This is a genomic window from Kitasatospora viridis, from assembly GCF_007829815.1.
Taxonomy (GTDB): domain Bacteria; phylum Actinomycetota; class Actinomycetes; order Streptomycetales; family Streptomycetaceae; genus Kitasatospora; species Kitasatospora viridis.
The window spans coordinates 4302672-4417037 of record NZ_VIWT01000001.1 but is presented as its reverse complement, the minus strand read 5'-3'; the positions used below and the strand labels follow the sequence as shown (position 1 = coordinate 4417037).

At 71.8% G+C, this 114366-nt stretch carries 100 protein-coding genes and 5 tRNA genes (1 of these 105 cut by a window edge); 27 read left to right on the top strand and 78 right to left on the bottom strand.

Annotated features, from left to right (window positions below; genetic code table 11):
- Positions 1–24: 24 nt before the first annotated feature.
- Positions 25–447 (top strand): Fur family transcriptional regulator, encoded by a 423-nt coding sequence (locus FHX73_RS19850; protein ID WP_145906268.1) that lies wholly within the window; start codon positions 25–27, stop codon positions 445–447.
- Between the two features lie 76 nt (positions 448–523).
- Here the strand turns inward: FHX73_RS19850 and FHX73_RS19845 are convergent, their stop codons facing one another.
- The 4 genes from FHX73_RS19845 to leuA form a co-directional block, all read right to left on the bottom strand.
- On the bottom strand, positions 524–1339 hold the full coding sequence (locus FHX73_RS19845; protein WP_145906267.1) for an isoprenyl transferase: 816 nt from the start codon (positions 1337–1339) through the stop codon (positions 524–526).
- Positions 1340–1341: 2 nt separating this feature from the next.
- Positions 1342–2088 (bottom strand): DNA repair protein RecO, encoded by a 747-nt coding sequence (recO, locus tag FHX73_RS19840; RefSeq protein ID WP_145906266.1) that lies wholly within the window; start codon positions 2086–2088, stop codon positions 1342–1344.
- A 197-nt stretch (positions 2089–2285) separates the two neighbouring features.
- Positions 2286–2834 (bottom strand): TerB family tellurite resistance protein, encoded by a 549-nt coding sequence (locus FHX73_RS46335; protein WP_246213604.1) that lies wholly within the window; start codon positions 2832–2834, stop codon positions 2286–2288.
- A 327-nt stretch (positions 2835–3161) separates the two neighbouring features.
- Complete coding sequence (leuA, locus tag FHX73_RS19825) at positions 3162–4943, bottom strand: 2-isopropylmalate synthase (RefSeq protein WP_145906265.1); 1782 nt, start codon at positions 4941–4943, stop codon at positions 3162–3164.
- Between the two features lie 305 nt (positions 4944–5248).
- Between leuA and FHX73_RS19820 the strand changes: the two genes are divergently transcribed.
- Both FHX73_RS19820 and FHX73_RS19815 read left to right on the top strand, forming a co-directional pair.
- Positions 5249–6256 (top strand): M4 family metallopeptidase, encoded by a 1008-nt coding sequence (locus FHX73_RS19820; RefSeq protein ID WP_145906264.1) that lies wholly within the window; start codon positions 5249–5251, stop codon positions 6254–6256.
- A gap of 57 nt (positions 6257–6313) precedes the next feature.
- Entirely contained in the window at positions 6314–6592 is a 279-nt protein-coding gene (locus FHX73_RS19815) for a protealysin inhibitor emfourin (protein WP_145906263.1), read from the top strand.
- A gap of 30 nt (positions 6593–6622) precedes the next feature.
- Here FHX73_RS19815 and era read toward each other — a convergent pair whose 3' ends face one another.
- From era to FHX73_RS19800, 4 genes are read right to left on the bottom strand one after another with little or no spacing between them, the layout of a single operon-like run.
- Positions 6623–7573, bottom strand: coding sequence for a GTPase Era (era, locus tag FHX73_RS19810; protein ID WP_425461403.1), 951 nt, complete (start codon positions 7571–7573; stop codon positions 6623–6625).
- A 44-nt stretch (positions 7574–7617) separates the two neighbouring features.
- Positions 7618–7764 carry a hypothetical protein gene (locus FHX73_RS44775; protein WP_170304970.1) on the bottom strand — a complete coding sequence of 49 codons (147 nt, stop codon included), beginning with the start codon at positions 7762–7764 and terminating at the stop codon, positions 7618–7620.
- Positions 7765–7819: 55 nt separating this feature from the next.
- On the bottom strand, positions 7820–8173 hold the full coding sequence (locus FHX73_RS19805) for a cytidine deaminase (RefSeq protein ID WP_145906261.1): 354 nt from the start codon (positions 8171–8173) through the stop codon (positions 7820–7822).
- On the bottom strand, positions 8154–9065 hold the full coding sequence (locus FHX73_RS19800; protein ID WP_145906260.1) for a helix-turn-helix transcriptional regulator: 912 nt from the start codon (positions 9063–9065) through the stop codon (positions 8154–8156). Before FHX73_RS19800 ends, FHX73_RS19805 begins: the two co-directional genes overlap by 20 nt.
- A gap of 57 nt (positions 9066–9122) precedes the next feature.
- Here FHX73_RS19800 and FHX73_RS19795 point away from each other — a divergent pair, with 57 nt between their 5' ends.
- Positions 9123–10550: an MFS transporter gene (locus FHX73_RS19795; RefSeq protein ID WP_145906259.1), complete on the top strand. Its 1428-nt coding sequence runs from the start codon at positions 9123–9125 to the stop codon at positions 10548–10550.
- A 25-nt stretch (positions 10551–10575) separates the two neighbouring features.
- On the opposite strand, the gene FHX73_RS19790 is transcribed toward FHX73_RS19795, so the two are convergent.
- From FHX73_RS19790 to hrcA, 9 genes are all read right to left on the bottom strand, one after another.
- A complete protein-coding gene (locus FHX73_RS19790) occupies positions 10576–11904 on the bottom strand; it encodes a hemolysin family protein (protein ID WP_145906258.1) in 1329 nt (442 codons plus the stop codon).
- Between the two features lie 6 nt (positions 11905–11910).
- On the bottom strand, positions 11911–12405 hold the full coding sequence (gene ybeY / locus FHX73_RS19785; RefSeq protein ID WP_145906257.1) for an rRNA maturation RNase YbeY: 495 nt from the start codon (positions 12403–12405) through the stop codon (positions 11911–11913).
- Positions 12406–12419: 14 nt separating this feature from the next.
- Positions 12420–13502 (bottom strand): PhoH family protein, encoded by a 1083-nt coding sequence (locus FHX73_RS19780; protein WP_145906256.1) that lies wholly within the window; start codon positions 13500–13502, stop codon positions 12420–12422.
- Positions 13503–13674: 172 nt separating this feature from the next.
- The gene (locus tag FHX73_RS19775) at positions 13675–14595 is read right to left on the bottom strand and encodes a ribonuclease Z (RefSeq protein ID WP_145906255.1); all 921 of its coding nucleotides are present in this window, start codon (positions 14593–14595) and stop codon (positions 13675–13677) included.
- Between the two features lie 4 nt (positions 14596–14599).
- On the bottom strand, positions 14600–14959 hold the full coding sequence (locus FHX73_RS19770; protein ID WP_145906254.1) for a histidine triad nucleotide-binding protein: 360 nt from the start codon (positions 14957–14959) through the stop codon (positions 14600–14602).
- Between the two features lie 69 nt (positions 14960–15028).
- Positions 15029–18301, bottom strand: coding sequence for a S41 family peptidase (locus tag FHX73_RS19765; RefSeq protein ID WP_145906253.1), 3273 nt, complete (start codon positions 18299–18301; stop codon positions 15029–15031).
- A 160-nt stretch (positions 18302–18461) separates the two neighbouring features.
- The gene (locus FHX73_RS19760; RefSeq protein WP_145906252.1) at positions 18462–19211 is read right to left on the bottom strand and encodes a 16S rRNA (uracil(1498)-N(3))-methyltransferase; all 750 of its coding nucleotides are present in this window, start codon (positions 19209–19211) and stop codon (positions 18462–18464) included.
- 87 nt (positions 19212–19298) lie between these two features.
- Positions 19299–20441, bottom strand: coding sequence for a molecular chaperone DnaJ (dnaJ, locus tag FHX73_RS19755; RefSeq protein ID WP_145906251.1), 1143 nt, complete (start codon positions 20439–20441; stop codon positions 19299–19301).
- 95 nt (positions 20442–20536) lie between these two features.
- Entirely contained in the window at positions 20537–21733 is a 1197-nt protein-coding gene (hrcA, locus tag FHX73_RS19750) for a heat-inducible transcriptional repressor HrcA (protein WP_246213603.1), read from the bottom strand.
- Positions 21734–21985: 252 nt separating this feature from the next.
- Here hrcA and htpX point away from each other — a divergent pair, with 252 nt between their 5' ends.
- Genes htpX through FHX73_RS19735 form a run of 3 tightly spaced genes read left to right on the top strand, consistent with a single transcriptional unit; the run spans position 21986 to position 24411 of the window.
- Positions 21986–22909, top strand: coding sequence for a zinc metalloprotease HtpX (gene htpX / locus FHX73_RS19745; protein ID WP_145906250.1), 924 nt, complete (start codon positions 21986–21988; stop codon positions 22907–22909).
- 52 nt (positions 22910–22961) lie between these two features.
- The gene (pspAB, locus tag FHX73_RS19740) at positions 22962–23546 is read left to right on the top strand and encodes a PspA-associated protein PspAB (RefSeq protein ID WP_145906249.1); all 585 of its coding nucleotides are present in this window, start codon (positions 22962–22964) and stop codon (positions 23544–23546) included.
- A gap of 34 nt (positions 23547–23580) precedes the next feature.
- A complete protein-coding gene (locus FHX73_RS19735; protein ID WP_145906248.1) occupies positions 23581–24411 on the top strand; it encodes a DUF3097 domain-containing protein in 831 nt (276 codons plus the stop codon).
- On the opposite strand, the gene FHX73_RS19730 is transcribed toward FHX73_RS19735, so the two are convergent.
- The 3 genes from FHX73_RS19730 to FHX73_RS19720 are packed head-to-tail and all read right to left on the bottom strand — an operon-like array spanning position 24402 to position 28167.
- The gene (locus FHX73_RS19730) at positions 24402–24938 is read right to left on the bottom strand and encodes a Uma2 family endonuclease (protein WP_145906247.1); all 537 of its coding nucleotides are present in this window, start codon (positions 24936–24938) and stop codon (positions 24402–24404) included. The two genes, FHX73_RS19735 and FHX73_RS19730, sit on opposite strands and share 10 nt — an antisense overlap.
- A gap of 29 nt (positions 24939–24967) precedes the next feature.
- Positions 24968–26197 carry a radical SAM family heme chaperone HemW gene (gene hemW, locus FHX73_RS19725; RefSeq protein WP_145906246.1) on the bottom strand — a complete coding sequence of 410 codons (1230 nt, stop codon included), beginning with the start codon at positions 26195–26197 and terminating at the stop codon, positions 24968–24970.
- 56 nt (positions 26198–26253) lie between these two features.
- Complete coding sequence (locus FHX73_RS19720) at positions 26254–28167, bottom strand: AMP-dependent synthetase/ligase (protein WP_170304969.1); 1914 nt, start codon at positions 28165–28167, stop codon at positions 26254–26256.
- Between the two features lie 351 nt (positions 28168–28518).
- Between FHX73_RS19720 and FHX73_RS19715 the strand changes: the two genes are divergently transcribed.
- The gene (locus FHX73_RS19715; protein WP_145906245.1) at positions 28519–30255 is read left to right on the top strand and encodes an ABC transporter ATP-binding protein; all 1737 of its coding nucleotides are present in this window, start codon (positions 28519–28521) and stop codon (positions 30253–30255) included.
- Between the two features lie 71 nt (positions 30256–30326).
- Positions 30327–32210, top strand: a complete 1884-nt coding sequence (locus tag FHX73_RS19710) for an ABC transporter ATP-binding protein (RefSeq protein WP_145908400.1) — start codon at positions 30327–30329, stop codon at positions 32208–32210.
- 80 nt (positions 32211–32290) lie between these two features.
- Here FHX73_RS19710 and lepA read toward each other — a convergent pair whose 3' ends face one another.
- Positions 32291–34162 (bottom strand): translation elongation factor 4, encoded by a 1872-nt coding sequence (lepA, locus tag FHX73_RS19705; protein WP_145906244.1) that lies wholly within the window; start codon positions 34160–34162, stop codon positions 32291–32293.
- Between the two features lie 268 nt (positions 34163–34430).
- Here lepA and rpsT point away from each other — a divergent pair, with 268 nt between their 5' ends.
- On the top strand, positions 34431–34691 hold the full coding sequence (gene rpsT, locus FHX73_RS19700; RefSeq protein WP_145906243.1) for a 30S ribosomal protein S20: 261 nt from the start codon (positions 34431–34433) through the stop codon (positions 34689–34691).
- A 246-nt stretch (positions 34692–34937) separates the two neighbouring features.
- Here rpsT and holA read toward each other — a convergent pair whose 3' ends face one another.
- Entirely contained in the window at positions 34938–35933 is a 996-nt protein-coding gene (holA, locus tag FHX73_RS19695) for a DNA polymerase III subunit delta (RefSeq protein WP_145906242.1), read from the bottom strand.
- Positions 35934–35973: 40 nt separating this feature from the next.
- Between holA and FHX73_RS19690 the strand changes: the two genes are divergently transcribed.
- Positions 35974–36273, top strand: a complete 300-nt coding sequence (locus tag FHX73_RS19690; RefSeq protein WP_145906241.1) for a hypothetical protein — start codon at positions 35974–35976, stop codon at positions 36271–36273.
- Between the two features lie 82 nt (positions 36274–36355).
- Positions 36356–36622, top strand: a complete 267-nt coding sequence (locus FHX73_RS19685) for a DUF2087 domain-containing protein (protein ID WP_145906240.1) — start codon at positions 36356–36358, stop codon at positions 36620–36622.
- Positions 36623–36629: 7 nt separating this feature from the next.
- Here the strand turns inward: FHX73_RS19685 and FHX73_RS47245 are convergent, their stop codons facing one another.
- The 7 genes from FHX73_RS47245 to FHX73_RS44765 all read right to left on the bottom strand — a co-directional run bounded on the left by FHX73_RS47245 (position 36630) and on the right by FHX73_RS44765 (position 48276).
- Positions 36630–39275, bottom strand: coding sequence for a ComEC/Rec2 family competence protein (locus FHX73_RS47245; RefSeq protein ID WP_145906239.1), 2646 nt, complete (start codon positions 39273–39275; stop codon positions 36630–36632).
- Between the two features lie 52 nt (positions 39276–39327).
- Complete coding sequence (locus FHX73_RS19675; protein WP_246213602.1) at positions 39328–40524, bottom strand: ComEA family DNA-binding protein; 1197 nt, start codon at positions 40522–40524, stop codon at positions 39328–39330.
- 182 nt (positions 40525–40706) lie between these two features.
- A complete protein-coding gene (locus FHX73_RS19670; protein WP_145906237.1) occupies positions 40707–41552 on the bottom strand; it encodes a DegV family protein in 846 nt (281 codons plus the stop codon).
- Between the two features lie 115 nt (positions 41553–41667).
- Positions 41668–42492, bottom strand: a complete 825-nt coding sequence (locus FHX73_RS44770) for a hypothetical protein (RefSeq protein ID WP_170304968.1) — start codon at positions 42490–42492, stop codon at positions 41668–41670.
- A 191-nt stretch (positions 42493–42683) separates the two neighbouring features.
- Entirely contained in the window at positions 42684–45572 is a 2889-nt protein-coding gene (gene leuS, locus FHX73_RS19660) for a leucine--tRNA ligase (RefSeq protein WP_145906236.1), read from the bottom strand.
- A gap of 283 nt (positions 45573–45855) precedes the next feature.
- Positions 45856–46845 (bottom strand): UDP-glucose 4-epimerase GalE, encoded by a 990-nt coding sequence (gene galE, locus FHX73_RS19655; RefSeq protein ID WP_145906235.1) that lies wholly within the window; start codon positions 46843–46845, stop codon positions 45856–45858.
- Between the two features lie 147 nt (positions 46846–46992).
- Complete coding sequence (locus FHX73_RS44765) at positions 46993–48276, bottom strand: NsdA family TPR-like regulatory protein (RefSeq protein ID WP_170304967.1); 1284 nt, start codon at positions 48274–48276, stop codon at positions 46993–46995.
- A 188-nt stretch (positions 48277–48464) separates the two neighbouring features.
- Here FHX73_RS44765 and FHX73_RS19645 point away from each other — a divergent pair, with 188 nt between their 5' ends.
- Positions 48465–49778 (top strand): OFA family MFS transporter, encoded by a 1314-nt coding sequence (locus tag FHX73_RS19645; protein WP_145906234.1) that lies wholly within the window; start codon positions 48465–48467, stop codon positions 49776–49778.
- A 58-nt stretch (positions 49779–49836) separates the two neighbouring features.
- Here FHX73_RS19645 and FHX73_RS19640 read toward each other — a convergent pair.
- A tRNA-Ala gene (locus FHX73_RS19640) sits at positions 49837–49909 on the bottom strand.
- Between the two features lie 138 nt (positions 49910–50047).
- Positions 50048–51508: an MFS transporter gene (locus tag FHX73_RS19635; protein WP_145906233.1), complete on the bottom strand. Its 1461-nt coding sequence runs from the start codon at positions 51506–51508 to the stop codon at positions 50048–50050.
- 101 nt (positions 51509–51609) lie between these two features.
- On the opposite strand from FHX73_RS19635, the gene FHX73_RS19630 reads away from it, so the two are divergent.
- Positions 51610–52515 (top strand): helix-turn-helix transcriptional regulator, encoded by a 906-nt coding sequence (locus FHX73_RS19630; protein WP_145906232.1) that lies wholly within the window; start codon positions 51610–51612, stop codon positions 52513–52515.
- Between the two features lie 106 nt (positions 52516–52621).
- On the opposite strand, the gene FHX73_RS19625 is transcribed toward FHX73_RS19630, so the two are convergent.
- The 8 genes from FHX73_RS19625 to FHX73_RS44755 all read right to left on the bottom strand — a co-directional run bounded on the left by FHX73_RS19625 (position 52622) and on the right by FHX73_RS44755 (position 57169).
- Positions 52622–52694: transfer RNA gene (locus FHX73_RS19625), tRNA-Ala, on the bottom strand.
- A gap of 41 nt (positions 52695–52735) precedes the next feature.
- Positions 52736–52808, bottom strand: a tRNA-Ala gene (locus tag FHX73_RS19620).
- Between the two features lie 142 nt (positions 52809–52950).
- Positions 52951–53598, bottom strand: a complete 648-nt coding sequence (locus tag FHX73_RS19615; protein WP_145908399.1) for a histidine phosphatase family protein — start codon at positions 53596–53598, stop codon at positions 52951–52953.
- The gene (rsfS, locus tag FHX73_RS19610) at positions 53595–54038 is read right to left on the bottom strand and encodes a ribosome silencing factor (RefSeq protein WP_145906231.1); all 444 of its coding nucleotides are present in this window, start codon (positions 54036–54038) and stop codon (positions 53595–53597) included. The genes FHX73_RS19615 and rsfS overlap by 4 nt, the downstream gene beginning before the upstream one ends.
- 137 nt (positions 54039–54175) lie before the next feature.
- Positions 54176–55993: an LCP family protein gene (locus FHX73_RS19605; protein ID WP_145906230.1), complete on the bottom strand. Its 1818-nt coding sequence runs from the start codon at positions 55991–55993 to the stop codon at positions 54176–54178.
- Positions 55994–56039: 46 nt separating this feature from the next.
- The gene (nadD, locus tag FHX73_RS19600; protein WP_145906229.1) at positions 56040–56654 is read right to left on the bottom strand and encodes a nicotinate-nucleotide adenylyltransferase; all 615 of its coding nucleotides are present in this window, start codon (positions 56652–56654) and stop codon (positions 56040–56042) included.
- 88 nt (positions 56655–56742) lie between these two features.
- The gene (locus FHX73_RS44760) at positions 56743–56889 is read right to left on the bottom strand and encodes a hypothetical protein (RefSeq protein ID WP_170304966.1); all 147 of its coding nucleotides are present in this window, start codon (positions 56887–56889) and stop codon (positions 56743–56745) included.
- A 133-nt stretch (positions 56890–57022) separates the two neighbouring features.
- A complete protein-coding gene (locus FHX73_RS44755) occupies positions 57023–57169 on the bottom strand; it encodes a hypothetical protein (RefSeq protein WP_170304965.1) in 147 nt (48 codons plus the stop codon).
- 173 nt (positions 57170–57342) lie between these two features.
- On the opposite strand from FHX73_RS44755, the gene FHX73_RS19595 reads away from it, so the two are divergent.
- Both FHX73_RS19595 and FHX73_RS19590 read left to right on the top strand, forming a co-directional pair.
- Entirely contained in the window at positions 57343–58419 is a 1077-nt protein-coding gene (locus FHX73_RS19595; protein WP_145906228.1) for a M48 family metallopeptidase, read from the top strand.
- Between the two features lie 63 nt (positions 58420–58482).
- Positions 58483–59607 (top strand): histidine kinase, encoded by a 1125-nt coding sequence (locus FHX73_RS19590; RefSeq protein WP_145906227.1) that lies wholly within the window; start codon positions 58483–58485, stop codon positions 59605–59607.
- Here FHX73_RS19590 and FHX73_RS19585 read toward each other — a convergent pair.
- The 10 genes from FHX73_RS19585 to FHX73_RS19540 form a co-directional block, all read right to left on the bottom strand.
- On the bottom strand, positions 59585–60655 hold the full coding sequence (locus FHX73_RS19585; protein WP_145906226.1) for an SCO2583 family membrane protein: 1071 nt from the start codon (positions 60653–60655) through the stop codon (positions 59585–59587). The genes FHX73_RS19590 and FHX73_RS19585 overlap by 23 nt on opposite strands.
- Positions 60656–60720: 65 nt before the next feature.
- Positions 60721–61308 carry an SCO2584 family spore wall biosynthesis protein gene (locus FHX73_RS19580; protein WP_145906225.1) on the bottom strand — a complete coding sequence of 196 codons (588 nt, stop codon included), beginning with the start codon at positions 61306–61308 and terminating at the stop codon, positions 60721–60723.
- 103 nt (positions 61309–61411) lie between these two features.
- Complete coding sequence (locus tag FHX73_RS19575) at positions 61412–62683, bottom strand: glutamate-5-semialdehyde dehydrogenase (protein WP_145906224.1); 1272 nt, start codon at positions 62681–62683, stop codon at positions 61412–61414.
- A 64-nt stretch (positions 62684–62747) separates the two neighbouring features.
- Positions 62748–63182 (bottom strand): hypothetical protein, encoded by a 435-nt coding sequence (locus FHX73_RS19570; RefSeq protein ID WP_425461402.1) that lies wholly within the window; start codon positions 63180–63182, stop codon positions 62748–62750.
- Between the two features lie 83 nt (positions 63183–63265).
- Positions 63266–64402 (bottom strand): glutamate 5-kinase, encoded by a 1137-nt coding sequence (gene proB / locus FHX73_RS19565; RefSeq protein WP_211786223.1) that lies wholly within the window; start codon positions 64400–64402, stop codon positions 63266–63268.
- 88 nt (positions 64403–64490) lie between these two features.
- A complete protein-coding gene (gene obgE / locus FHX73_RS19560; RefSeq protein WP_145906223.1) occupies positions 64491–65966 on the bottom strand; it encodes a GTPase ObgE in 1476 nt (491 codons plus the stop codon).
- A gap of 94 nt (positions 65967–66060) precedes the next feature.
- Positions 66061–66318, bottom strand: coding sequence for a 50S ribosomal protein L27 (gene rpmA / locus FHX73_RS19555; protein WP_030309712.1), 258 nt, complete (start codon positions 66316–66318; stop codon positions 66061–66063).
- Between the two features lie 16 nt (positions 66319–66334).
- Complete coding sequence (rplU, locus tag FHX73_RS19550) at positions 66335–66649, bottom strand: 50S ribosomal protein L21 (protein ID WP_145906222.1); 315 nt, start codon at positions 66647–66649, stop codon at positions 66335–66337.
- A 258-nt stretch (positions 66650–66907) separates the two neighbouring features.
- Positions 66908–70297, bottom strand: a complete 3390-nt coding sequence (locus tag FHX73_RS19545) for an Rne/Rng family ribonuclease (RefSeq protein WP_246213601.1) — start codon at positions 70295–70297, stop codon at positions 66908–66910.
- A 423-nt stretch (positions 70298–70720) separates the two neighbouring features.
- Complete coding sequence (locus FHX73_RS19540; protein ID WP_145906220.1) at positions 70721–71524, bottom strand: TIGR03936 family radical SAM-associated protein; 804 nt, start codon at positions 71522–71524, stop codon at positions 70721–70723.
- Between the two features lie 188 nt (positions 71525–71712).
- Between FHX73_RS19540 and FHX73_RS19535 the strand changes: the two genes are divergently transcribed.
- The 5 genes from FHX73_RS19535 to FHX73_RS19515 all read left to right on the top strand — a co-directional run bounded on the left by FHX73_RS19535 (position 71713) and on the right by FHX73_RS19515 (position 77223).
- Positions 71713–72939, top strand: a complete 1227-nt coding sequence (locus FHX73_RS19535; protein WP_145906219.1) for a phosphodiester glycosidase family protein — start codon at positions 71713–71715, stop codon at positions 72937–72939.
- A gap of 271 nt (positions 72940–73210) precedes the next feature.
- Positions 73211–73567 carry a hypothetical protein gene (locus tag FHX73_RS19530; RefSeq protein WP_145906218.1) on the top strand — a complete coding sequence of 119 codons (357 nt, stop codon included), beginning with the start codon at positions 73211–73213 and terminating at the stop codon, positions 73565–73567.
- Between the two features lie 228 nt (positions 73568–73795).
- Positions 73796–75454 carry a recombinase family protein gene (locus FHX73_RS19525; RefSeq protein ID WP_145906217.1) on the top strand — a complete coding sequence of 553 codons (1659 nt, stop codon included), beginning with the start codon at positions 73796–73798 and terminating at the stop codon, positions 75452–75454.
- A gap of 141 nt (positions 75455–75595) precedes the next feature.
- Positions 75596–76084, top strand: a complete 489-nt coding sequence (locus FHX73_RS19520) for a hypothetical protein (RefSeq protein ID WP_170304964.1) — start codon at positions 75596–75598, stop codon at positions 76082–76084.
- A gap of 305 nt (positions 76085–76389) precedes the next feature.
- Positions 76390–77223, top strand: coding sequence for a hypothetical protein (locus FHX73_RS19515; RefSeq protein WP_342795309.1), 834 nt, complete (start codon positions 76390–76392; stop codon positions 77221–77223).
- A gap of 121 nt (positions 77224–77344) precedes the next feature.
- Here FHX73_RS19515 and FHX73_RS44750 read toward each other — a convergent pair whose 3' ends face one another.
- Genes FHX73_RS44750 through FHX73_RS19490 form a run of 6 tightly spaced genes read right to left on the bottom strand, consistent with a single transcriptional unit; the run spans position 77345 to position 80934 of the window.
- Positions 77345–77485, bottom strand: a complete 141-nt coding sequence (locus FHX73_RS44750) for a hypothetical protein (protein WP_170304963.1) — start codon at positions 77483–77485, stop codon at positions 77345–77347.
- Entirely contained in the window at positions 77482–78888 is a 1407-nt protein-coding gene (locus tag FHX73_RS19510; RefSeq protein ID WP_281292691.1) for a replication initiator, read from the bottom strand. Before FHX73_RS19510 ends, FHX73_RS44750 begins: the two co-directional genes overlap by 4 nt.
- A gap of 3 nt (positions 78889–78891) precedes the next feature.
- A complete protein-coding gene (locus FHX73_RS19505) occupies positions 78892–79083 on the bottom strand; it encodes a hypothetical protein (RefSeq protein WP_145906215.1) in 192 nt (63 codons plus the stop codon).
- On the bottom strand, positions 79080–80363 hold the full coding sequence (locus tag FHX73_RS19500; protein ID WP_145906214.1) for an FtsK/SpoIIIE domain-containing protein: 1284 nt from the start codon (positions 80361–80363) through the stop codon (positions 79080–79082). The genes FHX73_RS19505 and FHX73_RS19500 overlap by 4 nt, the downstream gene beginning before the upstream one ends.
- The gene (locus FHX73_RS19495; protein ID WP_145906213.1) at positions 80363–80578 is read right to left on the bottom strand and encodes a hypothetical protein; all 216 of its coding nucleotides are present in this window, start codon (positions 80576–80578) and stop codon (positions 80363–80365) included. The genes FHX73_RS19500 and FHX73_RS19495 overlap by 1 nt, the downstream gene beginning before the upstream one ends.
- A complete protein-coding gene (locus FHX73_RS19490; RefSeq protein WP_145906212.1) occupies positions 80575–80934 on the bottom strand; it encodes an SCO3933 family regulatory protein in 360 nt (119 codons plus the stop codon). The genes FHX73_RS19495 and FHX73_RS19490 overlap by 4 nt, the downstream gene beginning before the upstream one ends.
- Positions 80935–81181: 247 nt before the next feature.
- Here FHX73_RS19490 and FHX73_RS19485 point away from each other — a divergent pair, with 247 nt between their 5' ends.
- Positions 81182–81958 carry a GntR family transcriptional regulator gene (locus tag FHX73_RS19485; RefSeq protein ID WP_145906211.1) on the top strand — a complete coding sequence of 259 codons (777 nt, stop codon included), beginning with the start codon at positions 81182–81184 and terminating at the stop codon, positions 81956–81958.
- A gap of 443 nt (positions 81959–82401) precedes the next feature.
- Here the strand turns inward: FHX73_RS19485 and FHX73_RS19480 are convergent, their stop codons facing one another.
- The 4 genes from FHX73_RS19480 to FHX73_RS19470 form a co-directional block, all read right to left on the bottom strand.
- Positions 82402–82722 carry a hypothetical protein gene (locus FHX73_RS19480; protein ID WP_145906210.1) on the bottom strand — a complete coding sequence of 107 codons (321 nt, stop codon included), beginning with the start codon at positions 82720–82722 and terminating at the stop codon, positions 82402–82404.
- Between the two features lie 245 nt (positions 82723–82967).
- Positions 82968–83327 (bottom strand): hypothetical protein, encoded by a 360-nt coding sequence (locus FHX73_RS19475; RefSeq protein ID WP_145906209.1) that lies wholly within the window; start codon positions 83325–83327, stop codon positions 82968–82970.
- Positions 83324–83467, bottom strand: coding sequence for a hypothetical protein (locus FHX73_RS44745; protein ID WP_170304962.1), 144 nt, complete (start codon positions 83465–83467; stop codon positions 83324–83326). Before FHX73_RS44745 ends, FHX73_RS19475 begins: the two co-directional genes overlap by 4 nt.
- On the bottom strand, positions 83467–83913 hold the full coding sequence (locus tag FHX73_RS19470; protein ID WP_145906208.1) for an ATP-binding protein: 447 nt from the start codon (positions 83911–83913) through the stop codon (positions 83467–83469). Before FHX73_RS19470 ends, FHX73_RS44745 begins: the two co-directional genes overlap by 1 nt.
- 153 nt (positions 83914–84066) lie before the next feature.
- Here FHX73_RS19470 and FHX73_RS19465 point away from each other — a divergent pair, with 153 nt between their 5' ends.
- Positions 84067–85425 (top strand): NsdA family TPR-like regulatory protein, encoded by a 1359-nt coding sequence (locus FHX73_RS19465; protein WP_145906207.1) that lies wholly within the window; start codon positions 84067–84069, stop codon positions 85423–85425.
- A gap of 74 nt (positions 85426–85499) precedes the next feature.
- Here the strand turns inward: FHX73_RS19465 and FHX73_RS19460 are convergent, their stop codons facing one another.
- From FHX73_RS19460 to FHX73_RS19405, 12 genes are all read right to left on the bottom strand, one after another.
- Positions 85500–89366: an NACHT domain-containing protein gene (locus tag FHX73_RS19460; protein WP_145906206.1), complete on the bottom strand. Its 3867-nt coding sequence runs from the start codon at positions 89364–89366 to the stop codon at positions 85500–85502.
- A 506-nt stretch (positions 89367–89872) separates the two neighbouring features.
- Complete coding sequence (locus FHX73_RS19455) at positions 89873–91831, bottom strand: TIGR03960 family B12-binding radical SAM protein (RefSeq protein WP_145906205.1); 1959 nt, start codon at positions 91829–91831, stop codon at positions 89873–89875.
- An 88-nt stretch (positions 91832–91919) separates the two neighbouring features.
- On the bottom strand, positions 91920–93122 hold the full coding sequence (rodA, locus tag FHX73_RS19450; RefSeq protein ID WP_425461401.1) for a rod shape-determining protein RodA: 1203 nt from the start codon (positions 93120–93122) through the stop codon (positions 91920–91922).
- Complete coding sequence (gene mrdA, locus FHX73_RS19445) at positions 93119–95338, bottom strand: penicillin-binding protein 2 (protein ID WP_145906204.1); 2220 nt, start codon at positions 95336–95338, stop codon at positions 93119–93121. The genes rodA and mrdA overlap by 4 nt, the downstream gene beginning before the upstream one ends.
- Before the next feature lie 86 nt (positions 95339–95424).
- Positions 95425–96048 carry a rod shape-determining protein MreD gene (mreD, locus tag FHX73_RS19440; RefSeq protein WP_145906203.1) on the bottom strand — a complete coding sequence of 208 codons (624 nt, stop codon included), beginning with the start codon at positions 96046–96048 and terminating at the stop codon, positions 95425–95427.
- A complete protein-coding gene (mreC, locus tag FHX73_RS19435; protein ID WP_145906202.1) occupies positions 96048–96992 on the bottom strand; it encodes a rod shape-determining protein MreC in 945 nt (314 codons plus the stop codon). Before mreC ends, mreD begins: the two co-directional genes overlap by 1 nt.
- Before the next feature lie 47 nt (positions 96993–97039).
- The gene (locus tag FHX73_RS19430) at positions 97040–98065 is read right to left on the bottom strand and encodes a rod shape-determining protein (RefSeq protein ID WP_145908394.1); all 1026 of its coding nucleotides are present in this window, start codon (positions 98063–98065) and stop codon (positions 97040–97042) included.
- 326 nt (positions 98066–98391) lie between these two features.
- A complete protein-coding gene (gene ndk, locus FHX73_RS19425; RefSeq protein WP_145906201.1) occupies positions 98392–98805 on the bottom strand; it encodes a nucleoside-diphosphate kinase in 414 nt (137 codons plus the stop codon).
- Between the two features lie 113 nt (positions 98806–98918).
- Positions 98919–99254 (bottom strand): DUF4233 domain-containing protein, encoded by a 336-nt coding sequence (locus tag FHX73_RS19420; RefSeq protein WP_145906200.1) that lies wholly within the window; start codon positions 99252–99254, stop codon positions 98919–98921.
- 2 nt (positions 99255–99256) lie between these two features.
- Positions 99257–100654 (bottom strand): bifunctional tetrahydrofolate synthase/dihydrofolate synthase, encoded by a 1398-nt coding sequence (gene folC / locus FHX73_RS19415; protein ID WP_145906199.1) that lies wholly within the window; start codon positions 100652–100654, stop codon positions 99257–99259.
- A gap of 103 nt (positions 100655–100757) precedes the next feature.
- On the bottom strand, positions 100758–101264 hold the full coding sequence (locus FHX73_RS19410; protein ID WP_145906198.1) for a hypothetical protein: 507 nt from the start codon (positions 101262–101264) through the stop codon (positions 100758–100760).
- Between the two features lie 321 nt (positions 101265–101585).
- Entirely contained in the window at positions 101586–104216 is a 2631-nt protein-coding gene (locus tag FHX73_RS19405; protein ID WP_145908393.1) for a valine--tRNA ligase, read from the bottom strand.
- A gap of 138 nt (positions 104217–104354) precedes the next feature.
- Between FHX73_RS19405 and FHX73_RS19400 the strand changes: the two genes are divergently transcribed.
- Positions 104355–105263, top strand: a complete 909-nt coding sequence (locus FHX73_RS19400) for a hypothetical protein (RefSeq protein ID WP_145906197.1) — start codon at positions 104355–104357, stop codon at positions 105261–105263.
- 73 nt (positions 105264–105336) lie between these two features.
- Here the strand turns inward: FHX73_RS19400 and clpX are convergent, their stop codons facing one another.
- The 5 genes from clpX to FHX73_RS19375 all read right to left on the bottom strand — a co-directional run bounded on the left by clpX (position 105337) and on the right by FHX73_RS19375 (position 110148).
- Complete coding sequence (clpX, locus tag FHX73_RS19395) at positions 105337–106620, bottom strand: ATP-dependent Clp protease ATP-binding subunit ClpX (RefSeq protein WP_145906196.1); 1284 nt, start codon at positions 106618–106620, stop codon at positions 105337–105339.
- Between the two features lie 256 nt (positions 106621–106876).
- Positions 106877–107554: an ATP-dependent Clp protease proteolytic subunit gene (locus FHX73_RS19390; RefSeq protein WP_145906195.1), complete on the bottom strand. Its 678-nt coding sequence runs from the start codon at positions 107552–107554 to the stop codon at positions 106877–106879.
- Between the two features lie 56 nt (positions 107555–107610).
- Entirely contained in the window at positions 107611–108216 is a 606-nt protein-coding gene (locus FHX73_RS19385; RefSeq protein WP_211786327.1) for an ATP-dependent Clp protease proteolytic subunit, read from the bottom strand.
- 223 nt (positions 108217–108439) lie between these two features.
- Positions 108440–109831, bottom strand: coding sequence for a trigger factor (gene tig / locus FHX73_RS19380; RefSeq protein ID WP_145906194.1), 1392 nt, complete (start codon positions 109829–109831; stop codon positions 108440–108442).
- Positions 109832–110071: 240 nt separating this feature from the next.
- Positions 110072–110148 (bottom strand) — tRNA-Pro (locus tag FHX73_RS19375).
- 99 nt (positions 110149–110247) lie between these two features.
- Between FHX73_RS19375 and FHX73_RS19370 the strand changes: the two genes are divergently transcribed.
- A tRNA-Gly gene (locus tag FHX73_RS19370) sits at positions 110248–110318 on the top strand.
- Between the two features lie 150 nt (positions 110319–110468).
- The gene (locus FHX73_RS19365) at positions 110469–111269 is read left to right on the top strand and encodes a DUF6348 family protein (protein WP_145906193.1); all 801 of its coding nucleotides are present in this window, start codon (positions 110469–110471) and stop codon (positions 111267–111269) included.
- Positions 111270–111305: 36 nt separating this feature from the next.
- Here FHX73_RS19365 and FHX73_RS19360 read toward each other — a convergent pair whose 3' ends face one another.
- Positions 111306–111503, bottom strand: coding sequence for a hypothetical protein (locus FHX73_RS19360; RefSeq protein ID WP_145906192.1), 198 nt, complete (start codon positions 111501–111503; stop codon positions 111306–111308).
- A gap of 334 nt (positions 111504–111837) precedes the next feature.
- Positions 111838–113061 (bottom strand): PP2C family protein-serine/threonine phosphatase, encoded by a 1224-nt coding sequence (locus tag FHX73_RS19355; RefSeq protein ID WP_145906191.1) that lies wholly within the window; start codon positions 113059–113061, stop codon positions 111838–111840.
- 222 nt (positions 113062–113283) lie between these two features.
- On the opposite strand from FHX73_RS19355, the gene FHX73_RS19350 reads away from it, so the two are divergent.
- Positions 113284–114366: the 5' portion of a GNAT family N-acetyltransferase gene (locus FHX73_RS19350; protein ID WP_145906190.1), read on the top strand. 177 nt of this gene lie beyond the right edge of the window; 1083 of the gene's 1260 nt are visible here — the first part of the coding sequence; the start codon lies at positions 113284–113286; its stop codon lies beyond the right edge, outside the window.

Sequence of the window (114366 nt, the reverse complement as noted above, 5' to 3'; positions counted from 1 at the left end):
CCCCGAAGCCCAGGAGGAGCACCGGTGACCACCGCAGGCCCGTCGACGCCTCGCGCCCGCTCGACTCGGCAGCGCGCCGCGGTCTCCGCCGCGCTGGACGAGTTGGAGGACTTCCGCAGCGCGCAGGAACTGCACGATCTGCTCAAGCACCGCGGCGACGCGGTCGGCCTGACCACCGTCTACCGCACCCTGCAGTCGCTGGCCGACGCCGGCGAGGTGGACGTGCTGCGCACGGCCGACGGCGAGGCGGTCTACCGCCGGTGCAGCAGCGGGCACCACCACCACCTGGTCTGCCGGCACTGCGGCAGCACGGTGGAGGTCGAGGGCCCGGCGGTCGAGCGGTGGGCCAGCGCGGTCGCCGCCGAGCACGGGTTCAGCGACATCGCGCACACCCTGGAGATCTTCGGCACCTGCGCCGAGTGCGCGGCCAAGCAGGCGAAGGCCTGACGCCGCCTCAGCTGACAGTACGACGAGCGGCCCGGAACCCCGCGAAGGGTTCCGGGCCGCTCGTCGTACTGCCGGCTCAGCGCTGGGCCGGCACCTCGTTCGGCAGCGCGCCGCCGAACCGCCGGTCGCGCATCGCGTACTGCTCGCAGGCCCGCCACAGGTCGCGGCGGTCGAAGTCCGGCCAGAGCACGTCCTGGAACACGAACTCGGCGTAGGCGGACTGCCAGAGCCAGAAGTTGGAGGTGCGCTGCTCGCCGCTGGGGCGCAGGAACAGGTCCACGTCCGGCATGTCCGGGTGGTACATGTACCTGCTCAGGGTCTTCTCGTTGACCTTCTTCGGGTCCAGCTTGCCCGCGGCCACGTCGGCGGCGATCGCCGCGGCGGCGTCCGCCACCTCGGCCCGGCCGCCGTAGTTGACGCACATGTAGAGGGTGACCAGGTCGTTGTCCTTGGTCTGCTCCTCGGCGACCTTGAGCTCCTGGACCACGCTCTTCCACAGCTTGGGCATCCGGCCGGCCCAGCGGATCCGCACGCCCATCGCGCCCAGCTCGTCGCGGCGGCGGCGGATCACGTCCCGGTTGAAGTTCATCAGGAACTTCACCTCGTCCGGGGAGCGCTTCCAGTTCTCGGTGGAGAAGGCGTAGAGCGAGATGTTCTTGACGCCCAGCTCGATGGCGCCCTTCATCACGTCGAGCACCACGCTCTCGCCGACCTTGTGGCCCTCGGTGCGCGGCAGGCCGCGTTCCTTGGCCCAGCGGCCGTTGCCGTCCATCACGATGGCGACGTGCTCGGGGACCAGCTCGCCCGGGATCTTCGGCGGCCGGGCACCGCTCGGGTGCGGGTCCGGCACGAGGTAATCGCGCTTGCTGGGGGCGCCGAACAGCCGTGCCATGCTCACTTCTCCACGTATCTCATCGAGCGGATGCCCCGCTCAAGGTGCCATTGGAGGTAGGCGGCGACCAATCCGCTGCCCTCCCGCCAGTACCGGGGTTCGCAGGCGTCCGCGGTGTGCCAGTCTCCGGACAGCAGGGCGCCGAGCAGAACCAGTGTCTCAGGGGAGGGTACGGCACAACCCGGCACCCGGCAGTCCGCGCAGAGCACGCCCCCGGCCTGCAGCGAGAAGAAACGGTTCGGCCCCTCCAGGCCGCACTTGGCGCAGTCGGTGAAGCTCGCGCCGTACCCGTTGACCGCGAGTGAGCGGAGCAGGAAGGCGTCCAGCACCAGGTGCGACTGGTGGGTGCCGGCGGCCAGCGTGCGCAGCGCGCCGACCAGCAACAGGTACTGCTGGACGGCGGGTTCGCCCTCGTTCTCGGCGAAACGTTCCGCCGTCTCCAGCATCGCGGTGCCGGCGGTGTAGCGCCCGTAGTCGCCGACGATCCCGCCGCCGTAGGGCGCGATGGTCTCCACCTGGGTGCACAGCGGCAGCGAGCGGCCGACCAGTTCGCTGCCCCGGCTGAAGAACTGCACGTCCACGTGGGAGAACGGCTCCAGCCGGGCGCCGAACTTGGACTTGGTCTTGCGCACCCCGCGGGCCACCGCGCGGACCCTGCCGTGCTGGCGGGTGAGCAGGGTGATGATCCGATCGGCCTCGCCGAGCTTCTGGGCGCGCAGCACGACGCCGTCGTCACGGATCAGACTCATGCGCCCATTCTCCCCCACCCGGCCCGGCGCCCGGACCGCCGGGCGCGCGCACGGCCGGGACCCGCGCCGGGCGTGACGGGGGGTGCCGGCGCGGGTCGCGGTGCCGGGCCCGGGGCGGGGGGAGGACCCGCGGGCCCGGCGGAGGGGAGGGTCTGGTGCCGGAGGAAAGGTCCGGCGGGGAGGGCTTAGGGCACGCCCTAGTGCGAGGTCCGGGTGGCCGCCTCCAGCAGCCCGGTCACCACGTCCTCGGGCAGCCGCAGGCAACTGCCCACGGCGGCCAGCGCGGTCCGCTCGGCCGGCTGGTAGCGGCCGTCGGCCAACGCGATCCGGGCGCCCTGAAGCAGCAGCCGCTCGCGGCCCTGCTGGGCCAGGTGCGGGGCCAACGGCTCCAGCGCGGCGTGCAGTTCGACCATCAGGCCGGCGCCGGGACCGGAGTCCGCGGGCTCCTCGCCCTCCTCCCCGTAGCCGGAGAGGGCGGCCAGCGCGGCCAGCACCTGCATCTCGCCGCAGTCCTCGAAGCCGGCCGCCCGGACCAGCTCGCAGGCCTCGGCGCGGGCCGCGGCCGAGCCCGCTCCGCCGGCCGCCAGCAGGGCCAGCGCGATGCTGTACTGGGCGTCCCGCAGCATCCCGGTCAGCCGCACGCTGGTGGGCTGCTCCAGGCTCTCGAGTCCGTACCGGCCACGGCAGTTGGTGCACTGCACGCTGGTCAGCACCCCGCTCAGCGGGAGCAGCGGCAGGTCGAGCAACCGCAGCCACCGCCGACCGTGTTGCCGACGGTAGTTGCGGTCTCCGCCGCAGCCCGGGCAGAAGAAGTCACCGAGCACATCCGTCCGCCACTTCGGGCGAACACCCCACAACCGTGTCACGGCGCCAACTCCCCAGACTTGGCAGGCGGCCTGCACGACGACGAGCAGGTCTCGCGACCCGGGTCGGGCGCCGTCCCACCGACCCCCGCTTCCGGTCCACCGATGGTGCCACGGTTGCCTGCGGGTGTCAGCACCCCGAACGAGTGCCAAAGCAAAAAAATGTGGCCCAGGACACATCCCGGGCCACATCGGCATCCCTCGGAAGGATCAGCCGCGCGCGCTCCGGTTGACCGCGCTGATGATCGCCTTCAGCGAGGCGCGCACGGTGTTGCCGTCGATGCCGACGCCCCAGCGGACCTGACCGTCCACCGCGCACTCGACGTAGGCGGCGGCCAGCGCGTCGCCGCCCTCGCTCAGCGCGTGCTCGGCGTAGTCCAGCACCCGTACGTCCACGCCGATCCGGGCCAGCGCGTCGGTGAAGGCGGAGACCGGGCCGTTGCCGCTACCGGTCAGCTCGGTCTCGGCGCCGTCCACCACGACGGCGACGGTCAGCGCGTCCCGGCCCTCGTCGGTGGTCAGCGCCTGCTGCTCGCGCAGCGCCAGCCGGCCCCACGGGTTCTCCGGGGTGGGCAGGTACTCGTCCTGGAAGACCGCCCAGATGTCGGCCGGGGTGACCTCGCCGCCCTCGGCGTCGGTCTTGGCCTGGATGATCCGGGAGAACTCGATCTGCATCCGGCGCGGCAGGTCCAGCTTGTGGTCGTTCTTCAGCACGTAGGCGATGCCGCCCTTGCCGGACTGCGAGTTGACCCGGATGACCGCCTCGTAGCTGCGGCCCACGTCCTTCGGGTCGATCGGCAGGTAGGGCACGCCCCAGGTGTACTCGCCGACCGGCACGCCGGCCGCCGCCGCGTCCGCCTCCAGGGCGTCGAAGCCCTTCTTGATCGCGTCCTGGTGCGAGCCGGAGAAGGAGGTGAAGACCAGGTCGCCCGCGTAAGGGTGGCGCTCCGGCACGTTCATCTGGTTGCAGTACTCGTAGGTGCGGCGGATCTCGTCGATGTCGGAGAAGTCGATCATCGGGTCCACGCCCTGCGAGAACAGGTTCATGCCGACGTTCACCAGGTCCAGGTTGCCGGTCCGCTCGCCCTGGCCGAACAGGCAGCCCTCGACCCGGTCCGCACCGGCCATCACGGCCAGCTCGGCCGAGGCCACCCCGGTGCCCCGGTCGTTGTGCGGGTGGGTGGACAGCGCGACGAACTGACGGCGCGACAGGTTGCGGCTCATCCACTCGATCATGTCCGCGTACACGTTCGGCGTGCAGCGCTCCACCGTGGTGGGCAGGTTCAGGATGATCTCGCGGCCCTCGCCGGGCTGCCAGACGTCCATCACGCCCTCGCAGACCTCCAGCGCGAAGTCCAGCTCGGTGTCGATGAAGATCTCCGGCGAGTACTGGTAGCCGAAGACCGTCTCCTCCCCCAGCAGCTTCTCGGCGTACTCCATGACCAGCCGGGTGCCGTCCACCGCGATCGCCTTGATGTCCTCCTTGCTGCCCCGGAAGACCACCCGGCGGAACAGCGGCGAGGTCGCGTTGTACAGGTGCACGGTCGCCCTCGGCGCCCCGACCAGCGACTCCACGGTCTTCTCGATCAGGTCCTCACGGGCCTGGGTCAGCACCGAGATGGTGACGTCCTCGGGGATCGCGTCCTGCTCGATCAGCGAGCGGACGAACTCGTAGTCGGTGGCCCCGGAGGACGGGAAGCCGACCTCGATCTCCTTGTAGCCCAGCTTCACCAGCAGGTCGAACATCTTGCGCTTGCGGGCCGGCGACATCGGGTCGATCAGCGCCTGGTTCCCGTCCCGCAGGTCGGTGGACAGCCAGCGCGGCGCCTTGGTGATCACCTTGCCCGGCCAGGTGCGGTCCGGCAGGTCCACGCTGCCGAACGGCACGTAGCGCTGGAACGGCATGCCGGACGGCTGCTGCCGCACGGAGTCCGCGGTGATCGGGGTCGGCCGCTCGATGAAGGCACGGGCCACGGAGGACTGCTGAGTCATGGGTGAGTCTCTCGGCTTCTCTTCGGATGCGGGCTGGTCGGGGGGAAGTCACCCGACGGGCCGACTGGTGCGAGCGCAGCACGTCGCTGAGATGCGCACAGCAAGGTCCCCGCGGCGAGGGAGCCGGCCTCCGAATGGTCTTACAGGCCCTCGCCGCGGCAGCTAAGAAGAAGCAGCCCGTAACGCATGATGTGCCCCACAGTAACCCAGCGCCTCGCCGGACCGAAGCCGACCGGGCGACATTTCCACCCTTTGAGACGGCGCGATGCGTGACACCGGGTCAGCGATCGGTGACGCTGTGCGCCATGACGCAGCTCTGCACCATCATCCCGCCCTACCTGCTGGACCGGCTGGCGGCCCTGGGCGACGAGGCGGCGGGACGCTCGCTGGCCGCCGACGCGGCCCTGCGCACCGTCCGCGCCGCCGGTCCGCCGCCGCCCGCCGCCGCTGCCCGGCCCGGGCGGACCATCGCGGACGCCGGGCACATCGAGCGGCTGCCCGGCCGGGTGGTCCGCACCGAGGGCGGCCCGCCGACCACCGACCCGGCCGTCAACCGCGCCTACGACGGCCTCGGCGCCACCCTGGCCCTGCTGCTGGAGGTCTACGGCCGGCGCTCGGTGGACGGCGAGGGCCTGCCGCTGCAGGCGAGCGTGCACTACGGCGAGAAGTACGACAACGCCTTCTGGGACGGCTCCCGGATGGTCTTCGGCGACGGCGACGGGATCCTGTTCGGCGACTTCACCGGCTGCCTGGACGTGATCGGCCACGAACTCGCGCACGGCGTGGTGCAGTACAGCGCCGACCTGGCCTACCACGGCCAGGCGGGCGCGCTGAACGAGTCGGTGGCGGACGTCTTCGGCAGCCTGGTGAAGCAGTACGCGCTGGGCCAGCAGGCCGAGGACGCGGACTGGCTGATCGGCGCCGGGCTGTTCGGGCCGGGCGTGCGCGGGGCGGCGCTGCGCTCGCTGAAGGCGCCCGGCACCGCCTACGACGACCCCCGGCTCGGCCGCGACCCGCAGCCCGGCTCGATGGACGACTACGTGCGCACCGAGGAGGACGACGGCGGGGTGCACATCAACTCCGGCATCCCCAACCGGGCGTTCCAGCTGCTCGCGGTGGAGCTCGGCGGCGCGGCCTGGGAGCGGGCCGGGCGGATCTGGTACGACGCGCTGACCGGCGACGGCCTGCACCCGAACGCGACCTTCGCCGAGTTCGCCCGGGCCACCCTGGCGGCGGCCGGGGCCCGGTTCGGCGAGGGGCCGGTGACCGAGGCGGTGGCGGGCGCCTGGAAGCGGGTCGGGCTGGCGCCCTGACGCCGCGTCTGGGCAAATGCCCACCAAACCGCCGCACTCCGTAGCAGACTGGCCACCATGCGCATAGAGGTGACCAGGTCCGGTGGATTCGCCGGGCGCACGACCCGGGCCGAACTGGACACGGCCGCCCGCACCGACGCCCCGCACGTGCACGCGCTGGCCCGGGAGGCGGTGGCGGGCGCCTCCCGCACCCCCCACTTCGGCGTGCCGGACGGCTTCCACTACGCGATCGAGGTGGACGGGCGCACCGTGCACTGCGCCGACCCCTCGCTGACCGACTCGCAGCGCGAGCTGATCTCGCTGGTGCTCCACCAGGGCGTCGAGCGGGCCTGCTGACGGTCCGTCAGCAGGCCGCCCGAGGAGCGGTCAGAAGCCCAGCTTGCGCAGCTGCTTGGGGTCGCGCTGCCAGTCCTTGGCCACCTTGACGTGCAGGTCCAGGTAGACCGGGGTGCCGAGCAGGGCCTCGATGTGCTTGCGCGCGGTGGTGCCGACGTGCTTCAGCCGGGCGCCCTTGGCCCCGATCACGATCGCCTTCTGGCTCTGCCGCTCGATGTAGACGTTCGCGTGGATGTCCAGCAGCGGGCGGTCGGCCGGCCGGTCCTCGCGCGGGATCATCTCCTCGACCACCACGGCCAGCGAGTGCGGCAGCTCGTCCCGCACGCCCTCCAGCGCGGCCTCCCGGATCAGCTCGGCGACCATGATCTGCTCGGGCTCGTCGGTCAGGTCGCCGTCCGGGTAGAGCGGCTGGCCCTTCGGCAGCAGCTTGGTGAGCAGGTCCGCCACCAGCGAGACCTGCTTGTCGCCGACGGCGGAGACCGGGATGATCTCGGCCCACTCGATGCCCAGCTCGGCGCCGAGCTGCTGGATCGCGATCAGCTGTTCGGCCAGCCGCTTGGAGTCCACCAGGTCGGTCTTGGTGACGATGGCCACCTTGGGGGTCTTCTTGATCTCGGCCAGTTCCTTGGCGATGAACTTGTCGCCGGGGCCGAGCTTCTGGTCGGCGGGCAGGCAGAAGCCGATCACGTCGACCTCCGCCCAGGTGCTGCGGACCAGGTCGTTGAGCCGCTCGCCGAGCAGGGTGCGCGGCTTGTGCAGGCCGGGGGTGTCGACCAGCACCAGCTGGGCGTCGGGGCGGTGCACGATGCCGCGCACGGTGTGCCGGGTGGTCTGCGGACGGTCGGAGGTGATCGCGACCTTCGTCCCCACCAGGGCGTTGGTCAGCGTGGACTTGCCGGCGTTCGGTCGGCCGACGAAGCACGCGAAGCCTGATCGGTAGGGGGCTGCCGGGGCCTTGGAGGTGTCGCTCATGGGCACCATTCTCCCTGATCGGTCGCCGCCGACCGACCGGCACGGCGGCGGCCTCACTTCTCCTTCACCACCACCCCGATCAGGGTGAGCAGCGCCAGCCCACCGGCGACGCCGGCCCAGACCGGCGAGTGGGTCTCGTGCCAGCGCCCCATCGCCATCAGGAAGGCGAGGATCGCGGCGACAAAGGAAATGGCCCCCATAGTCGGTGAGATTATCTGACGGTCACACCGACCTGGGGGCCAGCCCTGGGAAAGCTCAGGCCTCCACCCGGCGGCGCAGCGCACCGTCCGGGCCGGCCACCAGCAGCGGGGTGCCCGCGCCGCCCAGGTCGCGGACCACCGCCAGGTCCACCGGGTTGGCCTCGGCCGCCTCGGTCACCACGGCCACCGCCTCCAGACCCTTGGCCCCGCTCGCCTTGGCCATCGCGACCGCGGTCTGCACCGCCGTCAGCGAGAGCGAGGGCAGCACCACGGCGCCGGCCACGTAGGTCCGGCCGGTCTCGTCGCGCACCGCCGCACCCTCGGCCACGCCGTTGCGGGCCCGGATCGAGCGGGCCAGGGTGACGATCTTCTGGTCTTCCGGATCAAGCTCAGTCATGGGGCCGAGCATAGGCGGCCGCGCCCACCGACCGCAGCGTCGTCCGCCGTCCCTGCGGACTGGTCAGCCACTCCAGCCGCTCGGCGGTGCCGGTGCCGGCCACCGGGTTGAGCATCACGATGGTCAGGTCCGGGCGGGCCGGCACCTTGAGCTGGGTGGACTCGAAGACCAGCTCCCCCGCCGTCGGATGGGCGATCACCTTGGTCAGCTGGCCGGGCGGCCGGACGTCGCCCCGGGCCCACAGCTCGCCGAACTCCGGGCTCTCCCGGTCCAGCTGATCGACGATCTGCCGGTAGCCGTGGTCCCCCGGCCGCTCGGCGGCGGCCATCCGGAACTGCGCCACCACCGCCGCCGCGCCGCTCGCCCAGTCCGCCTCCCGGGCCCGGTTCACCGGGTTCACGAAGTAGGAGACCAGGCAGTTCATCCCGGTGCTGTAGTCGAAGACCAGCCCGGCCGCGTCGTTGAAGGCGACGATGTTCCAGTACGGGTCCAGCACGTGCGCCGGGAACGGCGTCCAGGCGTCGATCAGCCGGCGCAGCCCGTCCGAGACCGGGGCCGGCTCCGGGGTCTGCACCGGCGGGTTGAGCCCGGCCAGCAGGTAGAGGTGGCGCCGCTCCGGCTCGTCCAGCAGCAGCACCCGGGAGACCGCGTCCAGCACCTGCGGGGAGACCGTGATGTCCCGGCCCTGCTCCAGCCACTGGTACCAGGAGACCCCGACCCCGGCCAGCACCGCGACCTCCTCCCGGCGCAGCCCCGGGGTGCGCCGCCGGGCACCGCCGTCCGGGAGGCCCGCCTGGGCCGGGCTGACCCGGGCCCGCCGGCCGCGCAGGAACTCCCTCAGCTCCTGCCGGCGCGCCGCGTCGGGGTCGGTGTCCAGCGCTCGGGCCTGCTGACTGGTGGTCATGCCACCAGCATAAGTAGCCTCTCTCCACGGCGGGACGGTCCGCAGCACGATCGTGCCATGGCAACGATCACCGTCGCTGACGCACCGGCAGCCCTGAGCTCCCGGTCCAAGCTGATCCTCTTCGTCCTCTGCGCGGCCCAGTTCGCGGTCGCCCTCGACTTCTCCATCCTGAACGTGGCCCTGCCCGCGCTCGGCGCCGACCTCGGCATCCGGCAGGCCGACCTGCAGTGGGGCGTCACCGCCTTCACCCTGCCCTCCGGCGGCTTCCTGCTGCTCTCCGGCCGGCTCGCCGACGTGTTCGGGCGGCGCCGGCTCTTCCTGCTCGGCCTGGCCCTGCTCACCACCGCGTCGGTGCTGGCCACCGTCGCCTGGGACCCTGCCTCCTTCCTGGTCGGCCGGGTGCTCCAGGGCCTGGGCGCCGCGATGATCGTGCCGGCCGGGATGGCACTGCTCACCACCACCTTCCGGGAGGGACCGGAGCGGGACCGCGCGCTCGGCGTCTCCGGTCTGCTGCTCTCGCTCGGCTTCACCGTCGGCATGCTGATCGGCGGCGTGCTCACCCAGGCGCTCGGCTGGCGCTCCACCATGGCGCTCAACGTGCTGATGGGCGCGGCCGTGCTGGCCGTCGCGCCCAAGCTGCTGACCGAGTCCCGGCTCCCCGAGCGGCCGGAGGTCGACGTGCCCGGTGCGGTCACCATCACCGGCGGCCTGCTCTCGCTGATCTACGCGCTCTCCACCGCCGCCCAGACCGGCTTCGGCCGCCCCGAGGTGGTCCTCGCGCTGGCCGCCGGGGTACTGCTGCTGGCCGCCTTCGCCGTCATCGAGGCGCGCGCCGCCCAGCCGCTGGTGTCGCTGCGGGTGCTGCGCCGCCGCACGGTGGCCTTCGGCAACCTCGGCGGGCTGGTCACCTTCGCCATGATGAGCGCGGTGATCTTCCTCAGCACGCTCTACCTGCAGCAGGTGCTCGGCCTCGGCCCCGGCGCCTGCGGCCTGGTCTTCGGCGTGATGGGTCTGGCCGCCGCGCTCGGCGGCGTGGTGGCGCCCAAGGTCGCCGGCCGGATCGGCGCCCCGCGCACCCTGCTGGCCGGGCTGCTCGTCCAGGCCGGCTTCACCGCCGCGATGGTGGCGATCGGCCCGCGCGGCGGCACCTGGCTGGTGGCGGCGGCCGGTTCGATCGCCTGCTTCGGCCACCTGTGGGCGATCGTCGCCTACAGCATCACCGCCACCTCCGGCCTCGCCGACGAGGAGCAGGGGCTGGCCACCGGACTGGTGACCAGCACCCAGCAGGTCGGGCTGACCGTCGGCATCCCGCTGCTGTCCGCGCTCGCCTCGGCCCGGGTCGACACCCTCGGGGCGGCCGGCCACTCCTTCGCCGCGGCCACCCTGGGCGGGGTCCGGCTGGGCCTGGGGGTCGACGCCGCCGTGGTGGTGGCCGCCGCCCTGCTCACCGGGCTCGGGCTGCGGGCCTGGCGGCGTGCCGGCTGACCGGCCGTCAGCACCCGACGGCCCGTCACTCCTCGGCCGCGTCCCCCTGCGGGTCCTCGGGGTGGACCGGTGCCACCAGCACCGTGCCGATCCGGTTGCGGCGCCCGGCCGAGCTCTCCGCGGTCAGACTGATCGCCGAGAGCCCGGCCGGGCCGTCGCCCGCGGGCACCGGGATCCGGCAGGCCGAGCCGGGGATCGGCACCCGGCCCAGGTGCTTGGCGAGCAGGCCGCCGACCGTCTCGACGTCCTCGTCCTCCAGCACGATGCCGAACAGCTCGCCGAGGTCCTCGACCAGCAGCCGGGCGGTGATCCGGTAGCTGCCGTCGCCCAGGTCCTCGACCGGGGCGATCTCCCGGTCGTACTCGTCGGTGATCTCGCCGACGATCTCCTCCAGCACGTCCTCGATGGTGACCAGCCCGGCGGTGCCGCCGTACTCGTCGATCACGATCGCCACGTGCGAGCGCATCTTCTGCATCTCGCGCAGCAGGTCGCCGGCCGGCTTGCTGTCCGGGATGAAGACCGCCGGGCGCATCACCGTGTCCACCTGCTCGGACTCGGCCTCCCGGTCCACGTGGGTGAGCCGGACCAGGTCCTTCAGGTAGACGATGCCGACCACGTCGTCCTCGTTGTCCCCAACCACCGGGATCCGCGAGAAGCCGGAGCGCAGCGCCAGGGTGAGCGCCTGACGGACCGTCTTGTGCCGCTCGATCATCACCAGGTCGGTGCGCGGCACCATCACCTCGCGCACGATGGTGTCGCCCAGCTCGAAGACCGAGTGCACCATCCGGCGCTCCTCGTCCTCGATCAGGTCGTCCTTCTCGGCCAGGTCCACCAGCGCGCGCAGCTCCGCCTCGGAGGCGAACGGTCCCTCCCGGTAGCCCTTGCCCGGGGTGAGCGCGTTGCCCAGCAGGATCAGCAGCCGCGGGATCGGCCCGAGGATCCGGGCCAGCGGCAGCAGCACGTAGGAGGCCGCGGTGGCGGTGGTCAGCGGGTGCTGGCGGCCGATCGTGCGCGGCGAGACGCCGACCGCCACGAAGGAGACCAGCACCATCACCCCGAACGCCACCAGCACGCCCTGCCAGGTCTGCTGGAAGCTGCGCACGCAGACCACGGTGACCAGGACCGCGGCCGCCACCTCGCTGGCCACCCGGATCAGGGTGGCCAGGTTGAGGTAGCGGACCGGGTCCGCGGCCATCGCCAGCAGCCGCCGGGCGCCCCGCCGACCGCCCCGGACCGCCTCCTCGGCGCGGAACCGGGAGACCCGGGACATCCCCGCCTCGGCGCAGGCGGCCAGCCAGCCGAGCATCACCAGCAGGAAGGCGCCGACCAGGAAGCTCGTACTGTCACCACTCATCGGGGATCAGTGGGTGGTGGGCGCCGGGGAGATCCCCGACAGCCCCCGACCGGCCCGCCAGTCGTCGAGGATCCGCTTCTGCAGGCCGAACATGACCTGCTCCTCCTCGGGCTCCTCGTGGTCGTAGCCGAGCACGTGCAGCACCCCGTGGACGGTGAGCAGTTGGAGCTCCTCGTCCATCGAGTGCGCGGAGGGGGCGGCCAGGCCCTGGGCCTTGGCCACCTCCGGGCAGAGCACGATGTCGCCGAGCAGGCCCTGCGGCAGGTCCTCGCCCTCCTTGCCCGGACGCAGCTCGTCCATCGGGAAGGACATCACGTCGGTCGGACCGGGCAGGTCCATCCACTGGATGTGCAGCTGCTCCATCGCGTCGCTGTCCACCAGGATCACGGACAGTTCGGAGAGCGGATGGATCCGCATCTTGTCGAGGGCGTAGCGGGCGACGTCGAGGATGGCCTCCTCGTCGGCCTCCCACCCGGACTCGTTGGCGATGTCGATGGACATGTGGGGAACTCGGCTCAGCTTTCGGTGCGATGGGGCTGTCGGGGCGCCCGGCCGCGGGGGCCGCGCGGAGCCTGCTTGCGGGGCGCGGCGGCCTCGTCTGCGTGCTCCACGGCGTCCCAGCGTTCGTAGGCGTCAACGATCCGGCCGACCAGCTTGTGGCGGACCACGTCGGTGCTGGTCAGGATCGAGAAGTGGATGTCCGGGACGTCGGCCAGGATCTCCTGGACCACCTTGAGACCGCTGCGGGTTCCGCCCGGCAGGTCGATCTGGCTGGTGTCACCGGTGACCACGACCTTGGAGTTGAAGCCGAGGCGGGTCAGGAACATCTTCATCTGCTCGGGCGAGGTGTTCTGCGCCTCGTCCAGGATGATGAAGGCGTCGTTCAGGGTGCGGCCGCGCATGTAGGCCAGCGGCGCGACCTCGATGGTGCCGGCCGCCATCAGCCGGGGGATCGAGTCCGGGTCCATCATGTCGTGCAGCGCGTCGTAGAGCGGCCGCAGGTAGGGGTCGATCTTCTCGTAGAGGGTGCCGGGCAGGAACCCGAGCCGCTCGCCGGCCTCCACCGCCGGGCGGGTCAGGATGATCCGGTTGACCTCCTTGGCCTGCAGCGCCTGGACCGCCTTGGCCATCGCCAGGTAGGTCTTGCCGGTGCCGGCCGGGCCGATCCCGAAGGTGATGGTGTGCCGGTCGATCGCGTCGACGTAGGTCTTCTGGTTCAGGGTCTTCGGACGGATCGTCCGGCCCCGGTTGGACAGGATGCTCTGGGTGAAGACGGCGGACGGGCTGTCCTGGGCGCCGCTCCTGAGCATCGCGATGGACCGCTCCACGGAGTCCTCGGTCAGCGGCTGGCCGGTGCGCAGCACCAGCATCATCTCGTCGAAGAGCTGCTTCACCAGGGCGATGTCGGCCCGGTCGCCGGTGGCGGTGACCTCGTTGCCGCGCACGTGGATGTCGGTGTCGGGGAAGGAGCGCTCGATCACCCGCAGGAGGGAGTCGGTGGCACCGAGCAGGGTGACCATCGGGTGCTTCTCGGGGATCACGATCCGGGCAGTCGATCCGTCGCCGCCCTGGGCGCTGGTCTGTGCGGTGTCACTCATCGGTTCGCTCATGGGTCGGCGCTGGGGCCTGCCTCATCCCATCCGTGGTCTCGGGGTGCCCTTCGGGTCTTCCGGGGTCACCAGGGTACGCCGCGCAGGTGTTCGCTGTGGCACGGCCCGATCGATGGTGCGCCAGGTCCGGGAGCGATGCCAGCGCTTTTTCCGTCCGCGGTCACCGGACGCGCGGCGGCACCGGCACCCGCATCAGGTCCTCGGCCACCACGATCTCGCCGTCGAAGTGCGCCCGGGCCTCGGCCAGGTGGCCGGAGGTGTCGGGGTAGCGCTGGGAGAAGTGGGTCAGCACGAGGGTGCGCACCCCGGCCGCCGCGGCCACCCGGGCGGCCTGCGCCGCGGTGAGGTGGCCGTGCTCCTCGGCCAGGTGGGCCTCGGTCGACAGGAAGGTCGCCTCGATCACCAGCAGGTCGGCGCCCTCGGCCAGCCGCTCGACGCCCTCGCACATCCGGGTGTCCATCACGAAGGCGAACCGCTGGCCCCGGTAGATCTCGCTGACCTCGTCCAGGGTGATGGTGCGGCCGTCCAACTCGACGCCGGCCTGCCGCTGCAACTGCCCGACGATCCGCCCGCTCAGCCCGAACTCGGCCAGCTTCTCCGGCAGCATCCGCCGCCCGCCCGGCTCCACCAGCCGGTACCCGAAGGAGTCCACCGGGTGCGAGAGCGCGACCGCGTCCATCACGAACGGGGCGCCGGGCACCGGGATCGGGCCGGTCGCCCGGATCGGCTGCGGCCGCAGCTCGGCGGTCTCGTGGAAGGCGGTGGAGTGCCGCAGCCGGTCGAAGTACTCCTGGCCGCTGAGCGGGTAGAAGCACTGGACCGGGTGCGGCACCCGGTCCAGGTTGATCCGCTGGATCACCCCGGCCAGCCCCAGGCTGTGGTCCCCGTGGAAGTGGGTGACGCAGATCCGGGTGAGGTCGGTGGCCGAGACCCCGGCCAGCAGCATCTGCCGCTGGGTGCCCTCCCCCGGGTCGAAGAGCAGCCCCTCACCGTCCCAGCGCAGCAGGTAGCCGTTGTGGTTGCGGTGCCGGGTCGGCACCTGGCTGGCCGTGCCGAGGACGACGAGTTCGCGGTTGGTCACCTGCTCAGACCATGCCCTCGTGGAAGCTCGCGCCGCCGAGCACGTGCACGTGGGCGTGGAAGACGGTCTGGCCGGCGCCCGCGCCGGTGTTGAAGATCAGCCGGTAGCCGTGGTCGGCGATCTTCTCGTCGGCGGCCACCCCGGCGGCCTCGGTGAGCAGCGCGGCGGCGAGCTCCGGCTCGGCGGCGGCCAGCGTGGCGGCGTTCGGGAAGTGCGCCTTCGGGATCACCAGCACGTGGGTGGGCGCCTGCGGGCTGATGTCGCGGAAGGCGAGGGTGCGCTCGGTCTCGCGGACCACGGTGGCCGGGATGGCACCGGCGACGATCTTGCAGAAGACGCAGTCGGGGTCGAGCTGCTCGGCCATGGCACGGGCTCCGGTGGGTCGGCGGATCGGGTTCTGACGAACCGCCAACCTACCGGACGCGACGGTGCGTCAGGCCGCCGGAGGCGGGGTCTTCGCCGGCTCGGCGGCCAGCCGGGCCAGGGCGATCCGGACCGCCTCGGCGAGCTGCGGGTCCTCGCCCGCCGCCCACTGGTGCGGGGCCACCGGCACCTCGACGTCGGGGGTGACCCCGCGGTTCTCCAGGTCCCAGCCGTAGCCCTCCAGCCAGATCCCGTACTTGGGCTGGGTCACGCCGGTGCCGTCGACCAGGCTGTACCGGCCGTCGATGCCGATCACCCCGCCCCAGGTGCGGGTGCCGACCACCGGGCCGATGCCGAGCGCCTGGATCGCGGCGTTGACGATGTCGCCGTCCGAGCCGGCGTGCTCGTCGGCCAGCGCCACCACCGGGCCGCGCGGGGCCTCGCCCGGGTAGCTGTCCGGGGAGTCCAGGTCGCGGGCCCGGCCCCAGCCGACGATCCGCCGGCTGAGCTTCTCGATGATCAGCTGGGAGGTGTGGCCGCCGCGGTTGCCGCGCAGGTCGACCAGCAGGCCCTCCTTGGCCACCTCCACCCGCAGGTCGCGGTGGAGCTGGGCCCAGCCGGCGCTCAGCATGTCCGGCACGTGCAGGTAGCCGAGCCGGCCGCCGGAGAGCTCGCGCACCTCGGCCCGCCGGCCGGCCACCCAGTCGTGGTAGCGCAGCGCCTCGTCGTCGGCCAGCGGCACGGCCACCGGGTACCGCACGGTGCCGTCGGCGTGACGGACCGTCAGCTCCACCGGCTGCCCGGCGGTGCCGGCCAGCAGCGGGGCCGGCCCGGTCACCGGGTCGACCGGGCGGCCGTCCACGGCGAGCAGCGCGTCGCCCGGCCGGACCGCCACCCCGGGCTGGGCCAGCGGGGAGCGGGCCCGGGGGTCGGAGGACTCGCCGGGCAGCACCCGGGTGATCCGCCAGACCTCGCCGTCGCGCTCCAGGTCGGCGCCGAGCAGGCCCTGCGGGCGGGAGGCCCGGTGGGCGCGGCCGGGCGGGGAGACGTAGGAGTGCGAGGTGCCGAGCTCGCCGACCACCTCCCAGAGCAGGTCCACCAGGTCGTCGTGCGACCCCAGCCGGGCGACCAGCGGACGGTACCGGGCCAGCGCGCCGGCCCAGTCGAAGCCGCCCATGTCGGCCCGCCAGTAGTTGTCCCGCATCAGCCGGCCGTTCTCGTCGAACATCTGCAGCCACTCGGCTGCCGGGTCCACGGTGATCCGCAGCCGGGCCAGGTCCACCCGGCTCTCGTCGTCCTCGCCGGGCTTGCGGTCGGCGGGCACGATCCGCAGCTCGCCGCCGTCCAGCACCGCGAGCCGGCTGCCGTCGCCGCTCACCTGGAAGCCGTCCAGGCTGTCGGCCAGCTGCTCGGCCTTCAGCTTGCGCAGGTCGTAGCGCTCCAGCACGGCGCCGGGGCGCTCGTCGTCCGGGCTCACCGCGTCGTCGCCGAGCTCGCCGACCACCGGGTACCTGGTCCACAGCACGCCGTCCTTGGCCGCCCGGAGCACGCCGAACCGGCCGCCCTCCACCGGGAACGGCACGATCCGGTCGGCCAGCCCCGGCACGTCGACCCGGGTGCGGACCGGCTGCTCCTCGGCCTCCTCGCCCTCGGCCTGCTCCGGCTTCTCGGCGGCCGGCTTGTCCTCCTCGCCGTCGGCCGGGCGGCCGAGCCGCTGCGGGCCGAACGGTGACGGGGTGTCGGCCGCCAGGGTGAGCAGGTAGGGGCGGCCACCGGTCGGGAAGCCCAGGTCGAAGGAGTGCGCGTCGTAGACCGGATCGAAGTTGCGCACCGAGAGGAAGGCCAGGTGGCGGCCGTCCGCGGTGAAGACCGGCGAGGTGTCGTGGAAGCGCTGCTGGGTGGCCTCGACGACGGTGCCGCTGGCGGGCTCGGCCAGCATGATCTGCCGCAGCGACCAGGGGCCCAGGGTCGGCTGCGACCAGGCCAGCCAATCCGATCCGGGGGCGAACGCCAGGCCGCTGACCTCGCCGTCCCGGCTGTGCGCCAGCTCGCGGACCGAACCGTCGGCCAGCGTCACCAGCAGCACCCGGCCGTCGTGCGCGGCGACGGCCGCCAGCCGGCCGTCCGGCGAGACGGTCAGCGCCAGCACCCGGCCGAGCCGGCCGGCGGCCAGCCGGCGGCGCTCGGCGCCGTGCACCTCGGGGGCGTGCTCCAGGGCGTCCTCGCCCTCGGCGTCGGTCACCCAGAGGGCGCCCTGCGGGCCGTCCTCGGTGGTCGGCGGGACCACCCGGGCCAGCCGGGCCCGCACCCCGGGCGTGTCCTCCAGCACCCGGGCCGGCCCCTCCCGGTGGGTCAGCCAGTGCACGGTGCCGCGGACCACCACGGCGGCGGCCCGGGCGGTGGCGTCCGGCGACGCGGTCTCCACCCGGCCGGCGGCGGACAGCGGGAAGGTGCGGCGGCCGGTGCGCGGGCCGGCCGGGGTGACGTCGAGCCGGCGCGGGCGGGCGTCGCCGTCCAGCGAGTCCAGCAGCCACAGGTCGCCGGCGCTGTGCCAGACCACCCGGGTGCCGTCGGTGCTCGCGCCGCGCGCGTAGAAGTCTCCCCCGGCCTTCGGCCGGGAGGTGCCCCCACTGTCCGGGGTGTGCCGGCGCAGGTCGGTGCCGTCCGGGAGGCTGGAGTAGAGGTGGCCGCAGCCCTCGTGGTCGCTCAGGAAGGCGATCCGGCCGCCGACCCAGAGCGGCGAGTCGATGTTGCCGTCCAGCTCCTCGTGGACGCGCTCGAAGGTTCCCCCGGTGCGGCCGATCCACAGCTTGCCGGCGGTGCCGCCGCGGTACCGCTTCCAGCGGGCCGGCTCCAGGCTGTAGGCGGAGAGCAGCAGCACCTGGTCGCCGTCCGGCTGCTGGGCCAGCGCGCCGATCGGCCCGTAGGGCAGCCGGCGCGGGCTGCCGCCGTCCAGCGGCACCGCGAACGCCCAGGCCTGACGGCTGGTCGGCTGGCCGGCGGTGGTGATCGCGATCGGCTCGCCCTGCGGGGTCCAGCCGCGCAGCAGGGTGCGGGTGGTGCTGCCCCAGTGGGTCAGCCGGCGGGCCTCGCCGCCGTCCACCGGGGCGGTGTGGATCTCCGCCGAGCCGTCCCGGGTGGAGGTCCAGGCGATGGTCCGGCCGTCGGGCGAGAACATCGGGTGGGAGACCGGTGAGCGGTCGGCGGTCAGCCGCCAGGCGCGGCCGCCGGACAGCGGCGCGAGCCAGACGTCGTCCTCCGCGACGAAGGTCAGCAGATCGCCGTGGAGATGGGGATGGCGCAGGTAGGCGCCGCCGGTGGGGGTGCTCTCGGTGTCCGTCACCTCGTCAGGTTATGCACCGCGGCCGGGCCGGGACCACCGGTTACCGGGAGCTTCTCGGCCCCGGGGAAGGATTGCCCGGTCGCGCGCTTGACGCAGCGTCGAACCGGAGGCCGAACGGACCGTCAGGGCCGCCCGGCCGGCCCGTCAGGACCAGCGCCCGTCAGGACCAGCGCCCGGTGCGCCCGAGCAGCAGCGCGCCGGCCGCCACCCCGGCGGTCGAGGTGCGCAGCACCGAGGGACCGAGCCGGAACGGGCGGGCCCCGGCCTCGGCGAAGGCGGCCAGCTCCTCGGGGCTGACCCCGCCCTCCGGACCGACCACCAGCACCAGCTCGCCGCCGGCCGGCAGCGCGGCGGCGGCCAGCGGCTCGGCACCCTCCTCGTGCAGCACCGCAGCGAACTGCGCCCCGGCCAGCAGCGGCGCCAGCTGACGGGTGGTCATCGGCTCGGTCACCTCGGGGAAGCGCAGCCGGCGGGACTGCTTGCCGGCCTCCCGCGCGGTGGCCCGCCACTTGGCCAGCGCCTTGGCGCCGCGCTCGCCCTTCCACTGGGTGATGCAGCGGGCGGCCGACCAGGGCACCACCCGGTCCACCCCGACCTCGGTCATGGTCTCCACCGCCAGCTCGCCCCGGTCGCCCTTGGGCAGCGCCTGCACCACGGTGATCCGCGGGCTCGGCGCCGGCTCGGCGCGCAGCTCGGCCACCTCGACGTCCAGCGCGTCCTTGCCGTGCAGCGCCGCCACCGTGCCGTGCGCGCCCAGGCCCTGGCCGTCCGTCAGGGTGAGCGGCTCGCCCGGCTCCAGCCGCTTCACGGCCACGGCGTGCCGGCCCTCGGCCCCGTCCAGCCGGACCAGGGCGCCCGGCGCGGCGGCGGTCAGCCGGTCGGTGGCGACGACGAAGACGGGTGCGGTCATGGCTCGGCTTTCCGGTGGGGAGGTGGGGGGAACGGCACGGGGGCCGGTGCGGGCGGTCAGCCCACCTCCGGCCCCCGGCACGGGCGCTCAGCGGCCGTTGAAGGCGTCCTTCAGGCGGGAGAACAGCCCCTGCTGGCCCGGCGCGAACTGGCCGGACGGCCGCTCCTCGCCGCGCAGCACCGCGAGCCGGCGCAGCAGGTCCTCCTGCTCGGCGTCGAGCTTGGTGGGCGTCTGCACCTCGACGTGCACTATCAGGTCGCCCCGGCCGCCCCCGCGCAGGTGGGTGACCCCGCGGCCGTGCAGCGGGATGGACTGGCCGGACTGGGTGCCGGGCCGGATGTCCAGCTCCTCCGGGCCGTCCAGGGTCTGCAGCGGCACCTGGGTGCCGAGCGCGGCGGCCGTCATCGGGATGGTGACCGTGCAGTGCAGGTCGTCGCCGCGGCGCTGGAAGGTCGGGTGGCTGGTCTCGGCGATCTCCACGTAGAGGTCGCCGGCCGGGCCGCCGCCGGGGCCGACCTCGCCCTCGCCGGCCAGCTGGATCCGGGTGCCGTTGTCCACGCCCGCCGGGATCTTGACGGTCAGGGTGCGGCGGGCCCGGACCCGGCCGTCGCCCGCGCACTCGGGGCACGGGGTCGGCACCACGGTGCCGAAGCCCTGGCACTGCGGGCAGGGGCGGGAGGTCATGACCTGGCCCAGGAAGGAGCGGGTCACCTGGGAGACCTCGCCCTTGCCGCGGCACATGTCACAGGTCTGCGCGGTGGTGCCGGGGGCCGCGCCCTCGCCGCTGCAGGTGGTGCAGGTGACGGCGGTGTCGACCTGGAGTTCCTTCGTGGTGCCGAAGGTCGCCTCCTCCAGGGTGATCTCCAGCCGGATCATCGCGTCCTGCCCACGACGGGTGCGCGAGCGCGGCCCGCGCTGGCCGGCGGCGGCGCCGAAGAAGGCGTCCATGATGTCGGAGAAGCCGAAGCCCGCCGCACCCGCGCCGAAGCCGCCCGCGCCGCCCCCGCCGTTCGGCGAGAGCGGGTCGCCGCCGAGGTCGTAGACCTGGCGCTTCTGCGGGTCGGAGAGCACCTCGTAGGCGGCGTTGATCTCCTTGAACCGCTCCTGCGTCTTCGGGTCCGGGTTGACGTCCGGGTGCAGTTCACGGGCCAGGCGCCGGAACGCCTTCTTGATCTCGTCCTGCCCCGCGTCCCGTCGGACGCCGAGTACCGCGTAGTAGTCCGTGGCCACCAATGACTCCGCTTGTTCCGCCTCTAGAAATGCTGCTTCTGGGTTGTGCTACGACTGGGTCTTGCTAGGACTCGTCTTACTAGGACTCCGCTTACTTAGGACTCCGCGAGGATCTGCCCCACGTAGCGGGCGACCGCCCGGACCGCCCCCATGGTTCCGGGGTAGTCCATCCGGGTCGGCCCGATCACTCCGAGTTTGGCCACGCTTTCATCGCCCGAACCGTAACCGACCGAGACGACCGAAGTGGAATTCAGTCCCTCGTAGTCGTTCTCGCGCCCGATCCGGACCGTCATGCCGCCGTCGTTGGTCTCACCGAGCAGCCGGAGCAGCACCACCTGCTCCTCCAGCGCCTCCAGCACCGGCTGGATGGTGAGCGGGAAGTCGTGGCCGAAGCGGGTCAGGTTGGCCGTGCCGGCCAGCATGATCCGCTCCTCGTTCTGCTCGACCAGCGACTCGAAGAGGGTGGACAGCACCGTGGAGACGATCGGCCGGTCGGCCGGCTCGAAGGAGGCCGGCAGGTCCTCCACCAGGGCCGGCACGTCCGGGAACCGGCGGCCGCCGGCCCGGGCGTTCAGCCGGGCCCGCAGGTCGCCCAGGGTGGTCTCGCGGACCGGCGCCGGGCAGTCGACCATGCGCTGCTCGACCCGGCCGGTGTCGGTGATCAGCACCAGCATCACCTTGGTCGGGGCCAGCATCACCAGCTCGACGTGCCGGACCGTCGAACGGGTCAGCGAGGGGTACTGGACCACCGCGACCTGGCGGGTCAGCTGGGCCAGCAGCCGCACGGTGCGGGCCACCACGTCGTCCAGGTCGACCGCGCCGTCCAGGAAGTGCCGGATCGCCCGGCGCTCGGGGGCGCTCATCGGCTTGACCTCGGCCAGCCGGTCCACGAACAGGCGGTACCCCTTGTCGGTGGGGATCCGGCCGGCGCTGGTGTGCGGCTGCTGGATGTAGCCGTCCTCCTCCAGCGTCGCCATGTCGTTGCGCACCGTGGCCGGGGAGACGCCCAGGTTGTGCCGCTCGACCAGCGCCTTGGAACCGACCGGCTCCTCGGTGCCGACGTAGTCCTGCACGATGGCGCGCAGCACGGCGAGCTTGCGGTCGTCCAGCGCCAGCGCCAGCGCGCCGGGCTCGGCGGCCCGGGCGGCGGCGCCGCGCACGGCCCGGCCGGCCGACGGGCGGGCGGCCCGGCGGCCCGGCGCCGGGGCACCCGGGTCCGCGGCGGCCGACTGGCCGCCGGGCGCCGGTTCGCGGCCGGTCGGACGCGGGTCGGATTCGGGTTCGTCGAACATGGCACGCACCTCCCTCTTCGCGCGTTGTCCAGGTGCCAGGTCCTGCACTGTCCGTGGTTCGGCTGGCACTCTGCACGCAGGAGTGCCAAAACCGTACCTGCCAGTGTAAGGCCCGGGTCCGACGGCAGGAACGCCCTGTCGCGGGATGCCGCGCGGATCACGTGATGTCGACCCACCCGAGGTGGGTGCTCCCGGGCGGACGAAGTGGCAGCATCGGTATCAGTCACCACGGATGGACTTCAAGGAGCAGACATGTCGGCCGGACCCCACACCCGTTTTGCTCCCGATCGTGGACTGACCGGACGGATGGTCACCACGATGTTCCTGATCGGGCTCCTGTACGTCGGCTTCACCGGCGTCCTGATCGTCCTGCTCAAGGGCGCCTGGCCGCTGATCGTGCTGATCTCCGGCGGGCTCTTCATCGCCCAGTTCTGGTTCAGCGACAAGATCACCCAGCGCGCGATGGGCGCGCACGAGGTCACCCCCGAGCAGTACCCGCAGCTGCACGGCACCATTGACCGGCTCTGCGCGCTCGCGGACATGCCCAAGCCCCGGGTCGCGGTGGCCGACAACGACATGCCGAACGCCTTCGCCACCGGCCGCAACCCGCAGAACGCGGTGGTCTGCGTCACCACCGGACTGCTGCGCCGGCTGGAGCCGGAGGAGCTGGAGGGCGTGCTGGCCCACGAGCTCTCGCACGTGGCGCACCGCGACGTCGCGGTGATGACCATCGCCGGCTTCCTCGGCGTGCTGGCCGGCGCGATCACCCGGATCGCGCTCTACACCGGCATGTGGGGCGGCGGGAACCGGAACAACAACAACAACGACAACGCGGCCATCGCGATCGTGCTGGTCTCGGTGGTCAGCATGGTGGTCTACGCGATCAGCTTCCTGCTCACCCGGCTGCTCTCCCGCTACCGCGAGCTGGCCGCCGACCGCGCCGCCGCCCAGCTCACCGGCCGGCCCAGCGCGCTGGCCTCCGCGCTGACCAAGGTCACCGGGCAGATCGGCGCCATCCCCACCAAGGACCTGCGCCAGGCGCAGCCGTACAACGCCTTCTTCTTCGCCCCGGCGCTGAGCGCCCGGGAGGTCGGCACCCAGCTGATGTCCACCCACCCGACGCTCGAACAGCGGCTGAAGCAGCTGGAGAAGATCTCCACCGAGCTGGGCCACTGAGCCCCGCCGCACCCGGCTCCCCCTCACCCGCACGAACGGAAGGCAACGATCCGTGGGATTCCTGGACGCCCTGCTGGGCCGCAGCAAGCCGGTCAAGCCGGACCTCGACCAGCTCTTCGGCATCCCCTCCGCCGCGCTGACCCTGGAGGCCGCCGCCGGCTTCACCCCGACCGGGGTCGGGTCGGTCTGCTTCGCCGCGGTGGAGGGCGGCGCGTTCCACGAGGTGGAGCGCCAGGTGCGGGCCCTGCTCGACGCCGACACCGGCGACGGCGGCGTGCCGGTGGAGGCCAGCCGGGACGGCTACGGGTACTCCTGGCTGCTCGCCCGCCACCTGCCCGAGGAGCTGCCGGACCTGGTCAACGACCTGCACGCGGTCAACAGCGAGCTGGAGGCCAACGGCTTCGGGCCGCAGCTGCTCTGCTCGCTGGTCGGCTTCCGCAACGCGGACGGCCAGTCGCTCGCCCTGGTCTACCTCTACAAGCGCGGCACCTTCTACCCGTTCGCCCCGATGCCCGGCGGCGGCGAGCGGCGCAACAGCCCGCTGGAGATCCAGATGAAGGCGATGCTGGCGAACGACCTGCGGATCGAGCAGGACCTCAGCCGCTGGTTCCCGGTCTGGGGCGCGCCCGGGCTGTGAGGTGCGCTGACGGTCCGTCTGGTTAGGTACCGTCATGCGCAGCGAGCAGTACGGCCCCGACCTGACCCCGCCCTGGAAGCGGACCGTCCCCGTGCCCGAGGTGGCCGCCGAGCGGGACCTGGTGGTCGAGGAGGTCGAGACCGGCTTCTGCGGGGCCGTGGTGCGCTGCGAGAAGACCGCCGAGGGGCTGACCGTGACCCTGGAGGACCGGCGCGGCAAGCACCGGGTCTTCCCGATGGTGCCGCGCGGCTTCCTGCTGGACGGCAGGCCGGTCACCCTGGTCCGCCCCGCGGCGGCCGCCGCGCCCACCGGGCCGGCCCGGACCGCCTCCGGCTCGCTCGCCGTCCCCGGCGCCCGGGCCCGGGTGGCCCGGGAGTCCCGGATCTACGTCGAGGGCCGGCACGACGCCGAACTGGTCGAGCGGGTCTGGGGCGACGACCTGCGGATCGAGGGCGTGGTGGTCGAGTACCTGGAGGGCATCGACGACCTGCCCGCCATCGTCGCCGCCTTCGCCCCCGGCGAGGGCCGCCGGCTCGGCGTCCTCGTCGACCACCTGCTCCCCGGCACCAAGGAGCACCGGATCGCCGCGCAGGTCACCGGCTCCGCGGTGCTGGTCGTCGGCCACCCCTTCATCGACATCTGGCAGGCCGTCAAGCCCGCCAGCGTCGGCATCCCCGGCTGGCCCGACGTGCCCTACGAGGAGGAGTGGAAGCAGGGCATCTGCCGCCGCCTCGGCTGGCCCGTCGACACCCCGGCGGCCTGGAAGCGGATCCTGGCCTCGGTGAACTCCTACAAGGACCTGGAGCCGGCCCTGCTGGGGAAGGTGGAGGAGCTGATCGACTTCGTGACGGGGGGTCAGGAGTAGGTCTGGAACTCGCTGGTGTCCAAGATCAGGCCGAGGACGTCGACGGGCAGCGGGTCGCCGAATCCGGCGGACCGCTCCAACAGGTAGTCAGGCTCTCCGCCAGGCGCGTCCGTCCGCGGCTCGCTGAGCAGGACGCAGCCCCCCCTCAGCGGGTCGACGATCAGGTACGCCGGGATACCGCCCTCCGCGTACAGGTGGCGCTTGGTGCGGTAGTCCCGGTCGACGCTGCTCCTGGAGACCACCTCGACCACCAGGGTGACGGCGGAGGCGGGCACAGCCCGCCCTGCGCCCGCAACGGCACCACGATCACAGACCACCAGGTCCGGCTGCGGCTCACTGCCATCGCTGGGGATGAGAACGTCCTGGGTCGTGACCCGGTGCCAGCGCGCGTCGGGGATGCCGTTCTGGACCTCCGTGACCGCGAGGTTGTGCACGACGTCCTGCCCACCGACGAGCACGATCTCGCCCCTGAGCAACTCCGCCTTGACGCCCTCAGGGGGTTCCCAGTTCTCGAACAGCCGGCTCATGCGATTGTCCACAGACGGTGGAACGACAATCAGTCCACCAGGTCACGCACCACCGCGTCCGCCAGCAGCCGCCCGCGCAGGGTCAAGACGGCCCGGCCCGCGGCGAACGCCTCCGGGGCCAGCAGGCCGTCGGCCAGGGCCTGTTCGGCGGCCTTGCGGCCGGCCTCGGCGAGCAGGTCCAGCGGGCAGCCGGTGACCAGGCGCAGTTCGAGCAGGATCCGCTCGACCCGGCGGTCCTCGTCGGCCAGCACCTCGCGGCCCTGGCCCGGCGTGCGGCCCTCGGCGAGCGCCCGGGCGTACGCGGCGGGGTGCTTGGCGTTCCACCAGCGCGTGCCGCCGACGTGGCTGTGCGCCCCGGGGCCGGCGCCCCACCAGTCGGCGCCGGTCCAGTAGAGCTCGTTGTGCCGGCAGCGGGCGGCCTCGTCGGTGGCCCAGTTGGACACCTCGTACCAGGAGAAGCCGGCCCCGGTCAGCGCCCGCTCGGCGATCAGGTAGCGGTCGGCGTGCACGTCGTCGTCGACCATCGGCAGCTCGCCGCGCTTGATCCGGCCGGCCAGGCGGGTGCCCTCCTCGACGATCAGCGAGTAGGCCGAGACGTGGTCCGGGCCGGCGCCGATCGCGGCCTCCAGCGAGGCCCGCCAGTCGTCGTCGGACTCCCCCGGGGTGCCGTAGATCAGGTCCAGGTTGACGTGCTCGAAGCCGGCCGCCCGCGCCTCGGCCACGCAGGCCTCGGGCCGGCCGGGGGTGTGGTGGCGGTCGAGCACCTTGAGCACGTGCGGCCGGGCGCTCTGCATGCCGAAGGAGATCCGGTTGAACCCGCCCTCGCGCAGCTCGGCCAGGTAGGCCGGGGTGACCGACTCCGGGTTGGCCTCGGTGGTCACCTCGGCGTCCGGGGCCAGCCCGAACTCGTCCCGGATCGCCGCGAGCATCGCGACCAGGTCGCGGGCCGGCAGCAGGGTGGGCGTGCCGCCGCCGAGGAAGACGGTGCGCACCGGCAGCTCGGCGTCCCCGAGCACCCGGCGGGCCAGCCGGACCTCGCCGACCAGGTGGCTCGCGTAGTTCTCCTGCGAGGCGACCGCGCCGGCGCTGTGCAGTTCGGTGGCGGTGTAGGTGTTGAAGTCGCAGTAGCCGCAGCGGCTGGCGCAGTACGGCACGTGCAGGTAGAAGCCGAACGGCCGCTCGCCGAGGCCGGACAGGGCCTGGGCGGGCAGCGAGCCGTCGGTGGGCAGGGGTTCGCCGTCGGGGAGTGCGGAGGGCATGGGTCCATTGTCCGGTACGGCGGCGGTGCTCCGGCCGCCGCACCGGTCGAGGTGACTCAGGCCTCGTTGGCGCCCGCGTACATCTCGCTGACCTCGGCGGCGTAGACCCGCTCGACCACCGGCCGCTTGATCTTCAGGCTGGGGGTCAGCTCGCCGTGCTCGATGTCCAGGTCGCGGGGCAGCAGGGTGAACTTCTTGATCGTCTGCCAGCGCTGCAGCTCGCCGTTGAGCTTGGTCACGTAGTCCTCGATCAGGGCCCGCACCTGCGGCGAGGTGACCACCTCGGCGTAGGTCTTGCCGGTCACGCCGTGCTCCGCCGCCCAGGGCATGATCACCGGCTCGTCGAGGGTGATCAGCGCGGAGCAGAAGTTCCGGCCGTTGCCGATCACCAGGATGTTGCTGACGAACGGGCAGACCGCCTTGAACTTGCCCTCGACCTCGCTGGGCGCGACGTACTTGCCGCCGGAGGTCTTGAACATGTCCTTCTTGCGGTCGGTGATCCGCAGGTAGCCGGCCTGGGTGAGCTCGCCGATGTCGCCGGAGTGGAACCAGCCGTCCGACTCCAGCACCTCGGCGGTCTGCTCGGGCTGGTTGTGGTAGCCGCTCATCACACCGGGGCCGCGGAGCAGGATCTCGCCGTCCTCGGCGATCCGCACCTCGCTGCCCTTGAACGGCACGCCGACCGTGCCGACCCGGAAGTCCTCCACCCGGTTGACGATGATCCCGGCGCTGGTCTCGGTCAGGCCGTAGCCCTCCAGCACCGGCACGCCGACCCCGGCGAAGAAGTAGGCGATCTCGGGGGCCAGCGCGGCGGAGCCGGAGACCGCGCCGCGCATCTGCCCGCCGAACGCCTGGCGGATCTTGGCATAGACCAGCTTGTCGGCCAGTGCGTGCTGCAGCTTCAGGCCGAGCGGCGCGGTGTCCCGGCCGGTGGCGATCCGGTTCTCCTGGGTGACCTGGGCCCACTGCCGGGCGACCTTGGCCGCCCACATGAAGATCTTGTACTTGGCGCCGCCCTCGGCCCGGGCCCGGCCGGCGATGCCGTTGTAGACCTTCTCGAAGACCCGCGGCGCGGAGGCCATGATGGTCGGCTTGATCAGCGGCAGGTTGGTGATGATCTTGTCCACCCGGCCGTCCACCGCCATCACCTGACCGGTTCTGACCTGGCCGGCGATCAGCGACTTGCCGAACACGTGGGAGAGCGGCAGCCACATGTAGTGGATGTCCTCGGGGCGCAGCAGCCCGCTCTCCTCCTGGGCCACGCCCTGGTAGGACCAGGCGTCGTGGGAGAGCCGGACGCCCTTGGGGCGGCCCGTGGTGCCCGAGGTGTAGACCACGGTGGCCAGCTGGTCGCGGCCGATCGCCTCGACGCGGCGGCGGACCGCCTCCGGCTCGCGCTCCAGCAGGGCGGCGCCGCGCCGCTCCAGCTCGGCCAGCGTGATGATCGTGAGCCCCTCGACCTCGGGCAGCTCGGCCGGCGGGTCGAAGACCACCACGGTGGCCAGCTCCGGCAGCCCGCCGCGCTCGGCGACCGCCTTGCCGAGCTGCTTGCCGTCCTCGGCGAGCAGCACCCGGCAGCCGGCGTCGGCCAGGATGAAGCCGGTCTCGTCGGCGTTGGTGCTCGGGTAGACGGTGGTCACGGCGGCGCCGGCGCACATCACGCCCAGGTCGGCGAGGATCCACTCGATCCGGGTGGAGGCGGCCAGGCCGATCCGCTCCTCCGGCTCGACGCCCAGGTCGACCAGGCCGGCCGCGATGGCGAATACCCGGTCCGCGGCCTGCGACCAGGTCAGCGAGAGCCACTGCTCGGCCCCGGTGGTAGCGTTCGCCGCCCGCTCGTCGACCGGTGCCGGGTACCGGTATGCCAACTGCCCGGGTGTGGCCTCTACCCTGCTGAGGAACATGTGGGCCACGGAGGCCGGGCGTCCGGCAATCGTGTCGGTGTCGATGACGGACTGCGCTGTGCTCAACGAGACCTCCGGGGGACCAGGTGGCCGAGGGTGGACGCCGGACGGATGTGGGGGGTGGACCGCCCGACGGCTTGTTGACCGGCTAGTAAATGACTGGCGAGTAACAAGACTGCGGACAGCCTAGGCCCAAGCGGGCCAACTGTTAAGAGGCAAGGGGGCCTGACACGCCAGCCGGAGGCGGGTGCAGGCCCACGACCGGACGGCCGTTCGCCCACCGGCCGACCGCTCGAAGATCCGCTGCGCGCCTGTCGGAGCGCCCGCTCCGGCCCACCTCTGCGAACCCCTTCGCGCACATGGGAGAAGAACGAAAATGAGGGTGCGAATCCTCCCGACGATGACGAGAGTGGCCGAGTGCTGATCCGAGTCCTCAGGGCCCATCTGGGGCCCTACAAACCACAGATCCTGACGCTGGTGATGCTCCAGCTGATCGCCACCATAGCTTCGCTCTACCTCCCGACCTTGAACGCCGACATCATCAACGACGGCGTGATCAAGGGCGACACCGGCTACATCATGCAGACCGGTGGGGTGATGCTCGCGGTCAGCGTGGCCCAGGCGCTCTGCTCGATCGGCGCCGTCTACTACGGCGCCCGGGTCGCCATGGCGGTCGGCCGGGACATCCGCGCCTCGGTCTTCGACCAGGTGCAGCGGTTCTCCGCCCGGGAGCTCGGCCAGTACGGCGCGCCCTCGCTGATCACCCGCACCACCAACGACGTCCAGCAGGTGCAGATGCTGGTGCTGATGACCTTCACCCTGATGGTGTCGGCGCCGATCATGTGCGTCGGCGGCATCATCATGGCGCTCAACCAGGACGTGCCGCTCTCGGCGCTGCTGGTGATCCTGGTCCCGGTGCTCGGCGTGATCGTCAGCGTGCTGGTCCGCAAGCTCCGCCCGGCCTTCCGCAGCATGCAGGTGCGGATCGACGCGGTGAACCGGATCCTGCGCGAGCAGATCACCGGTATCCGGGTGATCCGCGCCTTCGTCAAGGACAACCACGAGAAGCAGCGGTTCGGCGGCGCCAACGACGAGCTGACCGAGATGTCGCTGCGCACCGGCCGGCTGATGGCCTTCATGTTCCCGTCGGTGATGTTCGTGGTGTACATCTCGACGATCGCCGTCTCCTGGTTCGGCGCCCACCGGATCGCCGCCCCGCACGGGATGCAGATCGGCGCCCTGACGGCCTTCCAGTCCTACCTGATGCAGATCCTGATGAGCGTCATGATGGCCACCTTCATGTTCATGATGGTGCCGCGCGCCGAGGTCTGCGCCGAGCGCATCGTCGAGGTGCTGGACACCGACTCCAGCGTGGTCCCGCCGAGCGCGCCGGTGACCGAGCTGCGCTCGCACGGCCACCTGGAGCTCCGCGGCACCGACTTCCGCTACCCCGGCGCCGAGGCCCCGGTGCTGCGCGGCATCGACCTGGTGGCGCGCCCCGGCGAGACCACCGCGGTGATCGGCTCCACCGGCAGCGGCAAGACCACGCTGCTCGGCCTGGTCCCCCGACTGTTCGACGCCACCGGCGGCGAGGTGCTGATCAACGGCACCGACGTCAAGCAGCTCTCCCCCGAGCTGCTGGCCCGCACCGTCGGCCTGGTGCCGCAGAAGCCCTACCTGTTCAGCGGCACCATCGCCAGCAACCTGCGCTACGGCCGCCCGGACGCGACCGACGAGGAGCTCTGGGCCGCGCTGGAGACCGCGCAAGCCAAGGACTTCGTCTCGAAGCTCGACGAGGGTCTTCAGGCCCCGGTCGCCCAGGGCGGCAGCAACTTCTCCGGCGGGCAGCGCCAGCGCCTGGCGATCGCCCGCACCCTGGTCCGCCGACCGGAGATCTACCTCTTCGACGACTCCTTCTCCGCGCTGGACTACGCCACCGACGCCCGGCTGCGCGCGGCACTCAGCCTGGAGACCGCCGAGGCCACCGTGGTGATCGTCGCCCAGCGGGTGAGCACCATCCGCGAGGCCGACCGGATCATCGTGCTCGACGAGGGCGCCGTGGTCGGCACCGGAACCCACCACGAGCTGATGACCGACAACCCCACCTACCGGGAGATCGTGCTCTCCCAGCTGACCGAGCAGGAGGCGGCGTGACCACCCCGCAGAAGCCCGGCGGCTCGCAGGCCGCGGCGGCCCGCCGCGGCCCGGCCGGCCCCGGCCGGTTCATGAGCGGTCAGGGCGCCGAGAAGTCGCTGGACTTCAAGAACAGCTCCCGGCGCACGCTCGGCCTGCTGAAGGCCGAGCGGAGCATCATCCTGGGCATGCTCGTCCTCGGCGCGTTCAGCGTGGCCTGCCAGGTCGCCGCGCCCAAGCTGCTCGGCCAGGTCACCGACCTGATCGTCAAGGGCGCCCTCGGCCCCCGCTTCCCGACCCAGCAGGCGCTGGACCGGGCCACCTCCAGCGGCGGCAAGCAGGCCGCCCTGCTGAAGTCGCTGCACCTGACGCCCAATCAGCAGATGGACTACAACGCGATCGGCAACATCCTGCTCTGGGTGCTGCTGATCTACGTGGTCTCGGCCGCCTTCGGCATCCTGCAGGGCCGCCTCGCCGCCCGGGCGATCAACAACACCGTCAACCGGCTGCGCCGCGACGTGGACGCCAAGCTCACCCGGCTGCCGCTCAGCTACTTCGACAAGCAGCCGCGCGGCGAGGTGCTCAGCCGGGTCACCAACGACATCGACAACATCGGCCAGTCCATGCAGCAGAGCATGGGCCAGGTGATGAACTCGCTGCTCACCGTGATCGGCGTGCTGGCCATGATGTTCTGGGTCTCCTGGATCCTCGCGCTGATCGCGCTGGTCTCGGTGCCGCTCTCGGTGGTCGTCGCGGCCCGGGTCGGCAAGAAGGCGCAGCCGCAGTTCGTCGCCCAGTGGGCCACCACCGGCAAGCTGAACGCGCACATCGAGGAGATGTACACCGGCCACACCCTGGTCAAGGTGTTCGGCCGGCAGAAGGAGGCCGCCGAGGTCTTCGCGCGGGAGAACGAGGCGCTCTACGCCACCAGCTTCCGGGCCCAGTTCATCTCCGGCATCATCCAGCCGTCGATGTTCCTGATCGGCAACCTGAACTACGTGCTGGTCGCGGTGGTCGGCGGGCTGCGGGTGGCCAGCGGGCAGCTCTCGATCGGTGACGTGCAGGCCTTCATCCAGTACTCCCGCCAGTTCAGCCAGCCGCTCACCCAGGTGGCCAGCATGGCCAACCTGGTCCAGTCCGGGGTGGCCTCGGCCGAGCGGGTCTTCGAACTGCTGGACGCCGAGGAGCAGTCCGCCGAGCCGGAGCACCCGCAGCGCCCGGCCGAGCTGCGCGGCCTGGTCTCCTTCGAGGACGTGGCGTTCCGCTACGACCCGGAGAAGCCGCTGATCGAGGACCTCTCGCTGAAGGTCGAGCCGGGCCACACGGTGGCCATCGTCGGCCCGACCGGCGCGGGCAAGACCACCCTGGTCAACCTGCTGATGCGGTTCTACGAGGTGACCGGCGGGCGGATCACCCTGGACGGCGTGGACATCGCCGCGATGTCCCGCGAGGAGCTGCGCTCCGGCATCGGCATGGTGCTCCAGGACACCTGGCTGTTCGGCGGCAGCATCGCCGACAACATCGCCTACGGCGCCACCGACGCCACCCGCGAACAGGTGGTCGAGGCGGCGAAGGCGGCGCACGTCGACCGCTTCGTGCGCACCCTGCCCGAGGGCTACGACACGGTGATCGACGACGAGGGCACCGGGGTCAGCGCGGGCGAGAAGCAGCTGATCACCATCGCCCGGGCGTTCCTGGCGCAGCCGTCGATCCTGGTGCTGGACGAGGCGACCAGCTCGGTGGACACCCGCACCGAGGTGCTGATCCAGCGTGCGATGGCCCGGCTGCGCAGCGGCCGGACCAGCTTCGTGATCGCCCACCGGCTCTCCACCATCCGGGATGCCGACGTGATCCTGGTGATGGAGAACGGCTCGATCGTCGAGCAGGGCACCCACGACGAGCTGATCGCGGCCGAGGGCGCCTACGCCCGGCTCTACCAGGCGCAGTTCGCCCAGGCGGTGGCCGAGCAGGACTGACCCGGCGCCGTGCACGCCCGAGGGGCCGTCAGCTCGCGCTGACGGCCCCTCGGGCGTTCCTGCCGACCACTTCCCGACGTCTACTTCTTGGCGTCCTTGGGAGCCTCGGCGTCGGTGGAGAGGGCGGCGATGAAGGCCTCCTGCGGGACCTCGACCCGGCCGACCATCTTCATCCGCTTCTTGCCCTCCTTCTGCTTCTCCAGCAGCTTGCGCTTGCGCGAGATGTCACCGCCGTAGCACTTGGCGAGGACGTCCTTGCGGATCGCGCGGACCGTCTCACGGGCGATCACCCGGGAGCCGATGGCGGCCTGGATCGGCACCTCGAACTGCTGGCGCGGGATCAGCTTCTGCAGCTTGCCGGCCATCATGACGCCGTAGTTGTAGGCCTTGTCCTTGTGCACGATGGCGGAGAAGGCGTCCACCGCGTCGCCGTGCAGCAGGATGTCGACCTTGACCAGCTGGGCGCTCTGCTCGCCGACCGGCTCGTAGTCGAAGGAGCCGTAACCGCGGGTCTTGGACTTGAGCTGGTCGAAGAAGTCGAAGACGATCTCGGCCAGCGGCAGGGTGTAGCGCAGCTCGACCCGGTCCTCGGAGAGGTAGTCCATGCCCTGCAGGTTGCCGCGGCGGGCCTGGCACAGCTCCATGATCGCGCCGACGAAGTCGTTCGGCGCCAGGATGGTGCCGCGCACCACCGGCTCGTAGACCTCGGCGATCTTGCCGGTCGGGAACTCGCTCGGGTTGGTGACGGTGTGCTCGGTGCCGTCCTCCATCACCACCCGGTAGATCACGTTCGGCGCGGTGGAGATCAGGTCCAGGTTGAACTCGCGCTCCAGGCGCTCCCGGATGATCTCCAGGTGGAGCAGGCCGAGGAAGCCGCAGCGGTAGCCGAAGCCGAGCGCCACCGAGGTCTCCGGCTCGTAGACCAGCGCGGCGTCGTTCAGCCGCAGCTTGTCCAGCGCGTCGCGCAGCAGCGGGTAGTCCGAGCCGTCCAGCGGGTAGAGGCCGGAGAACACCATCGGGCGCGGGTCCTTGTAGCCGCCGAGCGGCTCGGTCGCACCCTTGTGCATCGAGGTGATGGTGTCACCGACCTTGGACTGCCGGACGTCCTTCACACCGGTGATGATGTAGCCCACCTCGCCGACGCCCAGGCCCTCGGCCACCTTGGGCTCGGGCGAGATGACGCCGATCTCCAGCAGCTCGTGGGTCGCGCCGGTGGACATCATGGCGATCCGCTCGCGCTTGGTGAGCTGGCCGTCGACCACCCGGACGTAGGTGACCACGCCGCGGTAGGAGTCGTACACCGAGTCGAAGATCATCGCGCGGGCCGGCGCGTCCTTGACGCCGACCGGGGCCGGGATCTTCGCGACCACGTGGTCGAGCAGGTCCTCGACGCCGAGGCCGGTCTTGGCGCTGACCTTGAGCACGTCCTCCGGGTCGCAGCCGATGATGTGCGCGATCTCCGCCGCGTACTTCTCGGGCTGGGCGGCCGGCAGGTCGATCTTGTTGAGCACCGGGATGATCGTGAGGTCGTTCTCCAGGGCCAGGTACAGGTTGGCCAGGGTCTGCGCCTCGATGCCCTGCGCCGCGTCGACCACCAGGATGGTGCCCTCGCAGGCGGCCAGCGAGCGCGACACCTCGTAGGTGAAGTCGACGTGGCCGGGCGTGTCGATCATGTTCAGGATGTGCGTCGTGCCCGTGTTCTCACCGGTGCGCGGGGCCCAGGGCAGCCGGACCGCCTGCGACTTGATGGTGATGCCGCGCTCGCGCTCGATGTCCATCCGGTCGAGGTACTGGGCACGCATCTGCCGGGGGTCGACGACGCCGGTGATCTGCAGCATCCGGTCGGCGAGCGTCGACTTGCCGTGGTCGATGTGGGCGATGATGCAGAAGTTGCGAATCAGCGCCGGGTCGGTACGGCTGGGCTCTGGCACATTGGTAGGGGTCGCGGGCACCTTGGTCCGATTCTCCGTAAGTCCGGGGCGGTCCGGACGCTCTGGTCCGATCTCGTCCGATCAGGGGCCCCGCGCCGAGGGCGGCGTCCGAGGACAGGGGCCGTTCCATCTTCCCACGGCGCCGGGCCGCCGTGCCGGTTTGGGGGGCCTGGGCGGGCCCTGGTACCGTTGGCGGCTGCACCGCGCTTCGGCATGCCCTCTCAGCAGGTCCGATCGCGCCGGGTGCACACCCTGTTCCACTGATGACCGACAAGACTGAGGCACTTTCGTGGCGAACATCAAGTCCCAGATCAAGCGCAACAAGACCAACGAGAAGGCGCGCCTGCGCAACAAGGCCGTCAAGTCCGAGCTGAAGACCGCGCTGCGCAAGGCCCGTGAGGCCGCTGCCGCGGGCGAGACCGAGAAGGCCGTGGAGCTCGCGCGCGCCGCCTCGAAGAAGCTCGACAAGGCCGTCTCCAAGGGCGTCATCCACAAGAACCAGGCCGCCAACAAGAAGTCGGCCATCACCAAGCAGGTCGTCGCCGCCTGAGCTTCGCGCTCCGGGCAGCAGCACTGCTGAGCTCCACCCCAGCCTGACCGTCGCGGGCGATTCCGGCCCTCTACCCGGACCCCGAGACGCGCACCACCACGCACCGCACGCGGCCTGCGTTCGCCACGCGGGTGCGGTGCAGCAACTTCAGCGGGAGGCGTCGCGCCTCGTCCCTTCACCGGGACGGGCGCGGCGCCTCTCGGCGTTTCCGGGGGCGGGTGGGGTGGAGCGGGACCGGGGGCGCGCTCAGTACGGGCGGGCGCCGGAACGGGCCGCCCGGGCGACGGTGACCACGGCGCGCTCCAGGGCGTAGGCCGGGTCGTCCGAACCGCCCTTGACGGCCGCGTCGGCGGCGGCGATCGCGGTCAGCGCGGCGGCCACCCCGTCACCGGTCCAGCCGCGCATCTGCTGGCGCACCCGGTCCACCTTCCACGGCGGCATGCCCAACTCGCGGGCCAGGTCGGCCGGGCGCATCGAACGGTCGGCGGTGGCCAGCCGGCCGATGCTGCGCACCCCGGAGGCGAGCGCGAAGGTGATGCCGGTCGGCGGCTGGCCGACGGCGAGCGCCCAGCGCAGCCGCTCCAGCGCGTCGGCCGCGCGGCCGGTGACGGCCAGGTCGGCCACCTCGAAGCCGGTCGCCTCGGCCCGGCCGCTGTAGTAGCGGGCCACCACCCGCTCGTCGATCGGGCCCTCCACGTCGGAGGTCAACTGGCTGCAGGCGGCGGCCAGCTCGCGCAGGTCGCCGCCGAGCGCGTCCAGCAGGGCCTGGCAGGCCTCGGGGCTGGCGGACCGGCCGAGCGCCTTGAACTCGCCCCGGACGAAAGCGATCCGCTCACCCGCCTTGGTCATCTTGGCGCACTGCACCTCGCGCGCGCCGGCCTTGCGGGCCGCGTCCAGCAGGCCCTTGCCCTTGACTCCGCCGGCGTGCACCAGGACCACGATCACCTCGTCGGCCGGGGCCGCCAGGTAGGCCTTGAGGTCCTTGACCGCGTCGGCGGACAGGTCCTGGGCGGCGCGGACCACGATCACCTTGCGCTCGGCGAAGAGCGAAGGGGTGGTCAGCTCGGCCAGCTGGCCGGGCTGCAGGGCACCGGGGGCCAGGTCGCGGACGTCGGTGTCCGGGTCGGCCTGCCTGGCCGCCGCCACCACCTGGGCGACCGCGCGGTCCAGCAGCAGCTCCTCCTGACCGACCGCGAGGGTCAGCGGGGCGAGCAGGTCGTCGGGTGCACTCTTCCTGGCCATCGCGTACCAGCATCCCACGGGCTGCCGACACAATGGTCCGATGAGCTCCGGGACCAACGCTGCCGAGAACAGCGCCGCCGACCACCTGCCCACCGGCCGACTGCTGCTGGTCCTCACCGACCGGGACGACGCCGAGGAGGTGGAGCGGGAGCTGGCCGAGCGGTGGCCCGCGCTCGGCCCGGCGCAGCTGGTCCGGGACGCCCTGGCCGGGGAGGACGACGCCGAGGACGCGCAGTGGCTGGTGGTGCTGGAGCGCCCGGCGGACGGTTGGGACGCGGCCACGGTGGCGGAGCTGGAGGCGCTGGCGGCCGAGTACGACGGGTGGCGCGAGGAGGAGTGAGCACGGGCGCGGGCGGTGCTCGCCGGGGCGGGCCGGGAAAACCCGTTGCCCGCGCGGTGGGCGGCGCGGGACGCTGCCGCGCATGACCGCAAGCCCGCCCCCGCCCGAACTCGCCGCCTTCTTCTCCGACGGCCGGCTGACCGCCGTGCCGCGCCGCCCGGCCCGCCGCGAGCAGCTGCTCCGGCACCTCGCCGAGACGCTCTTCGAGCCCGACCGGCCGTACTCGGAGCAGCAGGTCAACGAGGCGCTGCTCACCGTGCACGACGACTTCTCGGCGATGCGCCGGTACCTGGTCGAGGGCCGGCTGCTGCTGCGGGCGCGGGACGGCAGCAGCTACCGGCGCGCCTGACCACCCGTCACTCCTCGGCCTCCTCCGGGTGGGCGTGGGTGAGGGCGCGCAGGGTGGCCGGGGAGTCGCCCAGCACGGCGATGTCACCCGCGCGGTCGGTCCGCAGCACCGTCGCGCCGAGCGCCCGCAGGGAGTTGACGGTGCGTGCGGCGGGGTGGCCGTAGGAGTTGCCCGCGCCCACGCTGATCAGCGCCAGCCTGGGGTGCAGCGCCCGGGCGAGCGCCCAGTCCTGGTTGGCCGAGCCGTGGTGGGCCACCTTGAGCACGTCCACCGGCCGGGGGCGGACGGCGCGCAGCAGCGCGGCCTGGGCGGCCGGTTCGAGGTCGCCCAGCAGGGCGAAGCGCAGCTGGCCGGCCGTGACCAGCAGGCTGACGCTCGCGTTGTTCGGGCCCGCGGTGTCCGGGCCGAGCGGGCCGGCCGGCCAGAGCACCTGCCAGGACAGCTCCGGGCCGACCGTGCGGCGCTCGCCGGGCACCACCCGCAGCACCGGCACCCGGGCGGCCGCCGCCAGGGCGGTCACCTTGGCCGCCTCGGCCTCGGGTGCGGCCAGCGTGGTGGTCTCGATCGCGCCGACCGCGCGGTGGCGCAGCACGCCCGACAGGCCGCCGCTGTGGTCGGCGTGGAAGTGGGTGAGCAGCACCAGCGGCACCCGGACCACCCCGAGGTCGCGCAGGCACGCGTCGGCCGCCGCCGGGTCCGGACCGGTGTCCACCACCACCGCGGTGTCCGGACTGTCCGTCACCGGGAGCACCAGCAGATCGCCCTGACCCACCGAACACATCACCAGCCGGGCGCCGGTGGGCGGCCAGCCGGTGGCGATACGGACCAGCGCGGGCGGGCGGAGCAGCAGGAGCACCAGGCCCAGCACCAGCCCGGCGCAGACGGCCCGCCGCAGCAGGCGGCGGGGCCGGGGGCCGGGTGCGGGCGGGTCGAGCAGGGAGGCGGTGCCGGCGGGGTCCGGGGCGCGGTCCGGGGCGGGCTCCGGGGCGGGCGTGAACTCCGCGGCGGGCGCGGGGCGGAGCAGGCGGGCCGCGAAGCAGGCGGCGGCCAGCGCCAGGACCAGCGTGACCGTGCCGCGCCACCCCGGGGTCCAGGCGAGCTCGGCACCCGGCAGGGCGGCCCCGCCCCGGGCCACCAGGGCGAGCCAGCCGGTCGGGTAGCCGGCCATGCCGGCCAGGTAGGCGGCCGGCGGCGCGCAGAACGGGGCCACGGCCAGCGCGGCGAACCCGAGCAGGGTGGCGGGGGCGACCGCGAGTTCGGCCAGCAGGTTGCACGGGATCCCGACCAGGCTGATCCGGGGCGCCAGCAGGACGGCGGCGGGGGCGCAGAGCACCTGCGCCGCCGCCGTGCAGGCCACCGCCTCCGCCAGGTGGTGCGGCCAGCCGCGGGCCTGCAGCGCCTTGCCCCAGCGCCGGCCCAGGGTGAGCAGCCCGACGGTGGCCAGTACCGAGAGCAGGAAGCCGAAGGAGCGGGCCAGGAACGGGTCGAGCAGCAGCAGGGCGAGCACGCCGGCGGCGAGCGCGGAGAGCGCCTTGCGCGGTCGGCCGAGCGCGAGCGCGAGCAGGCTCAGCAGCCCGGTGGCGGCCGCGCGCAGGACGCTCGGGTCGGGCCGGCAGAGCGTCACGAAGGCCGCGGTGAGCCCGATCCCGAGCACCGCGGCCACCCGCAGCGGGATCCCCAGCAGGGCGGCCAGGCCGCCGCGCTCCGCGGTGCCGGCCAGCGCCGGGGCACCGAGCAGCAGCGCCAGCACGATGGACAGGTTGGCGCCGCTGACCGCCGTGATGTGCACCAGGTCGGTGGCGCGGAAGGCCTCGTCGAGGTCCTCGGGCATGGCGGAGGTGTCGCCCACCACCAGGCCGGGCAGCAGGGCCCGGGCATCGGCGGGCAGCCCGGCGCAGGCCTGCCTGAGCCCGGCGCGCAGGCGGCCGGCCAGCCGCTGGGCGGCGCTGGGCGGGGCGAGCTGCCGCAGCGGGCCCTTGGCGACGACGGCGGCCGCGGTGTCGGAGCCGCCGTCCGCGCGCTGCGGCAGCACCCGGGCCTGCGTGCGGACCCGGGCGGACGGCAGCAACGGCCGCCAGGCCGGGGTGTCCTGGTCCTGCACGATGACGGTGAGCGGGGTGCGGGTGCGGGTGGTGGTCCCGGTGTCCGTGGTGACCAGGTCCGCGGTCGCCTCGACGACCAGCAGGGGCCGGCCCGGGTTGGCGCCCCGGGAGTGGCTGGTGCGCAGGTGGGGGTCGCCGGTGATGGTGAGGTCCAGCGTGACGAGGGTGACGGGATGGGGCTTGGCCGGGTCGGCGCCGACGGGGTGGGCGAGCGCAGCGATCGGGCCGCGGTGCAGGTCGCCCGTGTGCAGGACGGTGCAGGCGGTGGCGGCGGAGGCGGTGAGCAGGACGGCGGCGGCGAGCCCTGCCGACCGGTGCGGGCGGTCCGGCGCGTCGGGGTGGTCGGGCGGGCGTCGGCGGTGGGCGTGCAGGAACAGGGCCACGGCCAGGAGGGCGGCCAGGGCGGAGGCGGCGAGCAGGGGTCCGGTGGCGGGGAGGTCGAGGTCGAGGAGGAGGGCGGTGACAACCCAGGTGGCGGCGGTCGGCAGGAGCAGGCGGAGCTCCGGAGCTTGCTGCGCCGGGTCGGCCGAGGTGGCGGCGGAAGGGGGCATCGGGGCTCTGTGGGATGGCGACGAACGGGGACGGTGGCCGACTGACGGGATGTCAGAGGGTGAGCAGGAGTTTCAGTTCGGCGTACTTCCGCTCGCCGATGCCGCTGATCTGGCGGAGCTGGTCCAGGGAGCGGAACGAGCCGTGCTGGGTGCGGAAGTCGAGGATGTGCCGGGCCAGCACCGGGCCGATCCCGGGCAGGGCGTCGAGTTGCTCGGCGGTGGCGCGGTTGATGCTGACCGGGCCCCTGGTGGCGGACTGGCCGCTGCCGCCCCCGGCCTGGACGGGCAGGCCGACCAGGACTTGTTCACCGTCCACCAGGACCCGGGCGAGGTTGAGGCCGTCGGTGTCCACCCCGGGCTGCGGGCCGCCGGCCGCGCGGAGCGCGTCGGCCACCCGCGAGCCGGCCGGGAGGGCGCGGACACCGGGTTGGAGGACCCGGCCGGCCACGTCGATGACCACCTCGGAGGCGGCGGGGTGGCCGGGCTCGGGAGCTGACGGATCCTCGGGCCCCGGCTCCCCGGCCGGCTCGGCGGGCGCGACGGCCGGCACCGCGCTGCGCGAGGCCTTGCCGGTGATGGCCGGCACCGCGACCGGTTGGGGCCGGCCGAGCCAGAAGTGCTGGACGGCGTAGGCGACGGCGAGCAGGAGCAGCACGCCGAGGCCCAGCACGGCCTTGCGATCGGCCCAGAGCAGCGGGTGCAGGGCGGCCGGCAGGCGGAACCGGCGGCGGGGCGGGTGCGGATGGGTGTCCGCGACGACGCCGGGCGCGCGAACGCGGTCGGGCTTCACCAACGGTTCCGGAGTGCTCCCCGGCCCCGGTCCCGTGGCGGGCGCAGCGGCAGCGGCAGTGGCGGCGGCGGCAGCAGCAGCAGCGGTCGAACGAGGCGGCGGGTGGCGGGGGCCGCTGCGCTTGCCGTACCCGTGCGGCCACCCGTCGGGGAGCGGCTCGGCCGGGCCGGGCGGCTCCCCCGGCTCGGGCACGGGCGGCGGCGGACCGGGGTCGGTCTCGCTGGGGGCGGCGGGGGCACCCGACACACGGGCCGGCCGAGCCGGCGCGGCGACGGTGGCCACTGCGGGCCCGAGCGCCGCGGACTCGGTGAGCGGCGGCCCGGCGGCGGGCGCAGCCGGTGGAACGGGCGCGGCGGCCGGGAGCAGGTGGACCAGGCGGGTGCGGGAAAGGGCGGCAGCCGCGCGGCGACGGTCGGCCGGGGTGCGGAGGTGCTGGGCGAGGATGCGCGAAGGGGTCATGCCCCAGACGCTAGGAGCGGACCGTGCACCCTCCCAGGACCACTCGGAAACCTGTGGACAACCCCACCCCTGTGGACAACTGACGCACGATCAGATCACACCATCACACCATGCGCCATCACACCATCGCACCATGCCGCAGTCACACCGTCACACCATCGCGCCGTCACACCATCGCGCCGTCACACCGGCGCCACCACCACCGCCAGCAGCCCCGGCCCCACGTGCGCGCCGATCACCGCGCCCACCTCCCCCACGTACAGCTCGCGCAGCCCGGGCACCCGCTCGCGCAGCCGCTCCGCCAGCGGCTCGGCCCGGTCCGCGGCCGCCAGGTGGTGCACCGTGACGTCCACCGCCCGGGTGCCCGCCTCCTCGACGGCGATCTCCTCCAGCCGCGCGATCGCCCGGGAGGCCGTGCGCACCTTCTCCAGCGGTTCGATCCGCCCGCCGTCCAGGTGCAGCAGCGGCTTGACCGCCAGCGCCGAGCCGAGCAGTGCCCGCGCGGTGCCGATCCGGCCGCCCCGCCGCAGGTGTTCCAGGGTGTCCACGTAGAAGAAGCTCCGGATGCCGGCGGCCCGCCGCTCGGCGGCGGCGGCCACCTCGTCCAGGTCGAGGCCGGCGTCCCGGGCCTCGGCGGCGGCCAGCACCGTGTAGCCGAGCGCCATGCCGACCAGCCGGCTGTCCACCACCCGTACCGGCAGCGGCGCCTCGGCGGCGGCCAGCCGGGCCGCCTCGCCGGTGCCGGAGAGCTCGCCGGAGATGTGCACCGAGACCACCCCGGTCGCCCCGGCCGCCGCGGCGGCCTTGTACGCGGCGGCGAAGGTCTCCGGGTTGGGGCGCGAGGTGGTCAGCCGCTGCTTGGCGCGCAGTGCCTCGGCGACGTCCTTCGGCGCGATCTCCACGCCCTCGGTGAGCACTTCGTCGCCGACCACGACGCTCAGCGGCACCACCGAGATCCGGTGCCGGTCGACCACCTCCTGCGGCAGGTAGGCCGTGGAGTCGGTGACGAGCGCGAGCTGGGCGGACATGAGCCGGAGGTTACTCCTCCCGGGGTCGCCCAGCACATTCGTCCGGCGCCGCGCACGGATCCTCCGCAGCCGCGCACCGGTTCGCGCCCACGCCCGCTCCCGTGCGGACGCCCCGTCAGTTCCCCTGCGATCCCGGCGCGGGCTTGCGCAGGCGCTGCGCCAGGTTGCCCAGCAGGTCCTCCGCCGCGACCCGGCCGGCCCCGGACTCCAGCCCGGCCCGCAGCGTGGCCCCGAACCCGCCCGCCGCTCCCCCGGCACCGGCACCGGCACCCGAAGCAGCACCGGCACCCGCGGCCCCCGCCCCCGGCTCGGCACCCTCACCGGCGCGCTCGCCGCCCTCCGGCGCCCGGCCCGCACCCCCCGTGTCCCAGTGCCGCAGCGCCCCGGCCTCGTTGGCGACCTCCTCGGCCAGCCGGTTCAGCTCGTCCGCCGAGAACCGGTGCGCCCGCTCCTGCGCGGCCCAGCGCAGCGAGCCGGCCGACTGCGTGATCCGGTCGGCCCGCTCACGCAGTTCGGGCAGTCGGGCGGTGATCCGGGCCGGGTCGGGTTCGCGCTCCAGCAGCCGCAGTTCGCCGTCCAGTTCGGCGGCGTGCGCCTCCAGGCGGGCCAGCAGGCCGAGCGACTCGCCGAGTTGGGCGTCGGTGGCGACCCCGCTCTCCAGCACCTCGCGGGTGCCGGTCAGCGAGGTGCGCAGGCCGAGCCGGACGGCGGACAGCTCGCCGACCGGGCCGGGCTTGGCGAAGGTCTTCGCCTTGAGCGTGACGTTCTCCACCGCTCGCCGGGCCTGCACCTCGGTCTTCTCGACCTTGGCCGCCACGGCCTTGACCGCCTTGACCGCGGCGACCACCAGCAGCGTGACGACGGCCGCTCCGAAGAGCGCGACGAGCACGACCACCACTCCGACCGCCTCGAACATCAGCTTGCCGCCTTCCAGCGCCACCGGGCCTCGTACCGCTTCCACGGTAGCCCGGCCGGGCTGCCCCAGCGCCCGATTCCAGGGGTCGAACGGCCCGGATCAGGGCCCGTTCAGGGATGACCCTGAGAACGGCCCCGGGGCTCGCGGAGAAAACGCCGGGGCCCGGCCGCACCGCGAGGTGCGACCGGGCCCCGGACGGGACGACCGACGGACCGTCAGCCGGTGACGATGTTCACCAGCTTCGGCGCCTTGGTGATCACCTTGCGCACCGGGGCGTCGCCGATCGCCGCGATCACCGCCGGGTCGGCCAGCGCCAGCGCCTCCAGCTCGGCGTCGGTGATGGTCGGCGGGACCTCCAGGCGGGCCTTGACCTTGCCCTTGATCTGCACCGGGCAGACCACGGCCTCGGCCACGGCCAGCGCCGGGTCGGCGACCGGGAAGTCGGTGTAGGTCAGCGACTCGGTGTGGCCCAGCCGGTGCCACAGCTCCTCGGCGACGTGCGGGGCCAGCGGCGCGACCATCAGGACCAGCGACTCGGCCACCTCGCGCGGCGTGCTGCCGCGCTTGACCAGGTAGTTGTTCAGCTCGATCGCCTTGGCCACGGCGGTGTTGAAGCGCAGCCCGGCCAGGTCGCCGCGGATCCCGTCGATCGCCTTGTGCAGCGCGCGCAGGGTCGCCTCGTCGGCCGGCTCGTCGGTGACCACCAGCTCGCCGGTCTCCTCGGAGACGATGTTGCGCCACAGCCGCTGCAGGAACCGGAAGGAGCCGACCACGGCGCGCGGGTCCCACGGACGGGAGACGTCCAGCGGGCCCATCGACATCTCGTACAGGCGCAGCGTGTCGGCGCCGTACTCGGCGCAGATGTCGTCCGGCGCGATCGCGTTCTTCAGCGACTTGCCCATCTTGCCCGCCTCGCGGGTGACCGGCTGGCCCTGCCAGGTGTAGCCGCCGTCCACCTCCTCGACCTCGGCGGCGGGCACCGGGAAGCCGCGCGCGTCGCGGTAGACGTCGGCGGTGATCATGCCCTGGTTGAACAGCTTGTGGAACGGCTCGACCGAGGAGACGTGGCCCAGGTCGTGCAGCACCTTGTGCCAGAAGCGCGCGTACAGCAGGTGCAGCACCGCGTGCTCGGAACCGCCGACGTACAGGTCCACGCCGCCGGCCGGCTTCTGCTCGGTCGGGCCCATCCAGTAGGCCTCGTTGGCCGGGGCGACCACCGCGTCCCGGTTGACCGGGTCCACGTAGCGCAGCTCGTACCAGCAGGAGCCCGCCCAGTTGGGCATGGTGTTGGTCTCCCGGCGGTACTTCTTCACGCCGTCGCCCAGGTCCAGCTCCACGTTGACCCAGTCCTCGTTGCGGGACAGTGGGGTCTTGGGGGTGCTGGTGGCGTCCTGCGGGTCGTAGGTGTGCGGCGAGTAGTCGTCCACCTCGGGGACCTCGACCGGCAGCATCGACTCGGGCAGCGCGTGCATCACGCCGTCCTCGTCGTAGACGATCGGGAACGGCTCGCCCCAGTACCGCTGGCGGCTGAACAGCCAGTCGCGCAGGCGGTAGTTGACGGTGCCTTCGCCGATCCCGCGCTCGGTCAGCCAGGCGGTGACGGTGCGCTTGGCCTCCGGCACGGTCAGGCCGTCCAGCGAGACACCCTCGCCGGCCGAGTTGACCAGCACCGAGTCGTAGCTGTCGAAGGCCCCGTCCCACTCGTGCGGGTCGGCGGCGCGGCCGTCGGTCGGCTCCACCACGCAGCGCAGCGGCAGCGAGAAGGCCCGGGCGAACGCGAAGTCGCGCGAGTCGTGGGCCGGCACGGCCATGATCGCGCCGGTGCCGTAGCCCATCAGCACGTAGTCGGCGATGAAGACCGGGATCGGCTTGCCGGTGACCGGGTTGGTCGCGTAGGCGCCGGTGAAGACGCCGGTCTTGACCTTGGCGTCCATCTGCCGCTCGACGTCCGACTTGGCGGCCGCGGCGGCCCGGTAGGCGGCGACCGCCTCGGCCGGGGTGTGCGCGCCGCCCTTCCAGTCGTTCAGGGTCTCGCCCGGCCAGGCGGCCGGGACGATCGCGTCGACCAGCTCGTGCTCGGGGGCCAGCACCATGTAGGTGGCGCCGAACAGGGTGTCGGGCCGGGTGGTGAAGACGGTGATCTCGCGCCCGTGCGCGACCGGGAAGGCGACGCGCGCGCCCTCGGAGCGGCCGATCCAGTTGCGCTGCTGCTGCTTGATCGCCTCCGGCCAGTCCAGCTTGTCCAGGTCGCCGATCAGCCGGTCGCCGTAGGCGGTGATCCGCATCATCCACTGGCGCAGCTTGGACTTGAAGACCGGGAAGTTGCCGCGCTCGGACCGGCCGTCGGCGGTGACCTCCTCGTTGGCCAGCACGGTGCCCAGGCCGGGGCACCAGTTGACCGGCACCTCCTTGCTGTAGGCCAGCCGGTACTCGCCCAGCAGCTCGTCGCGCTCGGCGCCGGACAGCTCGGCCCACGGGCGGCCGTCCGGGGTCGGCCGGGAGCCGTCGGCGAACTGTGCGACCAGCTCGTCGATCGGTCGGGCCGCGTTCGCCGCCGGGTCGAACCAGGAGTTGAAGATCTGCAGGAAGATCCACTGGGTCCAGCGGTAGTACTCCGGGTCGATGGTGGAGATCGACCGGCGGGAGTCGTGGCCCAGGCCCAGCCGGCGCAGCTGGGAGCGCATGTTGGTGATCGCGGCCTCGGTGGAGGTCCGCGGGTGCACGCCGGTGGCCACCGCGTGCTGCTCGGCGGGCAGGCCGAAGGCGTCGTAGCCCAGGGTGTGCAGCACGTTGTGCCCGGTCATCCGCTGGAAGCGGGCGTACACGTCGGTGGCGATGTACCCCAGCGGGTGGCCCACGTGCAGGCCGGCGCCGGAGGGGTACGGGAACATGTCCATGATGAAGCTGTGCGGCTTCGCGGTGACGTCCCGCGCGTCGCCGCCCTCCACCGCCAGCGGACCCACCGGGTTGGGGGCGTTGAACGTGCCCTCCTTCTCCCAGGTGTCCTGCCAGCGGGACTCGATGTCGGCGGCCAGGGCGGCCGTGTACCGGAACGGCTCGGTGGTGGCCTCGGCGGCGCCGGAGGCAGGGGTCGTCTCGCTCATGGTCCTTCAAGCTCCATCGTGTCAGGTTGCGAATCGTCAGCTGAGCGGCCGGGGACGGGGCTTGGCATCCGGGACCGGGCCTTCGCACACCGGCCCCGGAAACAAAAAAGCCCCTCGCAGGAGGGGTCGCCACGCTGACTCCGGCATGGCCCGCTCGGCTCGGCCGGTCCTGGTCAGCGCGGCCGGCTAAGGAGCAGGCACACGGTTCGCATGGCCATAGGGTACCGCAGGGCGCCGCAGCGCCCCGTAGGGCGGGCCGGATCCCGGCCCGCCCCACCGTGCGTCAGGCCAGCCGCTGGTCGCGCACCTCGACCCAGCGCAGCGAGTCCCGGATGCCCTGCTCCAGGCTCTGCGCCGGCTCCCAGTCGAGCAGCCGCTTCGCCCGGTCGCTGCGGGTGTAGGCGCCGGCCACGTCGCCGGGGCGGGTCTCGGTCTCGGTCACCTCGACCGGCCGGTCCACCACGCTGTTGAAGGCCGCGACGAGTTCGCGCACCGTGGTGCCGGTGCCGGTGCCCAGGTTGATCGCCGAGGAGCGCCCGCCCTCCAGCGCCCGGTCGAACCGCTCCAGCGCGGCGACGTGCGCGGCGGCCAGGTCCCAGACGTGCACGTAGTCGCGGATGCCGGAACCGTCCCGGGTGGGCCAGTGGGTGCCGGTGATCCGGAAGACCTCGCCGGCCGCCTGGGCCCCGATCAGCTTGCCCAGCGCGTGGCTGGGGTTGCGCACCTGGAGGCCGGTGCGCAGCTCGGGGTCGGCGCCGATCGGGTTGAAGTAGCGCAGCGAGAGGATCCGGATCGGCCGGCTCGCCGCGATGTCGGCGAACATCCCCTCGCAGACCGCCTTGGTGCGGGCGTACGGGCTCTGCGGGTCCACGTCCGCGTGCTCGTCCACGCTGAAGTCCTCGCCGGCCCGGTAGATCGAGGCCGAGGACGAGAAGATCATCTTCTCGCAGCCGTTGCGCAGCAGGTGCCCGGTGAACTCCAGGCTCTTGGCCACGTTGGCGCGGTAGTAGCCGACCGGGTCGGCCACCGAGTCCGGCACCACGATCAGCGCGGCGCAGTGCACCACGGCCTCGATGTCCGGGTGCTCGGCGAAGATCCGGTCCACCAGATCGCCGTCGACGATGTCGCCCTGGTAGAAGACCCGGCCCTCGGTGAACTCGCGCCGACCGGTGACCAGGCTGTCCAGGATGACCGGGGTGTGCCCGGCGTCCAGGCAGGCCGAGGCGACGGTACTACCGATGAACCCGGCACCGCCGGAGATCAGAACCTTCATGAGCTGCGCCGAACCCTTCGCTACGTGTGCGGGGCAGCCTAACGCCGACCACCCGACTTCCGGGACGCCCCGCCTCCCCCGCGCGGTTTCACCGGCCGGGCACGGAACTCGGCCAGAGCCTCGTGGGCCACCCGCTCGGCCGGCAGGTCACCCTGCACCCCCGGCCGGCGGACCGTCGAACTCCCGCAGCACCCTGGCCACCAGACCCGACTGCATGCCGGCGGCCAGCGTCCGCGCCTGGTCGGCGGTCGCGGCGGCCCGGGTCGGGTCGCCGGTGCGGCGGTAGGAGTCGGCCAGCCGGACCAGCAGCAGGGCCCGGGCCCGGGCGGCGGGCAGGCCGGCCACCGCCTCGGCGAGCAACGGGCGGGCGTGCTGGTGGTCGTCCAGGAAGAGCCGGGCGCAGCCGATCAGCCCGGCCAGCTCGGCCCGCTGGGCGCCGCCCGGCAGCGCCGCCCAGGCCCGGTCGGCGGCGGCCTCGGCGGCGACCCGGTCACCGTTGCGGCCGTGCGCCAGGGCGAGCCGGCCGAGCTGGCGGGCCAGCTGGTAGGGGGCGAGCAGGTGGCCGGCGGCGGCCAGCGCGGCGCCGAGCAGCTCGGCCGGGTCCAGGCCGCGCCCGGCGCCGTAGTAGGTCAGTTGGACCGTCAGGCTGCCCACCACGCTGACCGCGAGCCCGGGTTCGCCGGCCACGTGCGCGGCCCGCAGCGCGGCCACGTAGGCGCGCTGGGCGGCGGCCTCCTGGCCCAGGTCGGCGCCGGCCCAGCCGACCAGCCGGGCCAGCCGGCCGGCCGCGCCGTACAGCGCCCGGCCCAGCGCCTCGTCCTCGGCGTAGCTGCCGAGCTCCAGCAGCTTGCCCACCATGGCCAGTTCGGCCCGGGCCGGCTCCAGCACCAGGCCGCCGCCGCAGGCCCGGCCGAGCCGCCGCAGGCCGGCCCAGCCGGCCTGCAGGTCGGTCAGCTGGTCGGCCGTCACCGGCAGCGCGCCGGTGCCGCCGGTGAGCGGGGGCGACGGGGCGGACCACTGGTCCACCGCGCGGGCCAGCTCGTCGCCGCGGAACAGGTCGGTCAGCCGCACGGGGGCCACCTGCAGGCCGGCCTCGTGCAGCGCGATCTGCGCGGTCTCGGCGGTCCACGGGTCGGTCAGCAGCCGGGCGGAGAGCACCTTGGCGCCGCGGTGGCTGCCCATCCGGCCCCAGAGCTGCTCGTAGGTGACGGCGATGCCGACCGCCCGGCTGAGCACCTCGCAGACCGCCTGGTCGTGCGGGGCCCGGGGCACCATGCCGCGGTCGCGCCACTTGTAGGGTGCGGTCTGACTGATCGACAGGCCCGGCGGGAGCACCAGGTTGACCTCGCGGGCCAACCGCTCGGGGCTCCAGGCCAGCTGGTGCAGGATCCGGGCGAGCTCTTCGTTGCGGATGCGGGCGAGGTCGGCCATTCCCCGACCGTAACCGGCATTCGGCCGGTTACGGGCCACCTCACGAGGAAATCACTCCGAGTGATCAAGGCCGCCGAACGGGCCAGATATTTCACCAGGTCTGACGGGGTAACCGACTTCTGGCGTAACCCAAGACGGTCACTCAGCGTAGGACAGCGCGCCATCCCCGATCCCGGAAGGGTCACCCCGTGCGTCCAACCGCCCTGCTCCTCAACCGCGCCACCGCGACACCCCCGCCGCTGCCGACCCGACCCCCGCTGGCCCGCCGGGTCGGCCGGCGGCGCGGGCTGCTCGCCGCCGCCGTGGTGGTCAACCAGCTCGCCTACGGCGCGGTGTACTCCTGGAGCATCCTCTCGGCCGGCCTGCAGTCACCGACCGGCGGTTTCGCACTCGGCCGGGACGAGGCCGGACTGCCGTTCGCCACCGCGCACGCCGTGGTCTTCATCGGCACCGTGCTCGGCGGGCTGCTGCTGACGGTCCGCCAGCGGCCGGACGGCACCCCGGGCACCCGGTCCCGGCAGTCGCCGCGCCGGATCGCCGCACTGGCCGGGCTGCTCTACGCGGGCGGCTACCTGCTGGCCGGCTGCGCGCACGGCCGCTCCGACTTCTGGCTGGTGCTGCTCGGCTACGGCGGGATCAGCGGGGTCGGCCTGGGGCTCGGCTACATCGTGCCGACCACCATGCTGCAGCGCTGGTTCCCCGGGCACCGGGCGCTGGCCGCCGGGGTGGCCACCGGCGGGTTCGGCCTCGGCTCGGTGCTCAGCGCGCCGCTCTTCCGGCTGCTGGTGGCGCACTTCGCGGCCGATCCGGCCCGGGTGCTGCTGGTGCTCGGCGCCGTCTTCCTGGTCACCACGCTGGGCGGCGCCGCCTTCTTCGGCGACCCGCCGGTGCTCGCCGCGCTGCCCGCGCAGAGCGGCGCGGCGGGCCTGCGGCCGGCCCAGGCGCTGCGCACCCGGCACTGGTACCTGCTGACCCTGATCCTGTTCTGCAACACCGCCGCCGGGATCAGCATGCTCTCGGTGGTCGCCCCGGCGGCCGGCAGCCTGACCGGGCTCGGCCCCGCCATGGCCGCCGTGCTGACCGGTGTGCTCGGCGTCTTCAACACGGTGGGCCGCCCGCTCTGGGGCTGGCTCTCCGGCCGCACCGGCCTGCTGAACGCCTTCGTGCTGATGCTGCTGGCGCAGGGGATCGGGCTGCTGGCGCTCTCCCAGGCGCGCTCGCCCTGGCTGTTCCTGGCGGTGGCCGCGCTGATCTGCCTCTGCTTCGGCGGCGGGTTCGCCACCATGCCGGCGGTGGTCTCGGAGTTCTTCGGCCTCGCGCACGCCGGCGCCGTCTACGGGCTGATGCTGATCGGCTGGGGCATGGCCGGGCTGGCCGGCCCGCTGACGGTGGCCTGGCTGGCCGCCCGGTACTCCTACTCGGCGGCCTTCCTGGTGCTCGGCGCGGCCACCGTGGCGGCGGCCCTGCTGCCCCGGCTGACCGGGCGGCCGCAGCGCGGCTGACAAGGCGTCAAAACAACGAGGCACCTACGAAATTTCGTAGGTGCCTCATCAAATCCTGTGGAGCTATGGGGAATCGAACCCCAGACCTCTTGCATGCCATGCAAGCGCTCTACCAACTGAGCTATAGCCCCGAGCATTTTTTTGCCGCCCGACCGGTTTCCCGCGGCGACACGACTTACTTTACACGGTCGGACCGGTGCTTCACGAATCCGTTCCCGGCGCCACCCGCGGCAGCGGGCGGCGCCGGGTCCGGGCGGACCCTCCCCGGCTCAGCCGAGGTTCGCCGCGCGCCGGGTGCGGAGGGCGAAGCCCGCGGCGATCACGGCTCCGACGATCATGAAGACGGTGGTGACCTCCATCGCGTGGCCGGAGGCCGAGGCCCGGGCCGGGAAGTTCACCGCGCCCAGGAAGATCGTGCCGAGCAGCGAGACGCCGACCACCTGCCCCAGCTGCACCATGGTGACCATCACACCGCTGGCGTCCGGGGCGTCGGCCGGTGCGACCCGGCTGAGCGCCCGGGCGAAGAGCGGGCTGTAGGCGAAGCCGGCCGCCACACCGTTCACCAGCAGCAGCAGTTCGACCCCGAGGTCCAGCTGCCGACCACCGCTCACCAGCACCCCCAGCGCCAGGTAGCCGACCCCGCCCACCAGCAGGCCGATCATCGGCAGCGGCAGGTGCAGCCGCTTCGGCAGCCGGTGCCAGTGCAGCCCTGAGACCCCGAACCCGACCGCCACCGGCGCGAAGGTCAGACCGGCCCGCAGCGGGCTGTCGCCCAGGCCCGCCTGCAGGTGCATGGCGAAGGCGAAGAGGAAGCCGGAGAAGTTGAACATGATCAGGAAGAGCGCGCCCGCGCCGGCGGCCAGGCCCGGCGAACCGAGCACCCGGCCGTGGATCAGCGGCTGCCCGCCGCGCCGCGCGATCCGCCGCTCGACCTGCGCGAACAGGCCGAAGGCGAGCACCGAGCCGGCCAGCATCAGCCAGCCCCAGAGCGGCCAGTGCAGCTCGTGGCCGAGCACCAGCGGCACCACCAGCAGGCCGATCGCGACCGCCAGCACCAGCAGGCCGACCAGGTCGAGCCGGCGCTCCCGGTCCTTCGGCAGGTGCGGCAGCGTGCGATGGCCGAGCGCGAGCAGCACCAGCCCGATCGGCACGTTGATCAGGAAGACCGGGCGCCAGGCGCTGCCGAAGAGGTCGGCGCTGACCAGCACCCCGCCCAGCACCTGCCCGACCACGCTGCCGCCCGCGATGACGGCCGTGTAGACGCCGAGCGCACGGGCCCGCGGGGCGCCGGTGAAGGTCTTCTGGATCAGGCTCATCACCTGCGGGACCATCAGCGCCGAGCCGATGCCCTGGAGGAACCGGAAGCCGATCAGGGTCGCGGTGGTCGGGGCCAGACCGCAGGCCAGCGAGGCGATCGTGAAGCCCGCCAGGCCGAGTTGGAAGAGCTGGCGGTGGCCGTACCGGGCGCCGAGCCGGGCGCCGGTGATCAGCAGCACCGCGTAGGCGATGGTGTAGCCGGCGATCACCATCTGCAGGCCGGCGCCGGAGGCGTGCAGGTCGGTGCTGATGGTGGGGGCCGCGACGTTCACCACGGCGACGTCCAGGATGGCCATGAACTGGCCGGTCAGGATGAGTGCGAGCACCAGGCCCGGGCGCCCGCCGCGGGCGGGCCGGTCGGCCTGCGCGGGGACGGCCGCCGAGTGCGGCCGACTGGTCTGAAGGTCCGTCATGGAACCAGACTGGCCCCGCGCGGATACTGGTGGTTAGAGCCTGCTGATCCTGGTACCGGCACTACCTGCCAGATCACCGGACAGTACGTCAGTATGGGTTCATGACCGCGCTGGCCGAACGCTCCGACCCCGCCAGAACCGCCCCCGAACCCACCCGCCGGACCGAACTCGCCGCCTTCCTGAAGGCCTGCCGGGCCCGGGTCTCCCCGCAGGACGTCGGCCTGCCGCCCGGCCTGCGCCGCCGCACCCCCGGCCTGCGCCGCGAGGAGGTCGCGCAGCTCGCCGGGGTCGGGGTCACCTGGTACACCTGGCTCGAACAGGGCCGCCCGATCAACGCCAGCGACCAGGTGATGACCGCGGTCTCCCGCGCGCTGCTGCTGGACGAGGTCGAGCGGGACCACCTGTTCCGGCTGGCCGGCCTGCCCACCGGCGAACTGTCCGACCTGATCTGCCCCTCGGTCGACCCGGCGATGCAGGTCATCCTGGACGGGCTGGCGACGATGCCGGCCGCGATCTGCAACCGCCGCTACGACGTGCTCGCCTTCAACCCGGCCTACGACGCGCTCTTCCCCGGCGCCACCCGCGCCACCGCCCCGCACGGGCGCGGCAACTCGCTCTGGTGCGCGCTGACCACGCCGGACTGCTGCAACCCGTTCCTGAACCGGGACGACGAGCTGCCCAGGATGGTCGGGGTGCTGCGCGCCGCCTACGCCTCCCACGTCGGCGAGCCGATCTGGGAGAACTACCTGCGCGAACTGTGCGCGGTCAGCGGGCGGTTCCGGCAGCTCTGGGAGAGCCAGCAGGTGGCGCCGGCCACCACGGTGCTCAAGGTGTTCCGGCACCAGGCGGTCGGCGAGATCCGGGTCAAGGCCTCCTACCTGACCATGCCGGGCTCCCCCGAGGTCTACATGGTGGTCTACACCCCCGAGGGCCGGCTGGACCGGGAGCGGCTGGAGTGGGTGACCGCACACCCGGACGCGCCCGTCGCCGACCACGAGCACCACTGAGCCGCAGCTGCAGCGCTGCTGCCGGCGCCGGCAGCCGCCGGCTGCGCGGGCACGGCCGGGAACGACTCAGGGCCGCCTCCCGGTGGGAGACGGCCCTGATATCCGGTGGAGCTATGGGGAATCGAACCCCAGACCTCTTGCATGCCATGCAAGCGCTCTACCAACTGAGCTATAGCCCCGCGATCCCGTGCGGATCCCTGCGGAACCGTCCGGTGCGGAGTGGAGCTATGGGGAATCGAACCCCAGACCTCTTGCATGCCATGCAAGCGCTCTACCAACTGAGCTATAGCCCCTCGGCCGGGAGGTCCGCCGCCCTGGTGGGCCGCGTTCCTTCCCTGCGAACGAGGAAGACTCTAGCTGGTCAGGCCCGGAATGACGAAATCCCGGCGAGCAGGGCCTGAACCAGCGGGGTCGCCGGCCTTCGGAGTGCGCGGCTCAGGACTCGTCGCCGATCACCGGCTCCGGCAGGGTCCCGGCGTTGTGCTCCTGCAACCGCCAGCCGTGGGCGCCGCGGCCCAGCACCGACCAGCAGCAGTTGGACAGCCCGCCGAGGACCTCCCAGAGCGCGGGGTCCAGGCCGAGCAGCCGGCCGAGCATGGTGCGGATCGTGCCGCCGTGGCTGACCACCACCAGGGTGCCGTCCGCGGGCAGCTTCTCGAAGGCGGTCAGCACCACGGGGACGGCGCGGTCGGCCACCTCGCTGGCCAGCTCGCCGCCGCCGCGGCGGACCGGCTCGCCGCGCCGGAACGCGTCGTACTCGTGCGGGAACCGCTCGCGGATCTCGGTGTGGGTCAGGCCCTGCCAGCTGCCCGCGTACGTCTCCCGCAGGCCGGCGTCGTGGCACACGTCCAGGCCGGTGAGCCGGGCGAGTTCGCCGGCGGTGTCGGCGGCCCGCTGCAGGTCGGAGGAGACCAGCAGGTCGGGCCCGAGCCCCGCGAGCAGCCGGGCGGCGCGCCTGGCCTGCTCGCGGCCGGTCTCGGTGAGCGGAATGTCGGTGCTGCCCTGGAACCGGGACTCCAGGTTCCAGGAGGTCTGGCCGTGCCGCCAGAAGACGATCCGCGGTCCCCCCGCGCGGCTGGTCAGCTCAGGTCCTGGAGGAAGCCGACGGCGTTGCCGGCGTCGTCGGTCGCGGCGTCCTCGGGACGGTTGCGGGTGGCCAGCGCGTCCTCGGGCAGCGGCAGCTCGGGGCAGTCCTTCCAGAGCCGGTCGAGCGAGTAGAAGGAGCGCTCCTCGGAGTGCTGCACGTGCACCACGATGTCCAGGTAGTCGAGCAGGATCCAGCGGCCCTCGCGCTCGCCCTCGCGACGCACCGGCTTGATGTCCAGCTTCTCGCGCAGCTGGTCCTCGATCTCCTCGGCGATCGACTTCACCTGGCGGTCGTTGGTGGCCGAGGCGATCAGGAAGGCGTCGGTGATCGACAGCACGTCGCTGACGTCGAAGGCGACGACGTTGTGCGCCAGCTTGTCGGCCGCGGCCTGGGCGGCGACGTTGATGAGTTCCTGCGAGTGTTCGGTTGCGGTCACGATGTTCTCTCGGCTCGGTGGCTGGGTGGGGGCACCTCCCGGCCGGAGGCTGGGGGGAGTTCCGCATCCAGGATCTCACGCCCGACCGGGCCGCCACCGCGCCTTTCGGAGCGGCCCGGGGCGGCCCGGGGCGGGCGCTACTGGGTCTTCGGCGGCTGGTAGTCCTTGCCGAGCACCACCAGCAGGTCGACGGTCTGCGGGTCGGTGACCTTCTTCACCGCGCTGTCCGGCAGCCCCAGGCTCTGCGCCAGCGAGTGCGCGGCGGCCGCCCGGGCGTCGTCGGTGTAGCGGATCTCGCTGGCCGCCTGGGCCGGCGCGGTGCCGCCGTTCGGCACGAAGGTCAGACCGGCGTTGATCACCTGGGTCTGGGCGGACTGCGCGTTGCCGCCGGTGCCGGTGGCGTCCACCAGTCCGACCCGGGCCGGTGCGTTGGTCACCGCGGCGGTGTGCACGGTGCCGCCGAGCACCTGCTTGACCATCGCTCCGGCGGTGGCCTCGTCGATCGAGCCGTCCGGCTTGACCGGCAGCTCACTGGTGCTCAGGTGCCCCGCCGCGGACTGCTGGTTGAGCTGCACCAGCACGCCGGCCAGCGCCTGCTCGGGCAGCGAGGGGTCGAGCACGGCGCCGATCCGGTGCACGTCGTCCTGGGCGTCCGGCAGGTCGTTCGGCATCGCGGCGATCAGCGCGGAGAGCACCTGGCCGAACCGGCGCAGCTGGGTGTCCCGGGTCTCGCCCTGGCCCTGGTAGGTGGCGTAGGCGACCGCGGCGTCGCCGGTGAGGGTGCGCTGGCTGCCCTTCTCGACCAGCACCTTGCCGTCGGGGCCGGTGATCTGGACGTCGGTGTCCACCTTGATCCCGCCGATCTGCGAGACCAGCAGCTGCAGGTAGGGGGTGTCCAACCGCCAGGTGCCCTTCACCGGGGCGCCGAGCATGGTGGCCAGCGCGTCCCGGACCGGGGCGGCGCCGATGGTGTTCAACGCGTCGCCGGTGTCCACCGTGCCGCCGTTCGGCGAGGGCAGCTGCAGGGTGTCCGGCAGCAGCAGGATCGAACCCTTGTGGCCCGAGCTGTCGTTGACCAGCAGCGCGGTGCTCACCTTGCCGGTCAGCTCGTGCAGGTGGACCACCACCACGTTGCGCCCGCCGGTGGCCTGCGCGGCGGTCGGGCTGCCGAAGAGCGTGCCGTTGGCCCACAGGTAGCCGACCGTGCCGCCGCCGACCAGCAGCAGCGCCACGGCGCCGGCGAGCAGCCGGGTGCGCAGCTTGCGGCGGCGCTCGTCCCGGCGCTCGGAGCGCGACTCGGCGAACTTCAGCCAGTCGATGACGTCCTCGGACTCCTCCGCCTCCTCGTCGACGAAGGTGAACTCGCCGGTCTGGTAGGAGTCCTGCTGGGTCTTCGGGCGGCCGGCGGGCCGGCTGCCGCCGACCATCTCGGAGCGCTCGGGGGCGGGCTCGGCGGCCGGGGCGGGCTTCGGCGCCTCCTGCCGCGGGCGCCGCGGCGCGGGGGGCGCCGGCGGGGCGGGCGCCGGGGGCTGGGGCGGTGCGACCGGCGCGGCGGCGGCCGCCTGCGCGGGGGCCGCCGGGTACTGCGGCTCGGCGGGGTACTCCTGGTAGTACGGCTGCTGGTACGGCTGCCCGTAGCCGGGCTGCTGGTACCCCTGCTGCTCGTACCCGGACTGCTCGTACGACGGCTGCTGGTACGGCTGCTCGTAGCCGGGCTGCTCGTAGACCGGCTGGCCGTAGCCCTGCTGCTGGTCGTAGAACGGCTGCTGCTGGTAGCCCTGGCCCTGGTAGGCCTGCTCGCCCTGGTAGTGCTGCGCCGGCTCGGCGTACCCCTGGTACTCCGGCTGGGCGTAGTACTCCCCGTAGGGCTGCTGCTGCTGGGCCTGGGCCTGCGGGTGGACCCCGGCGGCCCAGTCGCCGTCGTCGGGCCCGTTGCGGTCTGCCGTTCCGGTCACGCCGTCCCCAAGCTCTTCCGTGTGTCCTGATCGCCGGTCGGCCGGCTCAGCCGGCGTCCCGGTAGAGCGCGCGCTTGTCGATGTAGCGCACCACTCCGTCCGGCACGAGGTACCAGACCGGCTCGCCCTTGGCCACCCGCATCCGGCAGTCCGTGGAGGAGATCGCCAGTGCCGGCACCTCGACCAGCGAGACGCCGCCGGCCGGCAGCCCTGGGTCGGTGAGGGTGTGGCCCGGCCTGGTGCAGCCGATGAAGTGGGCCAGCGAGATCAACTCGTCGGCGTCGTGCCAGGAGAGGATCTGGGAGAGCGCGTCCGCGCCGGTGATGAAGAACAGGTCGGCGCCGGGGTGCTGGGCCCGCAGTTCGCGCAGGGTGTCCACGGTGTAGGTCGGGCCGCCGCGGTCGATGTCGATCCGGCTGACCGAGAACTGCGGGTTCTCGGCGGTGGCGATCACCGTCATCAGGTAGCGGTCCTCGGCCGGCGAGACCGTCCGGTCGCTCTTCTGCCAGGGCTCCCCGGTGGGCACGAAGACCACCTCGTCGAGGTGGAACGCGCTCGCCACCTCACTGGCCGCCACCAGGTGGCCGTGGTGGATCGGGTCGAAGGTCCCGCCCATCACCCCGAGGCGCCTGCGCCGCTGCGGCCTGCTCTCTCCCGTCATGCCGCCACACCTTACGCGACGAACGGAACGGGCAGCCGACCGCGGAGCGCCCGGTGCTCCCGGGTGCTCCGAGCGGCCGGGCGGCGGCTCAGCGGTCGCGGTTGAAGCGGGTGGTGATGAAGAGCAGCAGCAGCAGGATGAACAGCGCGCTGCCACCGGTCAGCAGCGGGTTCAGGCTGGAGTGGTTGGAGCCCTCGGCCAGGGAGGTCAGGGCGGGCAGGGCGCTTGAGGTCATGTCGGCAGGGCCTTCTCGACTCGGTGGGGGCCAGGACGCGGGTCCCGGGACCGGGGCGACCCGCGCGCTCATCGTACGGGGCCCCTACACGCAACCGCGCGGCGGCTCCCCGCGTCTGACTCCAGGTGAGGTGTCAGTTGTCGCGGCCGGCCCGGAGCAGGATCCAGGCCAGCAGCACGACGCCGACCAGCGAACCGATCACGACCAGACGCAGGAAGAGGCCCGGACCGGGGCCGCCGGAGATCGGTGCGGCGAGGGACACCAGGGTGGCGGGGGACATCGGCGGGCTCCTCGGAGGGTGCGTCTTTCTTTCGGGCGGCCAGCTTAGGCCGCCTTCACACCGGCCCGGTGCACCACCCCTGGTGCGCGCCCCCGGCCACCCCTGCGGGGGACGTCCGGCGGCGGTCGCGCGTTGAGAGTCATCACAGTCGAGTCGAGAGGGACGCAGCAGTCATGACCGATTCCACCCGAGCCGCCGGCCCGGCCGACAAGGTGCCGAGCCGCCGCCGGCAGCGGTTCCCGGAGATCTCCACCCGCGCCTGGGAGCACCCGGCCGACCGGTCCGCGCTGGTCGCCCTGCGCAAGTTGACCGGGTTCGACGACGTGCTGAAGAAACTGGCCGGCCTGGTCTCCGAGCGCAGCGTGCGGCTGATGTTCCTGGCCACCGCGGTGAAGACCTCGGAGCGCCAGTACCCGGAGCTGTTCGACATGGTCCGGGACGCCGCCTACGTGCTCGACCTGGAGCAGGTCCCGGACCTGTACGTGACCCAGGACCCCAGGGTCAACGCGATGTGCATCGGGATGGACGCCCCGGTGATCGTGCTGACCACCGGCCTGGTCGAGCTGCTGGACGAGGAGGAGCTGCGGGCCGTGATCGGCCACGAGGTCGGGCACGCGATGTCCGGCCACGCGGTCTACCGGACGATGCTGCTCATCCTCACCAACCTGGCCAGCCGGATCGGCTGGGTGCCGCTCGGCAACCTGGCGATCATGGCCCTGGTCACCGCGCTCAAGGAGTGGTTCCGCAAGGCCGAACTCTCCTGCGACCGGGCCGGCCTGCTGGTGGGTCAGGACCCGCAGGCCTCGATGCGCGGCCTGATGAAGCTGGCCGGCGGCCACAACCTCGGCGAGATGAACGTGGACGCCTTCCTGGAGCAGGCCGAGGAGTACGAGAAGGCCGGCGACCTGCGCGACGGCGTGCTCAAGCTGCTCCAGGTGCTGCCCCAGTCCCACCCGTTCGCGGTGGTCCGGGTGGCCAAGCTCAAGCAGTGGTCGGAGAGCGAGGAGTACCGCTCGATCATGGCCGGCGCCTACCCGCGCCGGGGCGACGACCCGCAGGCCAAGGTGGGCGAGCAGTGGCGGGCGGCCGCCGACTCCTACGGGAAGTCGATCAAGGAGAGCAAGGACCCGCTGTTCTCGCTGCTGCGCGACATCGCGGACGGCGCCGGCTCGGTGGGCGGCAAGCTGCGCGACACCTTCACCGGCGCCGGCAAGAACGGCACCGGCCAGGAGGAGGGCGAGGAGAAGTAGCCGCCCGGCCGCGGGCCGCCGCCCCCTCCCGGGGGCCGCGGCCCGCTGACCTATCCTCAACTGGTGCGCCTACTGAGGGTCGCCCGGCAGCGGGCCGGCAGCGGGGAACGGCCGGGCGGCCACGGGGTACGGCTCCGGGCCGCCGCTGCCGCCCTGCTCGCCTCGGCACTGGCCTGCACGGCGGGCACCGCCTGGGTCGGGCGCAGCGTGCGCGGCCAGCACGAACAGGCCGCCGCCGACCGGGCGTTCGCCGCGCTGCAGGACGTCTCCGCCAGGCTCCCCGGCGCTCCCGGCCCGGAGTACCCGGGCTTCGCCTACGCCCTGGTCGCACCGGACGGGCAGTGGGTGCGCTCGGTGGGCCTGACCGATCCGCGCTCCTTCGACCCGGTGGTGCAGCTGCCGCCGATCGCCCCGCAGCCGCCCGGGCCGGGGGCGCCCGGACTGTTCGCCCCGGACACGGTCACCGTGAGCTACCCCCCGGGCAGTGCGCCGAACGCCCGCTCGGCCGCCCTGGGCGAGGGCCCCTACCAGTTCCTGCGCAGCCTCACCGCCGGGCAGCTCACCGTCTACGTGCTGATCGACCCGCTGCCCGCCGAGCGGGCCGGCGAGCGGGTCACCGCACTGCTCGGCTGGGTGGCCACGCCCGCGCTCTCGGTGCTGGCCGCCGCGCTCGCCTGGACGGCGGCCGGTCTGACGCTGCGTCGGCGGGCCGCCGAGTCCGGGCCCGCCACGGCCGCTGCCCCGCCGCCCGCCGCGGACCCGCTGCCCGGCGACGGCCTGCTGCCGTCGGAGCGCACCGTCGAGCTGCACGACCTGGTGGCCGCCCAGCTGGCCGAGCGGGCCCGGACCGCCCCGGGGCTGGCGTTCACCGGCGAGCTGGCGCCGGTCACGGTGCGTGGTCGCGAGGTGCTGCTCGCCCGGGTGGTCCGCGGGCTGCTGGACGACGCCGTCCGGCACGCCCGCAGCGGGGTCACCGCGAGCCTGCGCCGGGCCGGCGGACTGGCCGTGCTCACCGTGGCCGCCGACGGCCGGGTCGAGCCGGACGGCGACCGGACGGCCGGCCTGGCCCTGGTGCGCACCGCGGTGCACGCGCTCGGCGGCACGGCCACCGCCGGGGAGCCCGGGTGGGCGCCCGGCGCGTGCCTGGTGGTGCGGCTGCCGGCGGTCAGCCGGTCGGACCGCCCATGACCGCGCAGCCCTGCCAGGCCGGCTGCGAGCGGTCGCCCGGGTTCACCGCGCCGGGCTGGGCGGCGGCGGCCACCGGCCCGGGGGCGAGCGGCTGGAGGTACTCGGCCTGCGCCACGCCGCAGGCGCTCGGCCCGGCCTGCTGCGCCACGTCCACCACCCGCAGCTGGCCGTCCAGCACGTCGCTGCGGTCGAGGTCGAAGCGCACCTCGCGGCGCACCGTGTAGAGGGTCACCGGGCCGGTCACCGAGGCGCCGGCCGGGCGCAGGGCGTAGACCAGGGTGTGGTCGGCGGTCAGCTCCAGGGTGGAGGGGTCGAGTTCGTGCACGCCCACGCTGCCGGCCACCTTGACCGTGTCGCTGGCCAGCGACACCTTCATCGGGTCGAACCGGACCATCCAGCCGGTCGCACTGTGGTGCTGGTCGTCGGCGGGCGCGTCCACGCTCTGGTCGAACTGGCCCTGCTCCCCCGGCGTGACCAGCGCCCGCACCGGCCCGGTCTCGCCCTGCGCCAGCACCACCTGGGTCAGCTCGGAGGCGACGAGGTAGCGCCGCACGGTGTCCACCGCGGCGGCGACCTGGCTCTGGGTGAAGTGGGCGGTGCCGGTGCGGGCGGCAGGCAGGCCGAAGCCGGCGCTGCCGTCCGCGTAGCCCGCCGCCGCCGAGAGGTTGGCGAACGGGCTGCTCGGGTCGGCGGCCACGACCGTGCCGCCGGGCGGGCTGAGCGCGGTCAGCTCGCTGGTCAGCTGCTGGCCGACCGGGCCGCCAGCCTCCTGCTGCGGGGCGGTCACCCCGAAGTACACGGCGGCGCCGAAGGCCACCACGATGAGCAGCAGCAGGGTCAGCGCCTGCCGGGGCAACGAGGCGAGCAGGCCGAGGCCCAGCTTGTGCCGGATCGCCCGGGGCGCGCCGCCGAGCCGCTCGTCGGCCGACAGCTCGGTGATCCGGGCAGCACGGACGAACGACTCGTCGAAGACGACGGATCGGTACTCGTCATCGCTTCCGGAACCGCCCTCGGGCGCACCCTCCGGAGGCTCACCCGGGTCACCCATGAGTCCAGGGTAGAGCCCGTCACCGGCCCGGAACGAGGCCTTGGCGGCAACTTCCGGGAACGGCCTCAGCCGGTGGGCTGCGGGACGGCCGGGAGCACCGGATCGGCCCGGGCCGCGGTGGCCGCCGGGGAGGCCGGACCGCTGGTGCCGACCACCGGTCGGCGGCCGGTGCCGTTGCCCGCGCCGCGGTAGACGGCCGCCACCGCGATCGCCACCAGGCTGACGCCCATCACGATCACCAGCACCCAGGCCAGCGGCCGGTGCCAGCGCTGCTGGGCGATCTGGCCCCGGGAGGCGGAGCGGGCGCCGTAGCCGGGCCAGCGGGCCGCCCGGCGGCGGGCCCGGCCGTAGCCGGAGCCGACCCAGGGCTCGGTGTAGATCCGGTCGTCCTCGCGGCCGGCCGGGTGCGGGCGCAGCTCCAGCGGCAGCCCGTCGTAGCGCTCGGCGGCCGGTTCGCGGGCCCGGCCCGCGCCGCCCGGCTCCGGTTCGTTCCGGGCCTCGGCGGCGGCCATCTGACGCTCTCGCGCGCTGGGCTCGTGCACCGCGGCGGAGCGGACGAACGCCTCGTCAAGGACCACGGTGGCGAACTCGTCGTCCGCAGCACCGTGGTCGTCGCCGTCGGAGTACGGCGAGTCCCCCACATCCTCAGCCACGGGGCCAGCGTATTACCGGTCGGGCGATTTGTCTGTGGCTCCCGGCACTTGGAACGCCCGCCGGTGGACCCGGTTGCTCCGGTCAGCCGCTGACGGCCCGCCACTAACCCCGCACGTGCCCGTCGCCGGTCACGATGTACTTGGTCGAGGTCAGCTCCGGCAGCCCCATCGGGCCGCGGGCGTGCAGCTTCTGGGTGGAGATGCCGATCTCGGCGCCGAAGCCGAACTCGCCCCCGTCGGTGAACCGGGTGGAGGCGTTGACCGCGACGGTGGTCGAGTCCACCAGCTGCGTGAAGCGCCGGGCGGCGGCCTGCGAGGTGGTGACGATCGCCTCGGTGTGCCCGGAGGACCAGCGGCGGATGTGCTCCACGGCGGCGTCCAGCGAGTCCACCACGGCGGCGGCCAGGTCCAGCGAGAGGTACTCGGCGGCCCAGTCCTCGTCGGTGGCCGGCAGCACGGTGGCGGGCGTGCCCGCGGCGAGCGCGCGCACCGCCTCGTCGCCGTGCACCGTCACCCCGGCCTCGGCCAGCGCGGCCAGCGCGAGCGGCAGGAACTGCGCGGCGACGTCCTTGTGCACCAGCAGGGTCTCGGCCGCGTTGCACACGCTGACCCGCTGGGCCTTGGAGTTGAGCAGGATGCCGACGGCCATCGCCAGGTCGGTCTGGGCGTCCACGTAGACGTGGCAGTTGCCGGTGCCGGTCTCGATCACCGGCACGGTGGAGCCCTCCACCACCGCCTTGATCAGCGAGGCGCCGCCGCGCGGGATCAGCACGTCCACCAGGCCGCGGGCCCGCATCAGCTCGGTCACCGAGTCGCGGCTCTCGCCCGGCACCAGCTGCACCGCGTCGGCCGGCAGCCCGGCGCCCTCGACGGCGTCCCGCAGCACCTCGACCAGCGCGGTGTTGGAGCGGTACGCGGAGCCCGAGCCGCGCAGCAGCACCGCGTTGCCGGACTTCAGGCAGAGCGCCGCCGCGTCCACCGTGACGTTCGGCCGGGCCTCGTAGATGATGCCCACCACGCCCAGCGGGACCCGGACCTGACGCACGTCCAGCCCGTTCGGCAGGGTGTAGCCGCGCAGCACCTCGCCGACCGGGTCGGGCAGCCCGGCCACCCGGCGGACGTCCTCGGCGATCGCGGCGATCCGCTGCTCGGTCAGCGCCAGCCGGTCGATCACCGAGTCCGCGGTGCCGGCCGCCCGGGCCCGCTCGACGTCCTCGGCGTTGGCCGCGGTGATCTCGGCGGCCCGCGCGGTCAGCGCCTCGGCGATCGCCAGCAGCGCGGCGTCCTTGGCCGAGCGCGGCAGCGGGGCGAGTGCGGCGGCGGCCGTACGGGCGCGCCGCGCGGTGGCGAGGACGGGGCTGTCAGTGGTCGTCATGGCCGAAGCCTAACGACTGCCGGCCCGCCCGCCCGCCGCCTTTCACCCGGTGAGACGGTCAGTATCAGTAGGGGTGCACCCCGCCGAGCTGACCGCCGGGTTCGCCGAACCCCTCGGCGATCCGCTGGTGGTAGGTGGCCCGGTCGATCACCTCCAGGCCGACGATCTCCCAGGCGGGCAGTCCGGCGCTGGTGCGGTGCTCGCCCCACAGCCGCAGCGCGATCGCCGCCGCGTCGTGCAGGTCGCGGGCCTGTTCCCAGTACCGGATCTCGGCGTGGTCGGCGGCGTAACGGGCCGTCAGGAAGAACGAGTGGTCGTGCGCCAGCTGCTCCAGCCCGCTCTTCAGTGCGGCCAGCGGGGTCACCTGGCCGGCCAGGCTCAGCACCACGTGCCACAGCCGGCCCTGCTCCGGTTCCCCCGGCGGCTCCCGCCGGGGATGCAGTTGGCGGACGGTCGCCCCCGTCGCCCCCGTCCGCGCTTGGTCGCGCCCGAGTACCACCGCGTCCTCCCGTTCGACGCCGATCGGGGCCGGACCGGCGCTCCGCCGTGCGGCCGCCCGGACGGACCGCAGCCGACGGTCCGTCAGCCGCGCAGCACGACCAGGTCGTCCCGGTGGATGACCTCGCGCTCGTACGCGGCGCCCAGCTCCTGGGCCAGGTCCCGCGTCGACCTTCCGAGCAGGCGCGGCAGCTCCCTCGCATCAAAGTTGACCAGGCCACGGGCCACGATGTGGCCGTTTTCGGCAAGAAGGTCCACCGGATCACCGGCCACGAACTCCCCGTCCACCCCGGTCACCCCGGCGGGGAGCAGCGACTTGCCGCCCTCCACCACGGCCCGCACCGCGCCCTCGTCCAGGTGCAGCGCGCCGCGCGGGGTGCTGGCGTGCGCCAGCCAGAGCAGGCGGTCGGCGCTGCGCGAGCCGGTGCGGTGGAAGAGCGTGCCGGTGGGGCGGCCGGCCAGCGCGTCGGCGGCGTGCCGGGCGGCGGTGAGCACCACCGGGATGCCCGCGCCGGTGGCGATCCGGGCGGCCTCGACCTTGGTCACCATGCCGCCGGTGCCGACCCCGGCCTTGCCCGCGCTGCCGATCTCGACGCCCGCCAGGTCCTGCGGACCGCTCACCTCGGCGATCCGCTGGGTGCCGGGCTTGCTCGGGTCGCCGTCGTAGAGGCCGTCGACGTCGGAGAGCAGCACCAGCAGGTCGGCCCGGACCAGGTGGGCGACCAGCGCGGCCAGCCGGTCGTTGTCGCCGAACTTGATCTCGGCGGTGGCGACCGTGTCGTTCTCGTTGACGACCGGCACGGCGCCCATCGCCAGCAGCTGGTCCAGGGTGCGGTAGGCGTTGCGGTAGTGCGCGCGGCGGCTGGCGTCCTCGGCGGTCAGCAGCACCTGGCCGACCCGGCGCCCGTAGCGGGCGAAGGAGGCGGTGTAGCGGGCCACCAGCAGGCCCTGGCCGACGCTGGCCGCGGCCTGCTGGCGGGCCAGGTCCTTGGGCCGCCGGTCCAGCCCGAGCGGGGCCAGCCCGGCCGCGATGGCGCCGGAGGAGACCAGCACGATCTCCGGCGGGTCGGCCTCGTCGAGCCGCCGGGCCAGCGCGTCCACCAGGGCGTCCACCCGGTCGGCGTCCAGCCCGCCGGCGGCCGTGGTGAGCGAGGAGGAGCCGACCTTGACCACGATCCGACGGGCCGTCAGCACGTCCTGACGCAGTGTCTGCTCGCTCATCGCTCGTCCCTCTTGCTCATCCGGCCCGGTTCCCCGCGCAATCTACGCGATGAACCGGGCCGGACCACATTGCGTTTCACCGCATGGACTACTCGTCCTCGTCCTCGCCGAGCTCGGCCGGGCGGCCGGAGGAGAGCGCCTCGAAGGCCTCGTACTCGGCCTCGGCGGCGTCCTTGCCCTTCTGCTTCTCGCGGCGGCGGTCGACCGCCGGGCGCGGGGCGTCGAACCGGTGGTCCTCGCCGCGGCGGCCGAGCATCTCGGCGCCGGCGGCCATGGTCGGCTCCCAGTCGAAGACCACGGCGTTCTCGTCCGGGCCGATGATGACGGTGTCACCCTCGTGCGCGCCGGACTTCCACAGCTGGTCCTCGACACCGAGGCGGGCCAGCCGGTCGGCCAGGTAGCCGACGGCCTCGTCGTTGTTGAAGTCGGTCTGGCGCACCCAGCGCTCCGGCTTGACGCCGCGCACCCGGAAGGCGCCGTCCTCCTCGGTGACGGTGAAGCCGGCGTCGTCCACGGCCGTCGGGCGCAGCACGATCCGGGTGGACTCCTGGACCGGCTTGGCGGCCCGGGCCTCGGCGACGATCCCGGCCAGCGCGAAGTTCAGCTCGCGCAGGCCCTTGCGGGAGGCGGCGGAGACCTCGAATACCCGGTAGCCGCGCTCCTCCAGCGAGGCCCGGGTCAGGTCGGCGATGTCCTGGCCGTCCGGCACGTCCACCTTGTTGAGCGCGACCAGCCGCGGCCGGTCCTCCAGGCCGCCGTACTGGGCCAGCTCCGCCTCGATCGTCTCCAGGTCGGTGAGCGGGTCGCGGCCCGGCTCCAGGGTGGCGCAGTCCAGCACGTGCACCAGCACGCTGCAGCGCTCCACGTGGCGCAGGAACTCCAGGCCGAGGCCCTTGCCCTGGCTGGCGCCCGGGATCAGCCCGGGCACGTCGGCGATGGTGTAGACGCTGTCGCCCGCCGTGACCACGCCGAGGTTCGGCACCAGGGTGGTGAACGGGTAGTCGGCGATCTTCGGCTTGGCGGCGGAGAGCACCGAGATCAGCGAGGACTTGCCGGCGCTCGGGTAGCCCACCAGGGCCACGTCGGCGACCGACTTGAGCTCCAGCACGATGTCGCGGACCTCGCCCGGCTCGCCGAGCAGCGCGAATCCGGGGGCCTTGCGGCGGGCCGAGGACAGCGCCGAGTTGCCGAGGCCCCCGCGGCCGCCGGCGGCGGCGATGAAGGAGGTGCCGTGGCCGACCAGGTCGGCCAGCAGGTTGCCCTGCCGGTCCAGCACCACGGTGCCGTCCGGCACCGGCAGCACGATGTCCTCGCCCAGCGCACCGGTGCGGTGGCCGCCCGCGCCGGGCTTGCCGTTGCCGGCCTTGCGGCTGCGCGAGTGGTGGTAGTCGAGCAGCGTGGTGATCTGGCTGTCCACCACCAGGGTGACGCTGCCGCCCTCACCGCCGTTGCCGCCGTCCGGGCCGCCGAGCGGCTTGAACTTCTCCCGGTGTACGGAGGCGCAGCCGTGGCCTCCGTTACCCGCGGCGACGTGCAGTTCGACGCGGTCCACGAAGGTGGTCATGAGCGGTGCCTCCCATTGGCGAGGGGTCGGGAAAAACACGCAGGGTGGACCGGAAACCCGGCCCACCCTGCAGGGATCCAGCGGTGACGCTGGATCAGGCCTCGACGGCCACGATGTTGACGACCTTGCGGCCGCGACGGGTGCCGAACTGCACCGCACCGGCGGTCAGCGCGAACAGGGTGTCGTCGCCACCGCGACCGACGCCCGCACCCGGGTGGAAGTGGGTGCCGCGCTGGCGGACCAGGATCTCACCGGCGCTGACGACCTGGCCGCCGAAGCGCTTGACGCCGAGGCGCTGGGCGTTCGAGTCGCGGCCGTTCCGGGTAGAGCTTGCGCCCTTCTTGTGTGCCATCTCGCTATCCCCTTACTTACTTCGCGGAGTCGATGCTCGTGATGCGGACGGCGGTGTGGCGCTGACGGTGACCCTGGCGCCGACGGTAGCCGGTCTTGTTCTTGTAGCGGAGGATCGTGATCTTCTCGCCCTTGGTGTGGTCGACGACCTCGGCGTGAACCTTCACGCCGGCCAGCACCCACGGGTCGGAGGTGACGGCCTCACCGTCGACGACCAGGATGGTCGCGAGCTCCACCGAGTCACCCGGCTTGACGTCAACACGGTCGATCTCCAGCACGTCGCCCACGGCGACCTTGTGCTGGCGGCCGCCGGCGCGAACGATCGCGTACATGCGGTACCTGCTTTCCACTACTCGGTACGGAACTCGCCGATGCCAGCCACCTGGGTACGGACACAGGGGCCTCCCCCTGACCTTCGGATGAAGGGCTCGGGAGGTGAGGTGCTCGGGAGCGTGGCGTAGACACGCCGAGGGTCAAGAATACGGACCGGCCGCCCCATGGGCAAACCGGGCGAGCCGGGCGCCGGGCCGGCCGGTCCGTTCGCGTGACCGTGGGGCGGGCTCGGAGCCCGCCCCACGGTCACCCGGGCGTCACTCGGCCGCCGACTCACCTTCGGCGGCGGCCGCCTTCTTGGCCGCCGCGCTGGTCCGCTTGGTGGCGGTCTTGCGGGCGGTGGTCTTCTTCGCCGCCGTCGCCGTCTTCTTGGCGGTGGCGGTGGTGGCCTTCTTCGCGGCCGTCTTGCGGACGGCGCGCTTCTTCGGGGCCGGGGCCTCCTCGGCGGCCGGCTCCTCGGCGACGGCCTCCACGACCGGCTCGGCGGCCTCGGCGGCGGGCTGCTCGGCAGCGGCCTCGGCGGCGGCCAGGGCGGCCTCCATCACGGCCTCGGCCCGCGACTGCAGCACCACGATCTCGGGCGCCGGGGCACCGGCCGGAGCCGTGGCCTTGCGGACCGCACGACGGCGCGGGCGACCGGCCGGCGCGGCGGGCTCGGCAGCGGGCTCGGGCTGGGCGGGCTGCTCGACGACGGGGGCCTGCTCGACCACCGCGGCCGGGGCGGCCTCCGGCTCCTCGCCCACGACCGGCTCGTCCCGGAGCACCTGCTCGAACTCCTCGTGCTCGTGCTCGTGGTCGTCCTCGGCGCGGTCGGGCAGCTCCTCGACCACCGACTCGACGGCGGCGTGCTCCTCCTGCCCGGCCCCGCCCTTGCCCCGGCGACGGCGCTTGCCGGAGGCGGACTCGCCCGCGGTGCCGACCGGGCCGCCACCGCCGCCGACCGAGGTCGGCTGCTCCATGTGCACGATCACGCCGCGGCCGTTGCAGTGCACGCACGACTCGGAGAAGGACTCCAGCAGGCCCTGGCCGACCCGCTTGCGGGTCATCTGCACCAGGCCCAGCGAGGTGACCTCGGCCACCTGGTGCTTGGTCCGGTCCCGGCCCAGGCACTCCAGCAGCCGGCGCAGCACCAGGTCGCGGTTGGACTCCAGCACCATGTCGATGAAGTCGATCACGATGATGCCGCCGAGGTCGCGCAGCCGCAGCTGGCGGACGATCTCCTCGGCCGCCTCGATGTTGTTGCGGGTGACGGTCTCCTCAAGGTTGCCGCCCTGGCCGACGAACTTGCCGGTGTTGACGTCGACCACGACCATCGCCTCGGTCCGGTCGATCACCAGCGAGCCGCCGCTGGGCAGCCAGACCTTGCGGTCCAGCGCCTTCATCAGCTGCTCGTCGATCCGGTAGGTGGCGAACACGTCCACGTCGCTGGTCCAGCGCTGCAGCCGCTCGGCCAGGTCCGGCGCCACCGAGTTGACGTAGCCGTGGATGGTGTTCCACGCCTCGGCACCGGAGACGATGACCTTGGTGAAGTCCTCGTTGAAGATGTCGCGGACCACCCGGACGGTCATGTCCGGCTCGCCGTACAGCAGGGTCGGCGCGTTGCCGGAGGCCGCCTTCTTCTGGATCTCCTCCCACTGCGACTGCAGTCGCTGCACGTCGCGGGTGAGCTCCTCCTCGCTGGCGCCCTCGGCGGCGGTGCGCACGATCACGCCTGCGTCGTCCGGCACGATCTTCTTCAGGATCTGCTTGAGGCGGGCCCGCTCGTTCTCCGGCAGCTTGCGGCTGATGCCGGTCATCGAGCCCTCGGGCACGTAGACCAGGTAGCGGCCGGGCAGCGAGATCTGGCTGGTCAGCCGGGCGCCCTTGTGGCCGATCGGGTCCTTGGAGACCTGCACCAGCACCGACTGGCCGGACTTCAGCACCGACTCGATCCGGCGCGGACCGCTGTGGCCGAGCTGGCCGAAGTTGACCTCACCGGCGTACAGCACCGCGTTGCGGCCCTTGCCGATGTCCACGAACGCGGCCTCCATCGACGGCAGCACGTTCTGGACCTTGCCCAGGTAGACGTTGCCGACGTACGAGGTGGCCTGCTCCTTGTTGACGTAGTGCTCGACCAGCACGCCGTCCTCCAGCACGCCGATCTGGGTGCGCTGGCCGTTCTGGCGGACCACCATCACCCGCTCGACCGACTCGCGGCGGGCCAGGAACTCGGCCTCGGTGATGATCGGCACCCGGCGGCGGCCCAGCTCGCGGCCCTCGCGGCGGCGCTGCTTCTTGGCCTCCAGGCGGGTCGAACCCTTGATCGACTGCACCTCGTCCGGGTCGAACGCCGGCTCGGTGGAGCGGCGGCGCGGCTCGCGCACCTTGACGACCGTCCGGACGCCGTCCTCGCTGGTCTCGCTGGTCTCGACGCCGCCCTCGCCACTGCGGCGACGCCGACGACGACGGCGGCGCGACGAGGACAGGCCGTTCGCCAGCTCGTCGCCGTCCTCCTCCTCGTCCTCCGCGTCGAGCTCCTCGGCCTGCGCCTGCTCGGCGACGGGCTGCTCGGCAGCGGCCTCGGCGGACTCGAACTCCTCCGCCTCACCGCGACGGCGGCGACGGCCACCCCGACGGCGACGGCGCGAGGACGGGCGGTCCTCCTCCCAGGCCTCGGACTCCTGGCCCGGCTCCTGGGCGGCCTGCGGCTGCTCCTCGACGGCGGCGGGCTGCTCGGCGACCTTGACCACGGCCTTGGCCGGAGCCTTCGCCGCGGCCTTGGCGGCGGCCTTCGCCGGCGGGCTCACCCGGACCGCCGAGCGGACCCGGCGGCGGCGGCCGACGCCGCTGTACTCGTACTCGTCCTCTTCCGACACGGTGGCGGCCTTGACCGGCTCGACCTCGACGGCCGGCTGCTCCACCTGGGTGGCGGCGGCGGGCGCGGCGGGGGCGACGTAGGCGCTCGGCTCCTGGAAGACCGGTGCCTGGAAGACCGCGGTGGCCGGGCGCACGGCACGGCGGCGGGTGCGGTGGGGCTCGGGCTCGGCCGGCGCCTCGACGGGGGCGGGCTGCTCGGCGGGCGCCTGGGCGGCGGCCTCCTCCTCGACCTCCTCGGCCTCGGGCTCCTCGACGGCGGGCTGCTCGACCTTGGGCTGCTCGACCTTGGGCTGGGCCACGGTGGTCTGCGGCGCCTCGGCACGCTTGCGGGTGCGCCGGGCCCGAACCGGCTTCTCGGCCACCGGCTCCTCGACCACGACCTCGGCGACCGGCTCCTCGGCGACGGGCTGCTCGACCACGGGCTCGGCGACGGTGGTCTCCGGCGCCTCGGCACGCTTGCGGGTGCGCCGGGCCCGAACCGGCTTCTCGGCCACCGGCTCCTCGGCCACGACCTCGGCGGCCGACTCCTCGGCGACCGGCGGACCGGCGGGCGACTCGGCGCGCTTGCGGGTACGACGCGGCTTGGCCGCGGCCTCGGCGGGCTGCTCGGCCACCGCTTCGGCGGCCGGCGCGGGGGTCTCGACCGGGATCACGGTCTCGACGGCCTCGGCCGCACCCTGCGGGGTGCCGGCCGGGCGGGACACCGCGCGGCGGCGCCGACGCGGCGGGGCGGCATCGCCGACCGGTTCACCGGCCGGGGTCTGCACGTCGTTGTTCTCGTTCTCAGGCATGCGGGTGGATCTCCCGTCAGGCCCCCGGGCTCCACATCCGGGCACGGCCCGGCACCAGTGGCCGGCCGCGGGCGCTCGGCGCCCTGGCCGACTCTCCACGGTGCCGCCGTGCGGACGCGAGGCCGCACAGGGGCTCGTAGTCTCGCTCGGCGCCCCGCGTCTGCGGGGTGTCGAAAGTCTTCTGGTCGGACCAGCGTTCTCAGGTTTTCCCAAGCTGCGCGGCCCCACAACCCAGGGTGGCTCCCGGGGCGGGCCCCGCCGGCCCGAGGGCGGCGTGGTTCTCCTGGGGCCCATCGACCCGTTGGCGGGTCGACCGGCCGACGCAGGAGCGGCCAGTGCGCGACGACGCTCGCTCCCCTGGGGAGCCGCGGGGGCCCGGAGCTCACGGGACCGGTTGGTTAGGCCGGCCCCCGGCTCCGCCCGCTAGGCGGACGCTGCGGCCTGCGGCTCGACGGCCGTCTCCGATGGGACGGCCGGGGCCGCAGCGCGGTCGAGCGCCAGCGGGTCGGTCACCGTGCCGGTCCCCTCGTCGAGCGGCCCCTGCGCCAGCCTGGTCACCTCAGCGGGGACCGGCAGCGCCAGGTCGGCCGTCGCACGGAGACCGGACAAGACGTCGTCTGGTCGTACGGCGGGTGTGGCGTGTCGTACTACCAGGCGCAGTATCGCACAGGGTTGCCCGGTACGAACATCGGAGGTCGCTGTGGATTCCCCGACCGGACCAACCCCGACCTGCGACGGGACCAGTTCCAACCGGGCCACCGCGCCGCGCGCGTCGAAGACCCGGACGCCGTTCTTGGTCCGCCGCTCGACCTCGACCCGCTCGGTGGCCAGGAACCGCTCGACCGCCTCGGCCGCCCGCTCCTCGCTGACCTCGGGCAGCCGCAGCTCCCACTGGGAGGCCTCCAGCCGCTCGACGAAGTTCGGCGTGCGCACCTCGACGGCCTCGATGATGTCCAGGCCGACCGGCAGCGACTCGTCCAGCTTGGCCCGCAGCTCCTCCGGGTCCCGGACGTCGGCCAGGCCGATCTCCAGGTACTCGGCCTCGCTGGCCACCCCGGTCGGGGCGGCATTCGCGTAGGACACCTTGGGGTGCGGCGTGAAGCCGGCCGAGTACGCCATCGGCACCTCGGAACGGCGCAGCGCCCGCTCGAAGGCGCGCTGGAAGTCGCGGTGGCTGGTGAAGCGCAGACGGCCCCGCTTGGTGTAGCGCAACCGAATGCGCTGCACCGTCGGCGCGGGAGGCGGACCGTCCGGTGTGCGGCGTGCCAGTTCGCTCAGTCCTTCGATCAGAAGCCTGGCCCCGGCCACGACCGGCCGGGACGTACGTCAGTGTCAAAGGGTACGCGTCCGGAGCAGCCCGCCATGCACGCTCACCACGGGCGACGACACGATGACACCATGCGCCTGACCGAGACATGAGAGCCGTCACCCGCCTCGCCGCGACCGCCGCCCTGGTCGCGGCGGCCCTGGGCACGGAGCCCGGCGCGCAGCAGGCGGTCGCCGGGCCGGCCGGGCCCGGCGAGGTGCGCGAGTCGGTGGCGCCCGGCGTGGGCTACCGGGCGTTCACCGTCAGCACGCCGCACGGCAACACGCGGATCCACCTGGTGACGGCGGACCTCGCGCACCCGGGCGTGGCCGCCGGCCTGCTGTACCCCGGATCGGTCGCCGCCCGGGAGGCGGTCTCCCGGATGGCCGGGGACGCAGGGGCCGCCGCCGCGGTCAACGGCGACTTCTTCGACATCACCGAGGAGCAGCACCCCGGCGTCGAGGCCACCGGCGCCGCCTCCGGCCCGGCCCTCGTCGCCGGCCGGCCGCTCAAGGGCGCGGTGCCCGAGGCGCAGCGCTTCGGCTGGACGGAACCCGACGGCGACACCGACCGGGACGTGTTCGGCGTGGGCGTGGACGGCCGGGCCCGCCTGGGCCGCCTGGAGCTGCGCGGCCACCTGCGCACTCCCCGGGGCGACCTGCCCCTGGGCGGGCTCAACCAGTACGCCCTGCCCGTCGGGTCGATCGGGGCCTTCACCGCGCGCTGGGGCTCCGCCTCCCGGGCCCGCGCCGCGTGCGGCACCGACGAGCGGCGGGAGGCGCCCTGCACCGGCGACAGCTACGAGGTGAGGGTGCGTCACGGCCGGGTGGCGGCGGTCTCCGGCGCTCCCGGCCGCGGCCCCGTCGCCCCGGACACCACCGTCCTGCTCGGCCGCGAGGCCGGCGCCCGCGCCCTGCGCGAACTGACCCCCGGCACCCCGGTCACCCTCGACTACCGGCTCGCCTCCAGCACCCCGGTGCCCTTCGCCTTCGCCCTCGGCGCCTACCCCCTGCTGCGCGACCACCAGGTGCCGCCCGGCCTCGACGACGCCACGGCGATCCCCCGCACCGCGGTCGGCATCGCCGACGCCGGCCGCACCCTGCGCCTGCTGTCCACCGACGGCCGCGAGGGCACCTCCAGCGGACTCACCCTCAACGAACTGGCCCACCTGCTCCGCACCCTGCACTGCACCGACGCCGCCTACCTGGACGGCGGCGCGTCCGCCACACTGGCCACCCGCCTCCCCGGCACGACCCGCGTCGCCGCCCGCAACAACCTCGACCACCACCAGGAACGACCGGTCCCCAACGGCATCGCGGTCTTCTCCCCCCACTGAGCCCCCGTCAGCCCCCGCACCCACACGCCCTCCCCGCCACCGAGTTCACCCGCAAAGGTGGGCGCCGGGGAGGGCACGGTGTTCAGCCCGACCCCAGCCCACCAACAGCCCAATCAAATGATCAGTATGCGCAGCACCTGCCTACCGTTCGGATATGCCCTCTCGCGGATCCGCCACGGTCGCGCTCGCAGTCGCCGCCCTTCTGGTCGTCGCCGGCTGCACCTCAGGCTCTGGTGCGCCCAAGCCCGGAGCGACCAGCACACCGACACCAGTGACCACACCGACGACCACCAGCGCCTCCCCCATGCCGTCACCGTCCATGCCGTCACCGTCGCCGACCTCGGCGCCCACCAGCCCACCAGCCACCCTGAGCAGCGCACCGAGCAGCGCCCCCGCCCTGCCGACCGCCACCTACGTGCCGCCCACCGTCACCCTGCAGCCCAGTTCCGAGGCCCCGGCCGGCACGGGCGCCGGCGGGCAGTGCAGCATCAGGAGCAACGCCGGGAACTGCTACAGCGAGGGCGAGTTCTGCCGCAAGAGCGACGTCGGTCAGACGACCACGGACGCCGCCGGGCGACCGATCACCTGCGAGTACCTCAACGGGGAGTCCCAGCCCCACTGGCACTGAGCCCCGGGAAAACAGCGGGCCCCTCCCCGTCGTACCGGGGAGGGGCCGCGTGCTGCTACTCACAACTCGTGCCGGACGTCCGTCACACGTGGGCGCTCTTCGGCTGCTCGGTGCCCTGGTTGACCACGGTCAGGGGGAGCAGCTTCTTGCCGGTGGGGCCGATCTGGATGGCCGTGTCCATCTGCGGGCACATAGACACAGTCCCAAATCCATTCTTACGCTCTGCGCATGGGGAATCGCAGGGGGCGAGGGCGCTCCGCAGCAGCACGTGAGCAGTACTCCGTAGAGAGCGAGTGGACCGAGGCAGACCTCAAGCTCCTGGCCGACCTGAAGGCGGACGAGGCCGCGCTGCCCGAGGACGCTCCGCGGGCGCTGCTCTCGGTCCGGCTGTCCGTACTGACCGAGGACACGACCTCCCCGATCCGCCAGGAGCTGGACCTGCGGATCCTGGCGAGGAACAACGGCTACCGGGTCGTGGGCGTGGCGAGCGACCTGAACGTGTCGGCCACGAAGGTCCCGCCGTGGAAGCGCAAGCAGCTCGGCGACTGGCTGAACAACCGGGTGCCGGAGTTCGACGTCCTGCTGTTCTGGAAGATGGACCGCTTCATCCGCCGGCTCTCGGACCTCAGCACGATGATCGACTGGTGCCTGAAGTACGGCAAGAACCTCATCTCCAAGAACGACCCGATCGACCTGACCACCACGATCGGCAAGATCCTGGTGACGGTGATCGGCGGCTTGGCCGAGATCGAGGCCAACAACACGAGCACCCGCGTGACCAACCTCTGGGACTACACCAAGACCCAGAGCGAATGGCTGGTGGGCAAGCCCGCATACGGATACGTGACGGACGAGGACGACAGCGGGAACGTGGTCCTCGCGATCGACACGGACGCACAGAAGGCACTGCGCTGGTGCTACGGCGCCGCGCTGCGGAACGTATCCGCACGGCGGATGGTCGAGGTCCTCAAGCGCGCCGGCCTCTGCGGGCCTGGCCTGACAACCAGCACCCTGATCCGCCGACTCAGGAATCCGGCGTTGCTCGGGTACCGGGTAGAAGAGGACAAGAACGGCGGCGTCCGCAGGTCCAAACTGCTCCTCGGGATGGACGGCAAACCGATCCGGGTCGCCCCGCCGATCTTCTCCCAGGAGGAGTACGACACCCTCCAGGCGAGACTGGACCAGCGCTCTCGCAACCAGCCGACCCGGCAACCAGGTGGGGCGACGAAGTTCCTTGGCGTGCTCACCTGTACTGACTGCAAGAGCAACATGACCGTCCAGCAGCAGACCAACACAGCCACGGTCGTCACCGCGTCGGAGCCGAGCCCCGAGCAGATCGTCCGGCACTACGCCTACCTGCGCTGCCAGAAGTGCAAAGGTGGCGGCAAGGGAGCACCGAACCCAGAGATCATTTACGCGAAGCTCGTGTCCGACGTCCTCTCGGTGCTCGGTGACGAGCCAGTACGGCTCCGGGCCTACGCCCAGGGCGCGGAGGCGCGGAGGGAGCAGAAGCGGCTCCAGGCAGCCATCGCGTATTACATGGAGGGCCTGGAGCCGGGTGGCCGGTACTCCCGGACTCGCTTCACCCAGGAGCAGGCGCAGAAGACCCTGGACCAGCTGATCTCAGATCTCGAAGCCATCGACCCGGCGACAACCCAGGACCGGTGGGAGAACGTGCACAACGGCAAGACCTTCCGCGACCGCTGGCAGGAGGGCGGTATGGAGGCCATGTCCGCCGACCTGCTCAGGGTGGGGATCCGGTGCGAGGTCACCCGGACGAAGATCCCGAGGCAACGGGCCCCGAGGGTGCAGCTGCGTCTCCTGATCCCGAAGGACGTGAAGGACCGGCTCGTGATCAAGGAAGGTGACTTCGGGCAAGTGTTCTGATGGCCATGCCCACCACTTTGGTGGCGTTCGCAGTCGGCACCGCTGACCTCTTCAATCGGCCCACGGCCGGCTGGTTTGGCATCTTGCTGCCCGGCACAGAGGCTGATGCAACGAAAACCGCACCGGTGGGGGGGTGGAAGAATGGCCGCGACAGGGAAGCGGCAGAACTGGGTGCTGGGGCCCGGCATCGGCGTGGGACCGTTGCTCTTCGGAATGTCTCCGGCGGAAGTTGCCAAGGCTTTGCAGGTGCCCGGTCCCCAGTCGCGGGGTGGTGGCCTCTACGGCCAAGAAGACTTCCCGGACGGCGTGAAGGTGTTCTACAACGCCGGCCGCCTCGCAGGCATCGCGCTGGACGCTGTTACCGGTCCGCAGGTCTGGCTGGCCGACTTCCCCCTGGCCGGGAGCAACCCTGGGCACACCCAGCAGTTTCTACTGGACCATGCTGCCGAGCACGGGAACTGCATTCTGTTCACCCCGGACGCATCGCTCGCCGTGATCGGCCTCGGGATCCTTCTCCGTGACCAGCGGGTCGACGAAGCCCGACTCACACGTCCACTCTTCGTGACGGACGAGTTGCTGGAGTCCGAGTACTACCGAGGCCGCCTCCCGCTGGAAGGCGTCACGGAGTGAGTACTCGCCCGCTCGTTGAACCGCCAGGTACAACGAGCGTTCGGGCTGTCGGGCGGTCCCTATAGAGTCCCGGCCGAAGATCACAGGCGACCGCTGTAGGAGTCCTGATGCCGAGAACGACCCCACCTCGACCGGTTGACATCGCGTCAGTGTTTCCGGAGCTGGCTCCACTGGCGCGGCAGGCAGTCCGTCTGCACCCACGTCCGGGCACACCGACTGCCCACGAGAGCTCCATCGGCGGCCCGCTGCTCTGGCCGGCTGAGGAAGCATGGCCAGTCTGCGCGAAGGAGCACTACCACGGCAGAGTGCTGCCGGTATCACTCGATGACGTCCGACAGCGCCGGGCCTTGCTCGAAGCAGCATGGCTTCGCCGCACTTCTCTTCACGAGCCCCTGCTCAGCGCAGAAGAGCGCGCAGTCCTTGCCAGGCTCCAAGCAGGGCATCCGAAGCACTCCGAGCCGATCGCCTTGCTCCCAGTCGCTCAGTTCTACGTCCGGGACATACCGGGGCTCGCCGGCCCGGAGGGAAGGGACCTCCTGCAGATTCTCTGGTGCCCCAACGATCACAGCGGCGGGCTCCCCTCAGCACACCTGGTCTGGCGCGACTCCGGAAGCGTCGGCAAGTTGCTCACCGATCCACCCGAGCCCGCCGACGTCGAGCACTACGGGCACTACGTTCCCGAGCCGTGTGTCCTGCACCCGGAGATCGTCACCGAGTACCCGCTTGACCTGCCTGAGGAGCTCTTGGAGCGCCTCGATGACTGGGGGCGTGGTGTGTGGGCTGCGGACGACCCGGACGAACAGTGGAGCCCGGGCAGTGCCTACTACCAGTACGAACACTCGGTCGCTCCCGGGTGGAAGGTCGGCGGGTGGGCCCCGTGGAGCTTCTGTGACCCCTGGCCGATGCACTGCGAGACGTGCAATGCCGAGTACCAACCGCTGCTTACCGTCAGCTCTGGGGAGTGGGACGGCGGAAGCGGTAGCTGGATCCCCCTCGAAGATCGTGAGGCTCCTACGGGCCCCGTCGGGCTACGCAGGCCATCAGACCCGCCGATGGTGCAGATAGGCCGCGGCTACGACATGCAGATCTACGTCTGCCCTACGTCCTTCGACCACCCGCATTTCGAGAACATGCAGTAGTCCTACGAGCGGGTCATTTGGCAGCCGTACCGACCGCACCACCGGAGCAACGGCTCCTCGGGTACCGGATGCGCCGGACACCGCACCTGAGGACTGTCTCTACTTCAGGTGCGGTGTCGGGCTACTTGAGCTCCCCGGATACGTACGGCTCTTCATTTCCTTGATCGTCAACGATGACGATCTCGCTTTCGACGAGCAGGGACCGATCGCCAGACCCGTCGCCACCGAGGTGGGCCAACTGCTCCTCCAGAACAGTGCTCATCTCGACGCTCCGCCGCGTTCCTCGCGTGCAACTTCCCGATTCATCAGGATGTCCTCCGCGATGCCGGCCGCGATCAGCTGCTCGGCCGGGGTGTGCCCCTGGCCGACGAAGTGCCAGGCGGCTTCGGTGATGCTCTCGGTATCCCAGTCGGTGTAGAGCTCGTGGGCGCGGGTGTGGTCGGCGCGGGCGGTGCGGAGGGCGGTGTAGGTGGTGGAGAAGGCGCGGGTCTTGGTGAGGCAATGGCCGCGGTAGCCGAGCATGTGGGCCCAGGCACGGAGGCGGAGGTGCTGGAGGTCGGGGCGGCTGCCGAGGTGCCAGGCGGTTTCGACCAGGGCGCGGACGTGTGGGGTGAGGTTCGCGGAGGCGAGGGCGGCGAGCGAGGTGATGCGACGGTCGAGGGCGCCGGCGGTGTCGGTGCTCTTGGTGGAGTACTTGGCGACGTAGGCGGCCACGGCTTCGTCGGTCACTCGGCTGCTGGGGCGGCCGGTCAGCTCGTGGGCGTCGAGTTGGGTGCCGAAGCGGAGCGGGCGTTCGGTGCCGGGTGCGGTGAGGCTGACGGCTGCCGCGGCGGTGTGGACGGCTTCGAGGAGCAGGCCGGCGGTCGCCCAGTCGGGCGGGGAGCTGTCGGGGCCGGTCGGGCCGTCGAGGCGGATCACGGCGTGGAAGTGGACGGCGCCGCGCTGCTGGTACTCCGTCACCTTGGCAGCGGAGACCCGCACGAGCTTGCGGACGGCGGTGCGGCTGACTCCCGCCCGGTTGGCGAGGTGGTGGTAGAGGTTGTCGCGGAAGGCTTTCCAGAGCGCGGGTGCGTGGGCGTTCCACAGGATGTGGACGGTGTAGTCGTAGCAGTCGGGGCAGAGCGGCTGTCCGACGGCCGGGTCCGCGCTGTCGTGGAACCGGCCGCAGCCGAGTGAGGCGCCGTGCTGGCAGCGGCGGCGCCGGGTCGGGTGGCAGGTGGCGGAGCGGTGGACGCTGCCGAAGGACGGCGCGGTCAGGGTGACGAACAGTCGGGGATGGGTGCGGACCCGGTCGGGGACACCCTTCCCGCCGACCAGTCCCGCACGGACCAGGTGGAAGGTGTCCCCGGCGTGTTCGCGCGAACAGGGCGGGCAGCGGCCGGCTCGCCGGTTGCGGCAGCGGACGGCCAGCCGGGCGCCAGGCTCACCGGCGGTCGAGTACTCCCGCAGCACCTCCCCCGTGGTGGCGTCGCTGGTGACGGACCGTCCGGCGAGGTAGATCGGTGCGGCGCATCCGCCGGTCGCCCGGATCTGGTCCAGCCAGCGGTGCAGACCGGGCAACTGGCCGAGGCGGACGAGGTCACGGTCAATGTCGGGCAGGGCCCGCAGCCGCGCCTCTTGGTCGAGGTAGGCCCGACGGGCGCCGGGGTCGTTATGGGCAGCCACGGCTCAGGCCGTGTGGGTGAGGCCGGTGACCACCCAGCCGACACCGGCGGAGATCGGATCGGCCAGGTGGGAGTGTGCCAGGTAGAAGCCGAACACCCCGACCAAGACCACGTGCCAGGTGCGCAGCTCGCCGGAGCGGACGAGCAGGTAGATGAAGATGCCCAGCACGAACACCAGGGGGATGTCGACGGTCACCGGTAGGTCCCTTCCTCTTCGCGCCACACAGGGGTGAACTCGGCGTACTTGCGGGCGACTCGCTGGGCTTCCTCCGGAGCTACGTGGATCGAGCGGGCCCGGATCCACTGGCCGTCCTCTCCGATGACCACGGCGACGCCTTGCTGCGCCATGGTGATCTGCTGGGCGGCCGTCAGGGCTTCCTTGGAGAGGTCGCCGAGTGCCATCTCCGCAGTGCCGGGGTCGCTGACGCGGTGGCAGACCCGCCCGCCGAGCTGGGCCCGAAGGGCGGTGACCCCGGGTCCGAGGTCCGAGCCGACCCGCTGTCCGGCGATGACCAGGTGCACGTCGAGGGCCGCGCCGAGCTGGGCGATCCGCAGCAGGTTGGTCGAGATCTCGGCGACCTCGGCCTTGTCGTCGCGGCTGGCCATCAGGTACAGCTCGGCGACCTCGTCAACGATGAGCACGATCGGCGGCCGGCGGAGGTGCTTGGGCAGGTCCTTCACGGCCCGGACCCCGGCCGCGCGGCAGAGCGCCATCCGGGCTTCGGCCTCAGCAACCAGGCGGGCCAGCAGGCGGGCCGCCGACGAGCGGTCCGGCGCGAGCTCGGAGAGCCGGACCTCGAACAGCGAGAGTTCCATGCCGCCCTTGAGATCGATACCGAACAGCGCGAGCCGTTGCGGCGCGAGCTGCTTGACCAGGGCGGCGATTAGCGTGGACTTGCCGGAACGTGTAGCGCCGACGACGAGCCAGTGGGGCACGACGTGCAGGTCTATGGCCCACACGGCCCCGTCCTCCCGTCGCCCGACCACGGCCCGGAGCGGTTCGTACTGGGTGACTTTGGGCACCCTCGGCGAGGCCAACGGGTCCCAGGCCAGGGCGACCAGGCGCACGGAGCCCCGACCTTCGGCAACGACCCGCACGGCGAACATCCGCCAGGCGTGGGCGAGCGCTTCGGCGTACTGGGCGAAGTCGGCCGGCACCTGTCCCGGGTGCATCCGGACCGTGGTTTCCAGGCCGCCCTGTCGCAGCAGCGGCAGGCGCATCCGGGGCGGGACCGGCCGGAGCGGGTCGCCCTTGAGGACAACGCTGCCGACCAGCAGCCGGGCGGGCCGGCGGGGCACAGCCAGGCCAGTGGTCGTGGTGAGTCGGCGCCAGGTGGCCATGGCCCGGAGCACGGTGACCGGGTAGCCGATCAGGCACCACCACACGTCCGGCCGGTGGCCACGCAGTCCCGGGGCGGCGATGGCCAGTCCGGCAGCGGCGGCCAGGACCAGCAGCCAGAGAATCTCAAGTCCCATCAGGGTTCCTCCTGTCCGCCGTTCTCGGCCTGGCTGTTCGCGGCGTCGGTCTCCATGTCCCTGGCCAGCCCGGCCGCCTTGTCGGCGAGCGTGGCGATGTGCGGGTACAGGAGGCCGCCCGTGTGGTCCGGCGCGAAGGGGTCGATCTCGGGGGCCAGCTCGCCCAGCTCGTTGAGGAGGAGGCGGAGCCGCACCCGGATTCGGCTGCCGTTCACGCCTCGGCGCCCTTGCGCCCGGCCGGGGTAGCGGCGGGGGCCGTGGGGGCGGGGGTGATGGACTCGGCTCGGAACGAGAGGCCGTGCCGGTCGCCCATCGCCCAGGAGAAGGCGACCAGGCCGGTGAGCGTGACGCGGGTTCCCTCGGTGATGCCCGCGGGCTCACCGTTCACGCTGACCTCGATGATCGAGGCCCGGCGCCCTTCCTGACGGACCGCCACCCCGACCGTGTAGACCGGGACGCCTTCCCGGGTGGTCCGGACCTCGCCGGTCTCGCGGTTGGCCAGCCGCACCTCCGGCGCGACGATGCAGGTCATGGTGCCCAGACGGGCGGTGTCCACGGGGATCGACTGCATGAGAGCACTCCTCAGTTCAAGGCAACGCATGACGACTGTCGTCAAACGTACTTACCTTTGCATCCGATGGTGCACCTGCTTGACCCGCGATGCAAGGAGATTCATGCTTACGTTTAACGCATAGCGTCTAACGACAGACCGCTGAAGGCGCCCGACCTGGGCAGTTGATCACTCCACGCACCTGACACCACGACACTCACACCACGCGGGACACTCCCCGGCGCCCGCTCCAAAGGAGCCCCACACGATGGCAGTCATCCGGAACGAGGCGCTGCACAAGCAGGTCGCCGCAGCAATGCGCGAGTCCATCAGCCAGGGCCAGTGGCTGCCTGGCAGTCAACTGCCCACCGAGACCGACCTGGCCGAGACCTACGGGGTCTCCCGGCCGACCGTCCGACTCGCGGTCGCCGCGCTGCGGACCGAGGGCCTGCTGGACGTGAAGCAGGGCCGGGGCACCTTCGTCCGCAACGCCGTCCACGGCCCGGCCGCCACCATCGAGCAGGCCATCACTCGGCGCGGCACCCGCTTCGAGACCTCCACCGACCACTGGTGGACGGGCAAGGAAGAGGCCACCGTCTACCGGGCCCCGACCGACGCCGTCACCGCACCTCTGCTCGGTATGGACGAGGAGGAGCTGACCATCGTCTGCGACCGCCTCATCACCGACCCGGCCACCGGCACCCGGGCACTGCACCGGCTCGTCCTGCCACTGGAGCGCGTAGGCGAGACCTCGCTCGTCCGCACCCCGGCGGTCGCCCCGGCGAAGGTCTACGCAATCCTCGCCAAGGCCGGCCATGACCTGACCTGGCACGAGCAGGTGAGCGCGCGGATCCCGCAGCCCGACGAACGGTCCGCCCTCAACCTCTCCGAGGCCGCCGCCCTGCTCGTCACCCACCGGGTCACCGTCGACCGCGCCCAGGGCCTCCCGCTCATCCTGGAGCGCACCCTGCTCGGCGCCGAGTCGGCAGCCGTCGGCTACACCGTCGAGGCGCACGACGCCCCCGCGAAGACAGCCACCCGATAACTCCGCAGGCTGAAGCCCCGGTTCGCCAGCAGGCAGCCGGGGCTGTCGCATACCTTCTCTACTTGCTCAAGGGCGGCGCCATCGCGCCGCCGGGCGCCCTTTGGCGCCCCGGCCGGGCATGCGGCCTTGCGGCCGTTCCGGGCCGGGCGCCAGGTCACCCGTCGGCGAGCGCGCCAACCAGGAGAACAGCTCCGCCCAGGCCGGCTGCGCCAGGCTGCCGCGCACAGGTCGGGGTGGCCGCCGTCGAGAAGGTTTACGCACCTTGCCGGGCAGGGACCCGAGTCGAGCAAGACCGGGGGGCCACTCGGCCACATTGCGGTCAGGCCCAAAAGCCCTGACCGAGTCCGCAGCAGCTTACGGCCCCCCGGCCATGCCCGACCCCAACCCCGCAAGGACACCGCCCAAACCTTCGCGCCGCCGTCCACGTGGGCCGGCTCGCGCGGTCAGCGCTGATCCGTTGCCCGGCAGGGCGTGTTGGCATCGCCGGTCGCCGCGATCCGCAGCAGTTCCTCCAGACGGAGCCAACCCTGCGGCAGTCCGACCAACTTGACGAAGCCCCGCCCCTCGGCGTCGGTGGCCGCGACTGCCCGCAGCTCGGTCCGCTCCACCCCGCACTCGGCGAGCAGTGTGTTGACCCCGGCCGCCGCATCTCGCGCGACCCGCCATCCTGACACGTAGTCAACTCCGGTCAGCCACAGCCATTCCTCCGGGTCCAGCTCGTGATCCCAGCCGCCAGCCGCCGCTCGGTCCTCATTCAGTGCCATCAACTCCCCTGGTTCGTCGCGAACTTCAGATGACCAGTAGTCGCCGAATGGCATTCCGCATACGGGCACACTGACGCGCCCGGTACCATCGGCACCGGGTTAACGCCCACCGGACCACCCCTTCCCGCCAAGGACTCGGGGTGGTCCGGCACTGCCCTTCCCTCATGCCCCGCGGCGGGGCGCACCCGAGGCCTCCCCCGGCTCAAGGGTGCGACCGGCGGACAAGCGTGCCGGCCGCGCCCAGCTCATCGAAGTTCGGACGCCCCGACCCTGGCCTCCGTCGGCCCTACTCGCTCGCCGCCCGCACCGGATTCGACCGTGACCACTGACGCCGGGCGGACCGTCAGCTCATGCTCGACGTTGCCGATCCGGTAGGACAGCACCCAGATCCCGTACCGGCGCAGGTTCTCGCTCGCCAAGGCCTCCGCCGTCGGACTCTCCAGCAGGGCCTGCAACCAACGCCGCTCGATACTGGACACCGACAGCAACGCCAGACCATGTCGAGCCGCCGACAGGGCATCGGACAGTCGCGTGAACGTCGCCGGCCGACTGTCGCAGTCGAGCTGAACCGTAACCGGCCCCAGCTGGCCATCGGCGCCGGTCACTTCCGCTCCTGCGGTCCGCGAGGGTGGCGGTCATGGACGACCACCAGGCGCAGCCCCACCCGGAAGGTCCGGACGGCCGCAGCTCGCTCCACCCCGGCGCCGCAGTAGTAGCAGCGCCGCAGCCCTCCACTCCGGAGCATCAGTTGCCCCCTTGCGCCGGGAGGACGATCGCCCAGACCACCTTGCCGATGCCGGGTGTCCGCAGGCGCCAGCCCCAACTCTCGGCGAGCGCGGTGACCAGCTGCATGCCGCGGCCAGTCTCGGCCGTGATCGCCAACTCGCGCAGCACCGGCTCGTTCTCGCTGGCGTCGTGCACTTCGACCAGCAGGTGTCCGGCGTCGGCCTCCAGGTGGACGAACGCCTTCTTGCCGCGCTCGGTCCCGTGGGCCACAGCGTTGGACACCAGCTCCGTTACCACCACCCTGCCGTTCTCGCTGAAGCGCTCCCCTCCGTCGACGCGCTCCAGCAGATCGGTCAGCAGCTTGCGGGCTCGCGCCGGCGAGAGCTCGCTCCGGGGCAGCCAGGTCTCGGCCACCAAGGGGGGTGCGTTCTCGTCTCGCTCGGCCACGGCGCTCGTTGTGATCACGTCCGCTCCCTAGCAATCTGACGCGAAGTCAACTCCGCGTGTTTCGTGCTGTCTGCACATACAGAGAACCGCGCGGTTGCTCCAAGCAGTACTGTTGTCAGGGGTGTTGAACCGTGGTGAATCACCACGGCCAGCGAACGGGAGTGCGAGCCCATGGGATCACCTAACGCGCAGCTCACGGACTGGCTCAGCCGCACCGGCTGGTCGCGGGGCGAGTTGGCTCGGAGAGTCAAAGCGAAGGCGGCCGACCTCGGACACCCGCACATCACCTCGGATACGTCCAGCGTCAGGCGCTGGCTCGAAGGCCAGACGCCCCGTCAGCCTGTGCCCGAGATCCTGGCCGACCTGTTCTCCGCGCACTTCGGGTTCCGCGTGACGACCTACGACTTGGGCCTCGAAGCGGGCTCCGCCCCGGATCGATCACTTGTCTACAACCCGTCCTACGGCGCTACGGTGGAAGCCGTTGCGGAGCTAGGGAGGGCTGACGTGGATCGACGCACATTCCTGACCGGGTCGACTTTCGCAGTCGCGGCGGCGGTTGGCCCGTCGCGCGACTGGCTGCTGAGCACTCTTGACCAGCAGTCGGACCCGAGCCGCCGGGTCCACCTCGAAGACGTCGCCGCCGTGCGGAGCATGTTCGGCGCCTTCCAGGAGATGGACATCTTCCAGGGCGGCGGCGCCGGCCGGACCGCGCTGGCCAGCTACACCAACGAGCACGTCTACCCGCTGCTCCGCCGCACCTACACCGAGGACGTCCGCCGCGCGCTCGCCGAAGCCGCCGCGGAACAGACCTACCTGCTCGGGTGGATGTCCTACGACAACGGTGAGCACGGCACCGCCCAGCGCTACCTGATCCAGTCACTCCGGCTCGCCGAGGAGTCCGGCAACCCGGCACTCGGCGCGCACGTGCTCGCGGGGATGGCGGACCAGGCGACCCTTCTCGGGCACCCTGACGAGGGTCGGCGCCTGGCCCAGGCCGGCCGCGCTGGCCTGTCGCGGACGCCGGAGTCGAACGCTTGCCTAGCCGACCTCTGGACGCTGGAAGGCCGGGCGCTCGCCAAGCTCGGCGACAAGCAGGGCGCGCGGAACGCGGTCACCCAGGCCGAGACCGCCTACGCCAAGGTCGCCCCGGGGGCCGACGACGAAGCCGAGTGGGCGCTCTTCATCGACCCCGCTTACCTCAACGGCGAGCATGCCCAGACCTTCCAGGACATCGACGAGCCAGAGACGGCGGCCTTGTACGCCCGCCGCTCCATCGACGCTGCGCGAGCTCAGAAGCGGGCCCGCCGCGGAGCGATGTCGCAGGCTGCACTCGCTGTCTCGCACCTCAAGCGCCGCGACCTTGAAGCGGCGCACGCAGCCGGCCTCCGGACACTGAGCCTCACCAGTCAGGTGCAGTCGTCCCGCGCGGTCGACGCCGTCCAGAACCTCAAGCGCCAGATGACACCGTTCGGCAAGCACCCGTTGGTAGCCGACTTCAGCGAGCGAGCTCGGCAACTGCTCGCCGCCTAAGCTGTGACGCATAGAGCCCCCTCCCCTAAACACGAGGGGGCTCTACCTATAGCCAACAAGCGTTCTAATTACTATTAGGACCTGACACTTGCAAAATCAATACTTGTCAAGACACTAGTTTGGTCACTCACAAGGTGTTCATAGGCCGATTCCCACGTTTCATAGCCCACTTCATCCAGGGCGTCTAGGAACTCTAGGAGCAGCTTATGCTGCAGCGGATCATGTGCGAGTTGCATCTGCTCGATGGCCGCGTCCACATCGAAAGCACCTGCTCTAACACCATCAACGAGTGATGACAGACGATCATTCAAGTCCCCGAGATCTACACAGGGGTCGAATGACGAGACTGCCAGGGCCGCCAAACCACGCCGGCGCGCGTCCGTGATTTCTCCACGCCTGACAGCTTTCCATTCACGTCGCACCTTGGCCAGCGCTGTCTTCGGCAGGCTATCTAGGCTTGAGAAAGACACGAGAACACCAAGTCCAGTCATCGAAAAATCACTCACCCATGCCCGGGACACTGCGGCTGGCGGCCGATAAACCCAGACATTTCCCGCCCACTCTCGACCGATCTGATCGAGCCAGTTAATAAGGTTCCCGTCAACTGTCTTGAGTTTACTGACCCACCGCAGGTCAGCACGCCCCCTCCATGCCAGCGCAAACTCCGAGAGCTGCTGGAGGCACCGCACCTCTTCTTCTCCCCATACATTGCGAGGCAATCTACTGCGAGAAAACATGGACCCATGGAATACTGCAGTCATTACGATATGGGCCAAATAGGCACGGTGCATATTATCCGAACACGCGGAGATGGCATCCAATCCGCCTGGAATCCACTGCTTTACATCCTCGAGTGTCGGGCCATCGAGAAATCGGGCCACGGCGCTAGAAAGGGGAAGGAACGAGTCGGCACCTGGAAGGCAGGCGGGGAATTCACCAGTGACGGCCTTAAGGTCAACTTCGCCAATCCAAGAGCTCTCATTTCTGAGCCAATCCTCGACGCTTCCAACAACTGTTGACTCCGCCAAGTCATCATGGTTGAGAACTCCAGTTGCAATCCCATGCAAGGCTGCACCAATGGGCCACGGGAACATCGGTACGTCGTAACGCATGTCCACCCCCGCCCTCTCAATGGCCGAAACGGCCGCGGCCAGCGCCAATGTCGACGGATCTGAACTGAATCGATGGACCATAGAAATCCAGTGGCCATCTGGAATACCATCGATGTCCATCGCTTTCCATAGGCTGCTGCCTCCGAGGAGCTGCAACCCCAATGCGACGCGCGTGGAGCCCAATACAATATACGGAGCCGATTCACTGTTGTCATGTGAATGCTCCACGAATCCCACGATTCTACGAAACCAATCCGGGAGCCCGGAAAGCGAGAGCCTCCGACCAGAATCGCGCTTCCAGCGCCCGGCCGCAAGTCGACTAATATCGCTAATTTGGATCGTCAGTAGATGGGTCGCCGAAATTGATAGAAGTACAGTCGAGTTCATCTCAAAGCCAAGCGCGAGATACTTCCTCCGAATTTCATTTCCGCTGCCATCATAGATCCTCTGAAGCCTATCCAGTGCCCACGAATCCCCGAGCCCCGCAAGGGTCGCTAGAAAGGCAAGGAGGGCCTCAGATGCTCTGCGTCCCTCATGGATCCATCCGTCGATATACTCCTGGGCTACTGCCTTACCGTTCTCACTCAGAGCCGGAGCAAGCTCTTCAAGCTCCTTGACAGCTGGATATGCCATAAGGCCTAGCGCAAGATCGACCAGGACAGACTCATGCTTAGGCGACTTGACCATCCCATCCGCCAGGATATGAATAGAGAGCCGCGAGCCCAATAGTAGTCGGCGAGTCACGGAATCCTCGCGTGACGAATAGCTATTGAGCTCCGACACCATTGCGATTACAGAATCGCGAAGATGTCTCCTGTCAGCAAATACTTTGCCGACAGCAAATAGGAAAACATTTCGCCAATGAGAGCTTGCGTAGATGAGCCGGAGCAGACTCCGCACATCCTCATCACTCCCTGACATCAAGGCGTCCGCTGCCCAAAACTCCTGAAGTGATCGAATTTCGAATCCGACCTCTTCGGCACGAGATGGCACGAGAAAAACAAGACGATCGGTTGCAGCCCGGCTGATGGACTTAGCCAATGCTTCGAGCTGAGCCCCTCCATGCCCCTCGCTCTCTAGCCGACGCCTGATTATGGTGCCGAACTCGCCCATCTCAATACGAGATTCCGTATCGCCAGATCGCTCACTTCGTGTCTGCAACAGAAATCCGACATCGGCATGAATAGTGTCAATGTCAGCACGATGGTCACGAAGGAGGTTGGTTGACGATCCCTCTTTTTCAAGCTCACGCTCATAGATCACCCGGTAGTAATCCTTAAAGAGCGTATATCTGTCTTTCGGAGCCTTTCCCATGCGATCAAGCAGAACGCCCATAATTGTCACCTGCAGCGGGGACGACATAAGCCGAGCAGTCGATACCTCGTCAGCAGCCTGCTCTAGGCGACTCATCAAACGCTCTGTGCGATCGGACTGAGCACCATGTCGCGCCACGGCGAGCTTGCGAGCATAATGCAGCGCCTGCTCCTTATTCAGTGGCTTCAATTCCAGGTGAAGATAGTGCGCCGGAGAAAAGTCCTCTGTGTATCCCTGAGGTCTCGTCGTAGCAACCGTTACGACATCAGCAGCCAGCTCGTCTGTATCCATCATGAACTCGGTCACAGCCGCCATGACCTGATCTCTGTTGCTGGAGACAGGAACTTCATCGAGCCCGTCTAGCAAAACTAGCCATGGAAATGCTCCGAGCCAGTCACGGAGATCCTGCGGGTTTACAACTACGTCGGATGAGTCAGACACCCTAGACGCAATGAACTGCAAAATTGACTTGGCTCGCCCATGGGCGAGATCATCCGCTAGTTGCGTTAGTGGAATTTTGACTGGCCATCGATTAGCACGTGGAGTCAAACCCTCTCGGCTCGCATGCTCCAAAATCAGCTCAATGGCCTTTTCCATGTCTGCCGTACGGCCAGCAGGCGTCCCAGCTGTGAGCTTGGCCCTGAACAACTGGCACAGGAACTGACTGGCTGTGCTTTTTCCTTGCCCTGGGCCGCCTACTAGTACAAAGCGGCTGTGTCTGTCCTTGGGGGAGCCATCTTCTACCTTAGACGCTTTCCTATCACAGGCTGAAATTAGGCGCTTCAAAACGGTAAACTTATCACGTGATTGAAAGTCGCCGGGTGCTCCGATAGGCAAGTCTACGAATACATCCGCCAACGAGATCTGCAAATCGTCAGCCGACCCTGCCTGATCAAGATTAACATGCAGATCTCGAAGGATTTCCTTAGCTAGATAGCGCTGAAGCGCTCGTCCAACTTCCCGCTTTCGGTGGCTCAGATGAGAATGAAGCTCCGAAAGAACATCTCCAGGGAGAACCCAGGACGCATAACTCGTACGAATATCCGGGTATTTTTCCAGCAGCCGGCCAACACTTTCCGAGTGCCAGATATGCCAGCCTTTCATGCCCAGTGATGAGCACTGAGAATCTAGCTCTCTGGCGACTCGGTCTAGACCTCCTGTATTGGGAACACCTGAGAGGCTGACATTTGTGATGAAGAGTATATAGTCTGGCCTCCTTGAGCGTCGCTTAGATGATTTCCATGACTTCATCTCCTCGCGGATCTGCTTAATAAGCCATGTGGCGTCTTTCTGAGGCGTCGAACTACTCTCGCAGTACTTGGCCTGGAGGACTACATAGCCGTTCCAAGTGGGCCCGTTCTCGCCAGCAGTCACGCTGCCATCGAAGGCTGCTTCGCGTCCTCCGTCCGGCCCTGGGCCAAAGATCGTTACCGTGGAGCCGAACTCAGCAACAGCAAGCGTTTGGGCGAGGTTCTCAAACTCTCGTGGCCCGAGCTTGGAGAGGTCAAACTTCATACGCGCAGTATGGCCTAGCGGCTGTGGTCACGCGCAGCGTTCTCGCAAATCGCTCAAAGGGCCGTTCAGGTCATCTACTAAAGCCGCGACTAGATCCGTAGGAAAATACAACCTCCTGTAGCTACCCCTTGCAGGGCACAGCAGATCGACGGCCTTCGAATCCCGCTGATCCGTCTCACCGTCCCGCGAAGCCAAGCTGCTGGACTAGGCAAACTGGACCTACGAGAGTCTCCCGAGCCGCAGCGTGCCGCCCCTAGTAGCTAACGGAGGCGGAGCCTCAGTGGCGCAGACTCCTGACCATCACACCCACTCGATCTCACTCACCACGCCGTCCCCCTCCCGAGGCCCCGGCAGTGGCGTGGGAACCCCCTCCGCCGGCCGCCCTCGCCCCTCCCCCACTTCACCTTTCCGGGCCCCCTCCCCGACGCCGAGTTCACCCAAAAGAGTGACCCGCTCGGCGTCGGAGAGGGCGTGAAGTACGTCACACAGCTCGCGCAGGACGTCCGTCACGCATGGGCGCCTTTCGGCTGCTCAACGCCCGTGTTGACCACCGTCAGCGGCAGCAGCTTCTTGCCCGTGGGGCCGATTTGTATGGCCGTGTCCATCTGCGGGCACACGCCGCAGTCGAAGCACGGCGTCCAGCGGCAGTCGTCGACCTCGACCTCTTCGAGGGCGTCCTGCCAGTCCTCCCAGAGCCAGTCCTTGTCGAGGCCGCTGTCCAGGTGGTCCCAGGGGAGGACCTCCTCGTAGGAGCGCTCGCGGGTGGTGTACCAGGAGACGTCGATGCCGGTGCCGATGAGGCCCTTCTCGGCAGCGGTCATCCAGCGGTCGAAGGAGAAGTGCTCGCGCCAGCCGTCGAAGCGGCCGCCGTCCTCGTAGACGGCGCGGATCACGGCGCCGAGGCGGCGGTCGCCGCGGGAGAGCAGGCCCTCGACGATGCCGGGCTTGCCGTCGTGGTAGCGGAAGCCGATGTTCTTGCCGTACTTGCGGTCGTTGCGGATGGCGTCGCGCAGCTTGGCGAGGCGGGCGTCGGTCTCCTCGGCGCTGAGCTGCGGGGCCCACTGGAACGGGGTGTGCGGCTTGGGCACGAAGCCGCCGATCGAGACGGTGCAGCGGATGTCGTTCTGACCGGTGACCTCGCGACCCTTCTGGATCACGTTCTTGGCCATCTCGGCGATCTGCAGCACGTCGTCGTCGGTCTCGGTGGGCAGGCCGCACATGAAGTAGAGCTTCACCTGGCGCCAGCCGTTGCCGTAGGCGGTGGCGACCGTGTTGATGAGGTCCTCCTCGGACACCATCTTGTTGATCACCTTGCGGATCCGCTCGGAGCCGCCCTCGGGCGCGAAGGTCAGGCCGGAGCGGCGGCCGTTGCGGCTGAGCTCGTTGGCCAGGTCGATGTTGAAGGCGTCGACCCGGGTGGAGGGCAGCGAGAGGCCGATCTTGTCCTCGGCGTAGCGGTCGGCCAGGCCCTTGGCGACGTCGCCGATCTCGGTGTGGTCGGCGCTGGAGAGCGAGAGCAGGCCGACCTCCTCGAAGCCGGTGGCCTTGAGGCCGCGCTCGACCATCTCGCCGATGCCGGTGATGCTTCGCTCCCGCACGGGGCGCGTGATCATGCCGGCCTGGCAGAACCGGCAGCCGCGGGTGCAGCCGCGGAAGATCTCCACGGACATCCGCTCGTGCACGGTCTCGGCCAGCGGGACCAGGGGCTGCTTGGGGTAGGGCCACTCGTCGAGGTCCATGACGGTGTGCTTGGAGACGCGCCACGGCACGCCGGCCCGGTTGGGCACCACGCGGGCGATCCGGCCGTCCGGCAGGTACTCGACGTCGTAGAACCTGGGCACGTAGACGCCGCCGGTGCGGGCCAGCCGGAGCAGCAGTTCGTCGCGGCCGCCGGGGCGGCCCTCGGCCTTCCACTCCTTGGTGATCCGGGTGATGTCGAGCACCGCCTGCTCGCCGTCGCCGACCACGGCCGCGTCGAGGAAGTCGGCGATCGGCTCGGGGTTGAACGCGGCGTGGCCGCCGGCCAGCACGACCGGGTGCTCCTCGGTCCGGTCGGCGGCGAGCAGCGGGATGCCCGACAGGTCGAGCGCGGCCAGCATGTTGGTGTAGCCGAGCTCGGTGGAGAAGGACAGGCCGAAGAAGTCGAAGTCCTTGACCGGGCGGTGCGCGTCGACGGTGAACTGGGGCACGCCGTGCTCGCGCATCAGCGCCTCCAGGTCCGGCCAGACGCTGTAGGTGCGCTCGGCCAGCACGCCGTCCTGCTCGTTCAGCACCTCGTAGAGGATCATGACGCCCTGGTTGGGCAGCCCGACCTCGTACGCGTCCGGGTACATGAGCGCCCAGCGGACGTCGCAGGCGTCCCACTCCTTGACGGTCGAGTTCAGCTCGCCGCCGACGTACTGGATCGGCTTCTGAACGTGCGGGAGGAGGGCCTCCAGGCGTGGGAAGACCGACTCGACAGGCATGCGGTGGACCCTTTGGTTGGGGAGCAGGGGATGACCCTCAAGGATACCGGGTCCGGCGAATCGGTCCGGCCAGCCGATCAGTCCTCGATCAGCCCGCGATCGGCCGCTGGGTGCGCACCGCCTGGAGCAGCCCGATGGCGATCCAGCCCGCGAACATCGAGGAACCGCCGTAGCTGACGAACGGCAGTGGGATGCCGGCCACCGGCATGATGCCGAGCGTCATCCCGATGTTCTCGAAGGACTGGAAGGCGAACCAGGTGGTCACCCCGCCGGCCACGACGGTGCCGAACAGGTCGGTGGCCTGGCGGGCGATCCGGCAGGCCCGCCAGAGGATGACGCCGACCAGCAGGATGATCGCCAGGCCGCCGATGAACCCGAGCTCCTCGCCGGCCACCGTGAAGACGAAGTCGGTCTGCTGCTCGGGGACGAACTGCCCTATGGTCTGGGTGCCGTGGAACAGGCCCTTGCCGGTGAGCCCGCCGGAGCCGATCGCGATCCGGGCCTGGGCGGTGTTGTAGCCCACGCCCGCGGGGTCCAGCTTCGGGTTGGCGAAGGCCGCGAACCGGTCGATCTGGTACTTGCTCAGGACGCCGAGCTTCCAGACGGCCGTCGCACCGAGCCCGCCGGCCGCCAGCAGGCCGAAGAGCCACCGGTTGGGGGCGCCGGCCGCCAGCAGGATGCCGAGGATGGTCACCGTCATCACCATGACGGAGCCCAGGTCCGGCATTATCAGCACGATCCCCATCGGGATCGCGCCGAGCACCAGCGCCTGCAGCACGCTCCGGTCGTTGGGGATCTCCCGCTCCCCCGAGTCGACCCGGGAGGAGAGCACCATCGCCATGCCGAGCACGATCGCCAGCTTGGCGAACTCGGCGGGCTGGATCGAGAACCCGCCGCCGAACTGGATCCAGGAGTGCGCGCCGTTGACCGTCGAGCCGAGCGGGCTCAGGGTGGCTAGCAGCAGCAGGACCGCCGCCAGGTAGAGCAGCGGCACGGCGGCGCGGATCCGGTGGTGCCCTATCGCCACGGCGACGCCGAACAGCACCAGACCCATCATCAGGTTGGTGAGGTGCCGGTAGAGGAAGTACTGCGGATCCCCGTGGGTGAGCGAGTCGCGTCCCCGGGTGGCCGACCAGACCAGCAGCGAGCTGCCCAGCGAGAGGGCCAGCGCGGCCAGCACCATTATCCAGTCGAGCCGGCGCAGCGGGGCGTCCTTGGCCAGCGCCCGGGCCAGCGGGCCGCGTTCGGGGCTGAACCGCAGCGGACGGTAGGAACCGTAGGAGGAGGTCACACCCGACTCCTTCCGTAGGACCGGTTGGAGCTGGACCGGTCGGGCTCGACGGCGAGCTGGTCGACGGCGGACGGCGCGAGGGCCGGGGCCGGGACCGGGTAGTCGAAGGAGGCCTGCGGCAGCACCGCGGTGCCGTCCGGGTTGAACTTGGGCAGCTGGGTCTGCGGGGTCGGCAGCAGCGCCTTGCTGTTGTCGATCGCGCCCTTGTCGTCCACGCCGTACAGCGCCTGGTAGATCTTGCGGACCGCGTCACCGGAACCGCCGGAGCCGGTGCCGGCCTGACTGATCGTCATGATCACCGCGTAGTCGTTGCTGTAGGTGGCCAGCCAGGAGGTGGTCTGCTTGCCGTAGACCTCGGCGGTGCCGGTCTTGGCGTGCAGCTGGATCTTGTCCTGCGGCCAGCCGGCGCCGGTGAACTTCCAGGCCGCGGTGCCCTCGGTGATGACGCCGGCGGTGGCCTGGTTGATGTACTGCAGGGTCTTCTGGTCGTCGGGCAGCTTGCCGGCGACCACCGGGGCGATGTCGCGGACCAGCTGACCGCTCGGGGTGACGATCGCCTTGGCCACCGAGGGCTGGTAGAGCGTGCCGCCGTTGGCGAGCGCCGAGTAGATCCGGGCCATCTGCACCGGGGTGACCAGGGTGTCGCCCTGGCCGATCGCGTAGTTGACCGAGTCACCGGCGCGCAGCACGTTGCCGTCCACGCAGTTCTCGCGGGCGATCTGGGTGGCGTAGTCGGTGCCGCCGCCGGCCGCCTGCTTGCACCAGGCGTCCTTGTTGGCGTTGAAGAAGTCGGTCTTCCACTGGCGGTCGGGCACCCGGCCGGTCACCTCGGCCGGCAGGTCGATGCCGGTCTTGGCGCCGAGGCCGAACTGGTGGGCCGTCTTGTAGAACCAGTCGGCGGGGTTGGCCTTGGGCTTGATCCCGCCGTCCTTCATCCACTGGTCGTAGGAGAGGCCGTAGAAGACGGTGTCGCAGGAGATCTCCAGCGCCTTCTCCAGCGAGATGTCACCGGCGGACTCGCCCTCGAAGTTCTTGAACTCGCGGCCGCCGATGGTCAGGCTCGACGGGCACGGGTAGTGGCCGTCCAGCGAGTAGCCGGCCTGGACGGCGGCCGAGGTGGAGACCACCTTGAAGGTCGAGCCGGGGGCCGACTGGCCCTGGATCGCCCGGTTCAGCAGCGGGAAGTCGGAGTCCTGGCTGGTCAGGTTCGCGTAGTCCTTGGCGGAGATGCCGCCGACCCAGAGGTTGGGGTCGTAGGTCGGCGCGCTGGCCATCGCGATGATCCGGCCGGTGTGCACGTCCATCACTATGGCCGCGCCGGAGTCGGCCACGAAGTTCCGGTTGGTCACGGTGTCGAACTGGGCGCGCGCGTCGTTCATCGCCTGCACCAGGTTGTTCTCGACCACCTTCTGCACCCGGGAGTCGATGCTGGTGACCACGTTGTCGCCGGGCTGGGCTGGGGTGTTGCCGGCGCTGCCGATCACCCGGCCGAGGTTGTCCACCTCCAGCCGGTCCACCCCGGTGGTGCCGCGCAGGTCGGTGTCGTAGACCGACTCCAGGCCGGCCCGGCCGATCTCGTCGGAGGGCAGGTACTTGGCCTTGCCGGTCTTGTCGGCGGTCTTGCTGACCTCGTCGTCGGTCACCGGGGAGAGGTAGCCGAGCACCTGGGCGGCGTTGGCGCCGTCCGGGGCCGGGTACTGGCGCACCGCCGTGGGCTGCGCGGTGATGCCGGGGAAGTCCTCGCGGCGTTCCATTATCTGCATCGCCTGCTGGGTGGTGGCCTGGTCGGTCACCGGGATCGGCTGGTAGGGCGAGCCGTTCCAGCAGGGCTGCGGGGTCTTGGCGTCGCAGAGCCGGACCTTGTCGGAGACGTCCTTCGGGTCCATGCCGAGCACCTGGGCCAGCCGGCCCAGCACCGCCTTGCCGTGGTCCTTCTGCTGCAGCAGCGAGGTGCGCGAGACCGAGACCACCAGCTTGGTCTGGTTGCCGGCCAGCACCTTGCCGTTGGCGTCGAGGATCTCGCCGCGCACGGCCGGGTCGACCACCTCGCGGATGTGGTTGTTCGACGCCTGGGAGGTGTACTCGCTGCCGTTGCGGATCTGCAGGTACCACAGGCGCCCGCCGAGCGTGGCGAGCAGCGAGAGCACCAGGATCTGCAGCACCACCAGACGGATCGTCAGCCGGCGGGTGCGGCCGGTCTCCGGGATGTTGCTCACGGCTGAGGTCTCCCCTGGGTCAGACGTGCGGTTCGGTCAGGCGTGCGGTTCGGTCAGGCGGACGGTTCGGTCGGCCGCACGGCCGGTCAGGACTTGGCGCCGCGGAACGACTTGCGGCGGGACGGGCCCACCGAGGAGGCCGCCCGGGTGGTCCGGTAGCGGGCGATGGTGCCCAGGCCGGACCCGGTCACCTCGCCGCTCATCGGGTCGCCGGCGAACCGGCGGGCCAGCAGCATCACCGCGGGCACCGCGAACGGGGCCAGCAGCAGGTCGTAGAGGACGGCGCTGAGCAGCAGTCCGGGCAGCCCGACGTGGCGCGCCGCGGTGTCGCCGACCAGGGCCCCGACCATCGCGTAGAGCAGGGTGGAGACCACCGCCGAGCCGCCGACCACGAGCAGCGGCACCAGCACCGAGCGCTGCCGCCCGGGCTCGGCCCGGAACAGTCCGGCGGCGTAGCCCATCAGGCAGAGCACCAGGGCGTAGCGGCCGATCGCGTGGTCGGAGGGCGGCGCCAGGTCGGCCAGCAGGCCGCCGGCGAAGCCGGTCAGCGAGCCGCCCATCGGCCCGAAGACCAGGGCCAGGCCGACCACCACGAGCAGCAGCAGGTCCGGGGTGGCCCCGGGCAGTTGCAGCCGGCCGAGCACGCTGACCTGGGCCACCAGGGCGAGCAGCAGCAGGACGGCGGCCAGCAGGACGCGCTTGATGACCATCAGTCAGTACTCCCGGAAGGTGCGGAGCTGGGCTGCGGAGCCGCCGGCGGCTGGGCGGCGGGCGCCGGGCTCGGGGTGCCGGTGGGCACCGGCGGCAGCACCGAGTCGCGCGGGTCGGTGCGCGGCGGCACCACGACCACGCCGACCAGGTCCAGCCGGGTGAACGAGACGAACGGCTGGACCAGCACCGTCTTGGTCAGCTCGCCGGGCGTGGCCTCGACCTGGAGCACCTTGCCGACCGGCACCCCGGGCACGAACGGGCGCCCGCTCTGCGAGCCGAAGGTGGTCAGCCGGTCGCCGGGCTTGACCTGGGCCTTGCCGTTGAGCAGTTCGACCTTCATCGGGCTCGCGCCCTGTCCGGTGGCGAAGCCGATCTCGCCGCTGCTCTCCATCCGGGTGCCGGCGGTGAAGCCGGGGTCGGTGGCGAGCAGCACGGTGGCGGTGGTGCGGGCCACCGTGGTGATCCGCCCGACCAGGCCCTCGCCGTTGATCACCGTCATGTCGCGCTGCAGGCCGTCGTCGCTGCCGGCGTCGATGGTGATGGTCCAGGAGAAGCCCTGGGCGGCACCGATCGCGATCACCTGGGCGGCCTTGATGGTGTACCCGCCGGTGCCGGCGGTGCGCAGCAGGTCGTCGAGCTGCTTGGTGCGGGCGCCGGCCAGGTCGGAGGAGGCGAGCCGCTGGCGCAGCTCGGTGTTCTCGTTGCCGATCTGGTCGAGGCGCTGCTGCTGGGTGCCCGAGTCGCGGATCGCCCGGATGGTGCGGGCTATCGGGTCGACGGCCCCCGCGGTGCCCCGCTCGACCGGGCCGAACAGGTCGGCGGCGGTCTTGCGGGCACCGTTCAGCGGGGAGCTCTCGCCGCCCTTGATGTCCACGGTGATCAGGGCGAAGGCGACAGCCACCAGCAGGATGAGCAGCAGTCGGCTCTCTCGTGTGTCCCTCACGGCGCTGGGGCCGCCCCTCTTCTTGAGTGCGTGCGGACTACGTGGGCTTAACGACGCGGCTGCGCGTCCAGTACCTGCTGCAGCGCCTCGAACTCCTCGACGCAGCGGCCGGAGCCGAGCACCACCGAGTCGAGCGGGTTCTCCGCGATGTGGATCGGCATGCCGGTCTCGCGGCGCAGCCGCTCGTCCAGTCCGCGCAGCAGCGCACCGCCGCCGGTGAGCACCACGCCGCGGTCCATCACGTCGCCCGCCAGCTCCGGCGGGCACTGGTCCAGGGTGGTCTTCACCGCGTCGATGATGGAGTTGACCGGCTCGTCGATGGCCTCGCGGACCTCGGCGGCGGAGATCACCACGGTCTTCGGCAGGCCGCTGACCAGGTCGCGGCCGCGGATCTCTGCGTGCTCGTCCTTCTCGGTCTCCGAGCCGTAGGCCGAGCCGATGCTCATCTTGATCTGCTCGGCACTGCGCTCGCCGAGCAGCAGCGAGTACTCCTTCTTGATGTGCTGGACGATCGCGTTGTCCAGCTCGTCGCCGGCCACCCGGATGGACTGGGCGGTGACGATGCCGCCGAGGGAGATCACGGCGACCTCGGTGGTGCCGCCGCCGATGTCCACCACCATGTTTCCGGTGGCCTCGTGCACCGGCAGGCCGGCGCCGATCGCGGCGGCCATCGGCTCCTCGATGATGTGCACCTGGCGGGCGCCGGCCAGGTGGCTGGCCTCGACCACGGCCCGGCGCTCGACGCCGGTGATGCCGCTGGGCACGCAGACCACCACGCGCGGGCGGGCCAGGTAGCGGCGACGGTGGATCTTCTGGATGAAGTAGCGCAGCATCCGCTGGGTGATCTCGAAGTCGGCGATCACGCCGTCCTTGAGCGGCCGGATGGCGATGATGTTGCCGGGCGTGCGCCCGATCATCTTCTTGGCCTCGGAGCCGACGGCGAGGATGCCGCCGGTGTTGGTGTTGACCGCGACCACTGACGGTTCGTTGAGGACGATCCCCTTGCCCCTGACGTACACCAGCGTGTTGGCAGTGCCGAGGTCGATCGCCAGGTCACGGCCGATGAACGACAGGTTGTTGGCCATGGGGTGTGGAACGCCTTCCCGAACTGGACGTCTTGGGCAGGGAGTTGTGCCTCACCCGGCAATCGCGGGCCGGGGTGAGGGCTGCGGCGGGCCGGTGGGTCCGCTGGTCGCCTCCATCGTAGCCACGCCCGGCGACCCGGTCGGCGGGGTGGGCTTCGGCGTCCATTCTCCGTTGCCGAACCGGTTCTCCCGGCATTGGGACGCCGTGTCGGCACAACCAGTTCCATATTTGAGGATCAAATTCCCACGGTTGGCTGAGTCGGACCGGCCCGCCCGGCCCGGCTCAGCCCTCCTGATCCGCCGTCAAGCCTGACTCAGGCGTGCGCGGGGAAGAAGATCTTGATCTCGCGCTCGGCCGACTCGGGCGAGTCCGAGGCGTGGATCAGGTTCTCCCGGGTGATGGTCGCGAAGTCGCCGCGGATGGTGCCCGGACCGGCCTGCAGCGGGTCGGTGGCACCGGCCAGCGCGCGGATGCCCGGAACCACGTTCTCGCCCTCGACGATCAGCGCGATCGACGGGCCGGAGGTCATGAACTCCAGCAGCGGCTCGTAGAACGGCCGGCCCACGTGCTCGGCGTAGTGGGTCTCCAGGGTCTCGCGGTCGAAGGTGCGCAGTTCGACCGCGGCCAGCTGCCAGCCGGCCTTGCGCTCGATCCGGCTGATGATCTCGCCGGCCAGGCCACGGCGGACGGCGTCGGGCTTGAGCAGGACGAGAGTGCGCTGGGACACGGTGCGGCTCCAGGTGAATCGGGGCAGGTCCGGCGGCGGTAGGTGCCACCGCCCCAGAGGTTACCTTGGGTGAGCGAACGGCCGCCCCCGGCCTCCGACCTGGGGCGGACCGCTCAGACGCCCTGGGCCGCCCGCGCCGCCTTGATCTGGTCGATCTTGCGGCCGTAGTGCACCGAGCACCACCAGAGGCCGGCGAAGACCACGCCCAGCCCGTACATGGTGGGCAGCAGCAGGCCGCTGACGATCAGGCCGGCCTGCAGCGCCCAGCCGATCGCCACGGCGCCGGGCCGGGTGATCACCCCGCAGAGCAGCACGCAGAGCAGCATCGCGATCCCGCTGACGGTCCAGATCAGCGAGCTGGACACATCGGTCATCTTCATCGCGACGCAGGCCGCGAAGAGCACCACGAAGACCTCGCCGATCAGCGTGGCCGAACAGAGCTGACGCATCGTCACTTCCTCCCGAGCAGCAGCCGGGCCTCGCCGACCGTGATCACCGACCCGGTGACCAGCACGCCGGCCCCGCCCAGGTCGCCCTCTTCCTCCGCGAGCGTCACGGCGGCCGCGATCGCGTCGTCCAGCCGGGGCTCCACCACCACCCGGTCCTCGCCGAAGACCTCCACCGCCTGCGCGGCCAGGGTGTCCACCGGCATCGCCCGGTGGGTCGAGTTCTGGGTCACCACGAGCTCGGCGAGCACCGGCTCGAAGGCCTCCAGCACGCCGGTCACGTCCTTGTCCCCGCTGGTGCCGATCACGCCGATCAGCCGGGTGAAGCCGAAGGACTCCTGGATGGCCGCCGCGGTGACCTGCGCACCGGCCGGGTTGTGCGCCGCGTCCAGCAGGATGGTCGGGCTGCGCCGGACCACCTCCAGCCGGCCCGGCGAGGAGGCGCCGGCGAAGGCCCGGCGCACCTTGTCGATGTCCAGCTGGCCCTCGCGGGCCGCGCCGACGCCGAAGAAGCCCTCGACGGCGGCGAGCGCCAGCGCCGCGTTGTGCGCCTGGTGCTCGCCGTGCAGCGGCAGGAAGACGTCGGCGTACTCGGCGCCGCCGAGGCCGCGCAGCGTCACCAGCTGGCCGCCGACCGCGAGCTCCCGGCTCAGCACGCCGAACTCCATGCCCTCGCGGGCCACCGTGGCGTCCACCTCGACGGCCCGGGCCAGGATCGCCTGGGCGGCGTCCAGCGGCTGCTGGGAGACCACGGCCAGGCCGCCGGACTTGATGATCCCGGACTTCTCCACCGCGATCTCGCCGGTGGTGGAGCCGAGCCGGTCGGTGTGGTCCAGTGAGATCGGGGTGATCACCGAGACCGCCGCGTCGATCACGTTGGTGGCGTCCCAGCTGCCGCCCATGCCGACCTCGACCACGGCCACGTCGACCGGGGCGTCGGCGAAGGCCGCGTAGGCCATGCCGGTGAGCACCTCGAAGAAGGAGAGCGGGACGGGCTGCTTCTCGTCGACCATCCGGACGTAGGGCTCGATGTCCTGGTAGGTCTCGACGAACTTCTCGGTGCTGATCGGCTGCCCGTCCAGGCTGATCCGCTCGGTCACCGACTCCACGTGCGGGCTGGTGTACCGGCCGGTGCGCAGCTCGAAGGTGTTGAGCAGCTGCTCGATCATCCGGGCCGTGGAGGTCTTGCCGTTGGTCCCGGTGATGTGGATCGAGGGGTAGGCGCGCTGGGGCTCGCCCAGCACGTCCATCAGGGCCCGGATCCGGTCCAGGCTGGGCTCGATCTTGTTCTCCGGCCAGCGCTTGGCCAGCTCGGCCTCGATCTCCCGCAGGCCGGTCGGCTCGGCGGGGCCCGCGCTGTCGGGGCGGATGGTGTACGGGTTCGGCCCGGCGCTGCTGCTCACGCCGCCAAGTCTACGGAGTGCCGCCCCGGTCCCGGCGCGCCCGGGGGTCCCCCGGGCGGGGGTCGCGCGGGGGCGCCGCGCGACGGTGAGGTGCCGACCGCGCTCAGACGCCCACGGGGACGGGGGCCTGACGCAGCCGCAGCTCCTCCAGCACCGCCTCGACCTCGTCCTCCGCCACCAGCGGCAGCATCATCGCCACCGCCTGGAGCAGGCCGCCGAGCAGGAAGGTGGTGTCCGCGGTGGCGGCGACCAGGGTGCGCACCCCGGCCACGTCGCCGCAGCGCACCGCGTCGATCAGCCGGGCCGCGTCGGCCGACTCCTCGTCCACCGCGACCCCGATCGGCCCCGGCGGGGCCTTGCGGGCCAGCGAGCGGAGCACCCGGTCGCCGGCCTCGGGGGCGTAGGCCTTGCGGACCGCCTCGGCGGCGATCCAGGCGAGCAAGGTGACCACCGCGCGCTCGTCCTCCTCGGCGAGCAGCCGGTCCAGCTCCTCGTCGAACGCGAGTTGATTCCCGTGCCGGAATGCCAGCAACAGGGTCGCGGCCCGGCCCTTGGTTTCCTCGACCCGCTGAGCGGGGAGTTCGCCGGCCGTTTTCTGCACTCGCGTCATGCCATGCCTTCCCGTCGCCGCCGTTGCTCCGACCTGCGGAACACCGTATACGGCTCACCTTCCGAGGCCATCGAAACATGCCCGAGTGTTGTTCCTCCGGAATGCGAATCCGATCGTTTTCTGGCTTTCCGTGGAAATCTCCCGGTAATCCGTCCGGCGTTGGAAAAGCAAGCGCCGCGCCGTCGGGGAGGGCGCGCGGACCGGCCCCGCCCGCCCCCGGGCCGGCCGGGACGCCCCCTGCCGGAGGCACCGCCGACCGCCCCGGAAACGGCTCGGGGCCGCGCCCGCCGAAGCGGACGCGGCCCCGGGGCACGGGCGGGGTCAGGCCTGCGGCAGCGCCGCCAACTGGGCGGTGATCCGGGCGATGTCGCCCTCGGCCGCCGTCTGGCGGGCCTTGATCTTCGCCACCACGTCCTCCGGCGCCTTGGCCAGGAAGCCCTCGTTGCCGAGCTTCCCCGTGGTCTGCGCCAGCTCCTTCTCGGCCGCCGCGAGGTCCTTGGCGAGCCGCTTGCGCTCGGCGGCCACGTCGATGGCACCGGACAGGTCCAGCGCCACCGCGGCACCGGCCGCCGACAGCGAGGCGGTCGCGGCGAAGCCCTCGGCCGGCACGGCCAGCCGGGCCAGCGAGCGGATCGCCGCCTCGTGGTCGGCCAGGCCGGCGCCGGCCAGCTCCAGCGTGGCGGGCACCTTCTGACCGTCCTTCAGCCCCTGGTCGTTGCGGAACCGGCGGACCTCGGTGACCACCTGCTGCAGCAGCGCGATCTCCGCCTGGGCGGCCGGGTCGCGGAACCCGCCGTCCTTCGGCCACTCGGCGACCACCACCGACTCGCCGCCGGTGAGCGCCGTCCAGAGCGCCTCGGTGACGAACGGGACCACCGGGTGCAGCAGCCGCAGCGTCACCTCCAGCACCTCGCCGAGCACCCGGCGGGCGGCGTCGGCCTGCGGGCCGCCGGCCGCCAGGGTGGTCTTGGAGAGCTCGACGTACCAGTCGAAGACCTCGTCCCAGGCGAAGTGGAAGAGCGCGTCGGAGAGCTTCGCGAACTGGTAGTCCTCGTAGAGCGCGTCCACCTGGGCCACGGTCTCGCCCAGCCGGGAGAGGATCCACCGCTCGGCGGCGGTCATCTGCTCCGGCTCGGGCAGCGGACCCTCCACGGTGGCGCCGTTCATCAGCGCGAACCGGGTGGCGTTCCAGATCTTGTTGCAGAAGTTGCGCGAGCCCTTGACCCAGTCCTCGCCGATCGGCACGTCGGCGCCCGGGTTGGCGCCGCTGGCCAGGGTGAACCGGACCGCGTCGGCGCCGTAGGCGTCCATCCAGTCCAGCGGGTCCACCGCGTTCGGGTTGGACTTGGACATCTTCTTGCCGAACTCGTCGCGGACCAGGCCGGTCAGCGCCACGGTGTGGAACGGCGCCTGACCGTCCATCGCGTACAGGCCGAACATCATCATCCGGGCGACCCAGAAGAAGATGATGTCGTGGCCGGTGAGCAGCACGTCGGTCGGGTAGAACTTCGCCAGGTCCGGGGTCTGCTCCGGCCAGCCCAGCGTGGAGAACGGCCACAGGCCGCTGGAGAACCAGGTGTCCAGCACGTCCGGGTCCTGGGTCCAGCCCTCGCCGGTGGGCGCCTCGTCGTCCGGTCCGACGCAGACGACCTCGCCGTTCGGGCCGTACCAGACCGGGATCCGGTGGCCCCACCAGAGCTGGCGCGAGATGCACCAGTCGTACATGTTGTCGACCCAGTCGAAGTAGCGGCGCTCCAGCTCCTTCGGGTGGATCTGCACCCGGCCGTCCCGGACCGCGTCGCCGGCCGCCTTGGCCAGCGGCTCGACCTTGACCCACCACTGCAGCGACAGCCGCGGCTCGACCACGGTGTGGCAGCGCGAGCAGTGGCCGACCGCGTGGTCGTAGGGGCGCTTCTCGGCGACGATCCGGCCCTGCTCGCGCAGCGCGCCGACGACGGCCGAGCGGGCCTCCAGCCGGTCCAGGCCGAGGAACGGGCCGTGCACGGTGATCACGCCGCGCTCGTCCATCACGCTCAGGTTCGGCAGGCCGTGCCGCTGGCCGATGGCGAAGTCGTTCGGGTCGTGCGCCGGGGTCACCTTGACGGCGCCGGTGCCGAACTCCGGGTCCACGTGCTCGTCGGCGACCACCGGGATCTCCCGGTCCGTCAGCGGCAGCTTGACGGTCCGTCCGACCAGGTGGCGGTAGCGCTCGTCCTCGGGGTGGACGGCGACCGCGGTGTCGCCGAGCATCGTCTCGGCCCGGGTGGTGGCGACCACGATCGCGTCGTCGCCCTCGCCGTAGCGGATCGAGACCAGCTCGCCGGGGACGTTCTCGTGCTCCACCTCGATGTCGGAGAGCGCGGTCAGGCAGCGCGGGCACCAGTTGATGATGCGTTCGGCGCGGTAGATCAGGCCGTCGTCGAAGAGCTTCTTGAAGATGGTCTGGACGGCCTTGGACAGGCCCTCGTCCATCGTGAAGCGCTCGCGCGACCAGTCCACGCCGTCACCGAGCCGGCGCATCTGGCCGAGGATCTTCCCGCCGTAGTTCTCCTTCCACTCCCAGACCTTCTCGACGAAGGCCTCGCGGCCCAGGTCGTGCCGGGACAGGCCGGACTCGGCGAGCTGCTGCTCCACCTTGTTCTGGGTGGCGATGCCGGCGTGGTCCATGCCGGGCAGCCAGAGCGCCTCGTAACCCTGCATCCGCTTACGGCGCGTCAGGGCGTCCATCAGGGTGTGCTGGAAGGCGTGGCCCAGGTGCAGGGCACCGGTCACGTTCGGCGGCGGGATGACGATGGTGTAGGGGGGCTTCTCGCTCTTCGCGTCCGCCTCGAAGTAACCGCGGGCTACCCAGCGCTCATACAGCTCGCCCTCTACCTCGCCGGGGGCGTAGGCGGTCGGAAGGGTGGCTGCGTTGTCCCCGGACGCGTGGTCGGCGGGGAGCTGGTTCGTCATGTCGGTCACGACGCACAGTTTACGGAACCGCGGAGCCCGCCGAGCACGTCGTCGGCGTACGGTAGCGTGCCGGTACCCGGCCGGCCAGTCGGAGCAAGGGGACCGGGCGCCGCGACCGAGCTCCGGGAGGGATTGCCCATGTCCGACCAGTACCCGTACGGTCCGCCCCCGCCGGCGGCGCCCGACGGCTACGGCGCGCCGCCGCCGCAGCCCGGCTACGGATCGCCCGTGTACCCCCAGCAGTCGCCGTACTACCAGCAGGTGCCGCCCCAGCAGGGCGCCGGCTGGCCCGCCCAGTACCCGCCGGTGGGGCCGCCGCCACCGCCGCCGCGCAGGTCCCGCAAGGCGCTGTGGATCACCCTGGTCGCGGTGCTCGCCGCGATCGGCGTCGCCTCCTCGGTGCTGGTCAGCACGCTGAAGGACAAGTCGGACAAGCAGAACGCCGACAAGAAGCACACCCCGGTGGTCCAGCAGAGCCCCGCCGCCAGCGGCACCCCGCTCGCCTCCGACAGCCCGGCCGCGAGCAGCAGCCCCGGCGGGACGCAGGACGCGAGCGGCCCGGGCACCCGCAAGCTGGTGGTGCCGGACTCCTTCCAGACCCTGAGCAGCGACCCGGGCAACAAGCTGGCCCAGCAGCTCTCCAAGAACCTGTCGCAGAGTCAGGGCGCCAAGTCCATGGACGGCACGGTCAGCACGGTCTACAACTCGCTGCTGTCCGACCGGGCCGTCGTCTACTACGGCGACTACGGCCGGATCGCCTCGCCGAGCCTGGAGGAGGTCGGCTTCTGGCTGGGCTTCGAGAACTCGGCCCGGGGCAACGGCGCCACCTTCTCCGCGCGCACCCACCCGGACCCGGGCCCGCTCGGCGGGGTGATGAGCTGTGAGGACGCCATCACCACCAAGGAGACCGACGCGGTCTGCGTGTGGATCGACAACAGCGTGCTGGCGGTGGTCATGCAGACCACGGCCAGCGGCAAGGCGCCCGCGCTGGACAAGGCCGCCGCCGACGCCCGCGAGCTGCGCGGCTCGGCCGAGGTGCCCAAGTAGCCGGACGGCAGGACGCACCGAGGGCCCGCGGCGACTGCCGCGGGCCCTCGTCCGTTCCTCGTCCTGCTGCCGGTCAGGCGCTCTTGTCCCGGCGCTCGCGCTTGATCATGTCGCGCGGCACCAGGGTCGGGATGGCGTGCTTGGAGACCACGTCACCGGTGACCACCACCCGGGCCACGTCCTGGCGGGAGGGCACCTCGTACATCACCGACATCAGCACCTCCTCCATGATCGCCCGCAGCCCGCGCGCCCCGGTGCCGCGCAGGATCGCCTGGTCGGCGATCGCCTCCAGCGCGTCCCGGCTGAACTCCAGCTCCACGCCGTCGAGTTCGAAGAGCTTGCGGTACTGCTTGACCAGCGCGTTCTTCGGCTCGGTGAGGATCTGCAGCAGCGCCTCGCGGTCCAGGTTGTGCACGCTGGTGATCACCGGCAGCCGGCCGATGAACTCCGGGATCATGCCGAACTTGACCAGGTCCTCCGGCATCACCTGACGGAAGTGGTCGGTCGCGTCGCTCTCCCGCTTGGAGCGGATGGTCGCGCCGAAGCCGATCCCCTTGCCGCCCGAGCGGCCCTCGATGATCCGCTCCAGACCGGCGAAGGCGCCGCCGACGATGAACAGCACGTTGGTGGTGTCGATCTGGATGAACTCCTGGTGCGGGTGCTTGCGCCCGCCCTGCGGCGGCACCGAGGCGGTGGTGCCCTCCAGGATCTTCAGCAGCGCCTGCTGCACGCCCTCGCCGGAGACGTCCCGGGTGATCGACGGGTTCTCGCTCTTGCGGGCGACCTTGTCGATCTCGTCGATGTAGATGATCCCGGTCTCGGCCTTCTTGACGTCGTAGTCGGCCGCCTGGATCAGCTTCAGCAGGATGTTCTCGACGTCCTCGCCGACGTAGCCCGCCTCGGTCAGCGCGGTGGCGTCGGCGATCGCGAACGGCACGTTCAGCATCCGGGCCAGGGTCTGCGCGAGCAGGGTCTTGCCGGAGCCGGTCGGACCGAGCAGCAGGATGTTGGACTTGGCCAGCTCGATGGCGTCCTCGCGGCCGCTGCCGCGGCCGGCCTCGCCGGCCTGGACCCGCTTGTAGTGGTTGTAGACGGCCACCGAGAGGGCCTTCTTGGCCAGGTCCTGGCCGACCACGTACTGGTCCAGGAACTCGTAGATCTCGCGCGGCTTCGGGAGCTCCTCGAAGCGCACCTCGGAGGACTCTGCGAGCTCCTCCTCGATGATCTCGTTGCAGAGATCGATGCACTCGTCGCAGATGTACACGCCTGGGCCGGCGATCAGCTTCTTCACCTGCTTCTGCGACTTGCCGCAGAACGAGCACTTGAGCAGGTCGCCACCGTCTCCGATGCGTGCCACGAGGTGCTTCCCCTTCGCCAGGGGCCCCGCGGGGGTCCGGGGCCTGGTGCTGTGGACCCGACGGTCGCCCCGCCAGGGCGCTCAGGTCTCGGTATCCGACGGTACTCTGCCGACTCGCGGAATCAGTCGACTTCGACGGCTCTGCCCTACGCCCTGGGCGAATTGATACCGAACAGATGCCGTCGGGCGGGAGGCCGGAGCCCGCCGGGCGGGGCGTACCGGGCGGTACGCCCCGCCCGGCGGGGAGTCGCCGGCCTCAGCTGTTGAGCGAGGCCTTGCGGGTGGAGACGATCTGGTCGATGAGGCCGTACTCCAGGGCCTCCTCGGCGGTGAGGATCTTGTCACGCTCGATGTCGTCGCGGACCTTCTCGATCGGCTGGTTGGAGTGCTTGGACAGCATCTCCTCCAGCTGCTCGCGCATCCGGAAGATCTCCTTCGCCTGGATCTCCAGGTCGGACACCTGGCCGCGGCCGGTCTCGGTGTACGGCTGGTGGATCAGGATCCGGGCGTTCGGCAGCGCCATCCGCTTGCCCGGGGTGCCGGCGGCCAGCAGCACGGCGGCGGCCGAGGCGGCCTGGCCCATGCAGACCGTCTGGATGTCCGGCTTGACGTACTGCATGGTGTCGTAGATCGCGGTGAGCGCGGTGAACGAGCCGCCGGGCGAGTTGATGTACATCTGGATCTCGCGGTCCGGGTCCATCGACTCCAGGCAGAGCAGCTGGGCCATGACGTCGTTCGCCGAGACGTCGTCCACCTGCGAGCCGAGGAAGATGATCCGCTCCTCGAACAGCTTGGCGTACGGGTCGTACTCGCGGATGCCCTGCGAGGTGCGCTCGACGAACCGCGGCACGATGTAGCGGCCCTCCGCCCGAGGGGAGGTCAGCTCGGCACGGGCGCGCAGGTAGTCGCCGGCGGGGGTGTTGGGAAGGTTCATTGCGGGTCCGTCCTCCGGGGGCTGGTCCGACGTGGTGGGGTGGGGTGGGGCGGCGCTCAGGCGCCGGTGCCGCCACCGCCGGGGACATCCGCGGCACTGTGCATGATGTCGTCGATCAGCCCGTAGGCCTTGGCCTCCTCCGCGGTGAACCAGCGGTCGCGGTCGGAGTCCTTGGTGATCTGGTCGAAGGTCTGCCCGCTGTGCTGGGAGATCAGCTCGGACATCCGCTTCTTCATGCGGAGCAGCTGCTCGGCCTGGATCCGGATGTCGGTCGCGGAGCCGCCCAGGCCGGCCGAGGGCTGGTGCATCAGGATCTCGGCGTTCGGCAGCGCGAAGCGCTTGCCCGGCGTCCCGGCGGTGAGCAGGAACTGGCCCATCGAGGCCGCCATGCCCATCGCGATGGTCACCACGTCGTTCTTGATGTACTGCATGGTGTCGTAGATCGCCATGCCGGCCGTGATCGAGCCGCCCGGGGAGTTGATGTACAGGTAGATGTCCTTCTCCGGCTCGGCGGCCAGGAGGAGGAGCTGGGCGGTGATCTTGTTGGCGATGTCATCGTCCACCTGCTGGCCGAGGAAGATGATCCGCTCGCCGAGAAGCCGGTTGTAGACCTGGTCGCCCAGGCCGCCGAGCACGTCACCACCGGCCGCGCGCGGCGTCATCAGGCCAGGCATCTGCATCTGCGGGAACGTCACTTAGCCACCTGCTCAGTCGGTTTAGCTTGCTTTCGTTGACCCTAACGCGCAGGCCGAGCCCGGGAATCCCTCACACAGAACTGTTCGCTGTCAGCGCAGGTGCGCCGCCGGAAGCGGAACGGGCCCGGACGCGCACCTGATTTCCAGGAGTGCGTCCGGGCCCGTTCGGGGCTCACCGCGACGGGGCGGTTCAGGCCTCGGCGGACTCCTCGGTCGCCTCGGCGGCGGCCTCGGTGGTGGCCGCCTCGGCCACCTCCTCCTCGTCCTCGTCGAAGTCGACGACCTCACCGTTGGAGTCGGTCACCGTGGCGGCCTCGACCACCAGGGCGAGCGCCTTGCCGCGGGCGACCTCGCCGACCAGCAGCGGGACCTGCTGGTTGGAGACGATCTGCTGGGCGAACTGGTCCGGGCTCAGGCCGGAGCCGGCGGCGCGGCGGATCAGGTGCTCGGTGAGCTCCTCCTGGTTCACGCCCACCTCCTCCTTGGCCACGATCTCGTCGAGCACGAACTGGGTCTTGATGCCCTTCTTCGCCTGCTCCTCGGTCTCCGCGTCGAACTCCTCGCGGGTCTTGCCCTGGGCGGCGAGGTAGCTCTCCAGGGTCTGGCCGATCGGCTCCAGCTGGTGGTGCTCCAGGTTGTGCTTGCGGGTCTCGACCTCGTCCTTGAGGAGCTTCTCCGGGAACTCGATCTCGATCTTCTCGAGCAGCGCGTCCAGGACCTTCTCCTGCGCCTGGGTCGCCTGGTCGAACTCCTTCATCCGGCCGAGCCGGGTGCGGGAGTCGGCGCGCAGCTCCTCCAGGGTGTCGAACTCGCTGGCCAGCTGGGCGAACTCGTCGTCCAGCTCGGGGAGCTCCTTCTCCTGGACGGCGGTGACGGTGACGGTCACCTCGGAGCTCTTGCCGGCCTGGGTGCCGCCCTTGAGCTCGGTGGTGAAGGTCTTCGACTCGCCGGCCGAGAGGCCGGTGACGGCCTCGTCGATGCCGTCCAGCAGGCGGCCCGAGCCGATCTCGTAGCTCACGCCGGTGGCGGTGCCGTCCTCCGGCACCTCGCCGTCGACCTTGGCCTCCAGGTCCACCACGACGATGTCGTCCGCGCCGGCGGCGCGCTCGACGTCCTTGACCGAGGAGAAGCGCTCGCGCAGCTGCTGCAGCGACTTCTCGATGTCCTCGTCGGTCACCTCGATGGCGTCGACCTCGACCGAGATCTCGGCGAAGTCGGGGAGGGTGATCTCCGGGCGGATGTCGACCTCGGCGGTGAAGGTGAGGCCGTTGGCGTCGAGGTCCTCGACACCCTTGATGTCCGTGATGTCGGGCTGACCGAGGACCTCGACCTTGTTCTCGTCGACGGCCTGCGTGTAGAAGCGCGGCAGGGCGTCGTTGACGGTCTCCTCCAGCACGGCGGCGCGGCCGAACCGCTGGTCGATGACCCGGTTCGGAATCTTGCCCTTCCGGAAACCCGGAACCGTGACCTGCTGGTTGATCTTCTTGTACGCCGCGTCGAGGCTGGGCTTGAGCTCCTCGAAGGGCACCTCGACGGTGAGTCGAACCCGGGTCGGGTTCAGAGTCTCGACGGCGCTCTTCACGGTTAGGTCTCCTATGGGGCTTGCGGTCGGCTTGTCTGTTCCGGCCCCCGAGTCCCTCGCGGGCTGCGGGCCGGGCAGACGGGTGATGAGCCACCTGAGTGCGGCGATCTCCCGTGTGGGGTGGATGGCGAGCGGCCCGGTCCCGGTGCGGGTCTGGGCGGGGACTCTGTCACCCTGGGGTGGTCGGCTCGGAAGCCGTGACCACCAGCGGCCCATCCTACCGGGTACCACGAAACTGACTGGTCGGGGTGACCGGATTCGAACCGACGGCCTTCCGCTCCCAAAGCGGACGCGCTACCAAACTGCGCCACACCCCGCATTCACGCGAGAGAGAGCGTACACGCCGACGATCGTCGGCTCGCAGATATTCGACTGCCCGTCGGATCGGGTACGCTGTTGCCCGTCCACCCGGACCGGCGGGCGTAGCTCAATGGTAGAGCCCTAGTCTTCCAAACTAGTCACGCGAGTTCGATTCTCGTCGCCCGCTCCGGTCGAAGGCCCCGACGCGCCCTGCGCGTCGGGGCCTTCGTCGTGTTCGCCCCGGTCGTGGGGCGGACCGCCGGCCGCGGACTGGCAGTGCCGAGCCCGGCCCCGCTAGCCTCGGCGTTTGTTCGAACCGGGGTGCGAAGGAGGCGGCGTGGAGCCCGAGCAGCGGCGGCTGGTGATCCAGCACGCGGTGGTGCGGGAACTGTCCCGGTACGGGCGCGAGTTCGCCCTCGACGGGGAGGTGGTCCGCGGACCGGGCAGCACCGCGGTGGCGATCCGCGAGCACCTCGGGCCGGACGGCGCCGCGCACGCCGACCTCGGCTTCGTGCTCGACCTGGGCCGCGCGGACGCACCGGTGGTCTGGGACTGCACGGCCGGGCTGGGCACCACCGAGACCGAGAAGTTGGAGAGCGCGGTGCGGATGTGGGCGGCCACCACCGCCGCCACCGTGGTCGAACTGATGGACCACCAGGGCCGCTACGGCGACCACCGGCGGCTGCCCGAACTGCCGGGCTGGCACGCGGTGCAGGGGCCGGCCACGGTCTTCGGCTTCCAGAGCGCCCGGCTGACCGACTGGTTGGGCGGGCGGGAGCTGCTGCCGGAGCTCGCGGCCGCGCTCGCGCCGGAGCTGACCGACCCGCGGCTGAACGGGGTCAAGCTGTTCTTCGGCGGCCGGGCCGGTGACGAGGTGGCCGAGGTCCGGGTGAACGGCGAGGTCAGCCCGGCGGCCTCGGCGGCGCTGGCCGCGCTCGACTGGCCGCGGGCCGAACGGTTCTGCTGGGCGCGGCTGTTCGTGCTGCTGGCGGCCGACGGCGCCAGCCTGGAGGCGGTCCGCTCGGCCGAGCGCGGCCGGAGCCCCGAGCCCGCGCCGGAGCCCGTCGCGGCCGTCGTGCGAACGGCCCGGGGCGGCCGGCTGAGCCGCTGGTGGCAGGCCAGGCGGGCGGGGCAGTAGGCGGCCGGAGGAGGCACCCGCAGCCCCGCCGCGGCGTCACTTGGTGACGTTGCCCAGGGTGTTGGCCACCGAGTTGAGCATTTCCTGGATGGGCTTGGAGAGCTGGGTCGACTGGTTCAGCATGAAGCCGAAGAGCACGGCGACGATCGCGTGCGGCATCTTGATCTGCTTCCCGCGGATGAAGATGATCAGCATCACGCCGAACAGGACCAACGCGGAGACGGAGAGTGCCACCCGGACTCACTTCCTCATTTCGTGGCGGAGCGGACCACGGCCTGCCCGAAGGTCCCGAGGCGGCACCCGTCGGTGAAGCACACCCGAACATCCCCCGAGTTCCGGCCAGTCCCGCCCGGACTCAGTGTGGTCGACCGTGCTGACTGCGTAAAGGACTTGCCGCTGACAGGTGCCAAAAGTCCTGCCATGTGGGACGAGTTTCCGCCGACCGAGACGATAGCGGACCGGACCTGACGGACCGTCGGCCGGGGTCGCCGGCCGGGCCGTTCGTGGACCGAGGGGGCGTCAGCGCCCCGCGGGCAGATTGGCCGAAGATCACCGCTGGCCTTGACAGTCACTCGCGCCAGATCAGCAGCACCGCGCGGTCGTCGTTGATGTCCTTGGCCACGGTCTCGATCAGCCGCCCGGCCGCGCCGCCGGCGGCCCGGCCCAACTGGCCGCCGGCCACCAGCCGGTCGGCCTCGCCCATCAGCCGGTCCATGCCCTCGGAGAGGTCCCGGCCGGACACCTCGACCATGCCGTCGGTGCAGAGCATCAGCACGTCGCCGCGGCCCAGCCGGCCGCGCACGCCCTCGAACTTGGCGCCGTCGTACAGGCCCAGCAGCGGTCCCTCGGCGGACTCCTTGCTCTCCCAGCGGCCGGCCCCGGCGAGGCGCTGCATGCCCGGCAGGTGGCCGGCCGAGAGCAGCTCGTACTCGCCGCTGTCCAGGTCCAGGGCGAGGTGCACCGCGCTGGCGAAGCCCTCCTCCCAGTCCTGCCGGAGCAGGTAGCCGTTGGCGGCGGGCAGGAAGTCGTGCGGCGGCAGCGAGCCGAGCAGGCCGCCGAAGGCCCCGGAGAGCAGCAGCGCCCGGGAGCCGGCGTCCATGCCCTTGCCCGAGACGTCGGCCAGCACGACTTCCAGCATCCGCCGGCCCGGCCCGGTGCGGGCCGCCACCACGAAGTCGCCGGAGAAGGACTGGCCGCCGGCCGGGCGCAGCGCCATGTCGGCGTGCCAGCCAACGGGCAGCACCGGCACCTGGCTCTGCACCTTGAGCCGCTCGCGCAGGTCGAAGAGCATCGAGCCGCCGCTGCGCCACGGCACCCCGACCCGGCTGCGGAACTGGGCCAGCAGCAGCCCGGCCACCCCGACCGCGCCGACCACCAGGGCGGCGCCGGGGGTGACCCCGAAGACGTAGGACTCGGGGTGCTGGCTGGCCGCCCGCTCGCCGGTGTGGATCACCGACTCGGTGGACAGGCCGAGCGCGGCGGTGGCGTAGAGCAGCACCAGCGAGACCGGGCGCAGCAGCAGCGCGCCGGCCAGGATCGGCAGCACCAGCGTGGTGGGCGGCACCCAGGCGGGCAGCCAGACGTTCAGCACGACCAGCACCGGCACCAGGAGCAGCAGCACGGCGAAGGCCAGCCAGTCCGCCCCGTCGCCGCGGAAGTAGTCCACCCCGGTCCGGCGCAGGGTTCGGCGGGCCCGGTAGAGCCGCTTGCGCAACCGGGCCGCCACGGGGTCGGCGGAGACCGTCCCGGTCGCAGTCGTCTGGGGCCTGGAGCCCGGCGTGCTGCCAGCCATGGGGCCCGACCTTATCCACCGGGGCCCGTCCGCGTCGACGGGCGTTCATCCCCGGTCCGCCTGGCCGCTCGGTTTCGGCCGGGGCGCCGGGCCCGGTCCGGGGCCGCTACCAGCGCACCGGGGGACGCCGGGGGCGCTCGTGCGCAGTTCACGCCGGGGCTCGGGGGCCGCTGCCCGCGCGAAGAGCTCGCAACCGCGCCACCCGGGTGATAGCTGTGTCATATGACACATCTCCCGCAGGAGCACGGCCCGCTCGAACCGCGGGTCCTCCAGGCCGCCGAGTGGGACGGCTGGTACGACGCGCTGGAGACCGCCTTCGGCTCGGCCGAGTCCCCCGAGCGCCGGGCCATGTGGCAGGCGCTGACCGAGGTCGACCGCTCGCTGGCGGTCTGGGACGGCGACCGGCCGGTCGGCGCGGCCGGCGCCTTCTCGTTCCGGCTCGCGGTGCCGGGCGGGGCGGTGCTGCCGGCCGCCGGGGTGACCATGGTCGGGGTGCTGCCGACCCACCGCCGGCGCGGGGTGCTCACCGCACTGATGCGCCGTCAGCTGGACGACGTGCACGAGCGCGGCGAGTCGCTGGCCGTGCTGACCGCCTCCGAGCCGGGCATCTACGGCCGCTACGGGTACGGCCTGGCCAGCTGGCAGCTGGGCGTGCGGATCGACCGGGCCAGGGCCCGGGTGGCCCGGCCGGCCGGCGAGCCGGTGCGGCTGCGACTGGCCGACCCGGCCGGCTCGGCCGCCGACTGCGAGCGGCTCTACGCCGCCCAGGTGCCGCTGCGCCCGGGCATGCTGGCCCGCCGGCCCGGCTGGGAGCGGGTGGCGCTGTTCGACCCGCCGAGCGAGCGGGGCGGCCGCGCCCCGCTGCAGTGCGTGCTGGCCGAGGACCGGGCGGACGCCACGCTGCTCGGCTACGCCCGCTACTCGGTCGGGATCAGCTGGGAGCACGGCGGTCCGGGCGGCGAGGTGCGGGTGCGCGAGGTGACCGCGGCGACCCCCGGGGCCCGCGCCGCGCTCTGGAACTACCTGCTGGAGCTGGACCTGACCGACACCGTGGTGGCGGCCAGCCTGCCGGTGGACGACCCGCTGCTGCACCTGGTCTCGGACCCGCGGCGGCTGCGCTCGCAGCTGTCCGACGCGCTCTTCGTCCGGCTGGTGGAGGTGGGCGACGCGCTGCGCTCGCGGCGGTACGCGGCCCCGGTGGACCTGGTGCTGGCGGTCGAGGACGAGTTCTGCCCGTGGAACACCGGGCGCTGGCACCTGCACGCCGCGGGGCCGGAGCACCCGGCGGCCTGCGAGCCGACCGAG

Excerpts from the sequence above, each read along its gene's own strand:
- FHX73_RS19845 (WP_145906267.1), bottom strand. The coding sequence starts at position 1,339 with ATGGCACGGCTGTTCGGCGCCCCCAGCAAGCGCGATTACCTCGTGCCG.
- recO (WP_145906266.1), bottom strand. The coding sequence starts at position 2,088 with ATGAGTCTGATCCGTGACGACGGCGTCGTGCTGCGCGCCCAGAAGCTC.
- leuA (WP_145906265.1), bottom strand. The coding sequence starts at position 4,943 with ATGACTCAGCAGTCCTCCGTGGCCCGTGCCTTCATCGAGCGGCCGACC.
- FHX73_RS19820 (WP_145906264.1), top strand. The coding sequence starts at position 5,249 with ATGACGCAGCTCTGCACCATCATCCCGCCCTACCTGCTGGACCGGCTG.
- FHX73_RS19815 (WP_145906263.1), top strand. The coding sequence starts at position 6,314 with ATGCGCATAGAGGTGACCAGGTCCGGTGGATTCGCCGGGCGCACGACC.
- era (WP_425461403.1), bottom strand. The coding sequence starts at position 7,573 with ATGGTGCCCATGAGCGACACCTCCAAGGCCCCGGCAGCCCCCTACCGA.
- FHX73_RS44775 (WP_170304970.1), bottom strand. The coding sequence starts at position 7,764 with ATGGGGGCCATTTCCTTTGTCGCCGCGATCCTCGCCTTCCTGATGGCG.
- FHX73_RS19805 (WP_145906261.1), bottom strand. The coding sequence starts at position 8,173 with ATGCTCGGCCCCATGACTGAGCTTGATCCGGAAGACCAGAAGATCGTC.
- FHX73_RS19800 (WP_145906260.1), bottom strand. The coding sequence starts at position 9,065 with ATGACCACCAGTCAGCAGGCCCGAGCGCTGGACACCGACCCCGACGCG.
- FHX73_RS19795 (WP_145906259.1), top strand. The coding sequence starts at position 9,123 with ATGGCAACGATCACCGTCGCTGACGCACCGGCAGCCCTGAGCTCCCGG.
- FHX73_RS19790 (WP_145906258.1), bottom strand. The coding sequence starts at position 11,904 with ATGAGTGGTGACAGTACGAGCTTCCTGGTCGGCGCCTTCCTGCTGGTG.
- ybeY (WP_145906257.1), bottom strand. The coding sequence starts at position 12,405 with ATGTCCATCGACATCGCCAACGAGTCCGGGTGGGAGGCCGACGAGGAG.
- FHX73_RS19780 (WP_145906256.1), bottom strand. The coding sequence starts at position 13,502 with ATGAGTGACACCGCACAGACCAGCGCCCAGGGCGGCGACGGATCGACT.
- FHX73_RS19770 (WP_145906254.1), bottom strand. The coding sequence starts at position 14,959 with ATGGCCGAGCAGCTCGACCCCGACTGCGTCTTCTGCAAGATCGTCGCC.
- FHX73_RS19760 (WP_145906252.1), bottom strand. The coding sequence starts at position 19,211 with ATGACCGCACCCGTCTTCGTCGTCGCCACCGACCGGCTGACCGCCGCC.
- hrcA (WP_246213603.1), bottom strand. The coding sequence starts at position 21,733 with ATGTTCGACGAACCCGAATCCGACCCGCGTCCGACCGGCCGCGAACCG.
- htpX (WP_145906250.1), top strand. The coding sequence starts at position 21,986 with ATGTCGGCCGGACCCCACACCCGTTTTGCTCCCGATCGTGGACTGACC.
- FHX73_RS19735 (WP_145906248.1), top strand. The coding sequence starts at position 23,581 with ATGCGCAGCGAGCAGTACGGCCCCGACCTGACCCCGCCCTGGAAGCGG.
- FHX73_RS19730 (WP_145906247.1), bottom strand. The coding sequence starts at position 24,938 with ATGAGCCGGCTGTTCGAGAACTGGGAACCCCCTGAGGGCGTCAAGGCG.
- hemW (WP_145906246.1), bottom strand. The coding sequence starts at position 26,197 with ATGCCCTCCGCACTCCCCGACGGCGAACCCCTGCCCACCGACGGCTCG.
- FHX73_RS19710 (WP_145908400.1), top strand. The coding sequence starts at position 30,327 with ATGAGCGGTCAGGGCGCCGAGAAGTCGCTGGACTTCAAGAACAGCTCC.
- holA (WP_145906242.1), bottom strand. The coding sequence starts at position 35,933 with ATGGCCAGGAAGAGTGCACCCGACGACCTGCTCGCCCCGCTGACCCTC.
- FHX73_RS19690 (WP_145906241.1), top strand. The coding sequence starts at position 35,974 with ATGAGCTCCGGGACCAACGCTGCCGAGAACAGCGCCGCCGACCACCTG.
- FHX73_RS19685 (WP_145906240.1), top strand. The coding sequence starts at position 36,356 with ATGACCGCAAGCCCGCCCCCGCCCGAACTCGCCGCCTTCTTCTCCGAC.
- FHX73_RS47245 (WP_145906239.1), bottom strand. The coding sequence starts at position 39,275 with ATGCCCCCTTCCGCCGCCACCTCGGCCGACCCGGCGCAGCAAGCTCCG.
- FHX73_RS19675 (WP_246213602.1), bottom strand. The coding sequence starts at position 40,524 with ATGACCCCTTCGCGCATCCTCGCCCAGCACCTCCGCACCCCGGCCGAC.
- FHX73_RS19670 (WP_145906237.1), bottom strand. The coding sequence starts at position 41,552 with ATGTCCGCCCAGCTCGCGCTCGTCACCGACTCCACGGCCTACCTGCCG.
- leuS (WP_145906236.1), bottom strand. The coding sequence starts at position 45,572 with ATGAGCGAGACGACCCCTGCCTCCGGCGCCGCCGAGGCCACCACCGAG.
- galE (WP_145906235.1), bottom strand. The coding sequence starts at position 46,845 with ATGAAGGTTCTGATCTCCGGCGGTGCCGGGTTCATCGGTAGTACCGTC.
- FHX73_RS44765 (WP_170304967.1), bottom strand. The coding sequence starts at position 48,276 with ATGGCCGACCTCGCCCGCATCCGCAACGAAGAGCTCGCCCGGATCCTG.
- FHX73_RS19635 (WP_145906233.1), bottom strand. The coding sequence starts at position 51,508 with ATGACGGACCTTCAGACCAGTCGGCCGCACTCGGCGGCCGTCCCCGCG.
- FHX73_RS19630 (WP_145906232.1), top strand. The coding sequence starts at position 51,610 with ATGACCGCGCTGGCCGAACGCTCCGACCCCGCCAGAACCGCCCCCGAA.
- nadD (WP_145906229.1), bottom strand. The coding sequence starts at position 56,654 with ATGACGGGAGAGAGCAGGCCGCAGCGGCGCAGGCGCCTCGGGGTGATG.
- FHX73_RS44760 (WP_170304966.1), bottom strand. The coding sequence starts at position 56,889 with ATGACCTCAAGCGCCCTGCCCGCCCTGACCTCCCTGGCCGAGGGCTCC.
- FHX73_RS44755 (WP_170304965.1), bottom strand. The coding sequence starts at position 57,169 with ATGTCCCCCGCCACCCTGGTGTCCCTCGCCGCACCGATCTCCGGCGGC.
- FHX73_RS19595 (WP_145906228.1), top strand. The coding sequence starts at position 57,343 with ATGACCGATTCCACCCGAGCCGCCGGCCCGGCCGACAAGGTGCCGAGC.
- FHX73_RS19585 (WP_145906226.1), bottom strand. The coding sequence starts at position 60,655 with ATGGGTGACCCGGGTGAGCCTCCGGAGGGTGCGCCCGAGGGCGGTTCC.
- FHX73_RS19575 (WP_145906224.1), bottom strand. The coding sequence starts at position 62,683 with ATGACGACCACTGACAGCCCCGTCCTCGCCACCGCGCGGCGCGCCCGT.
- proB (WP_211786223.1), bottom strand. The coding sequence starts at position 64,402 with ATGAGCGAGCAGACACTGCGTCAGGACGTGCTGACGGCCCGTCGGATC.
- obgE (WP_145906223.1), bottom strand. The coding sequence starts at position 65,966 with ATGACCACCTTCGTGGACCGCGTCGAACTGCACGTCGCCGCGGGTAAC.
- rpmA (WP_030309712.1), bottom strand. The coding sequence starts at position 66,318 with ATGGCACACAAGAAGGGCGCAAGCTCTACCCGGAACGGCCGCGACTCG.
- rplU (WP_145906222.1), bottom strand. The coding sequence starts at position 66,649 with ATGTACGCGATCGTTCGCGCCGGCGGCCGCCAGCACAAGGTCGCCGTG.
- FHX73_RS19545 (WP_246213601.1), bottom strand. The coding sequence starts at position 70,297 with ATGCCTGAGAACGAGAACAACGACGTGCAGACCCCGGCCGGTGAACCG.
- FHX73_RS19535 (WP_145906219.1), top strand. The coding sequence starts at position 71,713 with ATGAGAGCCGTCACCCGCCTCGCCGCGACCGCCGCCCTGGTCGCGGCG.
- FHX73_RS19525 (WP_145906217.1), top strand. The coding sequence starts at position 73,796 with ATGGGGAATCGCAGGGGGCGAGGGCGCTCCGCAGCAGCACGTGAGCAG.
- FHX73_RS19520 (WP_170304964.1), top strand. The coding sequence starts at position 75,596 with ATGGCCGCGACAGGGAAGCGGCAGAACTGGGTGCTGGGGCCCGGCATC.
- FHX73_RS44750 (WP_170304963.1), bottom strand. The coding sequence starts at position 77,485 with ATGAGCACTGTTCTGGAGGAGCAGTTGGCCCACCTCGGTGGCGACGGG.
- FHX73_RS19500 (WP_145906214.1), bottom strand. The coding sequence starts at position 80,363 with ATGGGACTTGAGATTCTCTGGCTGCTGGTCCTGGCCGCCGCTGCCGGA.
- FHX73_RS19490 (WP_145906212.1), bottom strand. The coding sequence starts at position 80,934 with ATGCAGTCGATCCCCGTGGACACCGCCCGTCTGGGCACCATGACCTGC.
- FHX73_RS19485 (WP_145906211.1), top strand. The coding sequence starts at position 81,182 with ATGGCAGTCATCCGGAACGAGGCGCTGCACAAGCAGGTCGCCGCAGCA.
- FHX73_RS19480 (WP_145906210.1), bottom strand. The coding sequence starts at position 82,722 with ATGGCACTGAATGAGGACCGAGCGGCGGCTGGCGGCTGGGATCACGAG.
- FHX73_RS44745 (WP_170304962.1), bottom strand. The coding sequence starts at position 83,467 with ATGCTCCGGAGTGGAGGGCTGCGGCGCTGCTACTACTGCGGCGCCGGG.
- FHX73_RS19465 (WP_145906207.1), top strand. The coding sequence starts at position 84,067 with ATGGGATCACCTAACGCGCAGCTCACGGACTGGCTCAGCCGCACCGGC.
- FHX73_RS19460 (WP_145906206.1), bottom strand. The coding sequence starts at position 89,366 with ATGAAGTTTGACCTCTCCAAGCTCGGGCCACGAGAGTTTGAGAACCTC.
- FHX73_RS19455 (WP_145906205.1), bottom strand. The coding sequence starts at position 91,831 with ATGCCTGTCGAGTCGGTCTTCCCACGCCTGGAGGCCCTCCTCCCGCAC.
- mreD (WP_145906203.1), bottom strand. The coding sequence starts at position 96,048 with ATGGTCATCAAGCGCGTCCTGCTGGCCGCCGTCCTGCTGCTGCTCGCC.
- FHX73_RS19420 (WP_145906200.1), bottom strand. The coding sequence starts at position 99,254 with ATGCGTCAGCTCTGTTCGGCCACGCTGATCGGCGAGGTCTTCGTGGTG.
- FHX73_RS19410 (WP_145906198.1), bottom strand. The coding sequence starts at position 101,264 with ATGACGCGAGTGCAGAAAACGGCCGGCGAACTCCCCGCTCAGCGGGTC.
- FHX73_RS19405 (WP_145908393.1), bottom strand. The coding sequence starts at position 104,216 with ATGACGAACCAGCTCCCCGCCGACCACGCGTCCGGGGACAACGCAGCC.
- FHX73_RS19400 (WP_145906197.1), top strand. The coding sequence starts at position 104,355 with ATGTCCGACCAGTACCCGTACGGTCCGCCCCCGCCGGCGGCGCCCGAC.
- FHX73_RS19390 (WP_145906195.1), bottom strand. The coding sequence starts at position 107,554 with ATGAACCTTCCCAACACCCCCGCCGGCGACTACCTGCGCGCCCGTGCC.
- FHX73_RS19385 (WP_211786327.1), bottom strand. The coding sequence starts at position 108,216 with ATGACGCCGCGCGCGGCCGGTGGTGACGTGCTCGGCGGCCTGGGCGAC.
- FHX73_RS19355 (WP_145906191.1), bottom strand. The coding sequence starts at position 113,061 with ATGGCTGGCAGCACGCCGGGCTCCAGGCCCCAGACGACTGCGACCGGG.